A 115,343-nucleotide genomic window follows, 5' to 3' on the forward strand; every position below is an offset into this window, starting at 1 on the left:
TGCTACGGCAGCCGCGCAATTTCGCCGCCGTCGCGCGTCGAGAGGGCGCGATAGCTCAGCATATCGATTCCCTCTTGAACGAACTGCACCGAACCGTCGGCCATCACGAATTGGGCGCCGCCGGCGTGCATGCTCTTGAAGCCGCGGACCGATTTCGAAATCGTCGCATCTTTGAAGTCTTCCGGCGACAACTGAATCGGCAGATAGTTCAGCGGAATGCTGCAAGTCGCCCAATCGCCGTCGGAGAAGAAGGCCGCCGAGTGGTAATCGGTGAAGACGACGTTCTCGCCGGCCAGGAACGTGTTGCTGCTGCCGTCGGTGATTCGCTTCATGTTCAGCGGCGTCCAGATGCTGGCCCGCTGAAAGATGCCGTTGTTAGACATCGTGTTGTGCGTGTCAGGCGAACCGCTGATGTTGCTGGCAGGCGGATCGACGTTCGTGCTGCAAGGCGTCGCTTCGACGGAGAGGAGCGAATCGCCGATGCAGCCTTTGTAGCTGGTCGTCGCGGTAATCGTGCCTGGTTGAAAGTTCCAGTACCATTGCTGGCCATCCGACGGCGCAGCCGAATCGTCTGAGGGGCAACTCAAAATGGGAAGCTGAGTGGAAACAATTGGTCGAATTGCTAAATTGCCCATCCCAAAACCGATGGTCGCACGGGCACGAAACATCACGCCCGGAGCGCAAACGTAATTGGCGACAATCTGAGCATGAGAAGCCTGCTGCTCAATATAAGGGAGGATGTCGACGATCCACCCTTTGCCGTTGTACCCCGGCTTGGGAACGGCAACCGTTTCTCGAACTGCAGCACTACCGCTGCCGCACTGAGCCGTCTGATTGTCCCAGCCGTCTACATGCGGAATGCTCTGCGGAAAGCACTTCTTAGCATCGTGGTGGTTCAGACAAGCCAATCCGATATTCTTTAGGTTGTTCGTGCACTGCGAGCGCCGCGCCGCCTCCCGCGCCGCTTGCACCGCGGGCAGCAAGAGCGCCACCAAGACGCCGATGATGGCGATCACCACCAGCAGTTCCACTAGCGTGAAGCCGCCGCTTCGCCAGGCGCTCCGCGAACAGCTGTTCATTCTTCTGGACATACATGCAACTCCTCTGCAATTCCGCTTCCACGCGGTTCGTGCGTTAGCGTGCGACTCGCTGCGACCGCCCGACGCCGTACAACGCCAATCCAGCAACGGCCAACAAGCCGAACGTCGCCGGCTCCGGCACGGCCGCCACCGCGGGCGCCGCCGCTCCCGTTCCGAAGTTTGCCTTCCAAGTCGCCAAGTCCGCCGGACTGAGCGCCGTCGGCGATCCGCCGCGCTGCCAGACGAGGAAGTCGACCCCATCGACGCGGCTATCGCTGTTGAAATCCCCCGGCACGCCAGCCTGCGTGATCAGGCTTAGGTCGTTCCAACGCACCGTGTAGGTGCCCGAACTGCCGTACCCACCTGGATCGAGTTGCATATGCATATGGGCCAGAGAATTCAGATCGAGGCCGGGCGTGGTGCCTGGCGCGCTGTACCAGGTCGGAGACGTGATGGGCATCGTCAGCACGTGGTTTCCTAAGAGCTGACCGTACCAAGCAAAGTTGGCGCTTGTGCCATCAGCGTCGATCAACGTAACAATTGGCCCCAGATGACCATCGGCCGTAGGCAACCCTTCAAGTGTGACGTCAAGTTTGATGTCCGTGCTCCCCGCGCCTTGAATTGCCAGCGCACCGATGTAGACGTAGTTGCTGCCGTATCCGGTAGCGGTCACGTTGTAGCTTGTCGCGCCGTAGTCGATGGTCGCTGAAGGCGCCACCCAGGAGGCGTAAAGCGCATCCTCAAAAAAACCCAAGTCGAAGCTGGCGATCTGCACGTCGGCTCGCGCCGTTCCGCTGAACGACAACGGCAAGCAGACAGCCGTGCCGAGAACAATGAGAGTGAGCAGGTTCTTCATGTGAGTCGCATCCCCGTCTCGAAAATCTCGAACTTGTGTTGCAACAACGGCGCGCCGTGCACTGCGTGCCCCCAGCAGCAGTGCACGGCGGCCGCCGATGATTCTTACGACCTCGCCCGTTGGCGGCGGCAACCCAGCACCAAGGCGCCGGCGCACGCGGCGAGCGTCAATGTCGCCGGCTCAGGCACCACGTTGGTCAACCGCAGGTTTTGCCATTCAATCGTGTATTGCCCTTGCGATCCGAAACCGCCCGGATCGAGTTGCATGTGCATGTGCGTCAGCGTGTTGAGGTCGAGACCCGGCGTCGTCCCCGCCACGGCGGTCCACGTCGGCGAATCGACCGGCAGCGTCAGCACATGGCTTCCTAAGGTCTGCCCGTACCACGCATAGTTGACGTGCGTGCCGTCGCCGTCGATGAGGCCGACGATCGGACCCAACATGCCGTCAGCAGCCGCCGGACCGCTCAAGTTGACGGTCAACTCGATGGTGTTGTTGCCGGCGCCGACGATCTCCGGAAAGCCGATGTACTTGTAATTACTGCCGTAGCCCGTCGCCGTGATGCTGTAGCTCGTGGGGCCGGAGACGACGGTGCTCGACGGCAGGGCCCACGAAGGATAAAGGGCGTCGGAAACGAAGTTGTCGAAGTTTGTAATCAGCGCATCGGCCTGGGCGACTCCCGACAGCAACATGCTGCCAAGCGCTGCCATCAAGGCGCAGCGACGCAAAGACTTCATCATTGGATCTTTCTCCCTTCGAAGGTGTTCAAGAGTGATGAGAGGAGTGTTGACGGAAGAGGTCGAGACGCGATCAATCGCGCCTAGAAATGCAAAAACGTTGGTGTCAGCCGAATGAGATAAACCGCCGCCTATGGCACACGCAAATGAGAGCCGATGCGACGAATAGCGAGCAAGAACGTGGAGAAAAAGAGTCGACTTAAAATTTCGATCAAGACGATATCGGAGAAGTAGGTGGCCTCATCCTTGCAACCTGTAGCGTTCATGCTATGCTAAGAAAAAGAGGGTGTCAACGGTTCTACCGCTCTTTTCTGAGATACGCTCTATACGGCCGCCGCGTAGCGATACCGTCGGCATTGGCCGGCTGTTTCGCAGGAACGCCCGGCAGCCGCACATTGCAAATTCACTCGCACCCGCTGCGACGCTAGCGGCCACGCGAGCTGCCAACCCCGAATTAACGAGCCCCGAACTCAATCCGCCTTTCGCGACGCACGCATGCCGGCTCCAGCCAAATATACGGAGGTGATGTCCGTCATCCAGCGTCGCATTGACGAGGGCGACTACCTGCTCAGCAGCATCCCCGGCGAGCGGAAGATCGCCGAAGATACGGGCGTTAGCTACATGACGGCTCGCCGGGCCGTCTCTGAATTACTTGAACTGAAGGTGCTCACCCGCCATCCGTCCGGCGCCCTCGACGTCCACCCGTCGTACGCCAAGCGGACTCGACCTGCGGAGGTGGTGCTCCTTTATCCCGCGTATGCGTCGACTTACCTGACGCAGCTTCGTGGCCTCGTCTCCGAGTTCGCCGACGAACGCGAAGTCCGTCTGCGGCCGGTGCAGTTCGTTCATTGGGATGAAAGCACTGTCGTCGAAGCCGCCGCCCAGGCTCGCGGCGCCATCGTCATTCCGTCAGGCGAACCGCTTCCGCCGCGGCTGATCGAGGCGTTCAAAGCCAAAAAGATCGTAATGCTCGACGGCGACTATTCCGACGTCGGCATCAGGTCGATCCGACTCTTCTCGCAAGCCAGTATTCAGAAGGTTCTCAACCACCTGTACGACCTGGGCCATCGGCAGATCGATTGCGTCAATACTCAGAATCAGAACGCCGAGATCCGCCGCCGTATCGACATTTGGCGGCAATGGATCGAGCGTAAGGGCATCGCCGGCCGCCTATGGGACAACCCGGCCGCTCCCTACACCGATCCGACGATCGCCGCCTACAAGTTAATGTCGCGTCTGCTCGACAACGGCCAGATCGAAGCGACGGCGCTAGTCGGCACCACATGCCCGGCCGCCATCGGCATGATGCGTGCGAGTTGGGAACGGGGCGTGCACGTCGGCAAAGAGCTGTCGATTTGCGCGATGAACATCGAACCGCCGGCCGAGTTCTTCTGCCCGTCGATTACCGGCCTGCAAATGCCGAAGCTCGCCGGAGTGCTGGGGGCTTGCTTCGACTGGATCTTCGGGCCCGATCAGTTCGACGGGGCCAAACTGCTCGAACCCAAAAGCGCCGCGTTATTTGAGGGCGAATCAACCCGCCGCCCCACTGCCGCCTCCATCGCCAAGAAGTAATTGCCTGGCGAAGGCGTATTTAGCGACAGATTCTGGCGACTAACGCCCTCTTGAGAGGGATATTAGCCTGTACAGAAGACGGACGGCCGTTATATAACACGGATCGCCCGTGGCTGATGATGACTATCCGGTTTCCAGCGCGGCCTCCGGATGCTAGCGTCCGCTCGCCCTCATGAGGCGCTGGGGAAAACCCTTCAACCCGCTATTTCCTGGGAAACTACGCTATTTGCTGGGCAAAACGCCCGTTGTAGAACATAGTCGCGAGTCAGCTCACTCGTCTTTTCTCTTGTCATTGCGCATTTGTTTTCAGCGCTTCCCGCAAAAATCACGCCCCAGCCGCCGTTTGGCACGTCACTGGCATAAGGGGGCCCGCCGAGAGCGAGGCCCCGCCTTGCCGTGCGAGGCCAGAACGAGGAGCGAGAATATGCCTGTCACCGGACGCCAACGCCGCCATTCCGGATTTACGTTAGTCGAACTATTGGTTGTGATCGCCATTATTGGCGTCCTCGTAGCCTTACTGCTGCCCGCCGTGCAAGCCGCCCGCGAGGCCGCCCGCCGCAGCCAATGCTTGAACAACTTCAAGCAGCTCGGGTTGGCGATGCAGAACCATCACGACACGTTCCGCTATCTGCCCGTGGATATCAATCGGCAGCCATCGCTGACGAAGCATCGATCGCAGCTGTACCTCCAATTGCTGCCGTTTATGGAAGGCTCCGCGTTACGCGCGGCTTACGATTTCACAGCTGCTGCCACAGCCCCCAAAAACTTGAACCTGCTGTCGCGCCCGGAACCAATGTTGGCGTGCGCCAGCGACGAATCGCAGCTTCATACTGAAGGCGGTAACGACAACGGCGGCGATCGTAAATCGAGCTACGGGTTTAACTACGGCTATGGCACATACTCTCAGCTCGTGAGCGATCCACTGCGTCGCGGACCGTTCTGGGCGAATCCGGGCGTCCCCAACGACGACGCCAAGAAAGAGTTTTGGCGTTTCGGCAAGGAGACCGGTACGCCAAATAAGGAGCAAGACACTTCCGGCCAACAGGTCAACTACAAGAACATCAGCGATGGCTTGAGCAATACCTTTCTACAGCTTGAAATGCGCCAAGTCCCGTCGGACGACGAAAACGATCAAGACCGTCGAGCCCGCGTTTGGATCTTTACCGCGGGTTCCTACCAGATCACGACTCGCATGGCGCCCAACTCTTCGGCGCCAGACGTCACCGTATGCTCGACGCAAAACAACGCCATCGCGCCATGCCTACGGAAGTCTGGCGCTGCGCAATTCATTCTTGCCTCGCGCAGCGCCCACTCGGGCGGCGTCAACGCCTCAAAGTGCGACGGCTCCGCTGAGTTCGTCAGCGACGGCGTCGATCTCGCCGTGTGGCGTTCGCAAAGCACCATCGCCGCCGACGATCCGCCGCTGTACGCGAACGACCCCGAAGGCAACGGCCAGTAGCCGCACGTGAAACATCTCTCGCCGCAAACAAGTCACTAATCACCACTCGCCAGTCACTACCCAGGATTCTCCCCTCATGCGTCGCTCCCTACTCTCGTCCACGCTCGTCGCTTTGCTCACTGGATTGCTCGCCAGCGTTGCCGTCACGCCCGCCCAAGCTATTACTGTCACCGGCCGCGGCTTTTCGAACCATAGCCACGACCAGTTCAGCACCACGACTTCGGCCGGCTCGCCCTTCTTCACCGGCTCGACCAACTCCAGCGACGGCACCCAATACACCATCGGCCCGTCGAACGGACTCACCGGGAGCATCCGCACCCCGAATGGCCCTGGCTCCTCGCCCACAGGTTCGAGCACGACGGTCAGCGGCCACGTCTCGATCACCGGCAACGCCACTTCCGTCGGCGCCGATGCGGCAGCCGGTACGGCCGACGACTGGCTCAACGGCAACGGCGTGCCCGCCGGCGTAACGCTGAGCTACGACATCCTGTTTACCATTTCGTCGGCCAACGGCATGAACCTCATCACTGCCAACGGCAACACCGGCAACGGGCTGGCGATCGCCAACACCGCCAACCAGAACTACGGAAATCTCGATGCCGGCGAGCAGCTAAATTTCAGCACGATCACCGCCAGCAACTACGTGTGGGGCGGAGCACCGACCGAATCATTTAGCTTCACGCCGATTTCCACCGGGACCACGCGCTTCACCGCGTTCCGTTCGAATAGCCTCGACATTGCCTCCGAAGGCGCCACCCTCTCCGATGGGACCAATACGTGGGGATTCGGCACCTCCACCGGCACGGTCGTCAGCAATATCCCGATCACCAACACGCTCAGCGCGACGTTCAGTCCCGCTGGTGGCGACGTGCCGTTGACCCTGAAGACCGACGTCGGCGCCTGGGCCCTGAAGGGCTTCCAACTCAGCACGCCGATCTCGTACGACGTCATCGCCGTCGCGCCGCCAGTCAACGCCGACTTCAACGCCGATACGTTCGTCGACGGCGCCGACTTCCTCATCTGGCAACGCGGCTACGGCCTCGCCACCGGCGCCCTGCTCGCCGACGGCGACGCCAACGGCGATGGTGCGGTAAACGACCTCGACCTCGCGGCTTGGAATGCCAACTTCGGCGCCGGCCCGACGCCGCCGATCTCGGCGGTCCCGGAACCTGCCGCGCTAACGCTTGCAGGCATCGCAATCCTCGCCTCGGCTGCGATGCGGCGACGATCGTAGATCGGCGTCGACCAATCAGTTGCAAACGAACAGCCAACAAGAAGGCCACCGCGAATCAGCGGTGGCCTTTTTCATTATTATGCGCCGAGGAAGTGCAGCACGGCGGAAGCGCGCGTGGCTCTTGGGGACCGTAAGGCAACTTGCCGTACTACGAGAGCGCACGAAAAAACCTCCGCAATCGCATGTGCGACTCCAGAGGTTCTTCAAGTGGCGGGGGCCGGATTCGAACCGACGACCTCGAGGTTATGAGCCTCGCGAGCTACCTGGCTGCTCCACCCCGCGTCAGATCGGCAATTCTAGCTCACATTCCGCTGACCGACAAGGAGCCGTTTTCGGGGTGCAAACAGCGCTATGGCCCTCATTGCAGCGATCTCACGCCCGCTCGGCTCAAATCTTTACCTCATTCCAAATGCTATACGCTGAAATCACCGCCAAGCCCATGAAAAACACGCCCGCCAGCAGCAGCCCCATCCGCAGGAACCAGTTCGGCCGCAGCTCCCGCGGCAACAAAATGAGATTCACCGCCAGCACGTGCCAGCAGCTGAAACCCATCGCTGCGTTGTAGAGTGCGGCGGCCCACTTCAGCAGCCGCACTGAGTCCCACAGCGTGAGCGACACCAGCCCGAACGCCGCGTACGCGCACAACGTCCCGAAGAAGAGATAGCGAATGCGGTGCGGATCCCACCGTCGCAGCGGCGGCAGCGCGGTCCAACTTACTTCGACCCACCGCCGCAGCGCGTTCTCGGCAGTGGTGGTGATGTTCGGCGCCAGCACGAGGAAGCCGCAGAACAGCACCGCGAACCACATGAACTGCCCCCACACGGGCCCCGCCGCGTCGCGCAAACCGTTCGCCGTCAGCGCGGCCGCCTCCCAATCGCGGGCCTGCGTGTTGCGCGGCAAGAACTGAATCGACAACATGCACGGCAGCGCGATACCGACAAAACACGCCGGCATCCACACCACCAGCTGATCGCGCAACACGTAGCGATACCACCCGCGGAACCGCCGCAGCGATTCGGCGGTGACCAGAAAAATCATCCCCGTGTGCGAGAGCTGCATCTTCTCGCCGCCGACCATGCTGGGAATGACGCCGACGTTGGCGCCCATGCCCCACCCTTGGTCGCGGGTGTACGAGCTGATCGCCGTGTTCGTCAGCCCGCCGCTGCCGGAGATCGCCGCGAGCGCCCCCAGCACCGCCAGCATCCGCGAGTCGATCACAGGAAAACCGTCGCCGTTCCACAGCGACACAAAAATATTCTGCGTCAGCGGTTGGCCGTCGTCGCCCCCCCCCATTACTGGCACGCTACCGAACTTCACGAAGCCAGTAAGAATCTCGATCCACGTCTCCGCGTTGGAGTAAAGGAATGCCACCGTGATCAAAAACCCCAGCACGACGACGATCTTAAAACTGATTAATCCCTTCAGCGAGTTGTAAACCGTCCCGCCGAAAATGAGGGGCGTCATCATCCCGATGAACAAGATGTAGCGCAGCGTTCGCAACAACGCGTCGCCGGTGAGCGAGACGCCGAGCAGCTGATACGTCTCCGTCGGCTGCGCAATCTCGCCGACCATCACCGCTGCCAGCGGCGTCGCCGCCGCCGAGGCGATGTACGGAAACACCGAGCCGAAGTCGAGCACCAAGTACAGCGCCAGCCAGAAGAACGGCCCCGGCAGCAACCGGAACTTGCCAGTAAAGATCGACTCGCCCGAGTAGAGCGTGTAGCGGCTGATCTCGAGGTTGTAGACGACCTGCCCGAGGATCGAGAGCGTCGACAGCCACAAAATCGCTCCGCCGTACTTGGCCGTCGTCAGCGGCCCCGCCATCCACTCGCCGGCGCCGATCGCAGCGCCCCCCATCACAAGCCCCGGCCCGATCAGCTGCGTCCAACTTTTCAGCGACATCGGCGGCGCTTCGCGCAACTCGCCGATCTGCCACGGCGGCATCTCCCGCGAACCAATCAGCGGCGCAGTAGGCGGAGAAGTCGACGAAGCGTGCGGATCGGCCATGCAATGCTCGGACGGAAAAGGACGAACAACAAGAGAATGACCGGCCGAACGAGCCCGACGCGGCGATGAGGCGGAAAGCCGATTGTCGCATTTGCGGGCGGCCCGTGGTAGGTTGTTCGTTCACTTGCGACAGACTAATCTCGGGCGCGGCCGCTCAAACAGCGACCCGCGGCCCATTCTTTTCACGTGCAGTTTTGCACTCAATGAGCCAATTGCCATGACGACGTTTCCAAAGCATATTGCTCTGTCATCACTGCTGATGTCGTGGTGCGTCATTCGTTGTATGGGAGCCGAACCGATGGGCGTTGAACCTCGCGCTGTGGGAAAGATTGAACGACACGATGCGGCGCTCGACGCCCTCGTCGACGTGAACGCGCCGGTCGAGATCGTCGCCGAAGGCTTCGTCTGGAGCGAAGGCCCCGTTTGGTGGGCCGCCGACAAGTCGCTGCTCTTCTCCGACATCCCACGCAACGCGATCTTCAAGTGGAACGAACGCGACGGCCTCGAAGAATTCCTCAACCCCGCCGGCTACACCGGCGAAGTCCCGCGCGGCGGCGAACTCGGTTCGAACGGCCTCGTCATCGACGACAAAGACCAACTCGTGATGTGTCAGCATGGCGATCGCCGCATCGCCCGCCTGGAGGCGCCGCTCGCTGCCGGCAAGAAGCCCGAAGCGAAGTTCACCAACATCGCCGATCGCTGGGAAGGCAAGCGATTCAACAGCCCGAACGATCTCGTCCGCCACTCCAGTGGCGCCATCTACTTCACCGACCCGATGTACGGTTTGCTCAAAGGGGGCGACCCGAAGACGGCCGAGATCGACTTCATGGGCGTCTACCGCTGCGGCCCCGATGGCAAGGTGACCCTCGCCACCCGCGCGATGACGAAGCCGAACGGTCTCGCCTTCTCGCCCGACGAAAAGATTCTCTACGTCGGCCAGTCTGATAGCACCGCCCCGCTGTGGCGGGCGTTCGACGTGCAAGCCGACGGCTCGCTCGCCAACGAACGCGTCTTCTTCGACGCCACCGAGCTGGCGAAGCAAGGCCTGAAGGGTTCGCCCGACGGCTTCAAAGTCGACAAGGACGGCAACATCTTTGCCTCCGGCCCCGGTGGCGTGCTGGTGATCTCGAAGGATGGAAAACACCTCGGCACGATCTCGACCGACGACGTCGTCTCGAACTGCGCCTGGGGTGACGACGGCAGCACGCTCTTTATGACGACGAACAGCCGCCTGGCCCGCGTAAGAACCAAAACCCGCGGCGCGGGGTTTTAGACAAATGCTTGAAGGCTCTTAAGCATGCGTCTCATCAGACTGCTCGAATTCGTCGACTACGAAGCGATCCTCCCGTTTCCCTTGGGCACGATCGTTCTAGTGCCAATTTGGGCTAATAGAGTAGGGAATTCACTAGCATCCGCGCTCTCCCTCTGCGGAATCGTACTGCTCGCCGGACAGTTTATGATTCTCACTCGCACTTTTGACCGAGGCACAGGACAGAAACTGCCGTACTTTGCAGTTAACAACGTGGTTTTAACACTAGCAATCACAGCAATCGTTGCCGCTTGCTTCAGAATTAGGGCCTAGCGTCGCGCGGAGGCGTCCAGATTGCATCCTGTCGACAGGCGTCGCAATCCCCACCCGCCAGGCGCCGCACTCCCGCATGGCGTTCCCCTCCGGCTATATTGAAGGGCTCCCTTCCCCTGCCCTTCCCACTCCTGCCGCCCACGCCGATGAAGGCCCTGCTCCTCAGCGAGTATCGCAAACTAAGCGTCGTCGAGATGCCGACGCCCGAGATCGCTCCAAACGAAGTCCTCGTCCGCGTCGGCGCCTGCGGCATCTGCGGCAGCGACGTCCACGGCTACGACGGCTCGACCGGCCGTCGCATTCCGCCGTTGGTGATGGGGCACGAAGCCGCCGGCGTCATCGAAGCCGTCGGCTCGAGCGTCGCCGACTTCCACGTCGGCGAGCGCGTCACCTTCGACTCGACCGTCTACTGCGGCGAGTGCGGCTACTGCCGCGCGGGCCGCGTGAACCTTTGCGACAACCGCCAAGTTCTCGGCGTCTCGTGCGGCGACTACCGCCGCCACGGCGCCTTCGCCGAGTTCGTCGCCGTCCCCGCCCACATTCTCTACCGCCTGCCTGATTCGCTGCCGCTCGAACATGCCGCCCTTATTGAGGCTGTGTCGGTCGCCGTCCACGGCGTGAAGCGGGCCGTTCCCAAAAAAGATGACAACGTGGTCGTCGTTGGGACGGGGATGATCGGCCTGCTCATCGTGCAAGTGCTGCGCCACTACGGCTGCCGGCGGCTGATCGCCGTCGACGTCGACGACGATCGCCTGGCCCTCGCCAAGAAGTTCGGCGCCACCGACGTGTTCAACGCCAAGCAAGTCGACGCGACGAAAGCGATCCTTGAACTCACTGCCGGCCGCGGCGTCGCTGCCGCGTGGGAAGCGGTCGGCGCCACGCCCACCGTGCAAACTGCCGTCAACTCGGTGAGCAAAGGGGGCCACGTCACGCTGGTCGGCAACGTTTCGCCGACGATCGAACTGCCGCTGCAAACCGTCGTCACCCGCGAGCTCACCCTCCACGGCACCTGCGCCTCAAGCGGCGAGTACCCCGAGTGCATCGACCTGATGGCGAGCGGCGCCGTCGACGTTCGCCCGCTGCTGAGCGCCGCAATCTCGATCGACGACGCACCGGCGTGGTTCGAACGCCTCTACGCCCACGAACCGGGCCTCATGAAAGTCGTCGTCACGCCGTGACGCCGATATGTACATATTGAATTTTGTGGTCCCCTCCCCTTGAGGGGGAGGGAGCCAGAAAAAAAACGAAACGACGAACCACCCACGCCGAAACGCACCACTCCCCCCGGCTTGAAGAGCCGGGGGCTAATCAAAACTCACAACTCAAAACCCGCAACTCGCAACTTCAATGAGCACCGACAACTTCGACCTCACCGGCAAAACGGCTCTCATCACCGGCGCCAGCCGCGGCCTTGGCCAAATCTTCGGCCGCGCCCTCGCCCGCGCCGGCGCCGACCTCATCGTCACCAGCCGGAAGGCCGCCGACCTCACGCCCTTCTGCCACGAGATCGAAGCGATGGGCCGGCAAATCCTGCCGCTCGAACTCGACGTCCGCGATCAATACAGCATCGAGGCGATGTGCAAAGCCGCCCTCGCCGCGGTCGACAAGATCGACATCCTGGTGAACAACGCCGGCTGCAACGTTCGCAAGCCAGCGCTCGAAGTCACCTGGGACGATTGGAACCTGATCCTCGACACGAACCTCCGCGGCTCGTTCTTCGTCGCGCAAGGCATCGCCCGCCACATGGTCGAGCGCGGTTACGGCCGCATCATTAACATCGGCTCAGTCACCTCGGTCTGCGGCTACGCCGGCCTCGGCCCCTACGGCGCCAGCCGCGGCGGCATCAAGCAGCTGACGATGAGCCTCGCCGACGATTGGGGCGCTCACGGCATCACCGTGAACTGCCTCGCCCCGGGCTGGTTCAAGACGAACCAAAACCGCGCCCTCTACGAACAAGAGGGCTGGGTCGACTATCTCACCGACCGCATCCCCCTGAAGCGCCCCGGCAAACCCGACGACCTCGAAGGCGCCATCGTGTTCTTAGCCTCGGACGCCAGCGCCTACGTCACTGGCCAAACGCTCCTCGTCGACGGCGGCATCTCCGGCGGGCCGGTGAAGATCAAGCTGTAAGAACCTGAGCGACGACAGCACGCAGCAACAGTCACTCTGCATTCCCTTTGCGCCTTCGCGCCTTTGCGTGAGACATGTCTTTTAAGATCTCACGCAAAGGCGCGAAGAAATACAGAATAGGCAGTTAATCTCTAAGGTTCCACCACCGGCCGGCCTTCAGGATCGACTTCCGGCAGCGTCGCTTCGCTGCCGTCAGGCGCCATCGTCGCCAGGTGAACCACCGCCTCGCCCTGCTGCACGAGCGGGTTGTTCGTGTGGCCGATGACGATCCCCTCTTCCGCGGCAATCAGCGGCGCCGCATCGTCGCCGAAGGCGTCGGCCACCATGCCGAGTTGCTGCCCCGCCGACACCTTCGCGCCGAGCTTCACGTCGAGCCGCAAGATGCCGCTGTTGAACGCCCGCACCCACGAAGTTTTCGCGATCAGCGCCGAATGCTTCGTCCGCGGCCGCGGCGCCGTCGCCCGCATGCCGAGCGCCTGCAGCACCCGCAGCACGCCGTCGCGACCGAGCTGAATCGCCTCGTCGTCGAACCGCAACGGCTCGCCCGCTTCGTACACCAGTGTGCGAATCCCCGCATCAGTCGCCGCCTTCCGCAGCGACCCGTCGATCGCCCCGGCATGCATGATCACCGGCGCCCCGAACGCCTCCGAGAATCGCCGGGTCTCCTCGTCATGCAAGTTCGCGCGAATCTGCGGTAAGTTGGTCCGGTGGTTCGACCCCGTATGCAGGTCGATCCCATACTGGCACTTCAGCACCACTTCCTGCATGAACAGAAACGCGAGCCGCGCCGCGACGGATCCTCGCTCCAAACCGGGAAACGAACGATTGAGATCACGCCGATCAGGCAAATACCGCGACTGGGCGTTGAACCCGAACACGTTCACGATCGGTACGGTGATGAGACAGCCGGCGAGCTCGCGCGGAGCGATTTTCTCCAGCACGCGGCCAATGATCTCGACGCCATTCACCTCGTCGCCATGAACCGCCGCGCTGATCCACACGGTCGGCCCCGGCTTGGCGCCGTTCACTACCATAATCGGCAGCGTGAGGCTCGTCCCCGTCGGCAGCTTCGCGACCGGAATCTCAATCCGGCGCCGCTCGCCCGGGTTCACAAACACCCCGGCGACTTCGATCGGCAAATTGCTAACTTTAGCCACGGCTCATCCTTGAGAAATTACTAGCTATAAGTTGTGAGCGACGAGTTGCGAGTTAAAGAAGGCTGCCGCAAGCCTTCGCTGAGTCGAGATTTCAATCGTTGCGATGACGAAGCCAACGCATCGATTGCTCTCGCAACTCGCTACCCGAAACTCGCTACTCCCCTACCCCTTCCCCTTATCCCGTTGCAGTCCCGCCTTCGCATTCTTCTCAATGAACTCAATAATCTTCGCCGCCACGTCAACGCCGGTCGACTTCTCAATTCCTTCGAGCCCCGGTGACGAATTCACTTCCATCACCACAGCGCCATGATTCGAACGGAGCACATCGACGCCGGAGATGTTCAGCCCCATCGTGCGAGCAGCGCGAACCGCCGTTGAACGTTCTTCCGGCGTAATCTTCACCTTCTCCGCCGTGCCGCCGCGATGCAGGTTCGAGCGGAACTCGCCGGGGCCCGCTTGCCGCTTCATGCTCGCCACCACTTTGCCGCCGACGACGAAGCAGCGCACGTCGCTGCCGCCCGCCTCTTTGATGTATTCCTGCACGAGGATGTTCGCGTCGAGTCCGCGGAACGCCTCGATAACTGCCTGGGCCGCCTTTTTCGTCTCGGCGAGAATCACGCCGACGCCTTGCGTTCCTTCGATCAACTTCACCACCAGCGGCGTGCCGCCGGCGAGACTGATCACGCCGTCGATGTCTTTCGTCGAGTGCGCACAACCCGTCACCGGCAACCCAACACCGTCGCGGGCCAGCAGTTGCAAGCTGCGGAGCTTGTCGCGCGAGCGGCTAATTGCCTGCGACTCATTCGCGACGAACACGCCCATCATTTCGAACTGCCGCACCACGGCCGTGCCGTAGAAGGTGTTCGAGGCGCCGATGCGCGGAATCACCGCGTCGACCTTCAGCGGCTCGCCCTGGTAAATCACCTGCGGACGCCGCGAGGTGATGTCCATATAGCAGCGCAGGTAATCGACCACAGACATTTCATGCCCGCGGTTCTTGCCCGCCTCTTTCAGTCGCGTCGTCGAATAAAGCGACGGTCGCCGCGACAGGATGGCGATCCTCATTCTGATCTCCGTTTCTTTCTCTTAGCTGGCTTCTTCAACGATGTTTTCGAAACGCGCGGCTGGCTAACAACATACGAACGGCCCGGATCGACGACAAACTTCCCGCGCACCGCTTCCCGGCCGAGCAGCATGCGGAATCCCATCTCATCGCGAGCGGCGAGCGTCAGATCAATCGGCCAGCGCTGGCCGTCGACCTCGATATCGACCCGAACCACCGGCCGATGAGTCGTGTGGCCGTTAGAACTCCGTATATGGCGAAACTCTAGCACAGGAGCCTCGGCCTGGAGCGTGGTTTTCGCATCTCGCTGCAGGGGGTGAACCACAAACCGCACCCAGCGGGCCCCGTCGCGCTCGAATTCTTCGAGGTCGAACGCGTGCAGCGACGAGCTGCGGGCGCCCGTGTCGATCTTCACCTTGATGGCGTCGATCCCCAGGGCTGGCACCGCGATCCATTCGCGCCAGCCGACGGTCGGTTTAGATGGTTTATGAGGCGCCGTCATGGCGATGCCGAGTTTCCGGTTGAAGCGGTCGGTTGATCAGGCGTACGCCTGCCGTCGTGTTCAGTCGTCCTGCTGTTCAGGCGGCTATTGGAAAGCGATCGTGCCTTCCCCACAAGTCCGCTCCCACGACTGAGAATCTCGGTTTTCGTGTTGCTTTCGGCCACCTACCCTGAGACACTGAACAAACGATCACACAAGTGACGGGGCTCATGCTGCGCGCCGCGAGCCGGGGCGTCCCGCCCCCGGCGCATTCGAACACTTCAATCCCAGTCGCCCCCCAACAGACGCTTAACTGTCGCCTCAAACCACGAAAAGACACCCAAAACGCAACTCAAACCCCTTTGCAGCAAGGACTTACATTCTGTCGCCAAATATCGACTTCGCGACACGAGGCGACACGACACATCTGGCAGCAGTCTCCAACCTAGTTCAGCTACTACTGGAAAACGCATTTAACACAGAGCTCACAGAGGAAGGCAACGGACAGCGCTCCGTTCCTCTCCTTCATTCTTCTCTGTGCTCTCTGTGTCCTCTGTGTTGCAATCTTCAGCTGTTCCCAGAACCTCACAGCCCTGGGCTGCTCTGCATAATCCCGCCGTCGGCAAAAATCGTCGTCGCCGTGATGTAACTCGCCCCGTCCCCGGCGAGGAACGCCACGACGCTGGCGATCTCGCTCGGTTGGGCCATCCGGCCGAGCGGAATCGCGTCGTCAAGTTTTTTCAGCAGCGCCGGATCGTTCATCGTCGAGGTGTTGATCGGCGTCGCTACGGCGCCGGGACCTACCCCCACGACCAAAATATTGTGAGGCGCCAGTTCCAGGCCGGCCGTGCGGGTGAGCATCCGCATGCCTCCCTTCGAAAGGCAGTACGCCGTATTACCCGGCATCGGCCAATCTTCGTGAACGGAGGTGATATTGATGATCCGCCCGCCGGAACCTTGCTTGATCATCTGCTTCGCGGCGACCTGCGTCCCAAAGAAGGCGCTCTTCAAATTGATGTCGAGCACCTTCTCGTACTGCGCTTCGGTGGTGTCGAGCACGCTCGTCCGCGTCTCGACGCCGGCGTTGTTCACCATGACGTCGAGCCGTCCAAACTTCGCCACCGCCGCGGCGACCAGCTTCTCGAGATCAGCCACCTTGCTCACATCGGCCTCAACGCCAATCGCCTGTTCGCCGAGCCCAGCCAGCTGTTTCTCGAGCGCCGCCGTCGCCTCCGGATGAGCGATGTAATCAATAACGACGCTGGCCCCCTGCCGAGCCAACTCCTCGACAATCGCCAACCCAATCCCGCTATTCCCACCCGTAACAACAGCGACTTTGCCTTTAAGATTCATCAATCAATCCTTCTATTCTCGGTCCCCCCTTTGCGCCTTCGCGCCTTTGCGTGAGACATATCTTTTTAGATCTCACGCAAAGGCGCGAAGGCGCAAAGAAAGAGAAAGGTGTTGTTCAGATTTTTAACCAAGTCGCTGCAGCAAGTGATCGCCCACCCGCAATGCATTCGCCATCGCCGTGAGCGCCGGGTTCACCGCCCCGATGCTCGAGAAGAAGCTCGTGTCGACCACATACAAATTATCGACCTCGTGCGTCTGGCAGTTGACGTTGAGGACCGAGGTCTTCGCATCGCTCCCAAACCGGCACGTCCCTGCCTGGTGCGCGACGCCCCCCAAGTCGATTTCGTTCTTCATGTACAAGTTGCGGGGAATCAAATGGTCGTGCATGTCGAGCTGGTTGAGCATCGATTTCAGCTTCTCGTACAGTTTGTTCTTCGCCACCGTGTTCGACGGCGTGTAGCTGAGCGTGATCGTCCCCGCGGCGTCGACCGTCACGCGGTTCTCCTCGCGCGGCAAGTCCTCGGTCGAGAGCCAGAAGTCGACCGCGTGCTTCGCAATCATCTCCAGCGACCACTGCGGCGCGAGCATCGTTTCGATCGGCTTCTCGCCGCGGAACATCGGCGCCTGCGACTTGCCGACCATCTGAATGTTCCCCATCGGGAACTCGTACCCCGGCATGCCGAAGTAAAAATCGTTCAGCCCGAGCGTCTTCTGATAGATCGTCGGGTTCGGCTCCTTCGACAGCGCGAGCACCGCCTGGCTATTGTGGAACATGTAGTTCCGCCCCACTTGGTCGGAGCCATTTGCCAACCCGCGCGGATGCTTGTCGTTGGCCGAACGGAGCAGCAGCTTCGCCGAGTTCGCCGCCCCGCACGAGACGACGACAATGCTGCCGGTGAACTCCGCCGGCTTCCCTTCGTGGGTGCCGACGACCCGCGTCACTTGGCGACCGTCGGCACTCGTCTCCAGCCGGTCGACCATCGCGTTGGTGAGCAGCGTGACGTTCGGGAACTCCAGCGCCGGCCGCACGGCGAGCGTTTCGGCATCGCTCTTCGCGTGCAATACGCAGGGAAACCCGTCGCAATTGATACAGCGGCAACAGTGGCTGAACGCCAGCTGCGCTTCGTTCAGCATGATGCCGCACGGCGAGTGAAACGGATGGTAGCCGGCACGGGCGAGGTCGTCGGCCAGCTTCTGGATCCGCGGCTCGTGCGACACGGCCGGATGGGGATACGGCCCGCTCGACGGCGGTTCGGTCGGATCTTCGCCGCGCGCGCCGTGAACGTGGTACATCTCCTCGGCTTGCTGGTAGTACGGTTCGAGCTCGTCGTAGCTGATCGGCCACGCCGGCGAGACGCCGTCTTGATGCTGCCGTTCGGCAAAGTCCTCGGCCCGCAACCGATAGAGCGCGGCGCCATACATCTTCGTCGCACCGCCGACAAAGTAATGGACGCCCGGCTGAAACGCCTTGCCCCGCTTGTCGTACCAGACATCCTTCGAGACGTAGCGGTTGTCGATGAAGACCGCCTCGGCGCTCCAGTTCTCCGGCTCGCGCTTCAGCCAATCGCCGCGTTCAAGCAGCAAGATTTTCTTGCCCGACGGCGCGAGATGGCGAGCGAGCGTCCCGCCGCCGGCCCCGCTGCCAATGATAATAACGTCGTACTGTTCGGCCATGGCGATTCTCCCCCTCCCTTAAAGGGAGGGGCTAGGGGAGGGATTTGGCTAGGCACAAATGTAGGTCACGATTAGCGATTAATAACGAGCTGCCGATTATTGGGGATTTTCACGGGGTGCCACTGGCATCTTGCCAGTGCAGAAGCGGGAACTCGCTCGGCACTTCAACACTGGCAGGATGCCAGTGGCACTCACGCCCTAGTTCTTCGCATTCAACAACGGACTCCATTACGCACGGATCAACACCACCGACGACCGCGCTTCGCACCGATAACTCGTCTGCCCTGCGGAGATCGGCGCCGGCGGAACGCACAAATCATCCGGACTCTCGCGAGCCGTATCCATCAGCCGCCGCCACTGCGCACCAGCAGCCAACGGCGGCAGCGCGAACTCCAACGGCTCCCAGTACGCGTTGAGCGCCACATACAAATGCTCGGCCCCGTCAGGGCTGGTCAATTCATACGCCACGGCATGCGAATCAGCGCCCCAGTCGGGCTCGTTCAACCGCACGCCATGCCAGGTGATTTGCGGCGCCCCTGGTTCGCCCCAGAACGCCCAGCTCCGAAACAACGACGACCGCTGATGAAACGCAATCAGCTCCCGCGTGAACCGCAGCATCCCTGCATGCCGCGTCGCATCGTCCCAGTCGAACCACGACAGCTCGTTGTCTTGGCTATAGGCGTTGTTGTTCCCCCGCTGCGTGCGAAGAACCTCATCCCCCATCAGCAGCATCGGCCGCCCTTCGGAAAGGAACAGAATGGCGAGGAAGTTCTTCGCCTGCCGCCGGCGGAGCGACTCAATCGCCGCATCGTCCGTCGGCCCTTCGACGCCGCAGTTCCAACTGTAGTTATCGTTCGAACCGTCGGCGCTCTGCTCGCCGTTCGCCTCGTTATGCTTCGCATCGTACGAGACGAGATCGTTGAGCGTGAACCCATCGTGCGCCGTGATGAAGTTCACGCTCCGATCGGGATTGCGATCTGTTTCATGGAACAAATTGCGACTGCCGACGAGGCAATCGGCGAGCGTCGCCACCTGACCGGCGTCGCCTTTGACGAACTGCCGCACGTTATCGCGGTACCGTCCGTTCCAGACGCCCCAGCGATCGCCCGCAAAGTCGCTGACGCAGTACAGCCCGCCCGCGTCCCACGCTTCAGCAATCACTTTCGTCCCGGCGAGCACCGGATCGGATTCGATGTCATACAAGATCGGCGCCCGCTCGAGCGGCGCGCCGTCCCAGCGCCGCGACAAGCTCGCCGCCAGGTCGAAGCGAAACCCATCGACGTGCATCTCGGTCACCCAGTACCGCAGGCAATCGAGAATCATCCGCCGCACGACCGGGCTGTTCGCGTTAACCGTGTTGCCGCAGCCGGTGTCGTCGACGTACTTCGACAAATCGTTCGCGTCGAGAATGTAGCACGCCTCGTTATCGATCCCCCGCCACGAGAACGTCGGCCCGCGCTCGTCTCCCTCGGCGGTGTGATTGAACACCACGTCGAGAATCACCTCGATATCGGCGCGGTGCAGCGCCTTCACCAGATCGCGAAACTCATCAACGGCGCCGAGCGGCGTCTGCTGCGAGCTGTAGCCCGCATGCGGCGCGAACCAAGCGACCGGCTGGTAGCCCCAGTAATTCACGCCGCTGGGGGCATCGGTCGGATCGAACTGCTGCACCGGCATTAGCTCGACCGTCCGCACGCCAAGCTGCTGCAAATAGGGAATCTTCTCGACGAGCCCCGCGTAAGTTCCCCGCTGCGTCGCGGCGACGCCGGAGTTGGGATGCTTCGTGAACCCCGCGACGTGCAACTCGTAGATCATCGAATCGACGTACGGCCGCTGCAGCGGTTGATCTCCCGCCCACTCGTAGGCCGCGGGGTCAACGACGACGCCCTTCAGCGCCACGGCGGCGTTCTCTCCTGCCCCGCCGCAAGCCGCGGCCCGCTGATAGTTCGCGAGGTTCGCCGTCGCGCGGGCGTACGGGTCGAGCAGCAGCTTCGCGGGGTTGAACCGCAAACCGCGGGCGGGATCGTTCGGCCCAGCGACGCGGTAACCATACAGCTGCCCCGCCTGGACGCCCGCCACATGGACATGCCAGTAGTCGTACGTGCGGTTCGCGACCGGATCGAGCACGAACTCGCGCGCCGGCTTGGCATCGCCCGCCGCCGCGAACAGCTGCAGCGTCACGCCGGTCGCATGCTTTGCGTGCAAACAAAAGTTCACCCCCGCGGCGTCGACCGTGGCGCCAATCGGAACCGCTCGCCCTGGCGTGGCGCCATTCATCTCACTGCCGCCCTCCATACTCGAACAGCAGCGCCACGATTAGCGCCGTCCATCCCGTCTGATGGCTCGCCCCCACCCCGGCCCCGGTGTCTCCATTGAAATACTCGTGGAACGGAATATGGTCGCGCCAGTTCGGATCGGTCTGGAAGTATTCGTTATCGCCCCACACCGGTCGCCGTCCGCCGTGGCTGCGATCGGGCAGGAAGATCTGCGCCAGCCGCGCCGAAAGCTCCGACGCCACCTCGTCGAGGTTCTTCATCACGCCCGAACCGGTCGGGAACTCGACCTTCAAGTCATCGCCGAAGTGCCGCCAAAACTCATGGAGCGCCCGCACGATCATGTAGTTCACCGGAAACCAAATCGGCCCGCGCCAATTCGAGTTCCCGCCAAACAGCCGGCTATCCGACTCGGCCGGCAGATACTTCACGACAAACTCGCGCCCCTCCGCCTTGAGCACATACGGATGGTCGAGGTGATACTTCGAGAGCGAACGAACGCCGTAATCGGACAGGAACCCCGCCGGGTCGAGCATCCGATGCAGAATCGCCGTGAGCCGCTCGCGAGTGAGAATCGCCATCAACCGCGAGTTGTTCGGCCCCGGAATCGCCACCGGAGCGACGTTGCGCAGCAAGTCGGGCCGATGCTTGAGAAACCAGCCCGCCCGTTCGACGAACAGGTCGAGCCCTTTGAAGCGATCAGGCTCCGCCGTCAACACGGCGAACAGTGGCACGAGGCTGACCATCGAGTGAATCTTCAGCGCGTGCGTCGTGCCGTCCGACATCAGCACGACGTCGTAGAAGAATCGGTCTTCCGCGTCCCACAGATCGATTCCCTGCCCATCCATGTTCGTCATCGCGTGGGCGATGTAGAGGAAGTGCTCGAAGTACTTCAGCGCCATGTTCTGGTAGAAGGGATCGTACTTCGCCAGTTCCGCGGCGATTGTCAGCATCGCGATGCAGTACTGGGCCATCCAGCTCGTGCCGTCGCTCTGCTCAAGGACCTCGCCGTTAGGCAGCGGCGTATCGCGATTGAAACAGCCGATGTTATCCATTCCCAGGAATCCGCCGCCGAAGATATCGCGGCCGCCGCTATCCTTACGATTCACCCAGAAGGCGAAGTTGAGCATCTCGTTCTGGAAGATCTCCTTCAGGAACTCGAGATCGCCATGGCCGGTCGTTTCCTTCTCGATCTGGTAGACCCGCCACGAAGCGAACGCCGACACCGGCGGGTTCACGTCGTCGAAGTCCCACTCGTACGCCGGGAACTGGCCGTTGGCGTGCTGGTACCACTCGTATCCCATCCGCAGCAGTTGGTTCTTCGCCACCCACGGATCGATCCGCGCCATCGCGATGCAGTGGAACGCCAAGTCCCAGCTCGCGTACCACGGGTACTCCCAAGTATCGGGCATGAGAATCACTTCTGCGTTGTGGAGTTCCTTCCAACGATGGTTGCGGCCATGCCACCGCTCGGCGGGCGGAGTGGGCTGCGGTTCGTCGCCGGTGAGCCAGCGGAAGACGTCGAAGTGATAAAACTGCTTCGACCACAACAGCCCCGCGCACGCTTGCCGCGCGACGGCGCGTTCGTCGGGGCCGAGCTTCGCCGGCAAGGTCGTTTGGTAGAACTCGTCCGCTTCGCTTCGCCGCGTTGTAAATATCTGGTCGAAGTCGCCAAACGGCGCCGCATGCGGTTCAGCGCGAAACCGAACCTCGACCGTCGACGTCCCACCCGCGGGAATGTCGAACCGAATATGCCCGGCAAGCTTGCTCCCTTGGCGATCATGCACCGCGGCGGCGTTGCCGTGAACGACGCGCTCATTAACGCCGTCCTTCACATACGGCGAACGGTTCGACCCTTCGCCGAGGTGTTCGAAGTTCGTTTCATTCTCGGTGAAGAAGAGATCGACCGGCCGACTATCGCCGCTGCGGACGTACCACCAGCGTTCGCCGAGCACCTTGGCATCGGTGTACGCCGCCATCGGCCCGGCGACGCGGATGGCCGGCCGCTCGGCGCCAACCTCCCACGACCAGCGGTTGCGATACCACAAGTGGGGCAAGATATGGAGCGGCGCCGCGTCGGGCCCGCGATTCACCGCCGTGATGCGGCAGAGGATATCCTCGGGACTCGCCTTCGCGTACTCGATCGTCACGTCGAAGTAGCGATTCGCACGGAAGTCGGCCTCCAGTGCATCGAACAGCTCGTACTCCGGCTGCAGTTGATTCCGTTCGCCGTTAACTTTCACCAGATCATCGTAGGGATAGGCCGCGTGGGGATACTTGTAGAGCATCCGCATATACGAGTGGGTCGGCGTCCCGTCGAGGAAGAAGTAGTACTCCTTCACATCCTCGCCATGGTTCCCTTGCGGATTGCTGAGACCGAACATCCGCTCCTTGAGGATCGGATCTTTCTCGTTCCACAAGGCGACGGCGAGGCACAGATGCTGCTTATCGTCGCAGAAGCCGCCGAGGCCATCCTCGTTCCAGCGATACGCGCGGCTGCGAGCGTGATCGTGGGGAAAGTAATTCCAAGCATCGCCGTCCGCGCTGTAGTCTTCGCGCACGGTACCCCAAGCGCGATCGCTCAGAAACGATCCCCACCGCCGCCATTCGCCCTCGCCGGCGTTGCACTGATCGAGTCTCGTTTGTTCGGCGCTGGACATCGCTCGTTACTTCCTCGTCAACGACCTGGCAGCGAACATCAAAGCCACCGGCTCCGCCGGTGGACGAATTGCAGTGGTCGCTCACTTGCGACGCGTCCACCGGCAAAGCCGGTGGCTTCAATTGTCTTCGCGAAAGAATACCGCATCGCCACGCACGCTGCCTATCGAGATGCGGCAAACTTTACGCGCGGCCAAGAATAACCGGATGACGACGCCGGACATTCGCGATATACTGGGCCGCGTCGCCATGGGAAGCAGCGACGTTGTCGGAGAGTTGCAGTGGATGCGAATGGACTATCGATGCTGTTGGCAGCCGTCGAAGGACGGATGGCCGACGTGTCGATCTTCTCTCCCGCCTCGCCGCAGGCTGGTTGGATCGTTGATCTCGCCATTCTCGCCCTGGCGATCATCGGCATCATCTTTCTGGTCGTCGAAGGAATTCTGTTCTATTCCGTGTGGCGTTTTCGCCGCGCGAAGAACGACGCCCCCGGCGAGCCGGCCCAGGTTTACGGCAGCGAACCGATCGAAATCGCCTGGACCGCCGCACCGACGATGATCGTCTTCTTCCTGGTGCTCGTCACCACGCGGACGCTCTGGCAGGTCGAAGCTGCCCCCGTCCAACCGCGCGAGGGGGACCAAGCGTTGTTCGTCACCGTGATCGGCCATCAATGGTGGTGGGAGTATCGCTACGACAGCTACGACGGCCGGAAGCTCGACTTCATCACGGCGAACGAGTTGCACATGCCCGTCGGCGACGGCGAGACGCAACGCCCCGTCCACCTCACGCTGCAATCGGGCGACGTGTGCCACAGTTTTTGGGTGCCGCGATTGGGTGGGAAGGTCGACCTCATTCCGGGGCGGAGCAATTTGCTCGCGTTCGAGACGGAGCAGCCGGGGCTCTATCTCGGCCAGTGCGCTGAATACTGTGGCGCCCAGCACGCGAACATGATGCTTCGCGTCGTGGCCGAAACGCCGGCGGAGTTCGAGGCTTGGCTGGCGAACGAGACGGCCCCCGCGGTCGAAGATCCTGCCGTCGCCGAGGGGAAAGCGACGTTCCTCGCCAACTCGTGCGTCAACTGCCACCGCGTGAGCGGCACGGCCGCCCAAGGCGACGGAGCGCCCGACCTAACGCACTTAATGAGCCGCGAGACGATTGCGGCCGGGCAAGTGCCGAACTCACGGAGCAACCTACGCAAGTGGGTTCACGATCCGCACACAATCAAGCCAGGCGTGCTGATGCCGGCGTTTGGTTTGAGCACGGAAGAAGAGAACCAAATCGTGGAGTATCTACGCACACTGAAGTGAGATTCCATTAAATATTTCACGCAAAGGTGCGAAGGCGCAAAGAAAAACAACTCGGCATGCAATCCCCTTTGCGCCTTCGCGCCTTTGCGTGAGATCTTCCTGTAAAAATTTATTAGTAACGCCTCAGATTCCAAGCCAATGGCAACCGTCGACCATCCTCAGCGCCTAGCCCGCTCCGGCATCGCCGCCGACGCCGCGTCGCGCGGCTGGGCCGCCGCGCTCCACGAGTGGACGACGACCGTCGATCACAAAAAGATCGGCATCATGTACGTCCTGATGAGCCTCGTCTTTCTCGTCATCGGCGGGATCGAGGCGCTGCTCATGCGGTGGCAGCTCTTCTACCCGCGGGCGGAAGTGATCGGGCCGAACGTCTTTAACCAGCTGTTCACGATGCACGGCACCACGATGGTCTTCTTCGTGGGGATGCCGATTCTGATCGGCATCGGCAACTACATGCTGCCGCTGATGCTCGGCGCCCGCGACATGGCGTTCCCACGGCTCAACGCGTTCGGGTTTTGGATCACCCTCTTCGGCGGGTTGCTCGTTTACCTTAGCTTCATCACGGGGGCCGCGCCGGAAATCGGCTGGTTCGCTTACGCTCCGCTCACTGAGCATACGTTCGATCGCAACGCTGGGACCGACTTTTGGGCGCTCGGGCTGCTGATCAGCGGCATCGGCACGATCGGCGCCGCGGTCAACTTCATCGCGACGATCCTCGGCATGCGGGCGCCTGGTATGACGATGCGGAAGATTCCGTTCTTCGCCTGGACGATGCTCTGGACCTCGTTCCAAATGCTGCTCGCCATTCCGCCCCTCACCGCGGCGCTGGTGATGGTGCTCTTCGACCGGCAGCTTGGAGCCCACTTTTTCGACGTACAGAACGGCGGCTCCGCTTATCTTTGGCAGCATCTCTTCTGGTTCTTCGGCCACCCCGAGGTTTACATCCTCATCTTGCCGGTCTTCGGCATGGTGTCGGAGGTGATTCCCGTCTTCTCGCGCAAGGTGCTGTTCGGTTATGAGTTCATGGCCGCGGCGACGATGGCGATCGCGTTCATTAGCCTCGGCGTGTGGGCCCATCATATGTTCTGCGTCGGCATGAGCCGCACGCTCGACCTCTACTTCGCGGCCGCAAGTTTGATCGTCTCGATTCCCACCGGCATCAAGTTCTTCAATTGGCTGGCGACGATCTATGGCGGGCGAGTCAGCTTGCAATCGCCGATGCTTTTCTGCTTCGGCTTCCTCTCGATGTTCCTCATCGGCGGCCTCACCGGCATCATGCTCGCCGCGGCCCCGTTCGACTTCCAACTCTCCGACAGCTACTTCGTCGTCGGCCACTTTCATTGGGTGCTGATCGGCGGCACGCTCTTCGGCACGTTCGCCGGGATCTACTACTGGTATCCCAAGGTGACCGGCCGGATGCTTTCGGAACGATTGGCCCACTGGCACTTCTGGCTGCTGTACATCGGCTTCATTCTCACGTTCGGGCCGATGCACGTCTCGGGCATCCTCGGCATGCCGCGGCGGATCTACACCTACGACCCCAGCCGCGACTGGGAATGGTGGAACCAACTCACCACGATCGGCGCGCTCGTGCAAACGCCGAGCTACGCGATCTTCGTCTACAACCTGATCGCATCGCTCTGGAAAGGAAAACCCGCCGTCGACGACCCATGGGATGCGTGGACGCTTGAGTGGACCACCAGTTCGCCGCCGCCGAGCTACAACTTCGAAACGCAGCCGATCGTCCACAGTCGCCGCCCGTTGTGGGATCTGAAGCATCCCGACGATCCTGATTGGCAGTATGAATGAAATGAAATACTTCAACACAGAGGACACAGTGAGCACAGAGGAAATGCAAATTACGATTCCACGCCTTTCTCTGTGTGCTCTGTGCTCTCTGTGTTAAACGCATTTAATTCAATGAAATGACCGAACCAGCCGCCGCACTCCCGATTCCGCCAGAGATCGCTCCCGAGCGAACCCTCAACGCTGCGCAGTGGGGGATGGCGAGCTTCCTCGTTTCCGAGGTGGCGTTCTTCAGCACGCTGATCGTCGCCTACGTCACCTTCCTCGGCCGCGACGTGGTCGGGCCGCTGCCTGCCGAAGCCCTTTCGCTGAAGCTGGCATTCGGCACGACGCTGTGCCTCGTGGCGAGCAGCATCTTCATTCACTTCGCCGAGGGAGCGCTACGCCGCGGCAACAACGCGAGCTTCAAGCTGCTGTGGGCCGCGACGATCGCCCTCGGCGTCGCGTTCCTCGTCGGCACCGCGTACGAGTGGCACGACCTCATCTTCGAGAAACAGCTCACAATCAGCCGCAATCTGTTCGGCACGACCTACTACACGCTCGTCGGCTTTCATGGCCTGCACGTTACCGTCGGCGTCATCGCGATGTCGATCATCTTGCTGCTCGCCGCCCGCGGGGCGATCACCAAGGAGCATGAGACGGGCGTGCAGCTCGTTTCGTGGTACTGGCACTTCGTCGATGTGGTGTGGATCGTCGTTTTCCTTGTCGTTTACGTTGGCGCGAAAGGGGGCTCGGTATGAGCGACGGCCCACAACTCGCCCACGACTCGGCTCATGAAGACGACGCCATCGAACTGCCGGCGCCGACGGTTGCGCCGCTTGTGCTCGCGCTGAGCATCGCGCTACTCGCAGCCGGCGTAGCGATGAGCTTGGCGTTTCTCGCCGTCGGCGCTGCGCTATTTATCGTCGGGCTGTCGATGTGGGTCAGACAACTCATTCCTGGTCGCGGCCACGTGCACGAACCACGCGTCGCTGAGGCCCTTCGTCCGCAAGCGATCGCCGCCCGCCGTGGAGCCGTCGCGCGGTTGCAAATCGGCATGCCTGGCTATCGGCTCCGCTTGCCGGTGCGGGTCCATCCAATTTCCGCGGGCGTTAAAGGGGGCATCGTCGGCGGCATCGTGATGCCGCTCCCCGCGATGCTGTACGGCCTCGCGAGCGGGCACGGCATATGGCTGCCAATCAACCTGCTCGCCGGCATGGTGCTGCCGAACGTCGGCCAGATGGAAACGGCGCAGCTCGAACAGTTCCACTTGCCGCTGTTCATCACCGGCTGCGTGATCCACGCGGTCACCTCGCTAATCATCGGCCTGCTCTACGGTGTGCTATTGCCGACGCTGCCCGACGTGCCGAAGCCGATCGCGTGGGGCGCCCTGCTGATGCCGCTCCTCTGGACCGCGATGAGCTACTTTGCCTGGGGCGCTGCGAATCCTTCGCTCCGTGCACGAGTCGATTGGCTGTCGTTCGTGCTCTCGCAATTGGTGTTCGGCATCATCGCGGCCATCGTCTTCATGCGGCTGCGGGCTTGGCGGCCAGTGGCGAGCGGCGTCATTGGCGGAATCGTCGGCGGTCTGTTAATGCCGCTCCCCGCGATGCTGTGGGGCGTCATCTCGCGGCACGGCATCTGGTACCCCGCGAATCTGCTCGCGGCGATGGTGACGCAACACTCGGGCGAGTTTACCACCGCAGAGCTTGAAGGATATCACGCCGAGTGGTTCGCCACGGCGATGATGGTGCACTTGGTGCTCTCGATCCTGTTCGGCTTGGCGTTCGGACTCGTGCTGCCACGCGTTCCAGCAATCCCCGGGCCGATGGCGTGGGGCGGGCTGGTGATGCCGCTGCTGTGGACCGGCCTCAGTTATGGCTTGATGGGCGTGGTGAACCCGACGCTGCAGCGAGTCGTTGAGTGGCCTTGGTTCGTCGCTTCGCAGTTCGTGTTTGGCGTCGTCGCGTCGATCGTCGTCGTGCGATCGGTCGAAGTCCACATCCCGCCGGCAGGTCGCGGGCCGGAACCGCGGGACGAGTACCTCACTGGCAAGTAAGTAGTTATCGAAGCGCGTGACTTAGAAGCAGGAAGCAACCGGTTGTTTCGCGAGACATTTCCAACTCGATCGACGCCTAACTGCCATCGCACGCTTGGCGGTGTGTTCCTCGCGCTCGCGTGCTTAGCGAGCATCGGTTGCAACGCCGATTTCCCTAGCAAGCCGCTACCAGCCGATCGTCCGGTTCCGCAAAACGAAATCTCCGACTTCGCCGCGCTCTTCCGGCAAAACTGCACAGGCTGCCACGGCGCCGACGGGCAGCATGGCCCCGCGCCGCCGCTGAACGATCCGTTGTTTCTCGCCCTCGTCACTCCCCCCGAGTTGGAAGAAGTCATCCGCAACGGCCGCCCCGGCACGCCGATGCCAGCGTTCGCGACCGAGCAAGGGGGCACGCTCACCGCGGAGCAGGTGCAGATCCTCGCCAACGGACTCCAAGGGCACTGGCCAATTGGTGAGAAGGACAAAGCAGAACTCGCCGCGCTCGTTGCGAATGCTCCTCCATACCTGGCTCCGCAAGGAAGCTTGCAACTGAATAACGACGCAACAACTGCGGGAGCCGCCCTCTTCGAACGAGCTTGCGCCGAATGCCACGGCCCCAACGGCGCCGGCGGTGAAACGGGTTATACCAACGGCGCCATCAACGACCGCGCGTTCCTCGCCCTCATCAGCGACCAAGCGCTGCGGCGGATCATCATTACCGGACGCCACGATCTCGGCATGCCAAACTACGCCCAGACCGATGGCCGGCCCGACGATTTCAAACCGCTCACTTCGGAAGAGATCGACGAACTCGTCGCCCTGCTCGCCTCCTGGCGTCGCGACAGCCCTTCCAACGCCAATGCCGGAGAGTAAGCGAAAGTCGCACGGCAATACGCCCAGCTAGTTGAATCGCATGGACACTCAAACGCCTTCCACCACCACCGTGAAACATGAATGCCCCGGCGCCACGCCGCCGCGGCGGGCATTCTTCCGCTGGCTCACCGGCCTGCTCGGCGCCACGGCCACTGGCTTGCTCACGCTGCCGATCCTCGGTTACTTCTTCGCCCGCCGCACGCGGCCCGCGATGTGGGTCGAGATGGGCGCCCTCGCCGACTTCCCGCTCGGCGAAACTCGCACGATCAACTTCGACAACCCGCTGCGTCAGCCGTGGGACGGCATGACCTCGCTCACCGGCGTCCATGTTCGCTACCAAGGCCAAGGCGACGATGGCAAGGAGCAGTTCCTCGTACTGGCCGCGAACTGCGCCCACCTCGGCTGCCCCGTCTCGTGGTTCCCGCAATCGGGGCTGTTCATGTGCCCCTGCCACGGCGGCGTTTACTACGAAACCGGCGAACGCGCGAGCGGCCCCCCCCCGCGCGGCCTGTTCCACTGCGTGTGGCGCGTAAAGGACGGCAAGCTCGAAATCGAAGCTCCGCATTACCCGACGCTGCACGACACGCTCACTGGTTCGCTTGAATCTTAAAACAGATGTACCAACTCCTCCTCAAACTCGGCCAATGGATCGACGCTCGCGCCGGCGTGAGCGCCACGCTCTGGCCGATGATGCGCCATCCGGTGCCGCGGTCGATCGACGGGCCGATGGGGTGGTGGTACGTCTTCGGCAGCGCCTCGATGACGCTGCTGCTCATTCAAATTCTCACCGGCATCGGCCTCTCGATGGTCTACGTGCCGTCAGCCGACAAGGCGTACGAGAGTTTGCTCTATCTCGACTACGAACATCCGTGGGGCTGGTTCCTGCGGGCGCTGCACTACTACGCCGGCTCGGGCATGGTGGTGATGCTGCTGATTCACATGACGCAGGTTTTCCTGCATGGCGCCTATAAGTACCCGCGCGAGCTGACGTGGGTCGTCGGCGTGTTGCTGCTCGCCTGCACGATGGGAATGTTTTTTACGGGACAGATTCTGCGCTGGGATACGGACGCCTATTGGGGACTCGCGGTCGGTGGATCGATGGCGGGCCGCGTCCCGGTGCTCGGGCCGTTCATCGTCCACACGCTGCTTGGCGGCGAGATCATCGGCGCCAGTTCGCTCAGCCGATTCTTCGCGCTGCATGTCTTCATCATTCCCGGCGCGCTGCTCGCCTTCCTGGGCTTGCATCTGTGGCTCGTGCTTCGCTGCGGCATCAGCGCCCCGCCCGTGCCTGGCGAGGTCGTCGATCCGGCGACGTACGAGAAGACATACCACGAAGAACTAAAACGGGGCGTCCCTTTCTTCGGCGACGCGCTGCTGAAAGACATCTTCTTCTCTGCGCTTGCGGTGACGATCGTCGTGATCATCGCCGCGGTCGTGGGACCGAAGGGCCCGAACGAGCCGCCCGATCCGACGCTTTTGGGCGCCAACCCGCGCCCCGAGTGGCCGTTCCTGTGGCTCTTCGGGCTGTTGTCGCTCAGCCCGCCGGCGATCGAGACCTTCATCATGCTGGTCTTCCCAGTGCTGGTGCTCGGCGCCCTATTCCTCGTGCCGTTCGTCAGCAATCGCGGCGAGCGGGCGCCAAGCCGCCGCCCCGTCGCCGTGCTGCTGGTAATTGTGATTTACACGACGCTCGGCGTGCTCACCTACGAAGGTGTGCAAGCGCCTTGGTCGCCGGTGATGAATGCCTGGAGCGGCGATCCCGTGCCAATCGATCTGCTCGACGGTCGTTCTCCGCTCGAGCTGCAAGGCGCCGCGGTGTTCCAGTTCAAGAACTGCCGCAACTGCCACGCACTCGACGGCATCGGCGGCCGTCGCGGCCCAGACCTGACGACGATCGGCGCGAGCCTCACGCGCGATCAGCTCATCACGCAAATCAGCAACGGCACCCCCGGCGGCGGCAACATGCCGGCGTACGGCAAGCAGATGAGCCCGGCGGAGATGGACGCCACCGTGGCCTTCCTTGTTAGCCTCCGCCCGAACGGCCAAGTCCCCGCGGGATCGGTCGAAGACTCGCCCATCGAAGGCACGACGCCGCAGCCTGAGTCGCTGACGGAGTGAGGACGCCATGAGTCCCACGCTCGACGCCTTCGTCCGTTCCTGGCCGAGCGAACCGTGGCTCGTCGCGTCGCTTTTGCTTTCGGCAGCGATCTACGTTCGCGGCTGGCGCAGCTTGCATCGCCGTGATCCTGAGCGCTGGAGCCTCTGGCGGCTGGCGTCGTTCTGCGGCGGACTATTCGCAATCTTCCTCGCACTAGCATCGCCGCTCGAACCGTTCGCCTCGTTGTGGCTGCAAATCCACATGGTGCAGCACCTGCTGCTGATGATGGTCGCCCCGCCGCTGCTCTGGCTCGGTTGGCCGCTGCTGCCAACGATGCTCGGCCTGCCGAAACCGATTCGCAGCGTGTGGGTCGCGCCGCTGCTGCGCTCACGGCGATTGCGTAACTGGTTCACGCGGCTGACGCATCCGCTTGTTGCCTGGCCGATCTACGTCGGCGTCACTTGGTTCTGGCATGCCCCGCGGTTCTACGATCTTGCACTCAGCAGCACGCGTTGGCACTTCATCGAGCATCTGCTATTCGCTGCCGCTGCCCTGCTCTTCTGGTATCCCGTGGTTCGCCCGTACCCGAGCCGGCCGAATTGGTCGCCATGGTTGTTGCTCCCTTATTTGCTGCTGGCCGACGTGCAGAACACAGTGCTCGCGGCGTGGCTCACGTTCTCATCGCGTGTGATCTATCCGCACTATGCGAATGCCCCGCGGATCGCTGGCGTTGCGGCGATCGACGATCAAGCGGCTGCGGGCGTCATTATGTGGGTGCCGGGATCGATTGCGTTTTTGCTGCCGCTGTTTCTCATCGCGGTGAGGTTGTTGCGAGGCCAATCGCGAACGGGGGCCGGCTCTCCGAGACGCACAACCGTTTCACATCCACTCCCATTTGAATCAACGGGCCTCCTGCCAATCCTCAGCCAACCGTCGCGGGCGCCATCGTCTCATCGTTTTGATCTGCTCCATACGCCGCTGATCGGCGCCCTGCTCCGCTGGCGTTACTTCCGGCCGCTGTTGCAGTACACCGTCGGTGTGCTCGCCGTCGCCGTCATCCTTGATGGGTTGCTCGGCCCACAGCTGAGTCCGCTCAATCTCGCCGGCGTACTGCCGTGGATCCACTGGCGCGGCGTTCTCATTCTCGGCCTGCTGATCGCCGGCAATCTCTTTTGCATGGCATGCCCCTTCACGCTGCCACGCGGCATCGCTCGCCGCTTTTGGCAACCGACTCGGAGCTGGCCGCGCGTACTAAGAAACAAGTGGCTCGCGGTGGTGCTCGTCGCTTTGTTCCTCTGGAGTTACGAAGCCTTCGCACTCTGGGACAGCCCTTGGCTGACGGCGTGGATCGCCCTCGCCTACTTCGGGGCGGCGCTGCTGGTCGATTCGATCTTCGCCGGCGCCTCGTTCTGTAAGTACGTCTGCCCAATCGGGCAATTCAACTTTATGCAATCGCTCATCTCGCCGCTGGAAGTCACCGTCCGCGACGCCAATGTCTGCACGAGTTGCAAGACGAAGGAATGCATCCGCGGCTCGGCCACGCTGCCGGGGTGCGAGATGGGCCTCTACCAACCGCGCAAGGCGGGGAACTTCGACTGCACGTTCTGCCTCGATTGCGTACAAGTTTGCCCGCACGAAAACGTCGGCATACTGGCGACAACGCCGGGCGGCGCCATTTGGAGCGATCGACTCCGCTCTGGCATCGGCCGCTGGAGCGCTCGTCCCGACGTTGCGGCACTCGCGATCGTACTCGTCTGCGGCGCGTTCGCGAACGCTGCCGGCATGATCGCGCCGGTTCTACTTTGGCAGGACCAGCTGCGTGAGCGATTCGTCGGCATGCCGCCGCTGGCCGTCACGACCGCGTTCTACGCCTGTGCGCTCATCGCTTTGCCTGCGCTCGTGTTGTTGCCCTTGACGGTCGTCAGTCGCCATTGGGGAATCATCTCCGCAACTAATTCGCAGGTCGCGGCCCGGTTCGCGATGACGCTCGTGCCGTTGGGGTTCGGCGTGTGGCTCGCACATTATTCGTTCCATTTTCTGGCGAGCTGGGACACCATCATTCCCGCCACGCAGCGATTCGCCAGCGACCTAGGCGTCGATTGGCTCGGCCCGCCTGCCTGGATCTGCGCGTGCTGCCGTCCAGCGGCCGATTGGATCATTCGCTTTGAACTCCTCGCCATGGGGGCTGGTCTGTTGCTCACGCTTTACGCCGTCCTCCGCGTCAGCGAATCGTTTGCAACGAGCCCGCGCCGCGTCATCGCCGCCGCCGTGCCGTGGTGCGCGGCCGCCATCATCCTCTACGCCAGCGGCGTCTGGATCATGCTGCAGCCTATGGAAATGCGCGGCACGCTTCCCGACGAATCTGCCGCCATTGCACAGCAGGCGTCGCGATGAGTTGCCGAAATGCGATTCGCACGTTGACGTTCGCTTGCTGCTTGGCGGCCAGCACCCTCGCAAATTACGCTGCTAACGCCGATGGCGGGCGACTGGTGCACGTCGAACGTGTTGACGGCTTCACGATTTCGATCTTCGTCGCTCCCGATCCGCCGCGCGTTGGTCCGATCGACGTCAGCGTGCTGCTGCAACGCGGCGATGATGACGCCATCGCCGACGACGCTCAGGTAGCGGTGAGCATGCAGCAAGCGGGCGACGCCACCGCATTCGTTAGCGGCCCGGCGACGCGCGAGCAGGCGACGAACAAGCTTCTTCGCTCGGCATGGCTGGAACTTCCCGCAGCCGGACGATGGAGCGGCACCGTCCATTGTTCCATCGGGGAACGAGACTTCACTGTTCCTTTCACCATCGAGGTAGGCGAGTCTCCTCCCGCCTGGACTGCCATCGCCCCGTGGTTTCTCTGGCCCGTCGCGGTGATCGCATTGTTCGGCGTCCATCGCCTCCTGCAACGCCAAAGAAAAAACCCTCGGAGCGACCGGAGTCGCCCCGAGGGCCGTTTGCTTCAGCAGTAGGTTTCTAAGCTGTTAAGCTCAGAATTCTTCGAACCCGTCGTGACCGGCGCCGGCGCCGACCAGTTCGAGCTCTTCGACCCGACGGCCCGGCTGCTTGGCAACCGTCCGCTTGGCCGGCTTGCTCGGCATCGAGTAAGAAGGAGTCGTTGCCTTCGGCGCCGTGTAACCTGTCTTCTTTGGCGTCTGCTTCGCTTCGCGATTCAAATTGAATTGAGCGACGACCGATTGCAGCTGCTCGGCTTGCCCCGACAGGGCGACGGCCGTGCCGCTCATCTCTTCGGTTTGCGAAGCATTGCTCTGCGTCACTTGATCCATCTGAGCGACCGCCTTGTTGATCTGCTCGATGCCGACCGTTTGCTCACGGCTGGCAGCGGCAATCTCGGCGACGATGTCGGTCACGCGCTTCACGCTCGTAACGATCATGCCCAAGGTCTCGCCCGACTTGTTGACCAGTTCCGAACCAGTTTCAACCTTCTGCACCGAGTCTTCGATGAGTCCCTTGATCTCGCGGGCGGCAGTCGCAGAACGCTGAGCCAAGTTGCGAACTTCGCCGGCGACGACCGCGAACCCACGACCTTGTTCGCCGGCACGAGCCGCTTCGACTGCGGCGTTCAGAGCGAGCAGGTTCGTTTGGAAGGCGATCTCGTCGATCGTCGTGATGATGTCGGCAATCTTCCGCGACGAGCGGTTGATTTCACCCATCGCATCGACCGCTTGAGCGACGACGGCGCCACCCTTTTCAGCCGTTTCCCGCGAGCTGTTCGCGAGCTGGTTGGCCTGATCGGCGTTGTCGGCGTTTTGGCGGACCGTCGCGGTGATCTCTTCCAGCGACGAGGCCGTTTCTTCGAGGCTCGAAGCCGATTGCTGGGCGCCTGAGCTCAGCTGTTCGCTCGCCGCGGCCAGTTGCTGCGAAGCGGCGGCAACGCTGCCGGAGATATCATCGACTTCAACGATCGCCCGGGTAAACCAACGCGCGATCATCGTAGCGAGCGCCAATCCAAGAGCGACGTTAACGCCGAGAACGATGAGCGTCACCATGCGCCCCGTTTGGTAAGCGTTCAATCCATCGGTCGCTTCAGACTCGCAACCATCGACATTCAGTTGAAGTTCCTTCGCGATAAAGCCGTCCATCGCTTCACGAGCGGCGTTCGATTCATTCGCCATCAGATTCTCGGCCTCTTCCTTCTTGCCTTCCCGCGAGAGGGCGACGACCTGCTGACTCACGGCGAAGTAGCTCTCAGTCGCCTTTGCAACGTCCGCCAAGAGTTCAACTTCTGCCGGCGAGGCCGCCAGTTCATCGAGAATCTTCTTGGTGGCCAGAATCTTTTCACGCTGCTCGTTCATGATCCCTTCCGCGGCGAGCATTTCTTGTTCGTCGTCGGCGACGATGTGCCGGTATTCCGCCACACGGTAGTCGGAAGTCGCCGTGTTCAGCTGGTTCGCAGCGCCGCGAGCCGGAATCCAGTTGTTGGCAAGCTCCGTGACGTTACCGTTAAGATCCGACATTTTCCAGATCGAAATGACGCCCATGATGAGCATCAAGGCCAACAAAGCCGAGAACGAAGCGAACAGCTTCGCGCCGACGCTCAAACGAGAAAACCAAGCCATTGCAAAACTCTCCTTGAAGATGCCGACGCTACGTCGGAATAGTTCGTTACTTGAGGTATTAGGCGATCAGGTTATGCTGCCGAGACTTCGACTTGCTCTAAGCTCTCGGCGCCCACCAGCCGGCCCGTATCGAGCAGCATGACGATTCGCTCGCCCAGCTTCCCCATGCCGGTGATGCAGGACGATTCGCCGCAGGAAGCCAGTTCCGGCGGATCGGCAATCGCATCAGTTGGAATGTTGAGCACGTCCGACACCGTGTCGACGACGAGCCCCACCACTCGATTACCGACGTTCACGACGATGATGCAGGTGAACTGGTCGTATTCCTTCTCCGTCATCTCAAAGCGAGCGCGAAGATCAATGATCGGCACTACCGTGCCCCGTAAGTTCATCACGCCGCGCACGAACGACGGAGCGTTCGGAATCGGCGTGATCTTGGAGAATCCCTTGATCTCCTGCACGCGCAGAATCTCGATTCCATACTCCTCGTTCTGCAGCGTGAACGTGAGGAACTGACTGTTGTCGTCAGCGGCCCCTCGGTCGTTTGCAAGCGTGTCTTGCATGCGTTGCCCCTTTCTTGTCGTGCACTCCGGCGACCATCGCGCAGAGCATTCCTTACATGGCGTCCGCTGCTTGGCGTTCATCGCTCGTGAAGCGACGCGACGGGCGGACAGCGAAGACTAGGCGCTGAATTCGATGCGGAATCGTGCGAGATTTGCGCCGGACGCTCCAATCGCGCCCGCGAAATGCATGAGCGCGATTCTGCGTCTCGCACCGCTGCGAGTTATCGCAAAACAAGCTGATCCATCGGCTGAAAGCCGCACTTATGCTGCTGCTGCTGCGATCGGCGACGATTCGGCAAGCCGCACAACACCTGCGGTCAATCGCAGGCACTCAACGCCACGAGTCCAATGCCAACAGAATTCCCCAGACGGCTAGTCGCTGAATAGCGATATTCGCACGCTAGAAGTTAAAAACACGAAGATCAGGTGCACGAAGCAGGGCCTCGCTTCTACGGCAACGCCTACGAAGCGTCAGTGCGACTCAACCGTGCCGGAGCCAAGGCCCCGCGGGCATTTCGCGGCTCGGCGAGCAGCAAAGATTTATCTCGAGCACATGGAAGCTTAACGGAGCTGCGATAATCTCTCCTCTTTGCAGCTTATCGAACGAAATGCCGGCAGAGGCATGCCAGTTGCATAGATCGCCCACATTGCTCCTTCCGTGATATATCCGACTTCTTGAGACGCCTGATGCCCGCTTGTTCCCGGATCGACTCCCTCTGCTCCCACCAGTCACGGTGCAGCCGCGGCTCTTCCGCACCTTCCCGTCGCCGCGTAGCGTGAACTGTTCGCCATTGCGATCAGGTTCCGCGCTTTCAGCATCCGGACGAACCCTTCGCCGTCAGCTTCCTTTGCTCACCGTTTTACTTCTGGAAGAACACCTAAGTGGAGAAAATGCTAATGAAGAATCCCGTTTTCATCGCGACGGCGGCGATCGCTCTCGCCGCTGCAGCGGCGCATGGCGCCGTCATTCAGTCGCAAGGGTTTGAAGGAACTCCGACGCAAGGCTGGGGCTACGCTCTAACCGGCACGGGCGGAAGCGTCAGCAACGAGAGCCTGGCGGCCGACGCTCCGGCCAGTTCGCGCGTCCGTAGCGGCAGCTATTCTTTCCAACACAGCGCCACGGCGGCGTCCGTGCAAGCGAGCACGTTGGCATTCGATCCCGTCTCGCTGACCGACTACGAAGACGTTGCCGTAGAACTGCGGCTCGCGTCCATCAGCAAAACTTCTGGCAATGGCAACGACAACGCTGATCTCGTGCAGGTTTTCATTGCACTTGATGGCGCAGCTTTCTCGGCCACCGCAGACCTGACGGTCGAAGGGAATGCAAACGCCCGCTGGTCGTACACTTCTGGCACGGGCGTCGCTGAGGTTACTGTCGGTACGCCGGTTCCGAAGTTTCAGCCTGCTGGCGGCGCTAGCCGGACAACCGACGGTTATAGCAAACTACTGCTAAACATTCCTGACTCAGCGGCATCGTTCGCGTTGAAGGTCGTCAGCACCAACAATGCAACCGGCGAAATCTGGGCTATCGACGACGTTTCCGTCAGCGGCACGTTGAAGACAGTCCCCGAGCCCGCGTCGCTCGGCTTGCTCGTGCTTGGCGGCGTCGCGACTGTGGCTGTTCGCCGCCGGATGGCATAATCGCTGCTCGGCATTAGCGAGGCTAATTCCTCCTGGGACGGCGGACCATGCGCTGCCGTCCCAGGCCTTCTCTTTCGGAGCTTGTGAACGTGCTTCATCGCTCACGTGTTATATCGATCACTGTTCGCGTTGCCATTCTAGCCATCGCGCCTGCGCTGACGGTAAGCTTCGTGCGCCCCATTTACGCCGACGACCTGTCGACCGTGCGGGACCGCCTGATGGCGGATCTGTTGAGTTCCGTCCCCTCGGCGTCGACTGTCAACGGCTATCGCTCCAGCCTCAGCGCCAATGGAAGTTGGTCAGATGTGAACTACGGCTCGCAATCGCGCGTCGACTGGGAACCGATGACGCACCTGACGCGTCTCACCGCCATGGCCGAGGCGTATTCGAGCAGTTCGAATTCGCTCTACCAGAACACGGCGCTCCGCGACGACATCCTGAAAGCGTATGACTACTGGATCAGTCGCAATCCGCTGAGCGACAACTGGTACTACAACGAAATCTCGGCGCCGCAGGAACTCGGCAATGCGATGGTGCTGATCAACAGCGCGCTCTCGTCGTCCCGGCGAAACAGCGGCCTCGATATTCTGGAACGCGCTTATCGCTCGCGCAGCAGCACGAGTCTCAACACCGGCATGAATCGCGTCGAACGCGCGACGGCCGGCATCAGTCGCGGCATCGTCGCCGGCAGCAACAGCATCACGGCCGACGCTTTTGCCGCGATCGGCGACACGCTCGTCGTAACGACCGGCGAGGGAATCCAACGCGATGGATCGTTTCACCAACATGGCCGGCAGCTTTACAACCAAGGGTATGGCTCGTCGTTCATTGGCGGCGTGACGCAAGCGCTCGAACTCAACGGCGGCACGAGCTTCGCATTCGCCAGCGACAATCAACGGGCGCTCATCGACTACATGCTTGACGGCACCCAATGGATGGTCCGCGGGCAGGTGGTCGACTACACCGCCAGCGGTCGCGAGATCACTCGCAAAGGCCAAGACGACAACGCCGCCGCACTTTCGGGCCGGCTAAAAACAATCATCGACTCGACGCTCGGCTATCGTGCGGCGGAACTCACGGCGTTTCGCGAGCGGATCCTCGCCGCCAACTCCAGCGGCGCCGCGAGCCCGACGCTCGCGCTGAGCGGCAACAAGCATTTCTGGCGTTCTGATTTCACCGTTCACCAGCGGCCCGACTTCTACGCTTCCGTCAAGCTTTCGTCGACGCGGACGGTTCAACCCGAAACCGGCAACGACGAGGGGTTGAAGAACCTCTACCTAAGCGACGGCGTCAACCTCATCATGCGGACCGGGAATGAGTACGACAACATTATGCCGGTCTGGAATTGGCGGCGGTTGCCCGGTACCACGGTCGAGCAAGATTCGCGGTCGCTCAAGCCGACCGACGACTTCGGCGTCACGGGCACCAGCACCTACGCCGGAGGCGTCTCCGATGGCGAGTACGGCGCCTCGGCGTTCAAGTACAACCGCTTCAACGTCAAAGCGAACAAGTCTTGGTTCTTCTTCGACGACGAATTCGTCGCCCTCGGCGCGGCGATCGATGCGCCAAACTCGGTCAACAACGTCAACACAACCGTCAACCAGACGCTCCTCAAAGGAACGGTCAGCTACAAAACAGCCGACAGCGCCGCTCGGCAAACGATCACACTCGGTCAAACCGTAACGCCGGCCAATCTGGAGTGGGTCTTTCACGACGGCGTCGGTTACTTTTTCCCTACTCCCGTGAGCAATGCGACGTTCCGTGCGTATACGCAGACGGGCACCTGGGAGTCGATCAACGAACGCTACGACGACACCGCGGTCAGCAAAGACGTCTTCACGCTCTACGTGAATCACGGTAATGGTTTTACCGGCGGTTCGTACAACTACATTGCCGTTCCTGGCCTCACCGTCGGCGATATGGATAGCTACCTCGCGGCCAATCCCATCGAAGTCCTGCGGAACACGAGCGCTGTGCAGGCGGTGCGACAATCGAGCCTCGACGTGACGCAGGCGGCATTTTACTCGGCTAGCTCATTGAACCTGGGCGGCGGCCAATCGTTCGCCGTGAGCGATCCCTCGACCGTCATCATGCGGCGGCCGAACAACGCGCTGCAGTTGACCGCGTCGAGTCCCGAAGCGAAATCGCTGCCGCTCGACATCGATCTCAACAGCGTCAAGTTTGCAACGAACGGCGGCAGCTGGCTCGATGGCTTCGGCAAATCGGCGACGGTCACGCTCGGACTCCCCGGCGGCGATCGCGCTGGGGCCTCGGTCGGCATCGCTATCAGCACCGACGCCGCCGCAACGCCGACGATTCGCTTCACGACGTTCGATCAGCCGACGACCTTTAGTTATGTTTCAGACGCCCCGCTCGCGCTCCCCGCGAACACGACGCTCTACGCCGGCAGCAACAAGACGCTGACGTTCAACGGCGCCATCACCGGCAACGCTTCGCTCACCAAATCGGGCGAGAGCGACCTGAATCTCAAAGGAGCCAACGGCTACCGCGGCGGAACCACCGTCCTCGGCGGCGACGTCGCGGTGAGCGGCGATCAACGCGAAGCGGACGGCGGCTGGACCGTCGGCCCCAGTAATGCGTCCGATGTGACAGTCGACTTCCTCGCCAACGCGAAGATCAACGTCAGCGCTGCCGGTCGGGTTCACCTTGGTAACACAACGCCCAGCGGCGAAGGCAAGAACATCCTCAATGCCGCGGGAACGGTCGTCAACGAGGGTGCACTATACGTTGGCAGAAACGCGACGGTGAACGTGACGGGCGAATGGACGCAAACGGGCCCACTCTCCATCGTGGCCCGCGGCAGTAGTCCGTTCTCGCCAGTGTTGGCGGTCCCCAACGGAGGCGCCTTCAACTACGCTGGCACGACGAACATCAAAATGGATCCCGCGCCTGACAGCACCGGCGTCGCTTCGCTGATCATCGGCGACGGCAGCGGGGCGGGCGTCTTCAGCACTTCGCGCGGCTTCGAGCGAACCGTCCCCACCGGTGATGGCGCCAGCGTCATCACGCTGCAAAACAACGGCAAGCTCGCCCTCACTGCCGATGTACCGCAACTCACGACGGGGCAGTTCCAATTCCAACTCGGCGCCGTCGCCGGCGTCGTCGATACGAAGAGCTATTACGCGGGCCTGAGCACGCCAATCACGAATCAGTCAGGAAAAATCGGCGGACTGACGAAACGCGGCAACGGCACGTTAGAACTCTTCGTCGCTAGCCAATATCAAGGCGAGACACTCGTTGGCAACGGCACGCTGAAAGTGAGCAACACGACTGGATCGGCAACCGGCACAGGCGCCGTCGTCGTCGAAGCTGGCGCCTCGCTGACTGGCAGCGGTGCGATCAGCGGCGCCGTTGCACTGCAGGCCGGCGGCTCGATCGCTCCCGGCGCCACGACTGGGACACTCACGACCGGCGCTCAAACGTGGTCGGGCGGCGGCGCGTTCTGCTTTGAAGTTGCTTCCGTCGATCCCAGCCAAACGTCGCAAAGTGCCAAACGCGGGCTCCTCGGCGGCGCCGACTGGCTCGCGGTCAATGGCTCGATCACGATCAGCGCCACTGCGGCGAACCCGTTCGTCATCAACCTCGCCGGGTTGATGGGCGACGTGCTCGGCAGCGTCGAGGCCTGGAACGCTGCTCGCAACTACACATGGACGCTCGCTACGGCTAGCGGCGGCATCAGCGGCTTCGCAGCCGATCGCTTCGTGATCGACGCCGCCGACTTCGCGGCGACCAATGACGTCAACGGCGTCTGGAGCATCAACCGCTTAGGCAACTCGCTCCTCCTCGAATACGCCGCGAACGGCGTCGCCGGCGACTTCGATGACAACGGCCTCGTTGACGGCGCCGATTTTCTGGCTTGGCAGCGTGGATTCGGCAGCAATTACAGCGAGAGCGATTTGGAAACCTGGCGCGCCAGCTTTGCCGCTGCCTCCTTTGCCACGGCGACGCCCGTTCCAGAGCCTGCTGCCATCCATCTGCTCGCGCTCGCCGCATTCGCTGGCGCATGGTCGGTTCGTCAACGACTTGCAACCACCTCTGGCGAACTCGCCTGATCGATGGCTCAGAGCCAATGCACGCGAAAGTCTCAATCAACTCCATTAACCAAGGATTACCGCAGAGTGCCTGAGCATCTCCTTTCCCGCAGGAACTTTCGTGACCAGGTCCAAGGGCCAAGTTCGGGTATATGGCATTCAGCGCGAAGGCGGGCTGGAAAAACTCGACCGGAAGCAGTTCATGAAAAAGGTGATGCAAGCTCCGCGCACAATCCAGAAGGAAACCTGAAGCGCGTTTGCATGTGACTCGCGGACTTTCCGTACTTCTGTCTTCGCGCCGTCGTTAAGCCGTGCCATAATGTGGCTCGACGTCGTCGACATGCCGCTTTTTGGACCATGACGGCGTCATCCGAGATGCCATCGCGCCCCCCGCGATGCCATCCGGCGGTCCATCTTCATTGGTCGCTGGGGGGATTCTATGCGCGCCGCCGCTCTGCTCGCCTGCCGCTCCCGTCCATTAGGACGCGTGTCTTCTCGCCAAGGTCCACGGCCTCACGCGACGCTGCCAACACGGTCAAACCGATCGGCGTTCACGCTCGTCGAGCTCTTGGTCGTCATCGCGATTATCGGCGTGCTGGTGGCGCTGCTGCTTCCGGCGGTGCAAGCCGCGCGCGAGGCGGCGCGGCGTTCCACATGCGTGAACAACCTCAAGCAAATCGCCCTCGCCGCGCTCAATTACGAATCAGCCAAACGCACGCTTCCCGCCGGCGCGGAGATTCAGGTTCCCGAACATTGCAACGACTCCAGCGCGAGCGATTGTCGCGGCAACCCCATGTACATCGCCATTATGCCGTACTTCGAGCAGGGCGTCGTCGAGCAACGATACGACTACAAGCAAGGTTGGTCGCGTTGGCTCAACGATACGGCGCATGGCGGAGCGAACGCGGCCGCCAACCAAGAACTCGCCAACTCCGAAATCGCCGTCTTTAAATGCCCTTCAATGGCGGTCTTTCTAGAAGAGAAGCCCCGCCGCGACTACTTCGGCATCACGGGCGGACTCAACCAAGCCGCCACAGGATTTCGAGGGAAGGTCTTCAACGACGGCGTGTTTTTTGTCGGAGAACAGGGAGTCGAGTTGGCTAAAGTCATCGACGGCACGTCGAATACGCTTGGCCTTGGCGAAAGCGTCCATCCCAATCTGTACGGCATCGGCAACGGCTACGGCATCAACACGATCGGCGGCCCCAGCGCCTGGTACGACGGAGCCGCGTGCGTCGGCGATGCGGCAAAAGCGAATTGCGATCTGGCCAAGACGTCGTACGGCCGATCTGTGCGTGCACTCATCTACGCGCTCAACTTCAACATGATTCAATCGTTTGGCGTACTCAAACCCGAGCTGGAAAATGATCTGCCGTTCGGCAGCATGCACGCGAGCGGAGCCAACTTTGCGTACGTCGACGGGCACGTCGAATTCCTGGCCGACTCGCTCGAAGCGCTGCAGCTTGGCGCCATGGCCACTCGCGACGGAGACGTAAAATTTTGAAGAATCTCATTTGTAAGGCGCCCGCTCGACGGCGTACCGCAACGTGGTTGATCGCGAGCGGCATGTTGCTCGGTTGCGGCGACGGGCATCCTCCTTTAGCGCCGGTGTCCGGCGTCGTCACCTTCGGCGGCAAGCCCGTGGAAACGGGGACGATCGCCTTCCACCAGCCCGGAGGACGTTCCGCAGCAGGCGCGCTCGGTCCGGGAGGGGCGTACAAGCTGACGACGTTCGAAGCGGGCGATGGCGCGCTCCTCGGCACGCACAAAGTCGTGATCGACGCCGTTCGCGTGAGCGGAGGTCCGCCGCCGGCAAAGTCCTTCGCCGACGAGATCAAGCAATCGCAGATGCCTCAAACTTCGGCAGGTCCAACCGTTCAGCGACTGGTCCCCGAGAACTACGCATCGCAGACCAGCACGCCGCTCGAAGCCGAAGTGAAAAGCGAAGACAACGTGATCAACTTCCACCTAAAGAAATAGGCAGGGTGCTCGCGAAGAGCATCGACGAAGCCGGAGGCATTGCGAGCCTCGCATGATCCATGGCCGTGAAAAACGGTACGTACCGTTTTGGCCGGATAGAAACGCAGCGCCGCCGAGCGTGGGCAAGCACCAAAAGCCGTTGATTCGGCGGAAACGAAAGCAAGTGGGCGCACCAAGACTCGAACTTGGGACCTCAGCCTTATCAGGGCTGCGCTCTAACCAACTGAGCTATGCGCCCGCATGAAAGACGCCGCGTTTTCTCGCACGTCGGGGCGTTGGCAGTCCCCAGCGATCTGTCGGCAAAGCAAGCAAGTCCCATATTCTAGATTGCGGGCGGTCGCTGTCAAAGGGGGATGCCGTCGAAGAATTCGACGCGACAATGCCGCGAAAATGCGGCGATTTTTCGCGAAAAACCTGTCGTCCAGATGGCAGAACAGGTGCAATCGGTCTGGCTTCAATCCGCGGATCGCCACTATAAACCGGGGAAGTCGACGGCTGGCCTCGCAGCCGCGGCGGCGATTTCGTTACCCGACCCGAAGGATTTCCAGGCATGCCGTCTCTCCCGTTTCGCCGTTCGTCCCTCCTGGCAGTTGGATTGGTCTCGCTCGCCTCGTCGGCCCAGGCAGCCGCCCCGTCGGTCGACGACGCCCTCAAGCTGGCGCCAGTGCAGTCCGGGATTGAGTTCGATACTCCAAGCGCCGACAACGCCAAGAACTGCAAAATCAACCCCGAGAAAATCGGCAAGATGACCGCTTGGGTCGTCCGCGATCCGAACGGCGTCATCCTGCGTCAATTCTCCGACTCGAACGGCGACAACGTCGTCGATACCTGGAGCTACTACAAGAACGGCCTCGAGGTCTACCGCGACGCCGATCTCAATTTCAACGGCAAGGCCGACCAGTACCGTTGGTTCCACACCGGCGGCTCGCGGTGGGGCGTCGATAAGAACGAAGACGGCAAGATCGACGTCTGGAAATTCATCTCGCCCGAAGAAGCCTCGGAAGAAGTCATCGCGGCGATCCGCACGAACGACCCCGCCCGTTTCCAGCGGCTGCTGCTCACTTCCGACGAGATCGGCAAGCTCGGGCTCTCGAAAGAATTGACCGACAAACTGACTGCCCGCGTTACGGAAGCCTCGAAGGCGTTCACGAAACTGGTTGCTGAAGGGAAGATCGACGCGAAAGCTGAGTTCGCCGACTTTGGCGGCCTGCGTCCTGGCACGGTCCCCGCTGGCACGCGCGGCAGTTCGAAGGACCTCACTGTTTACGAAGACGTCTGGGCGATGGTGCTCGCAGGCGAAACGCCGCAGCAGGTCCAGATCGGCAGCATGGTCAACGTCGATGGCGCCTGGAAGCTAATCGACGGCCCCGCTCTCGGCGGCGGCAACGCGGCCCTGGCCGGCTTCTTCTACGATTCGGCCGGCGTGCAACCGCAGCCGCAAGGCGCGCCGGAGCAAGTTGCGGGCAACGAGCCGACCGAGGAAATGCAGAAGCTGCTTGAGTCGATTCAAAAAGTCGACGATCAACTCGCCTCGGCAGCGGAAGACGCCAAGCCGGCCCTCAATAAAGAGCGGGCCGATTTGCTCGAAGAGCTCGCCGGCATCGCGAAGGAACCGGCCGAGCGCGAACAATGGCTGCAACAGATGGCCGACATGGTGAGCTTCGCCGTCCAAGACGGCAGCTACCCCGAAGGCCTCGAGCGTCTTGAAGCGCTCGAGAAGAAGCTGGCCGACGACGAAGCTAGCGAGAACCTGCGGACGCACGTCGAATTCCGCCGGATGCAGGCCGCCTGGGGCAAGAGCATTGCCGAACCGAAGGCCGACTACGCGAAGATTCAAGAAGCGTGGCTGAAGCAGCTTGAGGAATTCGTCGACAAACACAAGTCGGGCGACCACGTTGCCGAGGCGCTCCTGCAACTCGCCATGGCCAGCGAGTTCAACAGCGATAACGAAGCCGCCGAGAAATGGTATCGCCGCTTAGTGGCTGACTTCGGTAAGAGCCCTAACGCCTCCAAGTCGGAGGGCGCCATTCGCCGCCTCACCTCGGTCGGCAAGACGATTCCGCTCAAGGGCGCTGCCCTGCAAGGCGGCAATGTCGATCTCGCTCAATACGGCGGCAAGGTAGTGCTGGTCCACTACTGGTCGTCGTCGTCGCCCACCGCGAACAGCGATGCCGAAGCGATCGCCGACCTCTTCAAGAAGTACGGCGGCGCCAAGTTCGACGTCATCGGCGTCAATCTCGACTATTCGAAGGATGAAGTCACGAAGTTCATGGGCGACCACAAGAACGTCTTGTGGAAGCAGCTCTTCGAACCGGGCGGCTTTGAAAGCCGGCTCGCCAACGAGATGGGCATCATCACGTTGCCGATGACGATTCTGGTCGACGACAAGGGACAAGTCGTCAACACGAATCTGCAAGTCACCGAGCTTGAAGATGAGATCAAGAAGTTGCTCGAATCGCGCGTGGCGAATAACAACGCCCCGGCGAAGTAGAGCAACGTCGCTCGTAGTTAGTCGAAACTCTTCCAACTGGCCGGGACGGAACTTCCTCCTGGCCAGTTGGGCTTTATTGAGTTGTAAGCAAACGCGCGATCAGTGAAATGGCTGATCGCCGACCATCCTTCGCCTGTTGAATGCTGGCAAAACCCGCCTTGCTAGCGGCTCAACAGCCCGTACTTTCCCCGCAGTTGTAAAAGCTTCACTCTCAATCCAAAAAAGAGACGGAAAAACTCGCTTCTCCGCGATTGGCACGCCGATCGCATTCCCACATCCCACCGCACGGCGACATCAAGTCGCCGCCCCAAAGACCCCGCCGCCCGATCGTGCAAGATGCACCTGACGCGGCGTTACCCGCCCACCCCGCGATAGGAACCGAGAACGGATTCTCGGACAAACCATGGACACTGCAATCTCGTTGCAAGTTGGATGGATCGCCATTCACCTGTTTGGACTGATCGTCGCGTTCCTCGTGCGCGTCTACGCCAGCACGGCCGCTGAAGTGCCGCTGCAAGCCGCCTTTCTCGTTGGTCTCGCGAGCGTCGCCGTTGCCACGCTTGCCGGCGAACAGTTCGCTTGGCCGTTGTGGACGGTGAGCGGCGCGACGCTCGCGGTGATGATCGTCGTCGCCGTGGCCGACTTCCGCTGCCAACAGCACGAGCCGGCGTAGACGGCTGCTCATCTCGGGCTGATCAAAGCAAGGAGCGCTTTCGAGAGATGCACGCAGATCGCGTGATGCGCACGCGCCTCCCCTGCCCTTGCGTTTTCCTGTCGACTGGCAGCCTGCTCCGCCGACCACTGCGCTCCGCCACGGATCACCGTGCGCAAGCCGTATAGGAGTTGCACCGAGAAACTTGAGTTCTCACCGCAGACGAACTCAAACTGAGCGTCTGCGGATGAGCAGTCCCAGCATTCCGCTCGCGACCAAAGCCATGCTGGCGCTCGTCGGCTCGGGAACGACTTCAGCGAAGTAGTACCCAACGCCGTCTCCGCCAACGTTCCTCGGCAGATTGCCGTAGACGTTGATCTGCTTCGTGCCAAGCGGGATGTTATTCCAGAATGCTGCGTTGGTATGGGTGCCGCTGCCATTGATGAGCGCGCCGACGCTCAACACTCCCGTCGCCGTGTTAAGCACTAGATTGTTCGCGCCGGCCACCTGCGTTTGGTTGTCTTGGTTGCCGATCAGGTTGAAGGTAGACGGCGGCTGAATTGCGTTGACCGCGTCTACGAGTTTCACGTCGTAGACTGGCGTGACTACGTCATTCAGAATATTCCAGATGCCGAATACGGTGCTGGCAGAGAGATTGTAGCCGGTCAGATCAAACGAGATCAGCGAAGTGGAAGAGCTGTTGGTTTGAGCCAAGTGTCCCTGGACCTGGCCTGTGCCCGGAAACAGCGTCGTAAACTCGGACGGGAAGATCGCCGTGTTCACGTTGTTGAGCGGCCCCGCTCCGCCTGCAGAGAAGACCTGCGATATGTTGATGACGCCGTTGCCATTGGCGCTTGTGAACTGACTGGTCGTGGCGCCCGTGCTGGTCACGTTCAGAAACTGATAGGTCACTGCCGAAGTGGCGTTGATCTGGCAGCAGCCCCATGCCAAGACGCCCAGGAGCAAGGCGCGCGACGAACCGAGTTGAAGTCTCACAGTAGCATTCCTCAGAAGAGATTCGGAAACTGAAAAGCAGCCTCAGTTGTAGTTGCCGGACTCGGGGAAGCAACTAGCGTGCACCATTACCTGGGAAAAAACGGCGCCTTTCGAGTCTTTTCGCTGAACGAGAGCTACCCATCGGACTATTGACGGCGACCGCAGCGTTGTAGATTGGCCTGTTTACTCTCAATCCGAACGGGAACGACTGCGAATGTATCCCGCCATCGAAGTAGCGGCAGTTGCGGCGTCGGCGCTGTACGGCATCCTGCGCGGCGCTCGCCAGAATTTCGATCTGGTGGGAATTTGCTATATCGCCTTTGCCGTCGCTTTCGGCGGAGGCACGGTCCGTGACGTGCTGTTGGATCGTCATCCTATCTTTTGGATCGCGAACGACCACCTCGTCTGGATCGCGATGGCGATCGCCGTCGCGGGGGCCTTCCTGCCGAAGTTGGTCTCGAAGCTCGAACCGCTGCTCTGGATTCCCGACGCCATGGGGCTCGGACTCTTCAGCGTTTTAGGAGCGGTCTACGCCCTTGAATGCGGCACGGGGCGATTCGTCGCCATCCTGCTGGGAGTCGCCACCGGCTCGTTCGGCGGCGTCATCGCCGACGTCATCTGCAACGAACTACCGCTCGTCTTCACGCGGTCGCCGCTCTATGCGACCTGTTCGTTCTTCGGAGCATTCGCCTATGTCCTGTTGGAATGGCTAGGCGTCGGGTCATCGCTCGCAATGGGCGTTGGATTCTGCGTCGTCGTGGCCTTGCGAGTCGGCGCCGTCCGTTGGGATTGGCAACTGCCGACTCACGCCGTCGAGAAAAAGCCCTCCAGACGCGGTGATGAGGGGTAGTCCGTTGCGTGAACATCAGAGGTCGATTACAAGGATATCGAGGGCCCCAACCGCTCCGCCATCGTTGTGCTGTAGGAAACTATCGCCGTGAGCGTTGAAGAAACTAAATCGAGCGTCCGCACCAGTTTGGTCGCCGTTGCCATTTTGGTCGTGTTGCTGTTCGGCGCGTATCTGCTCGGCGTCATGCGAGCCAATCGCGGCCTGACGTCTACCCTTGAAGAGCGCACCAAGAAAGATCAACTCGTCGCGAGCATGCTGCTCAACCTCCATGCCGCCGCAGAGGCCGAGAAACGGGCGGTCTTGGCGGAAACCGACGAAGAATCAAAAACCAACGCCGACGAAGCGGGTAAAGAGTCGGCGGCCGTGGAAGCGGAGCGGCTCGAACTCGGCAAGCTCATCGACGCCAGCCAGCGAACCGAAGAACGAAAATTGCTTGACGAATTCGACGCCGCTTGGAAGGAGTACCAAACAGTCGACGAAGAGATCCTCGACTTGGACGCCGAGAATACGAATCTGAAAGCCCTGCGGCTTTCCTACGGGCCGGCAGCGGAGTCGCTCGATCAACTCGACGCCGCGCTCAACGATATGATCTCCGCCGCCGATGCGACCGGCGATCGAGCGGCGCTATCGACGGCAGCGTTCCAAGCCGCGGTGTCGGCGGGCAAGATCTACGCGATGCAAAGCCGGCACATTGCCGAAACGAACGACGACGAGATGGATCGCATCGAAGGCCAGATGACCGCCCTCAATCAAGAAGCCGAGAGCGCGTTGCAGAAGCTTTCTGAATTGAGTGGCCCGGCGCAACAAGCAAACGTCGCGAAGGCCCAAGCCGCCTACGAAGAGTTCCGGAAGATCCACGCGCAGATACTTGAGCTGTCGCGTCGGAATAGCAACGTCCGCTCGCTGGCGCTCTCGCTAGGAAAGAAGCGGAGCGTCACCGCTCGCTGCCTCGAAGTGCTCGACGCGCTGCAGAAGTCAATTCGCAGTGAAAAGGATTTGGCGACTCGCTGGTAGCACTTCTTCCTTGCGCGTTAGTTGCTCCACGCAATTCGAGCGGTAAGCGGCTGACGCAGGTCGGGTGTAAGCCAAGTCCCGCCGCGTTTCTCCAGACCGGCAACTGACCTTGACGCGGTACAAAAGGATTTGCCCGCAAAATCGGAAAAAGGCTCCCTTTCGGCGCCCGCTCTTGCCGAAATCAGTATGCAGACGGAGCCTCGCGCCGTGGGGAAAGCGCCCAACATCGGTGCGGCGTCGCGATGCGCCCGTCCCGAGCCGCTTGGCGGCTCGCTAGTCACGAGCTGTTCCAAGCCATACGAGACAAAGGCTAGCTAACGCGAACCCACGAAGGGAACGCCTGCTAGCAAACGACTATCCCAGGAGGGGGACCATGCGAAAGTTGATTCTTGGCCTCGCGATCGCCACGCTGGCGTGGGGGCCGGTGAGCAAGGTCTCGGCCGAAACGGCCGGCGACCGTGCCATCGCTCAGCAGATTGCTCAGAACATGAAAGAGAGCGGTCATCTCAAAGATTACCGCGTCGGCGTCAAATACCAGAACGGCGTCGCCTGGCTGATGGGCTCGGTAACGAGCGCCGAGCAAAAGGATATCGCTGAGCAAATCGCTCGCGAAAGCAATGGCGTGCAACGCGTCATTTGCAAGCTCGACGTGAAGCCGGGCGCCGCTGCTAGCGAACCGGTGCAGACCGCCGGCAACTTCCAAGACGAAGGGCAGTTCCAACCTGCCGCTCGTCCGATGCCGACTCGCACCCAGGCTGCCGCTCCTCGCGGCAACACTGGCGCCCCGCTGCCTTACGCTCGCACCATGGGTCCGAACGTCCAAACCGCCGGCTATTGCCCTCCGGGCGCCGAGATGGGCATGGGCGGTCCGGGCGGCATGGGCGGTCCTGGCATGGGCATGGGCGGACCGATGGGAGCTGGCCCCATGCCAGCTGCCGCTGGTCAGGCCGTCAACTACGAGAATCCGCAGATGCCGGGGTATGCGTGGCCGAGCTACGCCGCTCACCCGAACTACGCGGCTCTCACCTATCCGAAGCAGTACTCGGCCGCCGCTTGGCCGTACATCGGTCCGTTCTACCCCTATCCGCAAGTTCCGCTGGGCTGGCGTAAGGTCACCCTGGAATGGGACGACGGCTGGTGGTTCCTCGATTTCAAAGACTGCAAGGATTGCCACTAAGCGTCTGAAGTCTGCGATGGCATGGATAACCTCCGCCCCTGTCGACCGAACTCGGTCGACAGGGGTTTTTTGTTGGTTGCGGGTGACGAGCGACGAGTTGCGGGTTGCGAGCAAGAAGCCTGTCACCCCGAGGTACTCCGAGGGGTCCGCTCAACTCCTCGCAGCGCTCGGAATGCCAGCACAGCCTTCGCGCAGCTCGTAACTCGCGACTCGCAGCTGCACTGCTAGCAGCTCGCTGCTCAGTGCTCGCAACTTTTTTGCCGATTCAATCGGAATATCCCGCAAGTTCTACCCAGAATCACACGATATCAAACTCTGAAGAGACCGCTTGGGTCAGTGGGCCGCGGTCACTCGCCTTGGTTTCGATCGCAGCGAACGAACCAAGACCTCGTCGAAACCACTCATCGAAGGGTTAGCAGGATGTGTCGTAAAACCGCCCCAACCGCGTTGCTGATCGCCATGGCCCTCGGCTCTCTGGGGAGCACTGGCTGCACCACGCTGGGTCCGAGCTTGGGCTGGATGGCGACCCCCATCCCGATCACTGCTTACCAGCAGAAGAAGCACGAAGATCAGTTCTGGAATCATGAGCGCTACGACCGTGCTCCGATTCTGGGTCCGATCACTTCGGGCGCTGAAGTGGTCGCCCTCGATCCGCCGAGCGATGACGAGGTGATGCAAGCCTTAGAAAAGGCGATGCCCGTCCAAGGCGGCGTGCCGCTGCTCTTCGAGCGAAACCGTAACAACGTCCGCATCGTCAAGGAAAAGATCGCCGACTACATCGATCCGCCGCGCGTCTACCCGATGATCGGCCCGGCTCAGCAGCACCACGCTCACTACAAGTGCACCATCTACTTCGAGGACGTCCGCCGCATCGGCTGGCCAGTGCCTCACACCCTCCGCGACGAAGACGCTCGCGAGGTGATCTACGTCGACCATAACCATCTGCACATGGTCGGCAACGTCGACACCGGCAAGGGCAGCCCCTACGGACCGTAAACCAGGTCCGAGCGGCGAAAAGTCAACACCGCGCAAAGCCTCGACCCAGTTGGTCGAGGCTTTCGTGCGTCACTCAGAAAAACTCCCACGCAGCGATTGCAGGGACAGCGTATGGATGCTCGACGAGCCGCAATCACGACGATGGCCGCACTGGCCGCGATGCTCGCCGCGCCGCTTGCCAGCGCCGCCGAGGAAGCCATCGAAGCGGCGCCCGTCGCCGTGGAGACGACGATTCCGACCACCAGCCTCTGGCAAGTGCTGCTCGCCGGCGGTCCGCTCGTCATTCCAATTTTCGTCTGCTCGTTCGTGCTGATGCTGGTCGTCTTTGAACGGGCGATGGCGCTGCGGCGAAGCCGCGTGATTCCGAAGCTGTTCGTCGAACGCTTCCTGCTGCAAATTAGCGAAGGCGCCGTCGACCGTCAGGGAGCGCTTGAGCTGTGCGAAGAAAACACCAGCCTCGTCGCCGACGTTTTTGCTGCGGCGCTCCGTAAGTGGGGCAAGCCAGCCGTCGAAGTCGAGCAAGCGATTCTCGACGAAGGCGAGCGAGCCGCGAGTTCCATGCGACGTTACCTCCGGGCGATCAACGGCGTCTCCACTGTTTGTCCGCTGTTCGGTCTGCTGGGGACCGTGTGGGGAATGATCGAAGCGTTCAACGAAATTGCCGGCAGCTCGGCGATGGGTCGGCCGGAGCTGCTCGCCGGCGGCATCGGCACCGCATTGATGTCGACCGCAGCGGGTCTGTGCGTGGCGATTCCCGCGCTCATCCTGTACCTCTACTTCATCGGCCGCGTCGATGCGCTGGTGATGGAACTCGATCGCCGCGGGCAAGACCTCGTTCACCTCATTTCGGCAGAGGGACTCGAAGACCGCCGCAATCGGCCGGTGCGGACCAGCAAAGCGAAGAAGGCGGCTTAGCGAGGAGTCCGTGGTCAGTTGTCAGTGGTCCGTTGCTGTGCTGTCGCAGCGGCATGCCGATCACCAGCAACTGACCACTGACCACTGACGACTGACAACGGACCAACCCAATGCCCATCAAGACGCAACAAGACGAGCTGCCGGCGCTCAATCTGACGCCGATGATCGACGTTGTGTTCTTGTTGATCGTCTTCTTCATGTGCGCCTCGAAGTTCAGCGGCGATCAGCGAGACATCGACCTCCGCCTCCCTGAAGTTGCCAAGGCCTACGCGGCCAATGCCGCCCCGAAGTCTCGCCAAGTCGCCGTCTACGCCGGCGGGCGAATCGCCCTCGACCGCGAGGATGTGACGCTCGCACAACTCACGCAGAAGCTCGCCGCAGCGAAAGCTGAGCAGCCAGGCATCGGCGTCGTCATCCTTGGCGACGCCGGTTGCGACTTCCAGCACGTCGCCGACGCTCTCGCAGCGTGCAAAGAGGCCGGCATCAGCCAACTCTCCGTCAGCGTGCGGGTCGCCCAAGGGGCTTCCGGCGAAAGGCGGTGAGCATGCCTCTCCACCACATCGCACCGCTCGCCACTCTGCTCCAGCTGCCGACGTTCTGGATCTGTGTTTGGATCGGCTTGCTCACGGCGACCGTCGCGATTATCTGGTTGATCCGCACGCGACTCCGCAACATCAAGTCGTGGCAAAAGTGTGCGATCCTCTCGCTGTGGGTCCACGTACTACTGGCCTGCCTCACGGCGACCGTACAGATCGCGGTCGGCAGTGCAGGCGGCGGTCCAGGTTACGGCCCGCCAATCCAGGTGGCGTTGCTGCCGGATGAGCTCGAAGCAATCGCCACGTCGACCGATGCGACGCCCACGCCGCTCGAGGAATTTGAACTAGATCCCGACGCGACCGACGTTGAGACGCTCAAAGCCGCGGACGATACCTCGGAAGTCGACGAAGCGGAAAAGCCGCCGGCCGAGCCGTTCGAGGCGCCGCAACTGCTCGCCAAGGCGGAACCGGCGCCAGAACCAGCCGTCGAAGAAACGAAGGCCGAGCCTGAACCTGCGGCACCTACGCTCAACGAAACTGACGAACAGGTCGCCGTCGAAACGCCGCCGCCAGCGGCGGAACCTGCCGGCGCGCCGGCCGACGCAACAGCTAAGCCGCTCGCCTCAGCCGCCGAGTCGATCGCGCCGACAGCCGCCGTCGCGGCAGCGCCAGCGGCGAGCCCGGTCAGCCTACCGAGACGTAAACAACTGCCGGCGCCCTATGCGGCGCGCTTCGCCGCGAATCGAACAGAGCTTGTCGCTGCTGGCGGCGGGAACACGCAAACTGAAGGCGCCGTCCGCGCCGCGCTCAACTGGCTTGCCGCCGCCCAATCGAAAGATGGCCGCTGGGACGCCAAACGTCACGGCGCCGGCCGCGAGTACTATGTGCTCGGCCAAGACCGCAAGGGCGCCGGCGCTCAGGCCGACACTGGCGTCACCGGCCTCGCGCTGTTGTCGTTCCTCGGCGCCGGGCACACACATCAGGAAGGGCTCTACCAGCCGCATGTCGGCAGCGGTCTGGAATTCCTCCGCCGCTCGCAGCAGCCCGACGGCAACCTTTGCGGCGACGCTGGCTTGTTCGCGCAAATGTACTGCCACTCGATGGCGTCGTTCGCCGTAAGCGAAGCGATGGCGATGACCGACGACGAACGGCTCGGTCCGCTCGTCCGCGGCGCCACGCGCTACACGATCGCCGCCCAGCATCCGACCGACGGCGGTTGGCGCTATCGCCCCGGCGATACGGGCGACACTAGTCAGCTAGGCTGGCAAGTGATGATCCTCCGCAGCGCCGAACGCTGCGACGTCCCCGTACCGCCAATCATTTGGACCCGCGTCGATCGCTTCCTGCGTCAGGTGGAACGAGGCCAAGCGGGCGGACTCGCCGTCTATCGCCCGGAAGAGGCCCGCCCCACGCGGACGATGACCGCCGAGGCGCTCTACTGCCGCCAACTCGTGACGGGCCGCGCCGACGGAGCCCTCAGCCCCGCGGCGCTGCGTGAAGCAATCGGCTCGCTCTCGGCGGAACCTCCGTCGACCGCGCAAGTAAATCTCTACTACTGGTACTATGCGACGCTCGCGCTCCATCGCGCTCAACACACGACGCCCGAAGCAGGCGAAGCGTGGCGGCGCTGGAACGACGCGCTGACGCGAACGCTGCTCGCCACGCAGAACAAAGACGGCTCGTGGCCTGAAACCTGTATTTGGGCCGGCTACGGCGGCCGCGTCTTCACCACCGCGCTCGGCGCCATGTGCCTCGAGGTCTACTATCGCTACGTTCCGCCGGAGGAGTCGGTTGATGCCTCCGACATCGCGGCTCAACCTGACTGGCAAGCCGTGCCGCCGCGGTGACCTTGAAGATCGAAATGAAACCGCCGATGACCGCCGATTAACGCCAATAAATACAGAGAAGAGGCCGGACTTGCTCCAACCTATCTGCGTTCATTGGCGTTCATCCGCGGTTCCTCTTTCTTCTGATCTGTATTTCCTCGGCGCTCTTGGCGTCCTCGACGGTTCACATTCCCGCGTTGCGACCGTTAATTTCCTGCAATCGCCACGCCGGCGGACCTGCACAATTGTGCCGATTTTCACGGCGAAACCTCAAGCAAGGGGACGCCCGCGGGGGTTTCCGGCGGTTTGACTTGCCCCCCCGCGCCGTTAAAATTGAAATCAGTTGGCGGGCGTCTGATGCCGTGTCGTCGCACGGATTTACGCGATTTTCTCACCGGCGCCGCCTGCCGCGCTTGCCGAGGGTTCCGATGTCTGAATCTAGTTTGTACTTGTTGGCGGCATTCGGCGTTGGACCGATGGAGATGGCGATCATTGCCATGGTGATGCTGCTGCTGTTCGGCACCCGCCTGCCTTCGGTGATGCGGTCGCTTGGCGTCGGCATTACCGAATTCAAGAAGGGTTTGAAGGGCGAAGAACTGCCCGATGCGAACGCCTCCCTCGAAGACAGCCGCCGCGCTGAAGAGCGCCGCTTGAACTAGCCGTCGCTGATCGTTTCATTTTGCCCGCCCGCGCTAGACGACGGCGTCTGAAAGCGCGATCGCTGCTCGCAGTTGTTCCTTCATGTTGCTGCCGCTCGCATTCCTGAACTTCGGCTTTGGCGAGATGGCTATCCTTGCCGTCATCGCGCTGCTTCTCTATGGCAGCGATCTTCCCGAAGTCGCCCGCACCTGGGGCAAGGCGTATCAGGAATTCCGCCGCAACCTCAACGGCTTCCGCAACGACCTAAACAACGTCATCTACTCCGAACCGGAGAAGGAAATCCCGCGGAAGCTGCAGTACTACCCCGAGTTCCACCACGACTCGGCGGATGACGATGCGAGCAACAACGACGCCGAGAGCTTCGTCGAAAAGCTTCCCGCTCCAGCAACCGAACCGGCCGTCCCGGTTGCCTCGACGCCGGCCACTGGAACAAAGCTGGCGATACCTCCGGCCGATGCCGAACCGGCTCGCACCGACGCTCATGGCGCTGCGTAGGGCGTCGTTCGCGTTTTGCTCCGCTCGGTTAGACGCGCCCGCTTGGCTGAACTTGGCAGTCAGCACTCTATTGGCGCCCTCGCAAAACGCAACGGACTTTTGACTTTTGCACGCCCGCGGGGGGCCCCGCTTTTTAGGCGCAAAAGTCGACGCTCCGCGCACGCGACGAACCCGCCCACTCGAGTTTTCTCGAGTCTTTTCGCTTGCGCGGTCGCCTGAACGCGAAGACTTTTGCGTTTTTCGTTAGCATGCAAAAGTCGGCACTGGCGCCGGACGCTTCGAGGTCGTGTTCACATCACGTAAGCAGTCAAATTGTCAAAGAAGCTCGCCCGCAGTCGATCCTAGCGGATGCCGTGGCCGATTTCTGCCTCTTGTTTCAGCTCTTTTTCGGCCACTTGAACTTGCACTACACTATCAGCCTTGATCGATAGGCAGCCGCCGTTTCTGCTAGTCACAAGGGGTCCGCGTCATGCCAGGCCAAGATGAATCTCGCCCGCCGTTGCCCCCCTTCGACGCCGCGTCGGCCGCACTGAAGGCCCGCCTCGCGGAGGATGCTTGGAACAGTCGCGATCCGGCTCGCGTGTCGCTCGCCTACTCGATCGACAGCGTATGGCGAAATCGCGCCGAGTTCCTCACTGGCCGCGAGGCGATCGTCGCGTTCCTGACGCGCAAGTGGCAGCGCGAGCTCGAGTACCGGCTTATCAAAGAGCTGTGGGCGTTCCACGACAATCGAATCGCGGTTCGCTTCGCGTACGAGTGGCGCGACGACTCGGGTAACTGGTTTCGCTCCTACGGCAACGAGAATTGGGAGTTCAACGCTCAGGGGCTGATGCAGCGACGGATCGCGAGCATCAACGATCTGCCGATTCGCGAAGCGGATCGCAAGTTCCACTGGCCGCAGGGACGACGGCCTGATGATCACCCAGGGCTGTCGGAGCTGGGTCTCTGAAACGTCAACGACGGTTCGCCAGCGGCTGTTGCAATCGCCCTGCCCTTTCGCTCAAGCTAGTTGCCCCCTTGAGTCGCCGACTCCCGACAATCAATCAGCATGGCCGAACGCCCACAGCTCCCCCAATCGCCGATCACCGCGGCCGACCTGGAGCGGTTTCACCGCAACGCTCCGGCGGCGATGTCGCGGCGCGGCCCGGCGTTCGTCGGCCAAACGTTCGCCGATGCGTTCGAAACGCTGCTCATCGGCGGCATGCCGATCGTCGGCATGCTGTGGCTCGACTGGTCGTCGGAGCAGCTGTTGCTGTTCCTGCTGATTGGCGCGTGGATGGCCATCCTGCTTGATGTCGCGCGATACCTGCTAATGTCGCCGGCGGTCGAACGATTCGCGCAGACGAAATTCGACGATTGGCACGTGTGGGTCGTCGCCGGCGCGCTGCGCGAAGGCCGGATGCACGCCGCGACAGAGCATCTGCGCGTGAAGCATCAGCCTGGGATGGGGATCTTCGTTGATCTCGCTTGCGGCGGCGTCGGCACGTTGTTCATCATCCTCGCGATGACGATCGACGCCGACCAGAATCTATTCGCATTGCTTGCCGACCGCAGCGTCCAGTGGTGCCTGGCGGGGCTGATCGGTTACCAACTCGTCGCGTTCGCGTGGGAAGTCGTGCGATGGCGGCGGTCGCCGCAAACACACGAGGCGAAGGTGCTGCTCGGGATGCGCGGGCTGGGCCTCTTCTTAATGATGTTCCTCGTCGTCATGCTCCGCGAGTCGGCTGGAGAGAGCGGAGGCGTCGCACGCGGCGCGATGCTCGCCATCAACGGCGCGATCGTCGCGCTCGGACTGTTCAACGTCGTCGGCCTGCTCTGGCTTCGCGGCGAAACGCGCTGGCTGCGGAACTACCTCGACCAGCGACGACGGGCGTAGCAGGCGCTAAGCGCGAGCGACGCCGCCAGCATCTGGATGGCGGCCGGCTCGGGAATCATCTGAATTCGCAACGTCGCTCCGGCGGCGATCCCAGTAGTAGGCCCGCCGCGACCGCCGGCAGTGAATGGTTGGAGCCGCCACTGCAGGGTGCTGCCGTCGGCCAAGATCGCTTTGAGCATCTGCCCCGCACGCTGACTCAGAATCAACGAACTCCCCGGAGCGTTGAGCCCGGAGATCGGCACGTTGTTCAAGAAAAACTGCGTGCCGAACAGCGTCACGTCACTGCCGGCCATCATCAACGGCGCCGTGCCTTCAAACGTTCCGCCGAGAATATTGGCGTCGACGTTGCCGAAAAATTGTACATTCCCTTTCACGACGCCGCCCGTCACGCGAATGTCGGCGTCGAACGCTTTCATGTCGGTTTCAACCAGCCCGCCGTCGATGCGGAGCTCGCTGCCCGGGCCCGCAATGAACCCTTGCTTCAACACGCCGGCGCCGGCGAGTTGCAACGTCTGGCCAGCACCAATAGCGAAGGGGGCGTTCGCGTCAACGACTTGTTGGAACGCGGGAAGGTTCGGCGTCGGAACAGCAGCGCGTTTGAGTCGAATTAGGCCGGTAGGAACTCCCGACTGCAAACTGCGGAACACCAACGGCGTACCGTCGGCTAGTACCCCCGTGAGGACGTCGGATTGAGTCGGGTTGAACGCAACCGAATCGCCGACGTTCGCAAGGCCGCCGATGGGATTGCCGTTGAGCTTGAAGTCTCCGCCGAAGACGCCGAGGCTGCTGCCTGTTGTGCTAAAGAATGAAAAGGCGTCGACGACGCCGCCGCGCCAATTGACCTGGTTAGCTCCCGATAGCGAGAGATCGCGAATCTTCCCGCCCTCAACGGCGATGGCAGCGCCGAGCGCGTCGACGTCGAAGGCATACCCGCCGCGGAAGTTGAGTTGAGCGCCGCTGTAAACGTCGAAGTTGGCGCCGATCGATCCGCCGTCGACGTTCACGGTGGTTCCCGCGAAGGCGTCGAAATCGGCGCCGACCTGCCCGCCGTGAATGTTGACCGTGGCGGCGAACGCCTCAAGATTCTTGCCGACGACGCCGCCATGAATATTGAACTCGGCGCCGCGGCCGACGTTGAAGCTGTCGGCTAGCTTTCCACCGGCGCGGAGGTTGAGTTGCTGCCCCGCGCGAACGCCTAGCGGCGCCAGCGCCGAGTCGACCTCAACGACGGAAGCAGCGGCAGCGGGCTGCGTCCACTTAAGCGTAACGGTTCGAGGACGATCAGATTCTCTGGAATCGAACGCGAAAGGAGTGCCGTCGGAGAGCGTTCCGGTGAAGATCTCGTTGGCGGCGACGGTCAGCGTCACTTGGTCGCCTGGTTGGGCGAGTCCGGGAACGGCGACGCCGTTGATCTCGAAGTTGGCGCCGAACAGCGAGGCTTGCGCGCCGGTACTGACGTCGAAACCGTCGCCGAAGGCGCCGCCGCGAATGTTCGCCGTGGAACCGCTCTCCGCCTGCATGAGGTCAACGACGCCGCCGGTGAACTCGCCCCGGCCGGTGGACTGAAGTTCCAACTCGCGTACTTGGCCGCCGGAAATGTGCGCGGTGGATGAGGCGCCGACGCGGAAATTTGCCCCGATCAGACCGCCGGTGACATTCGCTTGCGAGCCGCCTAGCAGTTCGAGTCCGTTGCCGATCTCGCCGCTAGAAACGTTCACGACGGATTGATCAAGCGCGTCAACGTCGCCCGAGACGGAGCCGCCGGAGACGTTCAGCGTGCCGCCGCGCAGCGTCCCTTGCGGGCCGAGGAGGCCGCCGGAGAGTTGCAATTCGCCATGTGGGTGGACCTCCCAGTATCGCCCCACGCTGCCGCCGGCGACATCGACGACGGCGTCCTTAAAGACATCCATCTTTTCGCCCACGACGCCGCCGGAGATAAGGACGTCGCTGCGGTCGGCTTCAAAGTTATCACCGACGGTTCCCGCTTGAATCTCCACGATGCTGCCGGGGCCAGCGGTGAAGTTGGGGCCAAGCTTGCCGCCTGCGTGCACGCGAACCGTTTGGCTAGGAGCGGCGCCAAAAGGGGCGTTAGAGCCTGATACGTCGACGAGAGGAGCATACGTCGGAGCGGCGGACCGAATGAGTCGCACGACGCCTCCGGTCAGCAGGCCTTGCGTCTGCTCATCCATCATCGCGATGGGCGTACCATCCGACAGGAGAGCGGTGAAATCGGTTCCTGGTACATAGTTGAACAGGACGGAGTCGCCGACGGCGTTCAAACCTGGAATGGCGACGCCGTCGATCTGGAAGTCAACGCCATGAAGTTCGATCTCGCCCAGTTGCCATTGATGAATATCGCCGAGTGCTCCGCCGTGAAAGACGATCTTCCCGCCGTTCCACATGCCGCTATTGCCCACGATGCCTGTTTCAACCACTGCGGAAGCGCCCGGCGTTACGGCGAGATCGCCGATAGCGCCTCCATCGACGAGAACTTCCGTCGTGCTATGAGCTTCCACCCGATCAATGGAACCGCCAGTAGCCTGCAACTTCGCTCCTTGGTACAGACGCAGCCCAGTTTGGGATCCGCCGCTGACCTTGATAACGCTGCCGTTAGTGGCGGTGCTGGGGTCAGGATTGCTGTAGGACTCGAAGGCGCCGCCAGAGATGTTCACCTGAGCCCCATCGGCGTAGAAGGAACCGAGTAGCTGCCCGCCTGAGACGTTCACGATGGCGCCTGGCTTGGCGTCGAACGTCCCTCGGCGCGCCGCGCCGCCAATATTGACGATGGAACCGTTGTAGGCGGTGACGCCCCCAAACTCTGCGGTTCCGCCGATGTTGACCGTGGCGCCGCGGTAGGCGTGAGTTGTACTCGCCGCTCCGCCCAGCATGTCGAAAGTCGCGTCAATGACTTCGAGATTGCGCCCGACCGTTCCCGCTTGGACGACTAAATGGCCCCCCTGCCCCACCGTAAAATGCGCCGGGAGCGCACCGCCGGTTTGCAAGGTAAGCGTTTGTCCGTCATGAATGCCGTCGGGCGACTCGGCATTGTTCACCGTATAGCTCGTAGGCAACGGACCGTGCGGAGCGGATTGAATGAGCGAAATCGGCGCGTCGATCTCGCCGCGATCTCCGCTGAAGACGAACGGGGCGCCATTTGAATAGACGCCGCTGAGGACGCTTCCTGCCGGAACGGGAATCACTTGCGAATCGCCGACATTTTGCAGACCGGCGATGGGCACGCCGTTGAGTCGGAACTCCGTGGCGTGAATAAAAAGTTTGCCGCCGACGCGCACGCGGAAGGGATCGTCGTCGATTCTGCCGCCGTACAGGTGAACGGCTCCTTGGAGATGGGCGGAGTTGATCTCGCCTCCGAAAATATTAACGGTGCTTTCCTTGTCGCCGCTGATTTGGTTGATTTGCCCGCCGCTGATAGTCGCCGTGACGTCATCGTCGATGCTAGCGCCAGAAACGAGACCGCCAGTCACGTTCAGCGTCGAACCTTCCCTTAACCAGCCGTAAAAATCTCCTCCTTGAACATTCAACGTCGAGCCGCGCAAGTATTGTGAATCATTGATGCGACCGCTTTTCAGCGTGACAGTCGTGCCGTCGAACGCCCGAAAACCATGACCAATTTCCCCGCCATCGACGACGACGCTCGCTCCCATCGCATACATGCCATTGTCAGTGGAACCGCCGTTGATTTCGACGGTGCTCCCCGGACCGGCGCGGAATCGCTTGGGCAACTGCGCGCCGTTTTGCAAGCGCAACGTCTGCCCCGCGCTAACAAACGGCAACGTCGAAATCGTTGAGACGTCGATCACTCCAGGGACCGGCGTTGGCGGGGCGGCTGATCGCGTCAAGCGAAGCGTGCCGTTCGAAATCACGGACTCGCCCGCCCTCAGATCCTGGTAGTGCCCTAGCGGCGTCCCGTTCGCCAAGATTCCCGTCAGCTGGTCGCCATCCGCGAGATTTACCAAGATCGAGTCGCCCGGAGCGATTAACCCCGACAGGGGCACGCCATTAACCGCAAAATCAACGCCGAGAATATTCAGCGACGCAGCGGCGTGAGTGCCAATAGTTCCCATCGCTCCGCCGGAGATCGTCGTCGTGGCTCCGCTAGCGCTGTAGTGAGTTTGGATACCTCCGCCGGAAACTTCGCCCTGCCCTTCAAACCACAGGGTTTCAACTTGCCCGGCCGACATCGTAATGTTCGAGCCAGCGCGTCCAGAAATACTCGTTGCAGCGCCGCCAAGGACATTCACGGCGGCGCCCGACTCGGCGCTCAAATTATAAATCGTTCCGCCATCAAGAAGATTTAACGTCGTACCGGCGCCGATGGTCGACGGCGCGAATGCGGGCGGCACGTTGATAACGGTTTGCGCCGACGCCGCAGAAAACGACAGCCATGCCGCTGACAAAATCAACGCCGGTTGGATCGAACGAATAGCGTGACGCATCACGAGAGAGGCCTCTTCATTGCACTGAATGTTCCGTGAATAGACTCCGCAGTCTAGCCGCGTCGCGGTCGCCCGTCAAACTTCTCTCGCGATCCATAAATCCTCCGATGAGCCCGAATTCGCATCCATTTTTCGCACAGGCGAGCGTGACAGAGAAGCCCGCAGTCGGCCATCGTCGGTAATGCGGGGATATCGAGTGAGAAGCAGCCCGCCCGCACACCTCGGCTGATTCGTAAGGGACGCGTGCGCGCAAGAGAGACCACAGACCTCCATCCACGCAACTCGGCGACGAAGGAAGGCAATCCCTGGCTGCAGAAAGAGCGTCGCGGCTATCGCCCTGCCGCCGACAACCGATTGGACGCCGATTTAACGACGTCGGGCCTGCTTGTCGATGGCAGCAAACCTGGCGTGATGGCCAGCGTCGGCTGCGGGCAGGTGATGTCGTGGACCAGAATCTGCGATTGGCCAATCACGAAGGTATGGAACTCGTCGACGACGAGGTTGCAGCACTCCATATCTTCCGCCTGCTCGAGGCTCTTGATCAACACCGCGTTTCTCACTGTATGTAGCGGCATCTCCGCCTTCAGTTCCTTGGCCATCCGCCAGCCGACGCCTTCAACCCAAAAACGATGGCCAAGCGTCGCGACGACGCTCTCGCCCGGAAGTTCGACGCGCAGCACTTGAGTCATGCGACCGCGCGTCGTCTCTAGGACGGGCCGGTAGCCGAGTTCGCCAGTCGTCGGGTGCTTCGCTAAGACAAGATCGCCAACGCGAACCAGTTCAATCGGCGTCGGCCCCGATTGCTTCCAGACTAACGTATCTGGCGCGAAGCAGGCGCAATGTTGCATCTGCGGAGATTCCACAACGATGTTCGAGCTTGGCGGCGGCGCCTGCTCGTAGAATTGGACGAACGTTTCGTCCAGGTACGATTCATAGACCCGGTCCATCGAATCGTACGAGAGTTCATTGTGCTTCTGCCAAGCTCCCCACCAGTGGGTCACGTCCTCCGTTGCTTCGCTCAAACTGCCGGATGCGTTCAACCCCGATGCGATTCGCAGCACCTCTTGGACGCGCTCATTCCGCGCGGCGAGCGCCGCGTTCTGGTTCTCGACTCGCGAGCGCGTCCTCTTCACGCGCGAATTCGCCCCGCGCATGTTATCGCTAAGAACTCTCGCAGGGTCGGTCGTCGCCTTATTCCTGTTTAACGCCCCTTCGACTTCATAGTTGGTCGCGCGGACCTCGGCAGCCTCGTAGAACGGCTTTTGCTGCGACACGGTTTCAATCATCCGCACCATTCCGTCGGGCGCGGCGACGACGTCGACTTCAACTTCGACCGGCGCTTGCAACAGTTGCATTAGCAGCGGAACGTAGTCAGTGACTTGCCGGGACTGCAACCCCGCCGCGGCCGCGCGACGCACTTCGGCATGCTTTGAATAGACAGCCAAGCCAGTGAGCTGAATCGTCGCCGCATGCTCGGGCATCTTGGCGAGCGCCGCCGTCATCGCGAGCACCAACTCGCAATCATATTTCTTACCGGCGTCGGTGCGCACTGTTTGCCGCACCGCTTCACGCAGCGCCGGAATGCCGGCCGGGTCGTTGATCGCGCGGAGCTTCGTCAGCCCCTTCTCGCGATTCACTTTCAGATCACCGGTCGCCTCTCGACAGAACTGGAGGTACTTCGGCTTGAGCTCGTCCATCTCTCGCTTCGCCTGATCGCGACGTTTGGTTTCGGCGTCTATCCACTCTTGCGTGTAGAGTCGGCCGCGAACTTCGCGCATGCCGAGGCGCTGCTGCGCCAGATGGTGATTCGGGTTCGCGAGAATCACGTTGGCCCAATGGTACTTCTCTTCGGCCGTAAGCCCTTGCCGCATGCACCATTCGGCGAGATCGACGTGCTCTTCAATTGAAGCGACGCCCCCTTCGCGCAGCCCCTCGTACTTTTGCCAACGCTCGTCGGCGGCGACGTGCTTTGCGACTTCGGCGGGAGTCCGCCACTCGCCGTCGAACTTGATCTCGCCAAGCTGCCAACGCGCGGGAGCGAAGTCGCCCTCCGCGGAGCTCGCTCGCTTGAGAAGGTTCGTCTTTTCCTGCTGATCGCCGGCCAACCCCGCCGTCAGCGCTTGTTCCACTAGCCGTGACGCGTTTCGCGGGTAATCCGCCGAGTTGGAGCGAGACGCGACCTCTCCCGCAATTGCGACGAGTTGGCTCCCAGCCATCGCGCACAACGCCGCTGCGCTCCAACGGAGCGCACAATTCATACGAGACATGCCTCTTGCCCTCGTAACTGAAGATGAAGAAATAGCTCCGTCGCAACGGACGAACATCTTGAGCAAACCGCCTACTGAGCGCGAGAAATGCGCCTTCGCACGCTGCAGACCGCGCAGGGTTACAGCACGGCCAGACCGCGATCGCCAAGCAAACCGCGAGTAAACTTGCCTAGGGCTTCGCGGTGACGAACGACTTCGCCACGTCTCGCGCCGTCCCTGGCTTTGGCACGAATCCCGGCGTCAACGCCAGCGTCGGCTGCGGGCACGTCTTGTCGTGCACCAGCAGCTGCGACTTGCCGATGACGAAGGTGTGGAACTCGTCCACGACCAAGTTGTGGCATTCCATTTCTTCGGCCGGAGCGATCTCTTCGACCTTCGCGCTCCCCTGCAGCGTATGGAGCGTGGCCGGGAGCCGCATCTCTTTCGCCATCGCCCAGCCGCTGCCATCGACCCAATAACGATGCCCCAACGTGGAGATGAACTCCTCGTTCGGAAGCTTCACCCGCACGACGGGCGAAAGGGGGCCGACGGTCGTTTCAATCACTGGGCGGTAGGCGAGTTCGCCAGTGCTGGGATGCTGCGAGAGCACCATATCGCCGACGCGAATCTGCTCGATTGGCGTCGGCCCCGACTGCTTCCAAACCAAGGTACCGGGGGCAAAGCACTCGCAAGGCGGACGCGCACTGACTCGCGACGTCGGCAGTTGCGTCCCTTCCACCGCGGCGATAAGCCAACCAGCGTTTGGCGGCCCCTCGGCGACGCGGGAGAGGTTTTCACGCGGACGCTGCTCGCGTTGCGTACCAGTAGTAGCCCTCTGCGAGCCCCGCATGTCTCCCTTGATCAGAGCGGGCTTCGGCGCCTGCTCGAAAGCGGTAGTGTAGGTTTCGCTCGTCGACGATTCAACGACTGTCTTGATTTCGTCAGATTCGAGTTCGTTGTAGTCCTGCCAGGCCCGCCACCACGAGGCGACGTCTTCGCTGCTCGGCTCGACGCCGAGAACGATCTTCAGCACTTCGTTGATCCGCTTGTTGCGTTCAGCAGAGGCGGCGTTGAGTTGCTCGACTCGCGACTGGGTCGCTCCCGCACGCTGCGAGGCGGCGTTGAGATGGCCGTTGAGCACGGCGCCGACGTCGGTCTTGATCGTATCGCGACCGAACACGCCGTCCACTTCGTAATTAAGGCTATGCACGCGAGCGACTTCACGCAGCGGCTCTTGCTGAGTGAGCGTTTCCACCAATCGCACGGTACCATCGGGAGCAGCCATCACGTCGACGTCGGCTTCAATCGGCGCCTGGAGGGCCGCCATCAGCAAGGGGACAAAGTCAGTCGCCGGACGTGGACGCAATCCTTCCGCCGCAGCATGACGGACTTCGGGAATACTTGAGAAAACCGAAAGCTCCGTCAGCGCGAGCGTCGCCGGGTGTTCCGGCATGCTCGCCAGAGCCGCCGTCATCGCCAGCACCAACTCGGCCCGGTGTTCTTTGCCGCCGGAGGTTTCGAGCGCGCGGCCGACGGCATCGCGCAGCGCTGGGATCGCCGCGACGTCGTGAATCGCGCGAATCTTGGCGAGCCCCTTCTCGCGCGTCACTTTCAGCTCGCTGGTCGCGTCTTTGCAGTACTGAGCGAATTGCGGCTTGAACTTGGCGGCATCGCGTTTAGCTTGCTCAAGCCGGGCCTTCTCCGCCGCCACTTGTTCGCGGGTGTAGAGCCGCCCCTGGTACTCCTGGGCGCCGAGACGCTGACGGGCTTGATCGTGGGCCGGATTCGCCATCAAGACGTTCGCCCAGTGGTAACGTTCTTCAGCCGTGAGCCCTTGGCGCATACTCCACTGTGCGAGGCGCAAATGGTCGGCGGGCGTGTTGCTCGCTTCGGACTTCAGCGCATCGTACTCTTGCCAGCGATTATCCGAGGAGACGTGCGATGCGACTTCCTCCGGCGAGCGCCACTGCCCCTCGAAGTTGATCAACCCTCGCTGCCACTTCGCCGGCGCGTAATCGGGGTCGGCCTCGGCTGCACGCTTGAGGAGCGATTCGCGCTCCTGGGCGTTGCCGGCCAATCCGACGGAAATCGCCTGCTCCACCAACTTCGGAGCGTTCTTGGGAGAATCGACCAGCTTCGGCTTGATTTCCGCCGCGACGAGTTGCGTCGCTGGCGTCCCATCAAGCGGCGCGATCGAGCCAAGCGCCAAGACGGCGCACAACGCCACTGACTTACTGCGAGCCATGCCTCTAGCCCTCGTATCAGTACCACGAGAAGAAGTTGTTCCGGCTCGTAAGATAGCGTTTTTCGACTTCGGCGGACAAGTTGATCGCGATTTGCCCTAATTTGGGCCGGTTTCAATCAGTTTTGTCTCAGCCGAAAATGCCAAGCTCGCGCAGATTACGCCGCCGCATCAGGCGCGGGAGCGACGGCGGCCGGAATCTCGCCTTCGGGAAGAACCGGCAGCGCAGGCGCTGGTTCGGTGCAAACTCGGTGGATAAAGCGGAGCTTTTCGATTGCCGGCTGGGAGAGGACGAAGGGATACATGTCCTTCAGCCCCATGCCGCGGTTGAGACTGTTGAGGACGTAGGTCATCGCCAGCCAGTCGTCCATCATGTCGTCGAACGAGGCGTGCTCCGCCTTCTCAAGCGAAAAGCGGGGCTTCACGCGGCGGGCGTTGGGAGCTTGCGGGCGGAGGGCCAAGCCGCAAGCGGTGGCCGTTTCCAACGTATCGGTAATGTGGAGGTAGTGGGCCCATGTCTCTGCCCAGTCTTCCCAGGCGTGGACGCTGGCGTAGGCCGAGACGAACTGCGACTGCCAATCGGGTCGCGGGCCGTTCTGGTAGTGGCGGTTAAGGGCTTCGCCGTAATCTTCCTGGTCGTCGCCGAAGACAGCGCGGCACTCCGCGAGCCAGCCGCTGTCCTTGATAAGCCGATCCCAGTAGTAGTGGCCCACCTCGTGGCGGAAGTGGCCGAGCAACGTGCGGTAGGGTTCATGCATCGCGACGCGGCGGCTCTCGCGCTCGGCGTCGTCGGCTTCGGCGAGGTTTACCGTGATCGTGCCATTGGCATGGCCGGTGAGGACGGCGGGGTGCTCCTCATCGATGATCGGCGGATCAGCCAGGAAGTTGAATTCCAGGCCGCGCTCGGGATCAATCGACTTAGGCACCACTGGCAAGCCGAGCGCCTGCAGACTGTAGACCAGCCGCCGCTTGGCAACCTCCAGCGCGTACCAGGCCTCGTGGTGCCCAGGCTGGGCGAGATCGGGGATCGTCTCGGTCAGCAGGCACGCCTCGCACAGCGGCTCTTCCTGGTCGGCAGGGACGGCCCAGTTGCAGACGTTCTTCTCGGCGTAGTTCTCGCACAGCCGGTAGGTGCGTCCGCCGGCCTCCGGCGCCTCGGGCGTCCACAGCCCCTCGCCGGCCGGCTTGAGCGACACGATTTCGCTCAGCTCTGGCAGGTAAGCCAGCGTGTGGTCGCATTTCACACAGCGGAAGTTCTCGAAGAAGACGGTTTGCCGGCAGTTATCGCAGTAAAATAATCGCATGGCCGCACTCTAGGCGAATGTCGTGCCGAGTGGGAGTGCGGGAGGGTTCAGTTGACGAGGTTGAGGGTTCAGGCGAGCGCCTGCCCGCTGACTCCTGACCGGCCCGGGGGCGGGGACGCCCCGGCTCGCCGGGCGTCACTGGCGGCGTCGCCGCTAGCGCCAGCGGCGCTCTCCAGCATTTTTCACCAATTCTCCAATTGCACGTCTTGTCCAAAGTCGATAACTTGCAAACCATTGAGCGAGTCTTCACGTATAGCTTGCTCAAGTGACTCTCACGAGCTACCTCCCACGACGGCGGTTTCCTATCCAGCGGTCTCACGACCAAACTTCGCACCCAAAAGGCCTCTCCTGAATTGACAGCGACTTCCCAAGACTATTTTGTCGCCGTCTCTTGCCGTTTGGCCCGGCTTTCGTGCTTGGTGCGCTCCTGGATCGACCGCTCTGCCCTCCGTACTCGCGTCGCCCTCTGCTCCACCTGGAGGGGTCGCCTCAGACGTTGAGTCGTCTGACCCAGCCCTCGTTTTGCCGTCTGGGGACATGACCGTCCCGCCGGCCGGCAGTCTCCGCTTTAGTCCCCACCGGGGCTAACCGTTTCGCAGCACCTATCGGTTGAGCCGAAGGTCGAACAACGGGCCCGACGTTTTCGGGCGTAAAAACGCGTTCGTATCCACGCCGCCGTGGACCGCGTACCAGGTCGCACTTGCAAGCGACCCCTCGGGCAAGGTTGTCTGGCTGCACACCACCTAAACACAGCTCTGTGGTTGCCCCTGGTCGCGCCCGTATTGGCCGGCTATGCCCCAGGAAGGAGGCCTCTCCATGAAGGTATTCGAACAAGAAGTGATCGTTCCCGGCTGGCTGAAGAGCGGCTCGCCGATTGCCAGCTTGCAGAAGGCCGTCGCCGACGCCTGCGGCAAGAAGGCTGCCCCCATCCGCGTCGCCATGGTCGGCAAGAACCGCCTCGGACACGTCTGCGAGATGGAAGCCCTCGGCGACCTGACCAGCCCAAAGAACATGCTGCCGTCGTCGGTTTTCGACTACCGCCAACGCAAGGGCGAGCGGACCGACAAGTTCAACGCGGTGATGTTGATCCCGACCGGCGTCGACTGCGCCATCGGCGGCCACGCCGGCGACGCCACCCCGGCCGCCCGGCTGATCGCCTCGCAGTGCGACAACCTGGTGATCCACCCGAACGTGGTCAACGCCTCGGACATCAACGAGCAAGCTGAAAACAGCCTCTACGCTGAAGGCTCGTTGATCTGCCGCCTGATGATGGGCACCATCGGCCTGCAAAAGGTCCGTCAGAACCGCGTGTTGCTGGTGACCGAAGAGCGTCCCGACGCTCCGCACGTCGTCGACAACACGATCAACTGTGCCGAAGGCGCCCGCGCCACGCTCGGCATGGACATCGACGAAGTCGTCGTCCTTGAGGAAGGCCTCGAGATGAAGACCGGCGTCGCCGATTCGGGCCGCGTCACCGGGGCCATCAACGGCCTGCAAGGTCTGCTGGACATCCTCCGCTCGAAGCGCGGCAGCTACGACGCGGTCGCCCTGGCGACCCGCATCACGCCGCACATCGACACGGTCGAGCTGCACCGCGCCTACTTCGGCGAAGGCGGCCCGAACCCGTGGGGCGGCGTTGAAGCGGTTCTCACCCACACGACCAGCACCGTCCTCGACGTGCCGACCGCTCACGCTCCGACGATGTCGAGCGAAGCGATTCGCACCGAGCGGTGGGGCGTCGTCGACCCCCGCAAGGCGGCCGAGGTGATCAGCAGCACCTACCTGTTCTGCGTCCTGAAGGGCCTCAACCGGGCTCCGCGCGTCATCACCAACGTGACCGGCGCTTACGACCCGTCGACCCTCACGGCCGAAGACGTCTCGGTGCTCGTCATTCCGGACGGCTGCGTTGGTCTGCCGACCCTGGCAGCCATCGAGCAAGGCATCCCCGTCATCGCGGTTCGCAACAACACGAACCTGATGCGGAACGACCTGAGCGAACTACCGTTCCGCGCGGGCCAACTGAAGTACGTCGACAACTACTACGAAGCGGCTGGCATGATGGCCGCCATGCGTACGGGCGTCTCGACGTCGACGCTGCAGCGTCCGATGCAGCCGATGAAGATTGATCGGATCTCGACCGCCGTGAAGGCGACCAAGGTCACCAAGACCGCGGCGAGCACCACGACGACCAATGGCAAGTCGACCCTCAGCGGCCCGAAGGCCAAGTCGAACGGTCATGCCAATGGCCACGTGGTAAACGGCTCGAAGGCCTAGTCGCCTGCGATTGCTGACGGATCGAAGTGAAACGACTCAATGGCTGGGGATGGCCACTCGCCGCCCCAGCCATTGTTTTTTTATTAGCCCCCGGTTCTTCAAACCGGGGGCGAGCGACGTGCCACTTCACGCCCCCGGTTTGAAGAACCGGGGGCTAAATGTTGCTGGGGAGTTGTTGTCAACGTTGAATCATTCGAATCGCCCAAACGCTGTGCTGGATCAAACTCGGGCTCCGATTTACGAAACGCTGCGCTCGTATATCGCTGGCAAGACCTACCCGTTCCACACGCCGGGGCATAAGGCGGGCCGGTTCGCCCCGCCGGAACTCGTCGACCTGTGGGGCCAGCCGCTGTTCGATTACGACCTGCCGGCGATGACGGCGACCGACAACTTGCTCCACCCCACGCACTGCGTGCAGGAAGCCCAAGAGCTGGCGGCGGAGTTGTTCGGCGCCGCGGCGACGTTCTACACCGGCGGCGGCGCCACGACGGCGATCGCGGCGATGATTCTCGCCGCCGTACCGCCTGGCGGAACGATCTTGTTACCGCGAAATGTGCACCGCTCGGTAGCGTCGGCGCTGGTCCTTTCCGGCGCGCGGCCGAAGTTTCTCCAGCACGACGTACTACCGCAGTCGGGCGCCCTGAGCGTCACCGGCGAAACGGTCGCCGCAGCGCTGGCCGAAGGGCCCGTTTCGGCCGTACTGCTCACACGGCCGAGCTACTACGGCTTGGCCCGCGAACTCGACGACGTGGTCGCTGCGTGCCGCCAGCACAATGTGCCACTGCTGATCGACGAAGCCCACGGCCCGCATCTGAACTTCTTGCCACCGGGGAGCGCCCCGACCTCCGCGATGCGGAGCGGCGCCAGCCTCGCCGCGCAAAGCTGCCATAAGACGCTCGGTTCGCTGGTCGGCACCGCGCAACTGCACGTCGGCCACAATTCGCCCGTGAGCGCTGCGCAAGTTCGCGACGCCTTCAACCTGCTGCAGACGACGAGCCCCAGCTACCTGCAGCTCGTCTCGATGGACGTCAATCGTCGCTTCATGGCCAGCGAAGGCGCCGCACTCTTCGCGCAAGCGGTCGCCGATGCCGCGGAACTCGCCGCACAGATCAACGCGCTGCCCGGTCTGCGCGTGCTCGACCCGGCGGACGATCCGCGACTTGCCGGGCATCGTCGCGATCCACTACGGATGGTAATCAACGTCGCCGGCGCTGGTTGGACCGGCTACGACGCAGAGTTGTTGCTGCGCAACGAATACCAAATGGAAGACGAGCTCGCTGATTGGTTTAACATCGCGCTCGTGCTCAGCCCGCGCGACGACGCCGACGCGAAAGCTCGCCTACTCGCAGGCCTGAAGCAAATCAGCGCGAACCCGCGGGCGCCGGAGAGTTCGTCGATCGCCGAAGCGGGCCATCTACTACAACCCGCCGTCCCGCCTCTCCTAATGACGCCGCGCGACGCCGCTCTTGGTCCGAAGCAGGCCGTCCCGCTCGACGAATCGATCGGCCGCGTTTGCGCGGAGAGCATCATGTTCTACCCGCCAGGGATTCCCCTCCTGATGCCGGGAGAAGTGGTGACGGGCGAGATTCTGGAGGTTTGCCATTCGCTGCTTGCGGGCGGCGCGCACTGCTATGCATCGGACCCAACGCTGGGGACGGTGCGGGTGGTTGGGGGCGCTTAACGGCGGGTTCGCGTCCTTGGGTTGGCAGCTTTCTTGGCCCCCGGTTTGAAGAACCGGGGACTAATGGCGGGTAATCGGTCTTTTGGGTCTTACGGGCCGATTGCTTTCTTTTGCAGATGCGGGCGGGCATAATGGATGCCTGTTGTGCGAATTGACGCTCGCCTATTAAGTCCGCATCGCCACCCCACGAAAGAGTTTGCATGGGTCTGAACGTACGCCGCCAGGGATGGGATGATCGCCGGTTGGCGATCGAGGCGCTGGAAGACCGGCGGGTGCTGGCGGTTGATTTTGAACTGCTGAAGGACATTAACACGCTCCAACCGCAAGGCTCTGGCCCCAACTCCTTCGTGACGATCGGATCGACGACGTACTTCATCGCCAGTACGGAAGGATCAGGCGAGCAGCTCTGGAAGACCGACGGCACATCGACTGGCACCTCGTTAGTGGCTGCGAATTCGCCCACAATTTACTCCGCTGGTCTTTCCACGCGTCTATTCAAACTCGACGAAGTCTTATACTTCGTCGCCGACGACCAGCTCCACGGCTATGAACTTTGGCGAAGCGATGGCACGGAAGCGGGCACTTTCCTCGTGAAAGACATCTCGCCGGGAAAACAAGGCGGATCGATATACAATATAACGCTCTCCAGCGGTCGACTTTTCTTCGCCGCCAGCGACGGCGTTCATGAACGTGAACTGTGGAGCAGCGATGGCACCGAGGCGGGGACGGCGATGGTCAAGGACATTCGCCCAGGGGCCTCAGGCGAGATTAACAACCTGACTCCCGTCGACGGCGGCATCTACTTCCTAGCCAATGACGGCGTTAACGGCCGCGAACTCTGGAAATCGGACGGCACTGCTGCCGGAACCTACTTGGTGAAGGACATCGCTCCGGGAGTCGCCCGCACCTTCAGCTACAGCGTTACGCCCCTAATCGAAGTGAACGGTCGTTTGTTCTTCGCAGCAAACGATGGCGCGAACGGCGTCGAGCTGTGGACGTCGCTGGGCTCCGAAGCCACAACGCATCTCGTCAAAGAGCTGGGAGGAATGTACGGAGACGGCGATCCCCTCTCGCTCACCAATTTCAACGGTCAGCTCTATTTCACGGCTTACTCCGAGCCGCACGGCGGTCGAGAGCTTTGGACGAGCGACGGGACCGAAAGCGGGACAACGATCGTCAAGGACATCATGACGACGTTTTATTCGATAGGAAGCGATCCCACGGGATTGACGGTGGCTAACGGATCATTGTACTTCCGAGCCAACGACTTCTCCCACGGCATTGAACTCTGGAAAACGGACGGAACCGAATCGGGCACCACGATGGTCGTCGACCTCCGCCCAGGAGTTGACGGTTCGGCGCCGCAAATTTTGGGCGTCCGCGACGGCTTGCTTCATTTCAACGCGAACGACGGCAGCGGTTCCAAACGCTGGATCACCGACGGCACGACGGCGGGCACGACTCCGTTCGCCTACCCAACCTCGCCTGAAGGAGAAGTACTGGGGTTTCTATTTCCCCATGCGGTCTCGGGAGGCTATCTCTTTTCGGCAACGACAACCGCCTATGGCAGTGAGCTTTGGCGAATGGACGCCGACGGCTCCAACGTCGCGCTAGTCAAAGACATCAATCCGGCCAATGGCTCCTCGGATCCCTACAACTTCGTCATTGCCGGAACTCGTGCGATCTTCAATGCCACCGAGGGCCTGACGAGAAATTGGTGGATCACTGACGGTACGGCGACGGGCACCGTGCGCTTCGCACCTTATGCCTCCGCAGGCTTGACGGAAATCGCGGGGGTCGTCGCCTCTCACGGTCGTTTTCTATTCACCGCGAAGAATTCGTCCGGGAGTTTCGATATCTGGGAGAGCGACGGCACGGAGGCGGGGACGCAACGCGTTGCCAATTCGCCTACAAATGGATTCTCGACGCGCCCGATGGTGGCGCTGGAAACCGAAGATTCACTCTACTTCGGGCTCTCTCAAGGATCTCACTACCAGCTTTGGAAAAGCGACTCCAACGGCATGGCGCCGATTCCCGGAGCCATCTCCGACATGGGGCTCGCCAAGCCCGGACCGAACGGCTCCCAATTCTTCAAGCGATACAACACCCTAAGAATCACTGACGGCACCGAAGCGGGAACAATCACCCTGAAAGAGTTCGGCCTCCAGAACGTGAGCATCTCGCCAGACGCTGCCGGAGACGGCACATCGATCTATTTCGTCGTCGACTACGATCAGCTTTGGAAAAGCGATGGAACCGTCGCGGGTACGCAGCTGGTTCGATCCTTCGATCTTGGCAACAATGCGCTTTCGCGGCCAATTGCGTTGACGGTAATCAACGGCACGCTCTACTTCAGCTACATCACCGCCAACGGAAACGCGTTGTGGAAAAGCGACGGAACAGCGGAAGGCACGACGGAAGTTTTCGCACTGGAGAGTGGGCTCGTTGCGAACATTTACAATCGCGATGATTCGATGTTTTTTCGGACGAACTCCGGTTTCAGCGGTGAGATGTGGTATAGCGACGGAACAGCTGCCCACACTGTCCGGCTCAGTTCGCTCCTTCCACCTGAGAGAAGCCCTAGGGCATACTATTTAGACGCCGTCAAAGTGGGCGACGTGATCTATTTCGGCGCGAACGACAACGTCAGCGGCGACGAGCTTTGGAGCACGAACCTCGTCACGGGCGAAACGACGCTTGTGAGAGATCATATTGCCGGCCCGATCGGAAGCCGCCCGACAACGCTACTCAAAATCGGGCAGCGTATCGTCATCGTCGCTCGATCGGAGACGCACTCGACTGAACTCTGGGCGATGGATTTGCCTCCCATTGCTGGTGACTATAACGCCGACGGGCGCGTCGACGGATCGGACTTCTTGGCGTGGCAGCGAGCCTTCGGTTCGGCGGCAAGCCCTGCGGGCAGCGGCGCCGACGGAAATAACGACGGAATCGTGAATGGCAGCGACCTGGACGTATGGGAAACCGGATATGGAACCGGAGGCTCTGCGGCCGTCACAGCCAGTTCTGATGCATTCGCCTTGAGCGAACTTACCGTCACGTCGCTGATTGCAAGCGACGAGATGTCAACGATAACTGTCGACAAGGGCGCCGATGACGCGCTGTTCGGTAGCGCCGCTGATGCGGCGTTCGCTTGGCTGGCGGCGGACAGAAGAGGGAAAGACGCCGACGATCGAAACGACTCCGTGACGGACGCCAAGCTTCGCGGCTGGGCGACGCGGCTACCCCAAGATCCGTCGGCTAGCGCTGCACAACCAGCGATGACTCGCCAGACGAAGGTTGTTGATCGTGCTGGCGAGCCTCTGTGGAGCCTTCCGCGGAAGCAGCAGCGTAATGGCAATGGCGAATCAACAATCGCCGGCGAACACGAAGCTAAGTTGGCAGCGTTCGGCCGGGCAGGCAGGCACGGGTAGAGTCGCGCTGCAGGCAACTTGGCGTGCGGTCTCGCCTGCCCCTCGCCCTGCGTGCGTCCTGCTGGCAGCCTGCAGCTGCGGCAGACGTCAGCGGCTCAAGTTACCCCCGCGAAAAAGCCGAAAAGCACGTTGCGTGCTGCGGGCAATTCCGCGCTCGCTCCCGGGGGGGACTTCTCATGCGGATTCAGGGCGGGAACGATTCCATCTTTGCGCTGCTAGCGGCGCGGCAATCCTCGTCGGCAATCGGCGGCAAGTCGACGGAACAAGCAGCGGCGGCGAGTTCAGCGGCTTGCGAAATCGACGTCGCCGCGCCCGAGGAAGACTCTCCCGACTTCACGCAGATGACGCCGAAGGAGATGAAAGATTTCGCTAAGCAGTTGTTCGACGACGGCGAGATCGATCTGACGCAGCTCTTCATGCTGCAGACGGCTGGCATGCCGTTGGGCAAAGTCGGCGCCAACGGCGAATTCGTGCCGCTGTCGAACGACGAGGCGAACGCCGCCCAGAACAAGCCGGTGAATTACTTCAGCACCGCTCAGGAAGCGATGAAGTTCATCGAGCAGTCGGGCAAAGCGAGCGATCCGACGTCGGGCTATGCCAACTGGAAAGGGATTGTCGACGCGCTGAAACGCGCGACCAGCGGCGTCGACGTGGTGGGGTAGAAATAGAAACGCACCGCTAATGAACGCTGACAAGACGCCAATGGAAATCCACTAGCGTTCGATCAGCGTCTATCAGCAGTGCGAGTCTAATCCAGTGTTCGACTACAGTCCGGCGAGAATCTTCTTCACGCGTTCCCAACCTTCGGCGAACGCCTTCTTATCGTCCTCGCTGGCGCCAGGTTGCTCGCCGGCGCGGAGGAAGCCGTGGCCGGCGCCTTCGTAGACGACCGGTTCATACGTTTTGCCGAGCTTCTTCATCGACTCGGTCACGCGCGGGACTTGCGACGTGATGCGGGCGTCGTTGCCGCCGTAGAAGCCGTAGACCGGAACCTCGATCTTCTTCAGTTCTGCTTCGTCTTCGGGCGCCGTGCCGTAGCAAACCATCGCCGCGGCAATCTTCGGGTTGTGAGCGGCGTAGCCGAACGACTTGCCGCCGCCCCAGCAGAAGCCGATGACCGCAACCTTGCCATTGGCCGCTTCGATCTTGCTCGCGTAGTCGACGGCGGCGTCGAGGTCGGCCGTCACTTGCTCGGGCTTCAGTCCGTAGATTCCCTGCGTGGCTGCGTCACGCGAGGCGAACGCCGACGTGCCGCCGCCGTCAGGCCCGGCGCCGCTGAGAAAGTCGGGCGCCACCGCAACGTAACCCGCCTCGGCCAGCCGATCGGCGACGCTCCGTTCCCAATCGGTGAGGCCCTTGTTTTCGTGAATGATCACGACGGCGGTCGCCTTCTCTTTCACTTCAGGAAAGACGACGAACGTCTTCAGCGCCCGCCCCTCAGGCGTCTTGATGTCAACCCACTCGTGATGGCGCGGGGTATTGTTGAGCCGTTCCTCAACCGGATCGGCCGCCTGGGCGCTCGCATAGCCGCTGGTCGACAACACGAGCAATGAAGCAACGAACGAGTGAAACGAAATACCTAACAGCGTACGCATAACCATCGCCTCCCGAATGGAACGTTGAACCAGAGCACGACTCGGCGTCCACCGAGCAGTGTAGCGAACTCAACCGTCAGCGAACATCAGCCGCCGGTCAACGACCGGCCGGAGCGGTGCGCAAATGGGGAATGTGGAATGCTGTATGTGGAGAAGCCTAGGTAACCGCAAGCCTGCTGTGGCTCGCCATTCCCCATTCAGCATTCCACATTTGATTCCGTCGCTCCGGCGGGTCGTTGACCCGCGGCTACTTGCGGCGACGCGCCAAGCGACAGCCGACGACGGCTAGAAAAGCGATCGTCGCGGCGGCGGGTTCCGGAACGGCGGCCACCGCCGCTACGGCCGGGGCGCCAAAGTTCTGTCCAAACGTCCTTTGCCAGACCAAAAAATCGGCGCCGTTCACGGTGCCGTCGCCGTTGCCATCGGCCTCGGCTTTGGTGGTCGAACCAATGTCTGATTTCCACACGGCTAGGTCGGCAGCGTCGACCTTGCCGTCGAAGTTGTAATCGCCCGCGGGAACGTTAAGCGGCAAGATCGTATTGAAGGTGACCAGATTCGCCTTCACGATATTGCCGGTGGTGTAATTGCGGACTGGAAGGGTGTCGAATGGGCTGCCAGCGTTGACGCGAGGCAATGCTGCAATCGCATCGACCACCGTCATCCCGTTACCGACGACTCTACCAAACGCAGTGAAGCCGCCGTTCTGCGCATCCAAGTTTGCAGCGTTATTGGCAAGATTGAAAAACCATTGGTTGGTGGCGCTGTTCGGGTCGCCGCCAAGTTTGGCCATCGCAATCGTGCCGCGCAGATTCGAGATGCCCGGTTCGTTCAACACCGCCGGGTCTTGCGAGACGCTCTGTACCCCAACGGCATCGGAGGGAAACTTGAATCCTCCGCCTTGCACCACAAATCCCGGCACACTGCGATGGATGAACGTGTCGACCCAATCGCCGCCGTTGGCGTAGTTCAGAAAGTTGGCCGTCGAGAGCGGCGTCGCGGTCTGATACAACCGCACGTCGATGTTGCCGAGCACGGAGTTGAACCGCACGACGACGGCTTCAGCGCGCCAAGCGCCAAGCAACGAAAACGCGAAGACGCACGCCGCCAGCAGGCGAGGTAGATGACGACTGAACTGCATCAATGGGGTCTGCTCAACGGTCTGCTTCAAGACAATGCCGCAATCACGCAAAAAACCTTTGCGATTGCGTCGTCTTGGTTCTGTTCCGGAAACTCGCGAACCGGCCGCAAACGCCGGTCTTTCTAGGGTAGTCGCGGTCTGCGAACGTGTCCACGAACCCGCCCCGGGACGTGGCGACAGCCGGTGCATTTGATAAAATCGCTACGCCGCGAAGGCGTGGACACTTTTCATGCGGCCGGAACGCTTCTGCGCGCCGCTCCGGCCGGTCGTTGACCGGCGGCTCCTTTCAACTCACTACTCACTCAGCCCCCAACGATCGCTATGCCAGCATTCCCTGAAATCGGCAAGATTCCGTACGAAGGTCCCCAGAGCAAGAACCCGCTCGCGTTCCGGCATTACAACGCCGACGAAAAGGTCGAAGGCAAAGCGATGCGCGACCACCTGCGGTTCAGCGTCGTTTACTGGCACACCTTCCGCGGCACCGGCTCCGATCCCTTCGGCCCCGGCACCGCCGTCCGCCCGTGGGAGAGCGGCAGCGATTCGGTGGAGAACGCGCAGAACCGTGCTCGCGTCGCCTTCGAGTTCATTGAAAAGCTCGGCGCCCCCTTCTACGCCTTCCACGATCGCGACGTCGCCCCTGAGGGAAAGACGCTCGCCGAGAGCCACAAGAATCTCGACGCGATCGTCAAGGTCTTCAAGGAAGAACAGCAGCGGACCGGCATCAAGTTGCTGTGGGGCACCGCGAACCTATTCAGCAACCCGCGGTTCATGCATGGCGCCGCGACGAGCCCGAACGCCGAAGTCTTCGCCTACGCCGCCGGCCAAGTGAAGAAGGCGATGGAAGTGACGCACGAACTCGGCGGCGTCGGCTACACCTTCTGGGGCGGCCGCGAAGGGTATCAGTGCATCTGGAATACCGACATGAAGCGGGAACTCGACCACTTGGCGAAGTTCCTCCACATGGCGGTCGACTACGCGAAGCAAATCGGCTTCAAGGGTCAGTTCTACATCGAGCCGAAGCCCAAAGAACCGACCAAGCATCAGTACGACAGCGACGCGGCGGCCTGCCTCAACTTCCTCCGCGAATACGGCTTGAAGGATCACCTCAAGCTGAACCTCGAAACGAACCACGCGACCCTCGCCGGCCACACGATGCAGCATGAACTGCAAGTCGCCGGCGCGGCCGGGGCCCTCGGTTCAATCGACGCCAACACGGGCGACATGCTGCTCGGCTGGGACACCGACCAGTTCCCGACCGACATCTACCTCACGACGCAGTGCATGTACGAAGTGCTGAAGTACGGCGGGTTCACCACCGGCGGCGTCAACTTCGACGCGAAAGTACGGCGCGAAAGCTTCGAGCCGATTGATTTGTTCTACGCCCACATCGGCGGCATGGACGCGTTCGCTCAGGGCCTGAAGATCGCCGCCGCGATGCGAGCCGACGGCAAGCTGCCGGGAATCATCAAGGACCGCTACGCCAGCTGGGACAGCGGGTTGGGCGCCGAGATCGAGGGGGGCAAGCACTCGCTCGCCTCGCTCGAAAAGCTAATGCTCGAAAAGGGCGAAGCCGCCGGCAACCGCAGCGGCCGCCAAGAAATGATCGAGAATCTCATCAACACCTACCTGTAGTAGCCGCGGGTCAACGACCCGCCGGAGCGAAACAAGTAGCGTCATCAACAAAGGAGCCAGCGATAGTCGTCAAACTTCCGCTGGCTCCTTCTTCTTTGCGCCTACGCGTCTTTGCGTGAGATCAAAGAGATACAGGTCTCTCGCAAAGGCGCAGAGGCGCAAAGAAATACGCAAAGAAGAAACACATGGGGAGAAGCGGCTTATATACCGCTCGTATTCTTTCGTTCTTTTCGTGTGTTTCGTGTGTTTCGTGGTAAAAAATCCCCGCATTCAAAGCACGCCACGAGCCGCTAGATCCGCACGCAACTTCGCCGCATCGACGAACAACGTAGCATCGAGCCCGACCGCCAGCGCTCCGTCGACGTTTTCCTGCCGATCGTCGGTGAAGAAGACTTGCCCCGGCTCGACGCCGGCCAGCTTCGCCGCGTGTTCGTAGATCGCCGGCTCCGGCTTCATCGAGCGAACTTCGAAGCTCAGCACATACTGCTCGAACGAATTGTTGAGAAACGGGTAACGCCCCGAGGTGACGAACTCCCAATCAAGCGTGTTGGTGTTCGACATGATCCCCAGCCGGCGACCGCTCGCGGCTAGTTGCTCGACGATCGCGACGCTCTCCTCGATCACCTCGAAGATGTCGCGCCCCGCGGCGAACAGTTCCTCGCGATTCGGTTCAACGCCAAGCGTCTCGCAAAAGTGGTCGTACACCGCCAGCACATTGAGATCGCCCCGCTCGAACCGCCACTGAACGCTGCGGGCGCTCCCCTTCGCCTCGAACAGGGCATGCCGCACCAGCTCGGCCGAGACGCCGGCCACCTCGGCCATCTGCTGGCACATCCGCTCGTGGCTGAACGACAGCAAAACGTTGCCCAAATCGAAGTAGAAAAAAGCGGGAGTCGCAGGCATGGCGGCGCCTATAATTTTGCGTGCAGATTTCGGGGTGCGAGCGATCGGCTGGTCTCTGTTATAACAATTCGCCGTTTGCCTGGTGAGATTTCTAATACAGGGAGATTAACCACGAAACAGACGAAAGGAACGAAAATAATGCTCTGATTTGCATCCCCCTTTGCGCCTCTGCGCCTTTGCGTGAGACATGTATTCAATAGATCTCACGCAAAGGCGCGAAGGCGCAAAGAAACACGCAAAGCAAGACAATTTCTTTTTTCGTTCCTTTCGTCTGTTTCGTGGTTAAAACTCTTCCCGCTAGATCCAACAATTCAAGTGAGAGTGAGATGCATCGATTGATTGCCGCATGGGTTGTTGCCTTTGGGATGGTCGCCGCCGGCGCTGGGACGCTGCTCGCGAAACCGGCGGAGTCGCTGTTCACTGCCAAGAAAATCGACGGCGCGGAGCTGCGGTTCATCGGCAACGTGCCGGTCGCCATCCTCACCGGCACGCCCGCGGAAATCGGCCGGCAGCATGCGGAGCTACTCGCCGGCCCCGGCAAGGGGATGGTCGAGTTCCCCAAACGCTTTGCCGAGCGATTCGGCGTCGAGGCCTTTTGGCCGCTGGTGACCCAAGCCGGCAAGACGCTTGTCTCGCGGGCGCCACAGTCGCATCAACAAGAACTCGCTGCGATCGCCGCTAACAGCGACATCACCGCCGACCAACTCGCCGTCGGCAACACGCTGCTTGAGCTGCGCCGCCTTGGCTGCTCCGCCGTCGTCGTCGAACCGGCGCGAAGCAAAACCGGCGCGCCGATCTTCGGCCGCAATTTCGATTTCCCCACGCTTGGTGATCTCGACAAGTACAGCATGGTGATCGTCTACCGCCCCGAAGGAAAACATGCGTTCGCGTCGATTGGCTTCCCCGGACTCGTCGGCGTCATCTCGGCGATGAACGACGCCGGCCTCGCCGCGGGGACGCTCGACGTTGAACGCTCGGCCGACGGTTCGCGGAAATTTAACCCGACGGGCGAGCCGCTGGCGTTCGTCTTCCGCCGCATCATGGAAGAGTGCACCACCGTCGACGAAGCGGAGAAGCTGCTCCGCAGCGTCAAGCCGACCACGTGGATGAACCTCACCGTGTGCGACCGCAACGGCGGGGCGACGTTTGAGATCACCCCCGATCACATCGCACGACGCAACGCCGAGAACGGCATCGTCCGCTGCACGAACCATTTCCGCTGCGACGGTATGAGCGTCGGCGAAGAATGCTGGCGCTACGACGCCCTCGCAATCGACGACCTCGCGGACAAGATCGAAGTCCGCGAGGTGCAACTGGCGCTCGACGGCGCCAACCAAGGCGCCATGACGCTGCAAACAATGATCTTCGAACCGCGCGACCTGACGCTCCACCTGGCGATCGGCAAACCGCCCGTCTCGTTGAACAAGATGGAAAAGATCGCGTTAGCCCCGCTTTTTAAGCACTAGCAGTATTTCCTTTGCGTCTTCGCGCCTTTGCGTGAAACCTGCATTCAATTGGTCTCACGCAAAGGCGCGAAGGCGCAAAGAAGAGGAAAATGGCATACGCCGCGGCAAGCTGCGGCGAGCTTGCCGCGGCTAACGCTCCTGCTGAACTTCGCGATTGCGACTGCTCGATACCTTTAACTGTATCTGCCGTCGCTTCTCTGCTTTTGTCGTCGCGAGGTGCTATCGTGAGCGCTGATCTCTCTCGGTTGACTGCTATCGTTTACACCAGCGGGCGCCAGCAGAGCGTCACTCGGCTGATCAACAGCGTGGCGTGGCTTTACCCGCAGGTGAAAGTGTTGGTCGCCGACGACAGCCGCCAGCCGCAGCCGATGGCGGGCGCCGAGCCAGTGAAGATGCCGGTCGACAGCGGTGTGAGCGCGTGCCGCAACGCGCTGCTCGCGCGGATTCGGACGCCTTACTTCCTGCTGCTCGAAGACAACCAAGAACTCAACCGCGGCTCACACGTCGACAAACTGCTAGCAGCGGTCGCCGGCGGTAAGTGCGACCTCGCCGCAGGCGACATGATCAGCTGCCGCCGCCGCTTCGGCTTGTTCACCAAGCGCGAGGCCGATCCTGGCCACGGCACGGTCGAGGCGACGCCCGAAGCGGTGAAGATCACCGCCGGAGCTCGCCCCGGCGTCGACGGCGTCCAAGGTTGCGACGTCGCCCACAACTTCTTCGTCGCCCGCACCGACAAAGTCCGCGCGATGGGAGGCTGGGATCCGCAACTGCTGGTCGACGAACGGCTCGAATTCTTCATCCGCGCCCGCCGCTTCGGCATCAAGACCGCGGTCTGCCTCGACTCGGTCGCCTGGCGTTGGAACGACGCCGCGGCGAAGACGACCCGCGACTTCAGCGCCCTGGCCGTCGCCAAGATGGGCGCTGCCCGGCTGATCGACGCCAATGGCCGCACGATCGAAGCCGCCAGCAGCCAAACCCGCGCCGCGTAAACCGCGGAGCCATCTTTCAAGCCCCCGCACTCACGCCACCAAGCAGCCGGAGGGCCACGCCCTCGGGGCCGCCCTGCCGGGAGGCGCTGCGAATCTCAAACGCACCGCCGCCCGGACCGCGTGGCGGTCCGGCTGTTGGCGAAGCGCCGCGGTAGTTGCCGCAACGATTGGCCAGCTCAAGCCAGCTCGGCCTGATGCTTTCGGCGATTCTCCGCTACAATTCCGCAGTTGCGCCAGCGGCGCAGCTCTGTCGGCCGACTCCGATTCTGCGAGAGGCCAGCGCGGTCTGCTCTTGAGCGCCCCGCCGCGTCTTGTGGGAGGCGTCTCCGACGCCGATACCGGTCGCCACTGCAAGCGGTTGTGGCATCGCACCGCCGCTTCGGGGTCGGAGACCCCTCCCACAAATTTTTAGGGCAACGCCCACTTCAACACATCGAGGGACGTTCCATGTCGTCCGCCCAACCTCCGCAAAACCTTCCGCCCGCCGAAGTCGAGCAGCGCCGCCGCGCCGGCCAGCCGGTCCCGATCATCGACGTTCGCACGCCCGCCGAGTTTCGCGGCGTGCATGCCGAGGGAGCGCAGAACATCCCCATCGATGAACTTGCGAGCCGCGTCGACGACTTGCGGCAACAAGCGGCCGCGGGGCCGCTCTACCTCATTTGCCAAGGGGGCGGCCGCTCGCGCCGTGCTTGCGAGCAACTTGCCGCACAAGGATTCGCCGTCGTGAACATCGACGGCGGCACGAACGCCTGGGGCGCCGCCGGCCTGCCGGTAGTGCGCGGCAAGGCGACGATCTCGCTTGAACGCCAAGTCCGCATCGCCGCCGGCTCGCTCGCGCTTACCGGCGCGCTACTCGCCTGGTTCGTCCACCCCGCGTTCGCCTGGCTCTCGGCGTTCATCGGCGCGGGACTCGTCTTCGCAGGCGTCACCGACACCTGCGGCATGGGCATGGTGCTGGCGAAGATGCCTTGGAATCGTTCGTAAACGATCTATGCACTGAATCTCAACGCCATCAAACCACAAACAACGTCACACATAATCATTTCTCTTCCTTTGCGCCTTCGCGCCTTTGCGTGAGACCTGCATTAATTAATCTCACGCAAAGGCGCGAAGGCGCAAAGGAGGATCAGAGGAAGTAAGCAATGCGGATTGTGATCATCGGCGCGGTGGCAGGCGGGGCTTCGGCGGCGGCGCGGGCGCGGCGGTTGAGCGAGCAGGCGGAGATCGTACTCATTGAGCGGGGCGAAGCGCCGTCGTTCGCTAACTGCGGGCTCCCCTACTACGTCGGCGGCGTCATCGAGCAGCGCGACAAGTTGCTCGTCGCTCCTGCCCAACGCCTGATGGAACGCTTCCGCCTCGACGTGCGGACGCGGACCGAGGCGATCGCCATCGATCGTGCGAACCGCACGGTGCGGCTCCGCTATCTGGAGAACGGCGACGAGTACGACCTACCGTACGATAAGCTGATCCTCTCGCCTGGCGCGGCGCCGATTCGTCCGAACATTCCCGGCGTTGATCTGCCGCAGGTCTTCACGCTCCGCGAACTCCGTGACGCCGATCGCCTTCACGCCGCGGCGAAGGACGCCAAGCGGGCCGTCGTCATCGGCGGCGGTTTTATTGGGCTCGAGATGGCGGAGAACCTCGTCCATCGCGGTATGGCGACGACGATCGTCGAGCTGGCCGATCAGATCCTGCCGCCGTGGGACGCCGAAATGGTGTCGCCGCTCGCCGCCCACCTGCGCGAGAAGGGCGTGACGCTCAAACTGAGCAACGCCGCCGAAGCAATCGAGCCGGCCGACAATGGCGTCGTCGTGCGGTTGCGCAGCGGCGAGTCGCTCGAGGCCGACATGGTGATTCTGAGCGTTGGCGTCCGTCCGGAGAATCATCTCGCGGTTAACTGCGGACTTGCCGTGGCGGAACGGGGCGGCATTAAGGTGAACGACCAGATGCAGACGAGCGATCCCGACATCTACGCCGTCGGCGACGCGATCGAGACTCGCAACCTGGTCGACGGCACGCCGGCGCAGATTCCGCTTGCTGGGCCGGCGAATCGGCAGGGTCGCATCGCGGCCGATCACATCTTTGGCCGGTCAACGCGCTTCGCCGGCATCCAAGGGACGGCGATCGTCGGCGCCTTCGAGATGGCCGCGGCGATGACCGGCCTCAGCGAGAAGGTGCTGCGTAAGGCGGGGACGCCGTTCGAGAAGATTTATATCCACCCCGCCAACCACGCCGGCTATTATCCCGGTGCGAAGCAGATGTCGATCAAGTTGCTATTCGAACCCGACGGCGGCCGGTTGCTCGGCGCGCAGGCGGTTGGCCGCGACGGCGTCGACAAGCGGATGGACGTCCTCGCCGTGGCGGTGAAGGCGGGGATGACCGCGTTCGATCTCGAAGAATTGGAACTCGCCTACGCGCCGCAGTTCGGCTCGGCGAAAGATCCAGTGAACATGGCGGGGTTCGTTGCGTCGGGGGTCGTGCGCGGCGACCACCCAATCGCTCACTGCGAAGACTTGCCGCAGCAGCCGGGCGCCAACGGCGAGTTAGTTCTTGATGTGCGCATGACCGGCGAATTCGCCGCCGGCAACATCCCCGGCGCCGTCAACATTCCCGTCGACGTCCTGCGCGAACGCCTCGGCGAACTCAACCGCGAGCAGCCGATTATCGTTTACTGCCAAGTCGGCATGCGTGGCTACATCGCCACGCGGATCTTGCTGCAAAACGGTTTTAATGCCCGCAACCTCAGCGGCGGTTATACGACCTACAAGCAAGTAACGGCGGCCCGGCAAAACGCTGGTTAATGACGGCGGAATTTTGCGGTGAGTGTTTGAGACGGAGCGTGTGTGGGAGGGGTCTCTGACCCCGATGCGACGTTGTACCACCACAACGGCTTGTCGTGGTGAGCGGAATCGGCGTCGGAGACGCCTCCCACAAAAGGCCGCGAAGTCCCCTAACCACCTGCCCCAAGAGCTTGTGATGATTTCCGCTATTGAATCCATCGATGCTAACAGGCCATTTACTTGGCCAGCTCGCCGGCCGTTGCTCACCGCCGAGTGGCGCCAATTGGCGATGCTCAACTACGCCGTCGATCGCGCCATCCTGCGACCGCTCGTACCGACGGGAACGGAACTCGACGATTGGAATGGCGAGTCGTACGCCTCGGTGATCGGGTTCCAATTCTTGCGAACCACCTTCTGCGGCGTGCCAATCCCGTTCCACGCGAGCTTCGTCGAAGTGAACCTGCGGTTCTACATCCGCCGGCGGGCGCCGGAAGGATGGCGCCGCGGCGTCGCATTTATTCGCGAACTTGCCCCGCGCCGCGCCGTGGCGCTAGTGGCGAACCTGCTCTACGGCGAGCGCTACCTCGCCGTGCCGATGACGCACGAACTCGTGCCGGGCGAGGGCGAGGTTCCGCGGCGTTTGGAATATGGCTGGCGCTACCGCGGCGGCAGCGGCCGACTCGCGCTCGAACCGGCCGGCGAGGCGTTGCCGCTGGCCGAGGGTTCGCACGAGCAGTACATCGCCGAGCACTACTGGGGCTACTCGCACCATCCCCGCGGCGGCGTCGAGTACGAGGTGGCCCACCCCTCATGGCAATACAGCCCCGGCCGGGCCGCCAGTTTTGAATGCGACCATGTCGCTGCCGTCTACGGCGAGCTGTGGGTCGAAGCGCTGAGCGGCCCGCCAACTTCCGCCTTTTGGGCCGACGGTTCCGCCGTCCGCGTCTACGCCGGCCAGCGAATCCACTAAGCGGCAAGCCGCGGGGTGCATTCGCTGAACCTGGGTCCCTCCGACGGGCTCATCTGCTCTAGCCGGAAGGCCACGCCTTCCGGGATGATGTGCGGACCGGGCGTAAACCCTCTCGGCGCCGCCCCCGGACCGCGTGGCGGTCCGGCTACTTGTTGTTGCTCGCCCACCAGTCACCGATCACTAGTCACCGGTCTCCCGCTCCGATGTCCCTCGCCATTCGCCCCGCCGCCGAAGCCGACCTCCCGGCGATCAACGCTATCTACAACCACTACGTCGTCACCTCGACGACGACGTACGACCTCGCGCCACTGCCGCTCGAAGATCGTCAGCGTTGGTTCGCGGGCCGTGACAAAATTCACCCAGTGATCGTCGTCACCACGCAAACTAGCGGCATAGAAAAAATCGTCGGCTGGGGATCGCTCAACGTCTTCCGCTCAAAGCCGGGCTACCGCTTCACCGTCGAGAACTCGGTGTACGTTCACCCCGACCATCAGCGGCAAGGCATCGGCTCGGCGATCATTCAGCACCAGATTCAACAAGCGAAAGAACTCGACCTCCACGCGATCGTTGCCGGCATCGGCGCCGAGCAAACGGCCAGCATCGCCCTCCACGGAAAGCATGGCTTCGTCGAAGTCGCCAGATTCCCCGAGATCGGCCGCAAGTTCGACCAGTGGCTCGACGTGGTCTTCATGCAGCGACTAATCAAGTAGCCGCGGGTCAACGACCCGCCGGAGCGATTCACCGCACCAACTCTGCTTCAAATTCTTTTAACCACGAAATAGACGAAAGGAACGAAAGTAATGCTCTGATTTGCATCTCCCTTTGCGCCTTCGCGCCTTTGCGTGAGATCAATTAAATGCAGGTCTCACGCAAAGGCGCGAAGGCGCAAAGAAATACGCAGAGCAAGACAATTTCTTTTTTCGTTCCTTTCGTGTGTTTCGTGGTTAACCTCCCCTGAAGTGCAATCAGCGTGACTAACGGCAAAATAGCCTGGTTTTCCCCCCCCCGCGAACCGCCTGCCGCGTTCGGCCCTCTGTGGTTAAAATGGAAGGCTCGCGATTTTGTGGGAGCGTTTCATTAGTACTCGCTCCGGCCGGTCGTTGACCCGCGGCTACTGAACCCCGAACCCTGATACCTGAACCCTCTCTAGCATGCTCAACAAAATCTCTCGCCACATCACGCAACCGAAGTCGCAGGGCGCCAGCCAGGCCATGTTGTTTGGCACCGGCCTCACCGAAGAGGACATGAATCGTCCGCAGGTCGGCATCGCGAGCATGTGGTACGACGGCAACACCTGCAACATGCACCTGCTCAACCTGGCGGGCGAAGTGAAGAAGGGCGTGCAGGCCGCCGGCATGGTAGGGATGCGGTTCAACACGATCGGCGTCAGCGACGGCATCTCGATGGGCACCAGCGGCATGAGCTACTCGCTCCAGTCGCGCGATCTCATTGCCGACTCGATCGAGACGGTGATGGAAGCGCAGTGGTACGACGCGCTGGTCGCCCTGCCCGGCTGCGATAAGAACATGCCGGGCTGTCTGATGGCGATGGGCCGGCTCAATCGTCCGGCGATCATGGTCTACGGCGGCACGATCAAGCCAGGCTTTACCTCGGGTAAAGCCGCCACCGGTGGTGGCGGTGAAAAGCGCGACATCGTGAGCGCGTTCCAGTGCTATGGCGAATTCCTCGCCGGCCGCATCACCGAGGAAGAACGCAAAGACATCGTCCGCCACAGCTGTCCCGGCGCCGGGGCGTGCGGCGGCATGTACACTGCCAACACGATGGCCTCGGCAATCGAAGCGATGGGCATGACGCTGCCGTACAGCAGCTCGATCCCCGCCGAGAATCCCGACAAAATCGGCGAGTGCCTCGCCGCGGGCAAGGCGATTTACAAACTGCTCGAAATGGATCTCAAGCCGCGCGACATCATGACTCGCGCCGCGTTCGAAAACGCGATGGTCGTCATCATGGCCGTCGGCGGTTCGACGAACGGCGTGCTGCACCTGCTGGCGATGGCTCGCTCGGTGGGCGTTGAACTCACCATCGACGACTTCCAAGCGGTGAGCGACCGCGTGCCCTATCTGGCCGACCTCAAGCCGAGCGGCAAGTTTGTCCAGGAAGAGCTGCACGAAGTCGGCGGCACGCCGGCCGTGATGAAGATGCTGCTCGAACACGGCCTCATCGACGGCACCTGCAAGACGGTGACCGGCAAGACCATCGCCGAGAACCTCGCCCCGCTGCCTGGCCTGAAGAAGGGCCAAACGATCGTCCACTCGCTAGACAAGCCGCTGAAGGCATCGGGCCACATCCGCATCATGCGCGGCAACCTCTGCCCCGACGGCGCCGTCGCGAAGATCACCGGCAAGGAAGGGCTCGTCTTCACCGGCACGGCCCGCTGCTTCGACAGCGAGGAAGACATGCTGCACGCGATGGAGCGGAAGGAAATCGTAAAGGGCGACGTGATCATCATCCGCTACGAAGGCCCGCAGGGGGGCCCCGGCATGCCGGAGATGCTCACCCCCACAAGCGCAATCATGGGCGCCGGCCTCGGCGCCGACGTCGCCCTCATCACCGACGGCCGGTTCAGCGGCGGCAGCCACGGATTTATTGTCGGCCACGTCACGCCGGAGGCCCAAGTCGGCGGGCCGATCGCCCTCGTGCAAAACGGCGACAAGATCACGCTCGACGCCGAGGCGAATCTCATTACGGTCGACGTGAGCGACGCAGAGTTCGAGAAGCGGCGGAAGGCGTGGAAGGCGCCGGCGTTCAAAGCCACCCGTGGCACGCTCTACAAGTACATCAAGAATGTGAAGAGCGCGAGCGAAGGCTGCGTGACGGACGAGTGAGAGGTGACTGGAACGTCGCGCCAATCGCCACCAGCGCCGACTCCGTCGACACCGCCTACTCAATAGCGTCCGAACTGTCTCGCATATTCGCCATCGTCTACCCGCAGCAGGCGCCCCGCCCGCTGCGCGCTGTCGCTGCGATGGGGTAAAATCTCAGCGTCCTCACCGAGATCCCCACGGAGCGCGAGATTCCATGAAAGCGGCACGCATCGGCCTCACCACCCTGCTTCTCCTCACTCCAGGCTTCGCGGCCACGGCGCACGCTCAAGCGGCTGCCGTTGAAGCGGCCGCTGAAACCGCCGATCGCGCCGCAGTGATCGCCGACGGCATCGAGTACCTCCGCACCGCCGGCCAGGCCGCAGACGGCACGTTCACCATCCAGGCTGGCCCCGGGCTCACCGCGCTCGCGCTCACCGCCCTGCTCCGCAACGACGTGCCGCTCGACGATCCGATGGTCGTAAAAGGCTTCAAGGCGCTCGAAGGCTTCGTCAAACCAGACGGCGGCATCTACGGCAACGGCCGCATCAAGAACTACGAAACCTGCGTCGCGATTCTCGCCTTCACCGAAGCGAACGCCGACAAGCGGTACGACAAGATCATCGCCGATGCGAACAAGTTCGTCCGCGGCCTGCAGTACGGCGTCGCGGCCGGGCAAGAAGACCAATCGAACGTCTGGTACGGCGGCGTCGGCTACGGCGGCCCCGAACGGCCCGATCTTTCGAACACCAGCTACCTGATCGACGCCCTCAAGGCGGTCGACGCTCCGGACGACGACGAAGCGATCCAACGGGCGCTCGTCTTCGTCTCACGCTGCCAGAACCTCAAGAGCGAATACAACGAAACCGAGTTCGCCGGCAAAGTGAACGACGGCGGTTTTTTCTATGTGATTCCGACCGAAAAGGTCGATCCCTCCGAGGACGAAAGCTACACGGCCGACGGCGGGCTGCGGAGCTACGGCTCGATGACCTACGCCGGCTTCAAGAGCCTCGTTTACGCCGGCCTCACGAAGGAAGACCCGCGCGTGAAGGCCGCCCTCGAGTGGATCGGCAAAAACTACTCCGTCACCGAGAACCCGGGCCAAGGCTCGGCCGGCCTCTACTACTACTACAACACGTTCGGCTCGGCGCTCGACGCCGCGAACCTCGACGCAGTCGTCGACGCCGCGGGCAAGTCGCACGATTGGCGGGCCGACCTTACCGCGGCGCTCGCGAAGCAGCAGAACGACGACGGCTCGTGGGCGAACGCGAACCGTCAATGGTTTGAGAACGACAAGAACCTGGCGACGTCGTTCGCGCTATTGGCGCTGTCGCACTGCAACGACGAAACGAAGTGAATGAACCAGAGCAACCAGTGACCGCGGAACCAGCTCGCCGTCGATCGCTGGCGAGCGTCGGTTTCTCGTTGCTCTGGGCGCTGAACGTCGCGCTGTTCGTCGGCGCCGTGGCATGGATCGCCTACGATCCGGTCGTTGCGCGGCACTTGGCTTACGAGCAAGATCGTCTCGCCACAGCTAATCGCGTGATCCTTCACGACCTCGGCCACGCGAGCGTTCCCGCCGAACCAGTGGCGACCGACAGCCCGCATGCACGCGCGCTCACGATCATCGTCGTGCTCGCGGCGGCGGGCGTCGTTGCCGTTGGCCTTGCGTTATTGTTCGGCCCGCAGCGCCATCGGCGGCTCCGCTCGTGGCTCGCGTTTACCGCGCTCGTCGCCGCGTGGCTGGGGCTCGCCGTCTCGTGGCGCGACGTTGCCTGGACCGGTCAGCGCTACCGACTCGGTCGCGAAGTCGCCGCCATCGAACCAATCGCCGCCGCCCTCCGCGAGCGCTGGCCCGAAGCTGACGGTCACGAGATCCCCGGCCTCGGCCCCTACATGGCGTACCCGCCGGCGGGCCCGCGGATGCTGATGCTGCTCCACCAAGTGCGCGCCCCTGGGGCGAGCAATTCGATCTCGGCGATCGAACGCTCCGACGCCGGCGGACTCCGCTTCGAACTCGCCGACGGCGACGCCGGGGCGTGGCTCGAATGGCACCCCGCCGGCGAGCAGCCAGCGTCGTTCACGGGCGGCCTGCAAGGAAGCTACGAGCTCGTCCGCTCCAGCAACCTCGGCGACGGCTGGTTCCTCGCCCGCTACCGCGTGCCGAGGACGTATGGTCAGCCCCCGAGATAGGACTGAACCTCGCTAAGCATTCAAGCTCGGCGACGCCCTCTTACTAGCGTGATAAAAGATGCTCCAACGACGCCCAAGATCGCTGTCGTGGGCTCGGGAACTCCTTGAACTGGCGCTGGACTTGCAATGATCGACGACGGGATCGAGTTGGCAAGCGAAACAGGACTGCTCAACATGCTATCGCTTAGAGTAACCCGCAACTCCGCCCCAAGATTGAATGCGTACATATTGATTCCCAGGGGATGGTAGCCCTGTGGAATATTGCCGGAAGGAATGCTCGGGGGGCGTACCACCCCACCAGATTCCCCGGCATTCGCCGACGCTGCGTAGCTGACCGCAACAGCCAGAAAAAACACGCTCACGAGCCCAGACTTCATCGGAGTATCCACGCTAGAGATGTTGGTGAACGGTGAATCCGCGACTAGCTGCCTAGGCTATCACCATCAAAGACGACCGTCAAATACGTTGCAACCAACCCAAAAACTATCGAGATGCGAGCAGCCGAAAGCTGCCCAGCGAGCCCAGTCGTACCGCTCACGCTCACATCTGCTTGAGAAGGACGGAACCGCGAATCACTCGAATTCTCGCTAATAAAAACGCGGAACAGTTTCCTCGCATTCGCGCCAATTCGCGGGATTCGAGGTCAAAATTCCTCCCCTCCGCTGCGCCGCAGCATCTGGACGCCGCCCCGCCCCAACCGGCACAATTAGCGTAGCCGCCCCATCCTGGCGGCCGGCCGGAATCCGCGGGCAACTTACCCTGCCGACCGCCGGCGCCGTCTCGTCACGCAAGGCATATCGTAGTAAGGCAAATTATCGCCGCCGGCGCCTTCCGCGTCGCGGCCGAATCGATCAACACATCAGCCACCACTGAACGGACTCCAAGGTTCTTCCGCCATGACTCACCGTACCACGCTCGCCTCGCTCCTCATCGCGACGATTGCCCTCTTTGCGATTGTCTCGCCACTCTCCGCCAAGCCGAACAAAGAGGGCGGGGACAAGGCGAAGGCCGCCGACTCCAAAGAAGAGTCTGATGACGCCGGCAAAGAAGATGAAGCGAAGAAGGACGACGAAAAGAAAGCCGACGGCGAACCAGTTGTCACGCACGGCACGGTGACGATCGACGGCAAGGAAATCGCCTACACCGCCACCGCCGGCAAGATGCTGATCAAGAGCGACGACGGTACGCCGAAGGCCCACGTCTTTTACGTCGCCTACACGAAGGACGAGCCGAAGTCGGAGAAGTCCGAGAAGGCCGCCAAGAACCGCAAGAAGAATAAGAAGGAAAAGAGCGACGACGAAGGGGAAGGCGAAGAATCAGAAGGCGAACCACAGTCTGATGACGAGAAAGATGCCGCCGATGACGCTGCCGAAGACGACGCCCCGAAAACCAACCGCCGCCCGATTACCTTCGCCTTCAACGGCGGCCCCGGCAGCTCGTCGGTCTGGCTCCATCTCGGCATGCTCGGCCCGCAGCGCGTGAAGCTCGACAGCGACGCCGGCACGCTCCCGCCGCCCCACGAGTTGATCCCCAACGAATACTCGCTGCTCGACGTTACCGACATCGTCTTCATCGACCCGGTGAGCACCGGCTTCAGCCGTCCCGCGAAGGGCGAAGACAAGAAGCAGTTCCACGGCTACGACGAAGACATCCGCAGCGTCGGCCAGTTTATCCACGACTTCACGACGAAGTACGGCCGGTGGGGTTCGCCGAAGTTCCTGCTCGGCGAGAGCTACGGCGGCATCCGCGCGGCCGGCCTCAGCGGCGAACTGCAAGACCGCTACCACATGTATCTCAACGGCGTCGTGCTCGTCTCGGGCGTCGTCGACTTCCAAACGCTGATGGCTTACGGCAACAACGACGTCGCCTACGCGTTGTTCATCCCCGGCTACGCCGCGACCGCTTGGTACCACAAAGCCCTGAGCGACGACCTGCAGAAGCAAACGGTCGAGGAAGTCGCCGCCGCTGCCGAGAAGTTCGCCGCCGGCCCCTACCTGCGGGCGTTGATGGCAGGCGATTCGCTGCCGAAGGAGCGTCGTGAAGAAATCGTCGCCCGTATGTCGGAGCTAACCGGCCTCTCGGAAGAATACATCAAAGCCTCGAATCTCCGCGTTCCGATGGCCCGCTTCGGCAAAGAGCTTCTCCGCAAGCAAGGCAAGATCATCGGCCGCTTCGATAGCCGCTACTCGGGCCTCGCCCTGGACGAGGTCGAGTCGACGACCGATTACGATCCGAGCGCCTCGGCCGTGTTCGGCGCGTTCACCTCCGCGCTGAACGAGTACCTCCGCGGCACGCTCAAGGTCGAGGAAGATCGCGTCTACGAAATCCTCACCGGCAACGTCCACCCGTGGGACTATAGCGAGTTCACTAACCGCTTCGTCGACGCCTCGAGCACGCTCCGCGACGCGATGATTCAGAACCCCTATCTAAAGGTGTTCGCCGCGACGGGTTACTACGACCTCGCCACGCCGGCGTTCGCGATGAAGTACACCCGCGACCACCTCAACCTCGTTCCCGCCGTCCGCGACAACTTCGTGATCGACCACTATCACGGCGGGCACATGATGTACGCCCATGAGCCGTCGCTGGCGAAGCTGCGCAAGGACTTGGTAAAATTCTACGACTCGGCCCTCTCGAACGTGCAGAAGGAAATGGCCGAGGCGGACAAGCGATAGCACCAGGGCTAGTTAATAAATACTTAAACACAGAGGACACAGAGAGCACAGAGAAAAGCCCGGCAAAGCAACTTCTTCTTCGTCTTCTCTGTGTCCTCTGTGCTCTCTGTGTTAAACGCATTTCTTAATGGTTTGCCATGCGCATCGCGATCTTGTGTTTTACGGCAATTGCTTGGCTGGCATGTTCTAATCTACGCGCAGACTCGCCGAACAAACCGCCGAACATCATCCTGATCATGGCCGACGATCTCGGCCGCGGCGAACTTGGCTGCTACGGCCAAACGAAAATCAAAACGCCGCGCATCGACGCACTCGCCCGCCAAGGGATGCGGTTCACCGATTTCTACTCCGGCTCGCCCCTGTGCGCCCCCTCGCGCTGCGCGCTGATGACCGGCCGCCACACCGGCCATAGCTTCATCCGCGATAACGGCGAATCCGGCCACTGGGATTGGGTTGCGGAGAAGTACGACACCCCTTTCACCGGCCAGCGCCCCATTCCCGACGAAACGGTCACCCTCGCTGAGCTCTTGCACAGTCGCGGCTACGCCACCGCCGCCACCGGCAAGTGGGGACTCGGCCACTACGGCACGACCGGCTCGCCGACGACGCAAGGTTTTGATCTCTTCTACGGCTACTATTGCCAGCGACACGCCCACAACCACTACCCTGCGTTCCTGTGGCGCAACGGCGAGAAGGAAACGCTGGAAGGCAACACGGGCAAAGATGCGCTCGGCGCCATCCACTCGCACGACAAGTTTCTTGAAAACGCCAAGACTTTCATCCGCGAATATCGCGACGGTCCGTTCTTCCTCTACATGCCGGTGATCATCCCGCACCTCGCCATCCAAACGACCGAGCAGGAACTCGCCAAGTACGACGGCATGCCGGAGTCGCCGCACAAGAAGCAGAGCCACTATGCCGAGCATCCTCGCTCTCACGCCGGTTACGCGGCGATGGTGAGCCAACTCGATACGGGCGTCGGCGAGATCGTCGATCTCGTCGCCGAGCTCGGGCTCGATGACGACACGATCATCCTCTTCACCAGCGACAACGGCCCGACCTACGACCGCGCCGGCGGCGCCGACTCCGACTTCTTCGATTCCTCCGCTGGCCTCCGCGGCCGGAAGAAAGAGGTGTACGAGGGGGGCATCCGCATTCCGCTGATCGCCCGCTGGGCCGGCAAGATCAAAGCCGACAGCACCGAAACCGCCCCCGCGGCGATGTGGGATTTGCTACCGACGCTGTGCGACGTCGCCGGCGCCCAGCCCCCGGCCGATATCGACGGCATCGACCTGCTGCCGGTCCTCCTCGGCAAAGCGCAGCCCCAGACCGATCGCGACTTCTACTGGGAACTCCCCAACAACGGCGGCGTCCAAGCCGTCCGCCACGGCAATTGGAAGGGCGTCCGCACCGGCCTCCTCGCAGGCCCGCAGTCGTGGCAGTTATACGACCTCGCCGCCGATCCCAAGGAAACGACCGACGTTGCCGCCGAGCATGCTGATGTGGTCGCCAAGATCGACGCGATCGCCCGCGAATCGCACGTGCCGTCGAAAGAGTTCCCCTTCCCGACGCTTGACGCGGCAAACTGATTTGAAACCGCTGGTGAACGCAGTGGCGGTCGAGTGCATTCTGCGCGATAATTACCTCGCCGGCCTCAGGATAGGCCGCCGTACTCGCCACGCCCGCCGATTCGTTCCATGCCGCAAGCCACCGCCCCCCCTGCCCCGCTCAACAACGGCCTGACGATCGTCGACGGCGCCTACCAAACGCCACCCGGACGCGCGTCGGCCATCGGCCGGCTTCTTCCTTCGTCGTTCTTCTACCCGCGGCTTTATCGCAACATCTTCCGCTCGAGCGCCATCGCCCGCCGCGGCGGCTACGACGACCAGGCGTGGATCGATACCAGCTCGCACATCCTCCGCTCGCTCGAGTGGGTCGGCTTCAAGTTCGACGTCACCGGGCTGCATCACATCGCCAACGTCGAGGGTCCCTGCCTCATCGTCGGCAACCACATGAGCAGCCTGGAAACGGGCGTCCTCCCCGCGCTCATCCGACCGATCAAACCGGTGACGTTCGTCGTGAAGCAAGCGCTGCTCGATTACCCCGTCTTCCGTCACGTGATGCGCGCTCGCAAACCGATTGCGGTGACGCAAACCAACCCGCGAGCCGACTTGAAGACGATGCTCACCGAAGGCGCCGCGAAGCTCGCCGAAGGAACCTCGATCATCGTATTCCCGCAAGGCGCCCGCCGGCCAACCTTCGATCCGACGACGTTCAACTCGATCGGCGTGAAACTCGCCGAGCGTTCGAACGTACCGATTATTCCGATGGCGCTTCTCACCGACGGCTGGCCCCTCGGCTGGCCGGTCAGCGACTTCGGCCGCCTGCAACCGACCCGCACGGCCCACTTCGCCTTCGGCGAGCCGCTGCGGGTCACTGGCCGCGGCGCCGACGCCAACGCCACCCTCATCGACTTCATTCAGACCCATTTGCGGCAATGGGGCTTTTCTGGGATCGAAGCTCCGCGAACCTCGGGCTGAGCTACGCTTGCCGAGCGGCGGGTCGCAAGCATTCTTTCTTGTAACAAACTGACCGCGCGCCGCGCTTCCTCCGTAGTAGCGCTATCCGTCCCAGGCACACTTGGAGTTCCCCATCATGCTTCGCAAATCGATCCTCGGCTTGTTCGTCGTCGCCGCCGTCGCTGGCTTGGCCAACAGCGGTTCGGCCAACCCCATCAGCAAAAACAACCCGTATCGCAGCTTCAACATCAGCGGCGTCAACTACGGGTCGATGAACTGGGAACGCTCGCACGGCAACCGTTCGTCGTCGCGCAGCTTCCGCTCGGGCGGCATGTTCCGCGGCCGTTAAGACTTCGCGCGAATATTTACTCACGCCGAAAGGCGGATCCCGCTCGTCGGGATCCGCCTTTTTTGTTTCTGCAAACTCTCCCTACGAGACAGTTTGTCATCCTGCGCAGGCTCTACTTGCGTGATTCCACCACGCCAAACCTCTGGCGACGCTGGTAAACTGCCCAGCGCACGGAAGCTCGGTCTCACACCAACTTCCGCATCATTTTGCCGCCGCCAATTTTCATAACCCTTTGCAGCAGCGGCCCTTACTTCTCTCCGCCAAGACCACGCAAAAAAAGTGCGTAAGGTTTTGGCACGATTGGTGAAGTTCTTAGTAGCGGAACTTCTCGACGCACTCCTCCCAGCATTTCGCCGCGGCCCTGCGCCCGATCCCTGCAATGGACGACGCCAGCACAATTTCCACCGCCCAAGCGCGGCAGTTGAGCATCTTGTGGACGAAAGCCCACCCGATCGTCTCGACGTATTTCCGCGCCTCGCTGTGCGACTTCCATCAGGCCGAAGACCTGCTGCAAGAAACCGCCGCCGCCGCCGCGGAAAACTTCACCAACTACGACCCCAGCCGGTCGTTCACCGCCTGGGTGCTCGGCGTCGCTCGCAACAAGCTGCTGCAGCACCACCGCACCCACGCCAAGGATCGCCACGTTTTCGACGACGACGCGATTCTGAAGCTCGCCGACGTCTACGCCGACATGGAGTCGGAAATCTCGGCGATGCACACGGCGCTCGAACGCTGCATCGAACGCGTCGACGGTCGCCCGCGGAAGCTCCTCGAAATGCGGTACGTCCGCGAACTGACGCCGCGTAAGATCGCCACGATGACCGGCATGAACTCGAACGCCGTCTCGGTGATGCTCCACCGCGTTCGCCGCGCACTTCGCGATTGCATTGAACGCCAAACCTCCGCCCAACCCGGCCCGCGGCCTCTCTAACGAACCCTCCATGCGCGACTACGCCGAACTGCTGAGCGCCTACTTCGACGACAACCTCACGGTTGCCGAGGCCGAGGCGCTGCGCGATTGGCTGCGGGCAAGCCGCGCCAATATGCGGACGTTCGTCCGGGCTTCGGTGATCCACAGCCGCCTCCGCGACGTGATGATGCAGCACGACATGCGGAGCCTCGTCTTCGAAGGCGCCTTCGGCGATACCATCGATCCCGACCATATCGCCAGCCTGCTCGACGAAGAAGAAGCGACCTCCAGCCGCCGCGCCATTGAAGCTGAGGAACAGGCCGAGCGCGCCGCAATGGCTGAAGCTCGCCGCGCCGAGCAACTCGATCGCAAGTCGCTCCGCATCGAAGAGCCGCGTTTCCCGCACCTGCAGGTTTACGCCGCCGTGGCCGCCGTCGCCGCCGTGCTCCTGTTAGCGTTCAATGCGTTTGCACCGACCGCATCCTCGACTGTCGAACCAGTGGTTGCCGAGGCGCCCGTCGCCGGACAGCTGCCGGTGATCGCCACTGTCGTGAATGCGTTCGACGCCCGACTGCGGCGCGACGACTCGTCGATCGCCGTGGGCGCGGAGCTTTCCTCCGGCCCGCTTGTCGTCGAACGAGGCGTCGCCGAGTTGCGATTTACTTCGGGCGTCTCGATTGTCGTCGAAGGTCCGACTGAAATCGAAGTCTTGACGCCCGATCGCGCGAAACTCGTCAACGGCCGCGTCGTCGTGCGGGTGCCGCATGAAGCGTTGGGCTTCACCCTCCACTCTGCGGCCGCGTCGTTCATCGATCTGGGAACGGAGTTCGGCGTCGAGGTGCTCGAATCGGGCCGGGCGAGCATCCACGTGCTCGACGGCGAGGTCGCCTTCGTCGCCGGCAAGGGAGCCAAACCAAGCCGTACGCTGCAACGCGGCGTCGCCGCTGAGCTCAGCATCAAAGGCACTGCCGAAGACGTTGCGTTCGACGAACTAAAATTCGTCCGTCGCGTTCCGGCCTCGGCATACGAGTTGGCCGTCCTCAAAAGCCGCCCCCTCGCCAGCTGGCGACTGGGGAACGTGCAACCGAATGAGACGCTGAAATGCGAAGGCCAATTGGCGCTCGATTCAATCGTCAACCCAGGCATCTTCCCCGTCGATAATCGAGAACGCGGCCTCTCGCCGCCGGCTCCCGCCGTCGTCGCCCAATTCGAAGGCGATCACGACGGCATCGACGTCGAGGAAGACAAAGCTCTCGGCGGCGTCGCCAACTTGACCTACGAGGCATGGGTGCTGCCGCAGGCCGGGGTCGGTCCGCAGCGAATCTTCTCCACGTTTGATCGCCCCCGCAGCGGCATGGCGCTCGGCGTCGTCAACGGAGGTTGGTACCAGTTCGGCGACGACGACCTTCGTTTGCACTTCACCGTCTACGGCAAGTACGACTGCGTGTCGGCCGCGCACCTTGAGCCCGGAAAATGGGTCCACGTCGCCGCCACGGTCGACGCCGCCGGCACGCCGCTGCTGTATTTGAACGGTTCCCCCGCCGAACTTCGCTTCCGCCCGCTCGACGTCGTGGAAGAGAACAACTCGCAAGACATGGATCCGCTGGATTTCCTCGCCCAACAAGATCGCCAAGCGAAAAAAGCGGCAACGCCCGTCGAATGGCTCGCGACGCGCGAAACTCCGCTCGGTTTGGCGACCGCGGGACGCGCTCGCCTTGGCCGCAACCCCTCCAGCGCCAACGGCGACATCTCGCCGGAACGTTGGCAAGGCCAGCTGGCGAGCGTCGCCGTCTACGACCGCGTGCTCAAGCCCGAGGAGCTCAGCCGGCACTTTGCGGCGACCAAAGACACCACGACCGATCACAACAACGGCCGAGAGTTGGCGGATGCGAACGCATCTCAGCCGGCTCCGGGCAAATCGACGCCATGATTGGCCAAGCTACCGGAGATTTGACGACGAACAATCGACGCCGTCCCTCGCCCGAATCGAGCTGGGGGGCAGTTCGCCCAGGCGGGGGCGGCGTTTAGCAACCATCTTGTCTAAGCCGATGCGATCTCGCCTCGGCAAGTTCTTGAAGCAGACGATCCAGGCACAATTCTTGTCACGCAAATTCGAGTCATTTATTCACGATTGAGGGAAGCACGATGTCGATGCAACGATTGAAGTTGGGATTGCTCGCCTCCGCCGCGGTGATCTTGGGCGCCTCGAGCGCCGCCGCCCAAACCCCTGGGTTCTTTACCGGTTTCGAGGCCGAGGTCGGTCCCGGCAATCCGGTCGCCTACACCACAGGCTCGCTGATCCTGCAGGATGGTTGGGATCTTGGTTCCGCCGCACGTTCTCCGCGCGTGCAAACGGCCGCCGAAATTGCCGCTGAACTCACGACGGCGGGCCTCAACGTCGGCCAGACGACCCACAGCGGCAACAGCGCGCTGCTCGTCTCCAAAGAAAACATCAACGTCGAATCGAGCGGATACTTCGTCCGCGACGTCTTCACTGGCTTGGAAAGCGAAACCAAAGTCACCGTCAATTTCTGGGCGCGGCCGCTGACCTCGGGCCTCGGCGCCGATCCCGCCGGCACGCCTGCCGGCAACAACAAAACGATCGGCGAACGTCAAGGCAACATGTTCATCGGCATCGCCGACAACACTGAAGTCCGCGCCGCCGCCGTCCGCTTCGGCGTCGACACGTCGGGGGCCGACCCCTACACCAACGTGCTCGAGCGGCACATCGACTTCGCCAGCGCCAGCGCCGGCGCCGCCGTGTGGGTCAAGTCGGGTCAGCTCTGGACAGCCGATTCGTGGTACAACTTCAAGTTCAAGATGGACTACACGACGAAGACCTACGATTTCTTCGTCAACGGCGTCAAGGCGAACGCCGATCCGATCCGGTTCTACAATGAAACGTCCACCGCGGCTCAACGCTTCTTCGTCTCGCGCGGCACCAACCAGGCCGGTTCGATCATCGACGACATCAGCGTGATGCCGACGTCGGCGGTGCCTGTCACCCCTGGCGATTTCAACGCCGACGGCCTCGTCAACGGCGCCGACTTCCTCCTCTGGCAGCGCGACACCACTGTCGGCAGCCTCGATGATTGGAAAGCTAATTTCGGCGCCAGCTCAACCGTAGCGATCGGGGCCGTTCCAGAACCGGCCGCCGCCGCTCTCGCCGCCCTCGCGGCGATCGGCCTGGGCGTCGTCGGTCGCAAGCGCCGCTAAGCGCGGCAACCCTCTCCACCTGGGAAGGCCGATCGAGAGTCGCTCACGCGGCCCTCGATCGGCCGACCTTGCTGATCTGTTCTTGATTTTCGTCGATTTGGAATCTGCCATGAAACGTCGTCCTCGCCAGCCGTCCCTCGCTCGACTCGGCTTCACGTTGGTTGAGCTGCTGGTCGTCATCGCCATTATCGGCGTGCTCGTCGCGCTGTTGCTGCCTGCGGTGCAAGCGGCGCGTGAAGCGGCCCGTCGTTCGCAGTGCGTCAACAACCTCAAGCAGGTGATGTTGTCGATGCACAACCACGAATCGGCGAAGCGCGCGTTTCCGTCAGGCGGCGTGAGCCCTTGGCCGTACATCGAGGACTTCCTCACCGATTCGAAACCGGGGGTTTCAAACACCGGCACTTCTGGCTCGCCGCTAGGCCCCGATCGGCAAGGTTTGAGCTGGGCCTTCCAAACCCTTCCCTATCTAGAAGGCCAAGCGACGTACAACATCAAGACGACCGCGCAGCTTGAGCAATCCGACGTGCCAATGTACCACTGCCCGTCGCGACGCCCTCCCACGCGTGCGTTGGGCACCGGCCCCTACCTCATGGACTACGCGGCCGCCGTGCCGCTCAACACGGCTGCAGAAATGGGAACGCTCTACAGCACCGCCATCCAGCTTTCGCCTGACTGGGGGACGAAGGGCTGCCAGTTGCAGCAAATGTGGGGCAGCAATGGCGGCGGACCGCGGTTCATGATCGGCGGCGACGGCACGCCCACGATTGACCAAGAAACAACCAGCGGCTCAACCACCTCCGCCACGCTCGCCGGCAAAAGCAAAGGCTATTCCCCGGCCATGGGCGTCATCGTCCGTGCCAACTACTGCGCGCTCTGCGGCGATGGTAAACGGAACACGGGCTTCTACACCCGCGTCAGCTTCAATCAAATTCCCGACGGATCGAGCAACACCCTCGTCATTAGCGAGAAGCGGCTCGAACCGCGGCTCTACGACGGCGGCGCCGGCCACGACGATCGCGGCTGGTCGGACGGGTGGGACTTCGACACCTTACGCAGCACGATCTGCGTGCCCGACTCTGATCAAGACTACGAGCCCCCCTCCAGCGGCGGCTCCAACCCCAAAGCGGGGGCAGTCGCCTATTCCTTCGGCTCCGCTCACGCCGCCGGAATCGCCGGCGGGTTCGCCGACGCCTCGGTGCGCACCATCGGCTACGGCATCGACGTCGTGGTGTTCAACTACCTCGGCCACCGGGCGGATGAGCAGAACATCGATGCGGGGAACCTTCAGTGAAAAACTGTAGCGTTCGTCTCTGTCTCGCTTCGCTCGCGATCGGCGTTGCGACTCTCGCTGGCTGCGGTGGAAGTTCCGGCGGCGGAAAGGTGAAAGAGCACGCGCACGCCCGCGCGATTACCTCGCTCTACTTCTCTGCCACCTCCGCGCTCGGCGGTCCTCCCGCCAACGAAGCGGCGTTCAAGGAACAGATCGCCAATGTGAAGCCAGACCTGAGCATCCTCGACGTCGGCAGCATTGATGAGTTATTTGTCTCCGACCGCGACGGGCAGCCGCTCGTCATCAACTACGGCCCCGCGGCGAAGGCCAACGGCGGCGTCGTTGTTTACGAGCAGACCGGCAAAGACGGCATCCGCTTCGTCGGGAATACGAGCGGACAGGTCCAAGAGGCCGACGCGGCTCTATTCGCCAAACTCGTTCCCAAACCCGCGACGCCCTAGCAATTGCCAGTTTGCAGGCGCCAACGCAGGCTGTCCTTAAACGTCGCCATTGTGCGGCAGCCCGCATCCGCAATCGACGGCTTAACCGCTGTCACGACGCCGACGCCCGCCCCAATTGCCATTGCCTCGCGCCGCCCGGCCTGAAAAAATCCTCCGCCCGCAGGCCGACAGGGGCCACCCCCCTGGCCTGCCGACTCTTCTTCCGGAACGAGAAGTGCGGAGCTGATTTTTCATGAGCCGAGTTTTCACCTGGACCGCGTCCACTGCACTCGCCGTCGGACTCTTGCCGGCGGCCACTCAAGCAAGTTCCGTCTACGCCGAGTACCACGCCGGCCCCACGACCTCGACGAGCACCCCTGCCAAAGTGTGGAGTCCCGAACTCTGGGGTTGGTACGACCTCAACAGCGGTTCCATCGGCCCCGCCGGCGCCGGAACGGTGAACACAGGCGGCTCCGGCCTCAACGCCTGGCGCGTGACTGATCAACGCGCTTCGCTGCCGAATTCGATCTACGTTACCGATTTCCTTTCGCCCGACCTGGCGAGAATCGCCGTCAACGGCTGGCGAATGAGCAGCACCATCCGTTACGTCAACGATTTCGGCGGCGGACCGAACCTGGGCATGTCGGCCTTCCTCGGCGGACGCGCCTATCACATGATGCTCGACCTCACCGCCAGCGGCGATCTCCGCGTCACGCTGCATGACGAGACGACGCGTTCGTATCAAATCACGAACAACGGGCTCGGCACGGCCGCACTCCATCGTTTTCAGTTCATCAACACGCCGCAAGCGGCGACGGTCGCGCTTTCCGTCGACGGCGTCGTCCTCGACAGCACGTGGGACGGAATTCTGCTCGCCAATCACCCCAGCAATGTTCAGTGGGGCAATAGCGATCAGGCGGGCGTCAACCTCGGCGTGGCCGACTATCAGGAAGTCTTGTTCGAGATCGGCCCGTTCACCGAGTCGCGCGGCGACTTCAACGGCAACGGCGTCGTCGACGGCGCCGATTTCATGATCTGGCAGAATTCTGCGTCGCAGCCGTTCGATCTCACCGCCGACGCCAACGGCGACGGCCGCGTCGATGGCGCGGACCTCGCGGTGTGGAAAACCAACTTCGGCACGCGCTCGACGACGGCAACCGTCAGTGAAGTCCCTGAGCCGGTGTCGTCGGTGCTACTCGCAGTCGGCGGCCTCGCTGGCGTCATGACGCGGCACTCGCAACGACGCCTCTAGCCCCGGGCTCCGCCCGGGGGTAACCTCACGCGCGACGAACGAAATCAAATCCTGGGGTCCCCTCCCCTTGAAGGGGAGGGTTAGGGAGGGGTGACGGGAGCGGGTACCAGGGTTCCACCCCGTCCCCAGCCCTCCCCTCAAGGGGGAGGGAGCCAGAGCATTCAGCCAGGCGCAGCTGGCAGTTGAATAAGATTTGAGCCCAATGGCTGGAGAGGCAATGACTGCGCTGCAGCTTAATGCGTAATGCAAGGCCCGCGCGCCGGCCACGGCGTATACAGCGGACACGGCTCCGACTTCCGGCACGGGCCGCACGGACCGCACAGCGGCTTCGGAAAGTTGCACGGCATCGGCTTCGCACAGTAGTCGTCGCACGTGCAGTCGTAGCACGGGTTCGGACAGGGCATCGGCTTCGAGCAGTAGCAATCGGGGCAGCACTTGTAGCAGCAATCGACGCACGGCATCGGCTTGCCGCAGTACGGCGGGCAGAGGCAGCGATAGTTCGGCGTGAACGGAACTCCAACGTCGGCTGGCTGCATCACGGCCGGTTGGTTCACCACCGGAGGCGCCGCAGGGGCGACAGGAGCAACTGGGGCTTCAGGAGCAACCGGCGGCGCCGGCTGCAGCAACGCCACGCGTGGTTGGCTCGATTCCTTCCGCATGATCGACGATTCGTTCCGCCGCAGCGGGCTTCGCTCGGCGCTCGCCTTCAACACCAGCGTCGTCGTCGGCTGCTGCAGCGTGATCGGCTCCTCGCCGTACGCCCGCCGCCCGGCCGCCGCCACGGCGATCGTGAGCGCCAAGATCGCCAGCACCGCAGCCCGCGACTTCATGATCGATTCAATCGACATACGCAACGCTCCAGCCAATCATCCTAGCGAAGCAACCTACTCACCTACTCACGCCTACTTCACTTCCGGCAACTCGCTCTGCCCGTCGAACTTCTCCGGCAGATCGATCGCCGGCGTCGGCTCCAACGCGGGGTCTCCATCCGCCTCGTCCGTCGCAGCGTTCGGATCCACCGGCGTCGGCACATTAGCTCCATCGCCGTTGACCTGCTCCGGCTGAATTTCTTCGACTGGCGGAAGCTCCATGGGCGGAGCCCCGTTCAGCCGAATCTGCCAACCGCCGCCCAAGGCCCGGTTGATTTCCACCAAGCTGCGAGCCACGGTCCCCTCGGACACCGCGAGGGCGTCCTGTTGCTGCACAAGGAAGAGTTCGGCGACGAACACGCGGCCGAAGTCTGCCTGACCGCCCTGGTACAACTCGTTCACGAGGTCGCGTGATTGAGCCGCCGCGGCGACGCCGGTCCGCAAGATGCGAACCTGCTCCTGAGCTTGCAAGAACTGGACGATCGCGTCTTCCGCTTCGCGATTCGCATCGAGCACCGTCTGTTGGTACAGCGATACCTGCTGCATGAAGCGGGCCTCTTCCGCCGCGACCAAGTTGCGGATACGGCCGTAGTTGAAAATATTCCAGCTGAACGTCGGGCCGGCATTACCGCCCGTAGCGCTGGACAGGAACAGGTTTTGGAACTGGCTGGCCCGGACGAAGATCTGGCCGGTGATCGAGAACGCCGGGTAGAGGTCGGCCTCGGCGACGCCGATCAACGCACTTTGCTGAGCGACCAACCGTTCCTGGCGACGCACGTCGGGACGGCGGCGAACCAAGTCGGCCGGGATGCCAAGCACGACTTCCGCGGGCGCCGTCGGAATCGGACGAATGCCGCCCGGACCGGCGAGCATCGCTTTGATGTCTTGCGGCGGCATGCCCATCAGCGTGCAGAGGCGGTTCTCGGCACGACGCAGGTCGGCTTCGAACTGCGGAATCGTCGCTTCCGTTTGCGAGACGTTGGTAACGGCTTGCGACACGTCGAGCTGACTCGACACGCCCGCCTGTTGTTTGTCTTCCGCCAAACGCAGCGAGCCGCTCTGGCTCTCGACGTTCTGGCGAGCGTAACGAAGCCGTTGCTCGAGCGTCCGCACGTCAACGTACGCTGAAGCGACGTCGGCGATCAGAATCACGAGCACGTCGTCGTAATCTTCAATCGAGGCGTCAAGCTGCGCGTCGGCCGCTTCGATCGACCGGCGGAACTGACCCCAGAAGTCGAGTTCCCATTGGAACTGCGTGCCCAAGGTCCACACGCTGAACTCGCGTGAGATGCCCGGCAAGCCGCCGCCGCCGCCGCCGGTGAACCCGACCTGCTCGCTCAACAGGTTGCGTTGGTAACCGCCGAAGGCCGTTTGCGATTGCGGAAACAGATTGCCGCGAGCGTACGCATCGAGCGCGCGGGCTTCCATCACGCGGAAACCGGCCTGCCGCAGCGTGAGGTTTTGCTGCGAGGCGGTTTGAATCAGCTCGTTGAGAATGGGATCGTTGAACGTCGACCACCACGCCCAGTTGTTCTGCGGCTGGCTGATGACGCGCGCATCCGCGTAATCAATCCAGTGCTCGGCCACAGGCGCGGCCGGCTTGCAGTAGTTCGGGCCGACTTTGAACCCGTTCTGGAAATACTCTTTGCAGCTCGTCATGCAGCCGCTCATGAGCGTCAGGCACGAGAGCCCCCAACAGGCGGCAACAACCAGGGGATGATGGCGGCGCGGGCCGCCTCTCGGTTGTTCCGTGGAGCGTCGAAAATCCATTTTCGAGTACCCAAAGGGGTCCGGGTCATACAGGCGATGACCAAAATATCGGCAGGGTGGATTAGCCGGGGGCAGCTCGAAACAGCTGTAACACTTGATCCCACTAGGGGATGCGACAAACAACCGCTATAACCGCGCAAGTTTGACAGGCGATGAGAGCCTGGGACGACCTTATGGACGGGCGCGTCCGTCCGGTAGCTGCTAGCAGTGAGAGGCAATGCCCCACGAATTGCACTCCCCATCCCAAGCCCGCCCATTGAGCCACAGGCCGCGCCCCCTACCAAACAGCTTCCGCCGCTCGCCCCCACAGCGAAACCCCGCGCCTCGTCACTATCCTCCACGCCTTGCGGCAACCGCTCGCACCCCGCCAATTGCATGGCAAACCCCGCCGTCGCTCCTTACGATGGAGGTCTCCTCACCGGAACTCCCGCGGCCTCGCTCACAACCAATCCCGCTGGCGTACCTCTGTCTGTACTACCAACGAACTGAACTTCATGCGCCAACGGCCCCCTGCTTCCGCAACCGACAACGCTCGCCGTCTCGGACTTGAACTCCTCGAACCTCGCTGGCCGCTCGATGCGTCGATGCTTCGCATTACGGAGATCGTCGCCTCAAACGACGAGAGCCTCCACGACTACGACGGCGACTCTTCCGATTGGGTGGAGATTTTCAACCCCGGCGCCGAGGCGGTCGACCTGAGCGGGATGAAGCTCACCGACAACGCCAACAACCTCTCGAAGTGGACCTTCCCCGCCGGTTCGTCGATCGCCGGCGGCGGCTTTCGGATCGTCTTCGCCTCCAGCAAGAATACGGTAAAGCCAAACGGCGAGATTCATACCAGCTTCAACCTCAGCGCCGACGGCGAATACCTCGGCCTCGTGGCCGCCGACGGCTTGACGATCATCGATCAGTTCGCGCCGAAATTCCCCGCCCAGACCGAAGACGTCTCCTACGGGCGCGGGATGACTGCGCTCGGCTCCAGCGTCACCCTCATTGACGCCGGGGGCGCCGCGAAGGCCTGGGCGCCGACCTCCAGCGTTTACGACGCGACCTGGACGAGCGTCGGCTTCAACGATGCGGCCTTCAACATCGTCGGGCCCACTGGCCTCGGCTACGAAAACAATCCCGGCGACGCGGTCAACTACGTCGCCGACATCGCCACGACAGTTCCCTCGGGCATCGGCTCGCTCTACGTCCGCATGACGTTCGACCTCGCCAATTTTTCAGGGATCCATCAGCTCAAGCTGCGGATGAAGTACGACGACGGCTTCCGCGCCTATCTCAATGGCGTGGAGATCGCCGAATCCAACGCCCCCGACGTCACCCGCTGGGATTCGCAAGCGACCGCCGCTCATGACGACGCGCAGTCGAAGCTGTACCAGGAGTTCGACGTTAGCGCCGCGATTCCGCAGCTCCGCCTTGGCCAAAACGTGCTCGCCATCCACGCCCTCAACGTCGCCGCGGGCAGCGACATGCTGCTCACGCCCATCCTCGTCGGCTTCGGCGCACAAATCACTTCGCCGGAGACCATCGGCTTCTTCGAAACGCCGACGCCTGGCTACGCCAACATCGCCGCACCGACCGCCGGTTTCGCCGGCAGCCCCACGTTCAGCGTGCCGCACGGCCTGTACGACGCCGCACAACTCGTCTCCATCACTAGCGCCACCCCTGGCGCCGTCATCGTCTACACCACCAACGGCTCGACGCCCACAGTCAACGCCGCACTCGTGCCGACTAACGGCACGCTCTACACCGGCCCGATCACCATCGCCGCCACGACGACGCTGCGGGCCATCGCGTTCAAGACCGGCTTCAAGCCGTCGTTCATCGAATCGAGCACCTACCTCTTCCTCAACGACGTGATCAATCAGTCGCCGCTGGGGCAAGTCCCCGCCGGCTGGCCCGCGAGCGGCGTTAACGGCCAACAGCTGAACTACGGCATCGATCCCGACATCGTCAACCTGTACGGCGCCCAGGCGATCAAGGACTCGCTGGCCTCGCTCCCGTCGCTGTCGATCACCACCGACTTGGCGAACCTCTTCGACCCGTCGACCGGCATCTACGTCAACGCCTACAGCGACGGCCGCAGTTGGGAACGCGCCGCATCGGCTGAACTGCTCAACCCCGACGGATCGGAAGGCTTCGCCGTCAACGCTGGCCTGCGCATCCGCGGCGGGTACAGCCGCACCGGCGACAATCCCAAGCATTCGCTTCGCCTCTACTTCCGCAGCGAGTACGGCGACGGCAAGCTCGACTACCCCCTCTTCGGCGACGAGGGCGCCAGCGAGTTCGACGTCATCGATCTCCGCACCGATCAGAACTACTCTTGGTCGTTCGACGGCAATCCGCTCAATTCGTTCGTTCGCGAAGTCTTCGGTCGCGACATGCAGCGCGAACTCGGCGACCCCTACACCCGCAGCCGCTACTACCACCTCTACCTCAACGGCGTTTACTGGGGGATCTACCAAACTCAGGAACGCGTCGAAGAGTTCTACGGCGAAACCTATCTCGGCGGCGACGAAGACGACTACGACGTCGTGAAGTCAGGCTGGAACGACGGTCTCGGCTACCAGATGGACGCCGGCAACGACGCCGCGTTTCAGCAACTTTACCAATTGGCGCAGAATCTAGCCGTCAACCCGACGACGAACGCCAACAACTACTACACCCTGCAAGGACTCAACCCCGACGGCACGCGCAACCCGTCGCTTCCGGTGCTGCTCGACGCCGATAATCTGATCAACTACATGCTGATCATCATTTACACCGGCGGCTACGACTCCAGCCTTTCACGCTTCCTGGGCGATAATCAGGCGAACAACTGGTTCGGCATTTACAATCGCACCGCGGCGGACGAGGGCTTCCAGTTCTTCATTCACGACAACGAACACTCGCTCGGCGCTGAGGGACAAGGGCACGGCACGCAAAACATCGATCGCACCGGCCCCTTCAACAACGGCAATCAAAACAGCCTCTACTACTTCAATCCGACCTATCTCCATCAAGATCTGCTGTCGCACCCCGAGTACCGACAGCGGTTCATCGACAAGGTTCAGGAATATTTCTTCAATGGCGGACCAATGACGCCGCTGGCGAGCGTCGCTCTGCTGAACCAGCGCATCGCGCAAGTCGAACCCGCCGTCATCGCCGAAGCAGCGCGATGGGGCGATTCCAAGGTGGCCGTCCCCTACAACAAATCAACCTGGCAGACTGAGATCAACTGGCTGCGTAACACCTACTTCCGCAGTCGCAGCAGCACCGTGCTGGGGCAACTCCGCGCGGATGGCCTGTACGTTGCGATCCCCGCGTTTAGTCTCGCGTCCAATCGCGTTCCCTTTGGCTCGCTGCTGTCGCTCGCTTCCGTCGGCGGGGGAACGATTTACTACACGACCGACGGCCAGACCGATCCGCGACTGGTTGGCGGCGCGATCAACCCCTCAGCCGCCGTTCAGCCCTTCCTCAGTCCGTTCGCCATCAACGGCAACGTTACGATCCGCGCGCGATTCCGCACCTCGACGGGGGCCTGGTCGCCGCTGGTCGAGATGTCCTACACAGCCTACCTCGCCGGCGATTACACGGGCGACGCGGTGGTCGACGGGGCCGATTTCCTCGCCTGGCAGCGCAGTTACGGCGAAGCCGCAACCCCGATCGGCAGCGGCGCCGACGGCTCGCAAGACGGCGTCATCAACGACGTCGATCTCGACATCTGGAAAGCTCGGTTCGGCGACGTGGCGCCCAGTGCCGCGTCCACAAACGCCGCTGCCGTCAGCGCCTCTGCCGCGTCGCTGCTCGCCGAGGAAGAGACGCCAACGCCCAGTGCCGCTGTCGCCGACGAGGGCGATTCCCTCCCGGTCGACGCCGCATTCGCCTCCCTTGCGGGTTGGCGGACGGAATCGTCACTGCCGCCGAACGCCCCATTGCTCGCCATCCGCCGCGAACGCTGGCTCGACGCTCCCTCGCGACGCGCACATCAAGCGTTCGATCAATCGTGGCCGCCGCGTCTCCGCTGGCAACACGCATCCAGTGTCGGCCTTATCGAAGAATTGCCCGCCGACGAGCTCGATGCTTCCGCAGCGACGGAGTTGGAGCTTGAAGAGTTCGACGCCGCATTCGATGCATTGCCGGCGATCTAATCTTCCAAGTGCAACAGCGGGAAGGGTCGCCCGGCGCCATCCACAGGCGACCGACCGCAAACGCGAAAGCCCAGCGCCTCGTAGAACCGCAGCGCCGCGGGATTCTGTTCGTTGACGTCCACCGTCAATGGCCCCTTCAACCGTCGCGCATGCTCCACCAGCATCCGCCCGCCGCCGCGCCGGCTGCTGCTCGGTGCGATAAATAACGCCTCAAGCTTGGCGCCATCGAGCCCCATGAAGCCGAGCAGTTCGCCGCCGTCGCCGCCCAGCACCCACAACTCAAGCGCCGGCAACGCCGCATCGCGCACCTCCGGCCGCAGCGCCGCAATAACTTCCTCGCTCAAGAAAGAGTGCGTCGCCCGCACCGACGCCTCCCAAATCTCCAGCAATCGCCCCCAGTCGGCAGGCCGGCCCTCGCGAATCAACATCGTTCCCCTCATCGCGCTGAATCGATCAAGCCGCGCCCAACCCTCACGAACGACGCGCCCGCCCCACTCCCGGCCACTCCGACTCGTAATAGTATTCCCAAAGTTCCGGCTTGGGAGCGAGTTTGACGGCCAGCAATTCGTCGTCATCCAACTTCCGCCCCGCGGCAACGTCGTATCCAAACAGCCGCTGCCCCGCCACCTCAAAGACAAGAATATTTCCGCTATCGTCCCACGCCAACTCCTCGTGGTATGCAATGTCGCGCCGCGGCGCAAAATCCGGCGAGATGAAGACGCGCCTGCCGTCGACGTAAATTGAATAGTTTCGATCGATGTGATCGGACCTGACGACCCGCGCCGTGTGTCGCCCGTCCGGCGACTTCGCCGTTTGGAGCGTCGTCCACCAGAGGCCGCCAACCGCGAGAAACGGCGCCGCCAGCAGCAGGCAAACCGCCAATCCAATCCCGAACGCCTTCACCAGCTTCGTCAAATACTTCATGGAACATTCCAATACTTCATCCAACATTCCAACGCAGCGTCCGCCGACCTTCGCTGAACGTGACCACCGCTATGACAAGCGCCGTCGACTCGATATCGGCGATAGTCGGCATCAAATGGTCGAAGGAGGCAAGCTTCCGCCTGCAAGCAGCTATCCCAAGGCTGGTCGCCGCTCCGGCCCCGCATCGCGCGGCCATTCGCTCGGCCAAATGTAGATGCAGAAAAAAACCGCCATCGCCAAGACGCTTCCCAAAAACAACACCACGGCCCACAGCGCCTTCTTGTCCGCCGGCACGCGTTCGGTGTGGTACAGGTAGAGCAAGTAGACGACCAACAGACCGATCGCGATGAACGCCGTCAGCAAGTGCAATGCGAAGATCACCAGCATCCCGGCCGGAAGCCCAGAGGTCACGGGATTCTGATTCGGTTGCAACTGCAGCGAGCCGACGACCAGCGTGAAGAAGAGCACGACGCAAATAAATGGATAGACGAGCGGCCAAATCGTCAAACCGCCCAGAATAATCTTCGCCGGCTTACCGAGATCCATCGCAAACGCCTCACGGTGAACAGTCCATCAAACAAGATCGACTAGTATACACGCCCCGCTGCACGACGACGCCTGCTCCGAGCACGTCACCCCAATTCGAACGAAGTCACTCCAAACAACTTCGCCAACTCCACTGCCGGAGCAGCCCCCGTATACATCCGCGCCGTCTCAAACACCGGCGTCATTCCCAGTTCACTCGCCAAACTCAACGCCGCTCGATTCGGCTCGGGCACATCCAGAAACAGCGTCGCCCCCTCCCCTGCATGCTTGGCGGCCGCCGCATAGAGCTGCCGCGCCACGTTGAGATCATCCGCCGCCAATGGCCCGATCTTCCAACCTTGGCGGCATGGCCGCACGACGACGAACCCGCGCACGCCATTCGCATCGACCGCCGCCCAAGCCCCGGCCTGCAACTGCGGCAACCACGCCGCCAGAAACTCTTCGCGCGACGCCGGAAAGACCGTCCGGTCGTATGCGGCGATATCACGCAGCGCGACTTCGCCTACCGGCACGATCTCGCAGCGCGACGGCGTTCGACCGAGCACGCTCCCCTCGCCAACTGCGGCTCCCTCGTAACGCACATTGCGATGAGCCAACCGAAACCCCGACTTGGCGTAGTTTGCCTGCTGCGCTACGACGCCATCGAGCCCAATGTTCCGCCCAGCGAGCCGCTCCATCGCCGCCCGCCACAACTGCATTCCATACCCACGTCCGCGCACGTCCGGCCGCACGATGTAAAACCCAATGAACCCGAACGCGTCGCCATAACGCACCGCCGAGATCGTCCCAATCGCCGCTCCGCCAATTTCCCCCACCAAAAAGCCGCCACCGTCGGTGGCGAAAAAACACTCCGCATCACACAGCCCCGGATTCCACCCTTCTCGTGCCGCCCAATCGAGCGGCAACGCCATCTCTTCACGTCCCAGCGCCCGAATCTGCAGCTCACCATCCATAGCCATCGCCCATCGAACCTGCTCAACATCGGCGACAGTTTTACCCGCCGCGAACGCGTCTTCACCAGCGGAAATTTCTGGAAACTTTATTGCTGATTTCGGCCACCAACTTTGCTAGGCTGAATGCCGAACACTGAACACACGAACACACCCGACGAAGACCTTAAATCGAGAAAGGCGGGGCGCACTAAACTCGGTCGCTCCTCGCCTCCAGGTCAGGATCATCGAAAGCTTTGAGTGGCGGCCGCTTTCCCAATAGCACGAGCCGAGTAAGGACGTACGTGCCACCAATGATGCTGACGACGCTGGCCAGAAGCATCACCGGAATCATGAACAGAAGCATAATGGCGACTGCAATCGGCATCACCGCGATGCAGGCCGCCTTATGTCTCAATGCCATGCCTCTCCACTCAGATCGCCCTCTTAGCTGTGAGTAAATGAGCAGGGAGGTAATCGCCGAGGCCACCATGAAATAAAGAATCGCCCCTACCATACTCCGCATTCTAACCGCCCACGCAGGAACGCAAACGCGTCCGAGACAAGCCAGACGACACGCCAACTCCAGCGGCAACAACAACTTAGAATTCTGTCGCCAAAAATAGCATCCGCGACAAAAAGGCGGCCAACGACAAAATGGCCGCTCAAAATGAGATTCGCCGTCTCACGATGAACCGCGACTCGTGCCGC

General features: G+C 62.2%; 85 protein-coding genes and 2 tRNA genes. 58 read left to right on the plus strand and 29 right to left on the minus strand.

Annotated elements, in window-relative coordinates; translation table 11 throughout:
- Positions 1-2: 2 nt before the first annotated feature.
- The 3 genes from PLANPX_RS23730 to PLANPX_RS23740 form a co-directional block, all read right to left on the minus strand.
- Complete coding sequence (locus PLANPX_RS23730; protein ID WP_152101118.1) at positions 3-1,091, minus strand: DUF1559 domain-containing protein; 1,089 nt, start codon at positions 1,089-1,091, stop codon at positions 3-5.
- A gap of 43 nt (positions 1,092-1,134) precedes the next feature.
- The gene (locus PLANPX_RS23735) at positions 1,135-1,935 is read right to left on the minus strand and encodes a hypothetical protein (protein ID WP_152101119.1); all 801 of its coding nucleotides are present in this window, start codon (positions 1,933-1,935) and stop codon (positions 1,135-1,137) included.
- Positions 1,936-2,039: 104 nt separating this feature from the next.
- Entirely contained in the window at positions 2,040-2,672 is a 633-nt protein-coding gene (locus PLANPX_RS23740) for a hypothetical protein (RefSeq protein WP_152101120.1), read from the minus strand.
- A gap of 492 nt (positions 2,673-3,164) precedes the next feature.
- Between PLANPX_RS23740 and PLANPX_RS23745 the strand changes: the two genes are divergently transcribed.
- The 3 genes from PLANPX_RS23745 (at position 3,165) to PLANPX_RS23755 (ending at position 6,934) form a co-directional block, all read left to right on the plus strand.
- On the plus strand, positions 3,165-4,241 hold the full coding sequence (locus PLANPX_RS23745; RefSeq protein WP_152101121.1) for a substrate-binding domain-containing protein: 1,077 nt from the start codon (positions 3,165-3,167) through the stop codon (positions 4,239-4,241).
- Between the two features lie 424 nt (positions 4,242-4,665).
- Complete coding sequence (locus PLANPX_RS23750; protein ID WP_172992293.1) at positions 4,666-5,700, plus strand: DUF1559 domain-containing protein; 1,035 nt, start codon at positions 4,666-4,668, stop codon at positions 5,698-5,700.
- Between the two features lie 76 nt (positions 5,701-5,776).
- Positions 5,777-6,934, plus strand: a complete 1,158-nt coding sequence (locus PLANPX_RS23755) for a PEP-CTERM sorting domain-containing protein (RefSeq protein ID WP_152101123.1) — start codon at positions 5,777-5,779, stop codon at positions 6,932-6,934.
- A 208-nt stretch (positions 6,935-7,142) separates the two neighbouring features.
- Here the strand turns inward: PLANPX_RS23755 and PLANPX_RS23760 are convergent.
- Both PLANPX_RS23760 and PLANPX_RS23765 read right to left on the minus strand, forming a co-directional pair.
- Positions 7,143-7,216: transfer RNA gene (locus tag PLANPX_RS23760), tRNA-Met, on the minus strand.
- Between the two features lie 105 nt (positions 7,217-7,321).
- A complete protein-coding gene (locus tag PLANPX_RS23765) occupies positions 7,322-8,941 on the minus strand; it encodes an Nramp family divalent metal transporter (protein ID WP_152101124.1) in 1,620 nt (539 codons plus the stop codon).
- Positions 8,942-9,158: 217 nt separating this feature from the next.
- On the opposite strand from PLANPX_RS23765, the gene PLANPX_RS23770 reads away from it, so the two are divergent.
- The 3 genes from PLANPX_RS23770 to PLANPX_RS23780 all read left to right on the plus strand — a co-directional run bounded on the left by PLANPX_RS23770 (position 9,159) and on the right by PLANPX_RS23780 (position 12,653).
- Complete coding sequence (locus PLANPX_RS23770; protein WP_232536227.1) at positions 9,159-10,214, plus strand: SMP-30/gluconolactonase/LRE family protein; 1,056 nt, start codon at positions 9,159-9,161, stop codon at positions 10,212-10,214.
- A gap of 455 nt (positions 10,215-10,669) precedes the next feature.
- Entirely contained in the window at positions 10,670-11,701 is a 1,032-nt protein-coding gene (locus tag PLANPX_RS23775; protein ID WP_152101125.1) for a galactitol-1-phosphate 5-dehydrogenase, read from the plus strand.
- Positions 11,702-11,870: 169 nt separating this feature from the next.
- Positions 11,871-12,653, plus strand: a complete 783-nt coding sequence (locus PLANPX_RS23780) for an SDR family NAD(P)-dependent oxidoreductase (RefSeq protein ID WP_152101126.1) — start codon at positions 11,871-11,873, stop codon at positions 12,651-12,653.
- A gap of 131 nt (positions 12,654-12,784) precedes the next feature.
- On the opposite strand, the gene PLANPX_RS23785 is transcribed toward PLANPX_RS23780, so the two are convergent.
- The 7 genes from PLANPX_RS23785 to PLANPX_RS23815 all read right to left on the minus strand — a co-directional run bounded on the left by PLANPX_RS23785 (position 12,785) and on the right by PLANPX_RS23815 (position 23,314).
- Complete coding sequence (locus tag PLANPX_RS23785; RefSeq protein ID WP_198421808.1) at positions 12,785-13,810, minus strand: succinylglutamate desuccinylase/aspartoacylase family protein; 1,026 nt, start codon at positions 13,808-13,810, stop codon at positions 12,785-12,787.
- Positions 13,811-13,972: 162 nt separating this feature from the next.
- Positions 13,973-14,875, minus strand: a complete 903-nt coding sequence (gene rimK / locus PLANPX_RS23790; protein WP_152101127.1) for a 30S ribosomal protein S6--L-glutamate ligase — start codon at positions 14,873-14,875, stop codon at positions 13,973-13,975.
- A complete protein-coding gene (locus PLANPX_RS23795) occupies positions 14,872-15,375 on the minus strand; it encodes an ATP-dependent zinc protease (protein ID WP_152101128.1) in 504 nt (167 codons plus the stop codon). Before PLANPX_RS23795 ends, rimK begins: the two co-directional genes overlap by 4 nt.
- A gap of 564 nt (positions 15,376-15,939) precedes the next feature.
- Entirely contained in the window at positions 15,940-16,707 is a 768-nt protein-coding gene (locus PLANPX_RS23800; RefSeq protein WP_152101129.1) for an SDR family NAD(P)-dependent oxidoreductase, read from the minus strand.
- A 123-nt stretch (positions 16,708-16,830) separates the two neighbouring features.
- On the minus strand, positions 16,831-18,381 hold the full coding sequence (locus PLANPX_RS23805; RefSeq protein ID WP_152101130.1) for a GMC oxidoreductase: 1,551 nt from the start codon (positions 18,379-18,381) through the stop codon (positions 16,831-16,833).
- Positions 18,382-18,609: 228 nt separating this feature from the next.
- Positions 18,610-20,658 (minus strand): glycogen debranching protein GlgX, encoded by a 2,049-nt coding sequence (gene glgX / locus PLANPX_RS23810; protein ID WP_152101131.1) that lies wholly within the window; start codon positions 20,656-20,658, stop codon positions 18,610-18,612.
- A gap of 1 nt (position 20,659) precedes the next feature.
- On the minus strand, positions 20,660-23,314 hold the full coding sequence (locus PLANPX_RS23815) for an MGH1-like glycoside hydrolase domain-containing protein (RefSeq protein ID WP_152101132.1): 2,655 nt from the start codon (positions 23,312-23,314) through the stop codon (positions 20,660-20,662).
- Between the two features lie 279 nt (positions 23,315-23,593).
- Between PLANPX_RS23815 and coxB the strand changes: the two genes are divergently transcribed.
- The 9 genes from coxB to PLANPX_RS23860 all read left to right on the plus strand — a co-directional run bounded on the left by coxB (position 23,594) and on the right by PLANPX_RS23860 (position 34,379).
- A complete protein-coding gene (gene coxB / locus PLANPX_RS23820) occupies positions 23,594-24,619 on the plus strand; it encodes a cytochrome c oxidase subunit II (protein ID WP_152101133.1) in 1,026 nt (341 codons plus the stop codon).
- Between the two features lie 138 nt (positions 24,620-24,757).
- On the plus strand, positions 24,758-26,428 hold the full coding sequence (gene ctaD, locus PLANPX_RS23825) for a cytochrome c oxidase subunit I (RefSeq protein WP_152101134.1): 1,671 nt from the start codon (positions 24,758-24,760) through the stop codon (positions 26,426-26,428).
- Positions 26,429-26,544: 116 nt separating this feature from the next.
- The gene (locus PLANPX_RS23830; RefSeq protein ID WP_152101135.1) at positions 26,545-27,165 is read left to right on the plus strand and encodes a cytochrome c oxidase subunit 3; all 621 of its coding nucleotides are present in this window, start codon (positions 26,545-26,547) and stop codon (positions 27,163-27,165) included.
- Positions 27,162-28,463 (plus strand): hypothetical protein, encoded by a 1,302-nt coding sequence (locus tag PLANPX_RS23835; RefSeq protein ID WP_152101136.1) that lies wholly within the window; start codon positions 27,162-27,164, stop codon positions 28,461-28,463. The genes PLANPX_RS23830 and PLANPX_RS23835 overlap by 4 nt, the downstream gene beginning before the upstream one ends.
- A 42-nt stretch (positions 28,464-28,505) precedes the next feature.
- Complete coding sequence (locus PLANPX_RS23840; protein ID WP_152101137.1) at positions 28,506-29,315, plus strand: c-type cytochrome; 810 nt, start codon at positions 28,506-28,508, stop codon at positions 29,313-29,315.
- A gap of 40 nt (positions 29,316-29,355) precedes the next feature.
- Complete coding sequence (locus PLANPX_RS23845; RefSeq protein ID WP_152101138.1) at positions 29,356-29,925, plus strand: ubiquinol-cytochrome c reductase iron-sulfur subunit; 570 nt, start codon at positions 29,356-29,358, stop codon at positions 29,923-29,925.
- A 5-nt stretch (positions 29,926-29,930) separates the two neighbouring features.
- Positions 29,931-31,433, plus strand: coding sequence for a cytochrome b N-terminal domain-containing protein (locus PLANPX_RS23850; protein ID WP_152101139.1), 1,503 nt, complete (start codon positions 29,931-29,933; stop codon positions 31,431-31,433).
- A 7-nt stretch (positions 31,434-31,440) separates the two neighbouring features.
- Positions 31,441-33,807: a cytochrome c oxidase assembly protein gene (locus tag PLANPX_RS23855; RefSeq protein ID WP_152101140.1), complete on the plus strand. Its 2,367-nt coding sequence runs from the start codon at positions 31,441-31,443 to the stop codon at positions 33,805-33,807.
- Positions 33,804-34,379, plus strand: a complete 576-nt coding sequence (locus tag PLANPX_RS23860) for a hypothetical protein (RefSeq protein ID WP_152101141.1) — start codon at positions 33,804-33,806, stop codon at positions 34,377-34,379. The genes PLANPX_RS23855 and PLANPX_RS23860 overlap by 4 nt, the downstream gene beginning before the upstream one ends.
- Before the next feature lie 18 nt (positions 34,380-34,397).
- Here PLANPX_RS23860 and PLANPX_RS28335 read toward each other — a convergent pair whose 3' ends face one another.
- Both PLANPX_RS28335 and PLANPX_RS23870 read right to left on the minus strand, forming a co-directional pair.
- Complete coding sequence (locus tag PLANPX_RS28335; protein ID WP_152101142.1) at positions 34,398-35,987, minus strand: methyl-accepting chemotaxis protein; 1,590 nt, start codon at positions 35,985-35,987, stop codon at positions 34,398-34,400.
- Between the two features lie 71 nt (positions 35,988-36,058).
- A complete protein-coding gene (locus PLANPX_RS23870) occupies positions 36,059-36,550 on the minus strand; it encodes a chemotaxis protein CheW (RefSeq protein WP_152101143.1) in 492 nt (163 codons plus the stop codon).
- 897 nt (positions 36,551-37,447) lie between these two features.
- On the opposite strand from PLANPX_RS23870, the gene PLANPX_RS23875 reads away from it, so the two are divergent.
- From PLANPX_RS23875 to PLANPX_RS23890, 5 genes are all read left to right on the plus strand, one after another.
- Positions 37,448-38,191 carry a PEP-CTERM sorting domain-containing protein gene (locus PLANPX_RS23875; protein ID WP_172992294.1) on the plus strand — a complete coding sequence of 248 codons (744 nt, stop codon included), beginning with the start codon at positions 37,448-37,450 and terminating at the stop codon, positions 38,189-38,191.
- Between the two features lie 170 nt (positions 38,192-38,361).
- On the plus strand, positions 38,362-42,264 hold the full coding sequence (locus PLANPX_RS23880) for a polysaccharide lyase 8 family protein (RefSeq protein ID WP_172992295.1): 3,903 nt from the start codon (positions 38,362-38,364) through the stop codon (positions 42,262-42,264).
- 100 nt (positions 42,265-42,364) lie between these two features.
- On the plus strand, positions 42,365-42,493 hold the full coding sequence (locus tag PLANPX_RS28305; RefSeq protein WP_261344408.1) for a hypothetical protein: 129 nt from the start codon (positions 42,365-42,367) through the stop codon (positions 42,491-42,493).
- Positions 42,494-42,730: 237 nt separating this feature from the next.
- Positions 42,731-43,747 carry a DUF1559 domain-containing protein gene (locus PLANPX_RS23885; protein WP_172992296.1) on the plus strand — a complete coding sequence of 339 codons (1,017 nt, stop codon included), beginning with the start codon at positions 42,731-42,733 and terminating at the stop codon, positions 43,745-43,747.
- Between the two features lie 62 nt (positions 43,748-43,809).
- Positions 43,810-44,223: a hypothetical protein gene (locus tag PLANPX_RS23890; protein ID WP_152101147.1), complete on the plus strand. Its 414-nt coding sequence runs from the start codon at positions 43,810-43,812 to the stop codon at positions 44,221-44,223.
- Between the two features lie 164 nt (positions 44,224-44,387).
- Here PLANPX_RS23890 and PLANPX_RS23895 read toward each other — a convergent pair.
- Positions 44,388-44,461 (minus strand) — tRNA-Ile (locus PLANPX_RS23895).
- Between the two features lie 312 nt (positions 44,462-44,773).
- On the opposite strand from PLANPX_RS23895, the gene PLANPX_RS23900 reads away from it, so the two are divergent.
- Positions 44,774-46,714, plus strand: coding sequence for a redoxin family protein (locus PLANPX_RS23900; protein WP_152101148.1), 1,941 nt, complete (start codon positions 44,774-44,776; stop codon positions 46,712-46,714).
- A gap of 403 nt (positions 46,715-47,117) precedes the next feature.
- The gene (locus PLANPX_RS23905; RefSeq protein WP_152101149.1) at positions 47,118-47,387 is read left to right on the plus strand and encodes a hypothetical protein; all 270 of its coding nucleotides are present in this window, start codon (positions 47,118-47,120) and stop codon (positions 47,385-47,387) included.
- Between the two features lie 207 nt (positions 47,388-47,594).
- On the opposite strand, the gene PLANPX_RS23910 is transcribed toward PLANPX_RS23905, so the two are convergent.
- Positions 47,595-48,362 (minus strand): PEP-CTERM sorting domain-containing protein, encoded by a 768-nt coding sequence (locus PLANPX_RS23910; RefSeq protein WP_172992297.1) that lies wholly within the window; start codon positions 48,360-48,362, stop codon positions 47,595-47,597.
- Between the two features lie 214 nt (positions 48,363-48,576).
- On the opposite strand from PLANPX_RS23910, the gene PLANPX_RS23915 reads away from it, so the two are divergent.
- The 11 genes from PLANPX_RS23915 (at position 48,577) to PLANPX_RS23965 (ending at position 58,707) form a co-directional block, all read left to right on the plus strand.
- Positions 48,577-49,212, plus strand: coding sequence for a trimeric intracellular cation channel family protein (locus PLANPX_RS23915; RefSeq protein ID WP_152101151.1), 636 nt, complete (start codon positions 48,577-48,579; stop codon positions 49,210-49,212).
- Positions 49,213-49,299: 87 nt separating this feature from the next.
- Entirely contained in the window at positions 49,300-50,226 is a 927-nt protein-coding gene (locus PLANPX_RS23920; protein WP_172992298.1) for an MCP four helix bundle domain-containing protein, read from the plus strand.
- Positions 50,227-50,599: 373 nt separating this feature from the next.
- Positions 50,600-51,403 (plus strand): BON domain-containing protein, encoded by an 804-nt coding sequence (locus tag PLANPX_RS23925; RefSeq protein ID WP_152101153.1) that lies wholly within the window; start codon positions 50,600-50,602, stop codon positions 51,401-51,403.
- 420 nt (positions 51,404-51,823) lie between these two features.
- Positions 51,824-52,399 (plus strand): hypothetical protein, encoded by a 576-nt coding sequence (locus PLANPX_RS23930; protein ID WP_232536228.1) that lies wholly within the window; start codon positions 51,824-51,826, stop codon positions 52,397-52,399.
- 111 nt (positions 52,400-52,510) lie between these two features.
- Entirely contained in the window at positions 52,511-53,314 is an 804-nt protein-coding gene (locus PLANPX_RS23935) for a MotA/TolQ/ExbB proton channel family protein (RefSeq protein ID WP_152101154.1), read from the plus strand.
- 110 nt (positions 53,315-53,424) lie between these two features.
- Positions 53,425-53,856: an ExbD/TolR family protein gene (locus tag PLANPX_RS23940; RefSeq protein ID WP_152101155.1), complete on the plus strand. Its 432-nt coding sequence runs from the start codon at positions 53,425-53,427 to the stop codon at positions 53,854-53,856.
- 2 nt (positions 53,857-53,858) lie between these two features.
- Complete coding sequence (locus tag PLANPX_RS23945) at positions 53,859-55,697, plus strand: prenyltransferase/squalene oxidase repeat-containing protein (protein ID WP_152101156.1); 1,839 nt, start codon at positions 53,859-53,861, stop codon at positions 55,695-55,697.
- Positions 55,698-56,104: 407 nt separating this feature from the next.
- Positions 56,105-56,335, plus strand: a complete 231-nt coding sequence (locus PLANPX_RS23950; RefSeq protein ID WP_152101157.1) for a Sec-independent protein translocase subunit TatA/TatB — start codon at positions 56,105-56,107, stop codon at positions 56,333-56,335.
- An 82-nt stretch (positions 56,336-56,417) separates the two neighbouring features.
- Positions 56,418-56,831 carry a Sec-independent protein translocase subunit TatA/TatB gene (locus PLANPX_RS23955; protein WP_152101158.1) on the plus strand — a complete coding sequence of 138 codons (414 nt, stop codon included), beginning with the start codon at positions 56,418-56,420 and terminating at the stop codon, positions 56,829-56,831.
- A gap of 469 nt (positions 56,832-57,300) precedes the next feature.
- Positions 57,301-57,780, plus strand: a complete 480-nt coding sequence (locus PLANPX_RS23960) for a DUF1348 family protein (protein ID WP_152101159.1) — start codon at positions 57,301-57,303, stop codon at positions 57,778-57,780.
- 99 nt (positions 57,781-57,879) lie between these two features.
- Positions 57,880-58,707, plus strand: a complete 828-nt coding sequence (locus PLANPX_RS23965; protein WP_152101160.1) for a hypothetical protein — start codon at positions 57,880-57,882, stop codon at positions 58,705-58,707.
- On the opposite strand, the gene PLANPX_RS23970 is transcribed toward PLANPX_RS23965, so the two are convergent.
- From PLANPX_RS23970 to PLANPX_RS23985, 4 genes are all read right to left on the minus strand, one after another.
- Complete coding sequence (locus PLANPX_RS23970; RefSeq protein ID WP_152101161.1) at positions 58,680-63,167, minus strand: hypothetical protein; 4,488 nt, start codon at positions 63,165-63,167, stop codon at positions 58,680-58,682. The two genes, PLANPX_RS23965 and PLANPX_RS23970, sit on opposite strands and share 28 nt — an antisense overlap.
- Positions 63,168-63,493: 326 nt before the next feature.
- A complete protein-coding gene (locus PLANPX_RS23975) occupies positions 63,494-65,293 on the minus strand; it encodes a polymorphic toxin-type HINT domain-containing protein (RefSeq protein WP_172992299.1) in 1,800 nt (599 codons plus the stop codon).
- A gap of 307 nt (positions 65,294-65,600) precedes the next feature.
- Positions 65,601-67,655, minus strand: a complete 2,055-nt coding sequence (locus PLANPX_RS23980; protein ID WP_152101163.1) for a polymorphic toxin-type HINT domain-containing protein — start codon at positions 67,653-67,655, stop codon at positions 65,601-65,603.
- Between the two features lie 155 nt (positions 67,656-67,810).
- Entirely contained in the window at positions 67,811-68,956 is a 1,146-nt protein-coding gene (locus PLANPX_RS23985; RefSeq protein WP_152101164.1) for a zinc-binding metallopeptidase family protein, read from the minus strand.
- 816 nt (positions 68,957-69,772) lie between these two features.
- Here PLANPX_RS23985 and PLANPX_RS23990 point away from each other — a divergent pair.
- The 4 genes from PLANPX_RS23990 to PLANPX_RS24005 all read left to right on the plus strand — a co-directional run bounded on the left by PLANPX_RS23990 (position 69,773) and on the right by PLANPX_RS24005 (position 77,004).
- On the plus strand, positions 69,773-71,230 hold the full coding sequence (locus tag PLANPX_RS23990; protein ID WP_172992300.1) for a DUF3326 domain-containing protein: 1,458 nt from the start codon (positions 69,773-69,775) through the stop codon (positions 71,228-71,230).
- Positions 71,231-71,441: 211 nt separating this feature from the next.
- Complete coding sequence (locus tag PLANPX_RS23995; RefSeq protein WP_172992301.1) at positions 71,442-72,911, plus strand: aminotransferase class I/II-fold pyridoxal phosphate-dependent enzyme; 1,470 nt, start codon at positions 71,442-71,444, stop codon at positions 72,909-72,911.
- A gap of 200 nt (positions 72,912-73,111) precedes the next feature.
- The gene (locus PLANPX_RS24000; protein ID WP_152101167.1) at positions 73,112-76,342 is read left to right on the plus strand and encodes an ELWxxDGT repeat protein; all 3,231 of its coding nucleotides are present in this window, start codon (positions 73,112-73,114) and stop codon (positions 76,340-76,342) included.
- 176 nt (positions 76,343-76,518) lie between these two features.
- Positions 76,519-77,004, plus strand: a complete 486-nt coding sequence (locus tag PLANPX_RS24005; protein ID WP_152101168.1) for a hypothetical protein — start codon at positions 76,519-76,521, stop codon at positions 77,002-77,004.
- A 102-nt stretch (positions 77,005-77,106) separates the two neighbouring features.
- Here the strand turns inward: PLANPX_RS24005 and PLANPX_RS24010 are convergent, their stop codons facing one another.
- Positions 77,107-77,937, minus strand: coding sequence for a dienelactone hydrolase family protein (locus PLANPX_RS24010; protein ID WP_198421809.1), 831 nt, complete (start codon positions 77,935-77,937; stop codon positions 77,107-77,109).
- Between the two features lie 247 nt (positions 77,938-78,184).
- Positions 78,185-79,075, minus strand: coding sequence for a peptidylprolyl isomerase (locus PLANPX_RS24015; protein ID WP_172992302.1), 891 nt, complete (start codon positions 79,073-79,075; stop codon positions 78,185-78,187).
- A 321-nt stretch (positions 79,076-79,396) separates the two neighbouring features.
- Between PLANPX_RS24015 and xylA the strand changes: the two genes are divergently transcribed.
- A complete protein-coding gene (gene xylA / locus PLANPX_RS24020) occupies positions 79,397-80,707 on the plus strand; it encodes a xylose isomerase (protein WP_152101171.1) in 1,311 nt (436 codons plus the stop codon).
- Positions 80,708-80,977: 270 nt separating this feature from the next.
- Here xylA and PLANPX_RS24025 read toward each other — a convergent pair whose 3' ends face one another.
- A complete protein-coding gene (locus PLANPX_RS24025) occupies positions 80,978-81,610 on the minus strand; it encodes an HAD family hydrolase (protein WP_152101172.1) in 633 nt (210 codons plus the stop codon).
- A gap of 326 nt (positions 81,611-81,936) precedes the next feature.
- On the opposite strand from PLANPX_RS24025, the gene PLANPX_RS24030 reads away from it, so the two are divergent.
- The 19 genes from PLANPX_RS24030 (at position 81,937) to PLANPX_RS24120 (ending at position 105,461) form a co-directional block, all read left to right on the plus strand.
- Positions 81,937-83,076, plus strand: coding sequence for a C45 family autoproteolytic acyltransferase/hydolase (locus PLANPX_RS24030; protein WP_152101173.1), 1,140 nt, complete (start codon positions 81,937-81,939; stop codon positions 83,074-83,076).
- Between the two features lie 224 nt (positions 83,077-83,300).
- On the plus strand, positions 83,301-84,065 hold the full coding sequence (locus PLANPX_RS24035) for a hypothetical protein (protein WP_152101174.1): 765 nt from the start codon (positions 83,301-83,303) through the stop codon (positions 84,063-84,065).
- A 447-nt stretch (positions 84,066-84,512) separates the two neighbouring features.
- A complete protein-coding gene (locus PLANPX_RS24040) occupies positions 84,513-85,049 on the plus strand; it encodes a rhodanese-like domain-containing protein (protein ID WP_152101175.1) in 537 nt (178 codons plus the stop codon).
- 158 nt (positions 85,050-85,207) lie between these two features.
- Positions 85,208-86,866 carry an FAD-dependent oxidoreductase gene (locus PLANPX_RS24045; protein WP_152101176.1) on the plus strand — a complete coding sequence of 553 codons (1,659 nt, stop codon included), beginning with the start codon at positions 85,208-85,210 and terminating at the stop codon, positions 86,864-86,866.
- A 175-nt stretch (positions 86,867-87,041) separates the two neighbouring features.
- On the plus strand, positions 87,042-87,815 hold the full coding sequence (locus PLANPX_RS24050; RefSeq protein ID WP_152101177.1) for a YqjF family protein: 774 nt from the start codon (positions 87,042-87,044) through the stop codon (positions 87,813-87,815).
- 203 nt (positions 87,816-88,018) lie between these two features.
- Positions 88,019-88,525 carry a GNAT family N-acetyltransferase gene (locus PLANPX_RS24055; protein ID WP_152101178.1) on the plus strand — a complete coding sequence of 169 codons (507 nt, stop codon included), beginning with the start codon at positions 88,019-88,021 and terminating at the stop codon, positions 88,523-88,525.
- 441 nt (positions 88,526-88,966) lie between these two features.
- A complete protein-coding gene (gene ilvD, locus PLANPX_RS24060) occupies positions 88,967-90,661 on the plus strand; it encodes a dihydroxy-acid dehydratase (protein ID WP_152101179.1) in 1,695 nt (564 codons plus the stop codon).
- Positions 90,662-90,854: 193 nt separating this feature from the next.
- On the plus strand, positions 90,855-91,994 hold the full coding sequence (locus PLANPX_RS24065; RefSeq protein WP_232536229.1) for a prenyltransferase/squalene oxidase repeat-containing protein: 1,140 nt from the start codon (positions 90,855-90,857) through the stop codon (positions 91,992-91,994).
- A complete protein-coding gene (locus tag PLANPX_RS24070; protein WP_152101180.1) occupies positions 91,991-92,830 on the plus strand; it encodes a hypothetical protein in 840 nt (279 codons plus the stop codon). Before PLANPX_RS24065 ends, PLANPX_RS24070 begins: the two co-directional genes overlap by 4 nt.
- Before the next feature lie 896 nt (positions 92,831-93,726).
- The gene (locus tag PLANPX_RS24075) at positions 93,727-95,505 is read left to right on the plus strand and encodes a S10 family peptidase (protein ID WP_232536230.1); all 1,779 of its coding nucleotides are present in this window, start codon (positions 93,727-93,729) and stop codon (positions 95,503-95,505) included.
- 137 nt (positions 95,506-95,642) lie between these two features.
- A complete protein-coding gene (locus tag PLANPX_RS24080) occupies positions 95,643-97,094 on the plus strand; it encodes an arylsulfatase (protein WP_152101181.1) in 1,452 nt (483 codons plus the stop codon).
- A gap of 108 nt (positions 97,095-97,202) precedes the next feature.
- Positions 97,203-98,045 carry a lysophospholipid acyltransferase family protein gene (locus PLANPX_RS24085; protein ID WP_152101182.1) on the plus strand — a complete coding sequence of 281 codons (843 nt, stop codon included), beginning with the start codon at positions 97,203-97,205 and terminating at the stop codon, positions 98,043-98,045.
- Positions 98,046-98,160: 115 nt separating this feature from the next.
- Positions 98,161-98,373: a hypothetical protein gene (locus PLANPX_RS24090; RefSeq protein ID WP_152101183.1), complete on the plus strand. Its 213-nt coding sequence runs from the start codon at positions 98,161-98,163 to the stop codon at positions 98,371-98,373.
- Positions 98,374-98,752: 379 nt separating this feature from the next.
- Complete coding sequence (locus PLANPX_RS24095; protein WP_152101184.1) at positions 98,753-99,304, plus strand: sigma-70 family RNA polymerase sigma factor; 552 nt, start codon at positions 98,753-98,755, stop codon at positions 99,302-99,304.
- A 10-nt stretch (positions 99,305-99,314) separates the two neighbouring features.
- Positions 99,315-101,213 (plus strand): LamG-like jellyroll fold domain-containing protein, encoded by a 1,899-nt coding sequence (locus tag PLANPX_RS24100; protein WP_152101185.1) that lies wholly within the window; start codon positions 99,315-99,317, stop codon positions 101,211-101,213.
- A gap of 215 nt (positions 101,214-101,428) precedes the next feature.
- Complete coding sequence (locus PLANPX_RS24105) at positions 101,429-102,499, plus strand: hypothetical protein (RefSeq protein ID WP_152101186.1); 1,071 nt, start codon at positions 101,429-101,431, stop codon at positions 102,497-102,499.
- 109 nt (positions 102,500-102,608) lie between these two features.
- Positions 102,609-103,790, plus strand: coding sequence for a DUF1559 domain-containing protein (locus PLANPX_RS24110; RefSeq protein ID WP_152101187.1), 1,182 nt, complete (start codon positions 102,609-102,611; stop codon positions 103,788-103,790).
- Complete coding sequence (locus tag PLANPX_RS24115; RefSeq protein ID WP_152101188.1) at positions 103,787-104,230, plus strand: hypothetical protein; 444 nt, start codon at positions 103,787-103,789, stop codon at positions 104,228-104,230. Before PLANPX_RS24110 ends, PLANPX_RS24115 begins: the two co-directional genes overlap by 4 nt.
- A 232-nt stretch (positions 104,231-104,462) precedes the next feature.
- Positions 104,463-105,461: a dockerin type I domain-containing protein gene (locus tag PLANPX_RS24120; RefSeq protein WP_152101189.1), complete on the plus strand. Its 999-nt coding sequence runs from the start codon at positions 104,463-104,465 to the stop codon at positions 105,459-105,461.
- Between the two features lie 233 nt (positions 105,462-105,694).
- Here the strand turns inward: PLANPX_RS24120 and PLANPX_RS24125 are convergent, their stop codons facing one another.
- Both PLANPX_RS24125 and PLANPX_RS24130 read right to left on the minus strand, forming a co-directional pair.
- Positions 105,695-106,309, minus strand: a complete 615-nt coding sequence (locus PLANPX_RS24125) for a hypothetical protein (protein ID WP_152101190.1) — start codon at positions 106,307-106,309, stop codon at positions 105,695-105,697.
- A gap of 54 nt (positions 106,310-106,363) precedes the next feature.
- Positions 106,364-107,989 carry an efflux transporter outer membrane subunit gene (locus PLANPX_RS24130; protein ID WP_172992303.1) on the minus strand — a complete coding sequence of 542 codons (1,626 nt, stop codon included), beginning with the start codon at positions 107,987-107,989 and terminating at the stop codon, positions 106,364-106,366.
- Positions 107,990-108,594: 605 nt separating this feature from the next.
- Here PLANPX_RS24130 and PLANPX_RS24135 point away from each other — a divergent pair.
- Positions 108,595-112,233, plus strand: coding sequence for a CotH kinase family protein (locus PLANPX_RS24135; RefSeq protein WP_152101192.1), 3,639 nt, complete (start codon positions 108,595-108,597; stop codon positions 112,231-112,233).
- On the opposite strand, the gene PLANPX_RS24140 is transcribed toward PLANPX_RS24135, so the two are convergent.
- The 4 genes from PLANPX_RS24140 to PLANPX_RS24155 form a co-directional block, all read right to left on the minus strand.
- Entirely contained in the window at positions 112,230-112,661 is a 432-nt protein-coding gene (locus PLANPX_RS24140; RefSeq protein WP_152101193.1) for an acetyltransferase, read from the minus strand. The genes PLANPX_RS24135 and PLANPX_RS24140 overlap by 4 nt on opposite strands.
- Before the next feature lie 43 nt (positions 112,662-112,704).
- Positions 112,705-113,157 (minus strand): hypothetical protein, encoded by a 453-nt coding sequence (locus PLANPX_RS24145; RefSeq protein ID WP_152101194.1) that lies wholly within the window; start codon positions 113,155-113,157, stop codon positions 112,705-112,707.
- 150 nt (positions 113,158-113,307) lie between these two features.
- Positions 113,308-113,703, minus strand: a complete 396-nt coding sequence (locus PLANPX_RS24150; protein ID WP_152101195.1) for a hypothetical protein — start codon at positions 113,701-113,703, stop codon at positions 113,308-113,310.
- A gap of 86 nt (positions 113,704-113,789) precedes the next feature.
- The gene (locus tag PLANPX_RS24155; protein ID WP_152101196.1) at positions 113,790-114,662 is read right to left on the minus strand and encodes a GNAT family N-acetyltransferase; all 873 of its coding nucleotides are present in this window, start codon (positions 114,660-114,662) and stop codon (positions 113,790-113,792) included.
- Between the last annotated feature and the right edge of the window lie 681 nt (positions 114,663-115,343).

This window comes from Lacipirellula parvula, assembly GCF_009177095.1.
GTDB lineage: Bacteria > Planctomycetota > Planctomycetia > Pirellulales > Lacipirellulaceae > Lacipirellula > Lacipirellula parvula.

Coding starts and splice junctions, on each gene's coding strand:
- PLANPX_RS23855 (WP_152101140.1), top strand. CDS start 31,441: ATGAGTCCCACGCTCGACGCCTTCGTCCGTTCCTGGCCGAGCGAACCG.
- PLANPX_RS24080 (WP_152101181.1), top strand. CDS start 95,643: ATGCGCATCGCGATCTTGTGTTTTACGGCAATTGCTTGGCTGGCATGT.
- PLANPX_RS24140 (WP_152101193.1), bottom strand. CDS start 112,661: ATGTTGATTCGCGAGGGCCGGCCTGCCGACTGGGGGCGATTGCTGGAG.
- PLANPX_RS23745 (WP_152101121.1), top strand. CDS start 3,165: ATGCCGGCTCCAGCCAAATATACGGAGGTGATGTCCGTCATCCAGCGT.
- PLANPX_RS23940 (WP_152101155.1), top strand. CDS start 53,425: ATGCCCATCAAGACGCAACAAGACGAGCTGCCGGCGCTCAATCTGACG.
- PLANPX_RS23750 (WP_172992293.1), top strand. CDS start 4,666: ATGCCTGTCACCGGACGCCAACGCCGCCATTCCGGATTTACGTTAGTC.
- PLANPX_RS23990 (WP_172992300.1), top strand. CDS start 69,773: ATGAAGGTATTCGAACAAGAAGTGATCGTTCCCGGCTGGCTGAAGAGC.
- PLANPX_RS24025 (WP_152101172.1), bottom strand. CDS start 81,610: ATGCCTGCGACTCCCGCTTTTTTCTACTTCGATTTGGGCAACGTTTTG.
- PLANPX_RS23870 (WP_152101143.1), bottom strand. CDS start 36,550: ATGCAAGACACGCTTGCAAACGACCGAGGGGCCGCTGACGACAACAGT.
- PLANPX_RS24045 (WP_152101176.1), top strand. CDS start 85,208: ATGCGGATTGTGATCATCGGCGCGGTGGCAGGCGGGGCTTCGGCGGCG.
- PLANPX_RS23925 (WP_152101153.1), top strand. CDS start 50,600: ATGCGAAAGTTGATTCTTGGCCTCGCGATCGCCACGCTGGCGTGGGGG.
- PLANPX_RS24005 (WP_152101168.1), top strand. CDS start 76,519: ATGCGGATTCAGGGCGGGAACGATTCCATCTTTGCGCTGCTAGCGGCG.
- PLANPX_RS24010 (WP_198421809.1), bottom strand. CDS start 77,937: ATGCGTACGCTGTTAGGTATTTCGTTTCACTCGTTCGTTGCTTCATTG.
- PLANPX_RS23965 (WP_152101160.1), top strand. CDS start 57,880: ATGGCCGAACGCCCACAGCTCCCCCAATCGCCGATCACCGCGGCCGAC.
- PLANPX_RS24050 (WP_152101177.1), top strand. CDS start 87,042: ATGATTTCCGCTATTGAATCCATCGATGCTAACAGGCCATTTACTTGG.
- xylA (WP_152101171.1), top strand. CDS start 79,397: ATGCCAGCATTCCCTGAAATCGGCAAGATTCCGTACGAAGGTCCCCAG.
- PLANPX_RS24105 (WP_152101186.1), top strand. CDS start 101,429: ATGTCGATGCAACGATTGAAGTTGGGATTGCTCGCCTCCGCCGCGGTG.
- rimK (WP_152101127.1), bottom strand. CDS start 14,875: ATGAGGATCGCCATCCTGTCGCGGCGACCGTCGCTTTATTCGACGACG.
- PLANPX_RS23955 (WP_152101158.1), top strand. CDS start 56,418: ATGTTGCTGCCGCTCGCATTCCTGAACTTCGGCTTTGGCGAGATGGCT.
- PLANPX_RS23765 (WP_152101124.1), bottom strand. CDS start 8,941: ATGGCCGATCCGCACGCTTCGTCGACTTCTCCGCCTACTGCGCCGCTG.
- PLANPX_RS24100 (WP_152101185.1), top strand. CDS start 99,315: ATGCGCGACTACGCCGAACTGCTGAGCGCCTACTTCGACGACAACCTC.
- PLANPX_RS23795 (WP_152101128.1), bottom strand. CDS start 15,375: ATGACGGCGCCTCATAAACCATCTAAACCGACCGTCGGCTGGCGCGAA.
- PLANPX_RS24040 (WP_152101175.1), top strand. CDS start 84,513: ATGTCGTCCGCCCAACCTCCGCAAAACCTTCCGCCCGCCGAAGTCGAG.
- PLANPX_RS24030 (WP_152101173.1), top strand. CDS start 81,937: ATGCATCGATTGATTGCCGCATGGGTTGTTGCCTTTGGGATGGTCGCC.
- PLANPX_RS23755 (WP_152101123.1), top strand. CDS start 5,777: ATGCGTCGCTCCCTACTCTCGTCCACGCTCGTCGCTTTGCTCACTGGA.
- PLANPX_RS23830 (WP_152101135.1), top strand. CDS start 26,545: ATGACCGAACCAGCCGCCGCACTCCCGATTCCGCCAGAGATCGCTCCC.
- PLANPX_RS24055 (WP_152101178.1), top strand. CDS start 88,019: ATGTCCCTCGCCATTCGCCCCGCCGCCGAAGCCGACCTCCCGGCGATC.
- PLANPX_RS23815 (WP_152101132.1), bottom strand. CDS start 23,314: ATGTCCAGCGCCGAACAAACGAGACTCGATCAGTGCAACGCCGGCGAG.
- PLANPX_RS23805 (WP_152101130.1), bottom strand. CDS start 18,381: ATGGCCGAACAGTACGACGTTATTATCATTGGCAGCGGGGCCGGCGGC.
- PLANPX_RS23775 (WP_152101125.1), top strand. CDS start 10,670: ATGAAGGCCCTGCTCCTCAGCGAGTATCGCAAACTAAGCGTCGTCGAG.
- PLANPX_RS23915 (WP_152101151.1), top strand. CDS start 48,577: ATGTATCCCGCCATCGAAGTAGCGGCAGTTGCGGCGTCGGCGCTGTAC.
- PLANPX_RS24135 (WP_152101192.1), top strand. CDS start 108,595: ATGCGCCAACGGCCCCCTGCTTCCGCAACCGACAACGCTCGCCGTCTC.
- PLANPX_RS24000 (WP_152101167.1), top strand. CDS start 73,112: ATGGGTCTGAACGTACGCCGCCAGGGATGGGATGATCGCCGGTTGGCG.
- PLANPX_RS23905 (WP_152101149.1), top strand. CDS start 47,118: ATGGACACTGCAATCTCGTTGCAAGTTGGATGGATCGCCATTCACCTG.
- PLANPX_RS24155 (WP_152101196.1), bottom strand. CDS start 114,662: ATGGCTATGGATGGTGAGCTGCAGATTCGGGCGCTGGGACGTGAAGAG.
- PLANPX_RS23845 (WP_152101138.1), top strand. CDS start 29,356: ATGGACACTCAAACGCCTTCCACCACCACCGTGAAACATGAATGCCCC.
- ilvD (WP_152101179.1), top strand. CDS start 88,967: ATGCTCAACAAAATCTCTCGCCACATCACGCAACCGAAGTCGCAGGGC.
- PLANPX_RS23735 (WP_152101119.1), bottom strand. CDS start 1,935: ATGAAGAACCTGCTCACTCTCATTGTTCTCGGCACGGCTGTCTGCTTG.
- PLANPX_RS23740 (WP_152101120.1), bottom strand. CDS start 2,672: ATGATGAAGTCTTTGCGTCGCTGCGCCTTGATGGCAGCGCTTGGCAGC.
- PLANPX_RS23875 (WP_172992294.1), top strand. CDS start 37,448: ATGAAGAATCCCGTTTTCATCGCGACGGCGGCGATCGCTCTCGCCGCT.
- PLANPX_RS23860 (WP_152101141.1), top strand. CDS start 33,804: ATGAGTTGCCGAAATGCGATTCGCACGTTGACGTTCGCTTGCTGCTTG.
- PLANPX_RS23850 (WP_152101139.1), top strand. CDS start 29,931: ATGTACCAACTCCTCCTCAAACTCGGCCAATGGATCGACGCTCGCGCC.
- PLANPX_RS23900 (WP_152101148.1), top strand. CDS start 44,774: ATGCCGTCTCTCCCGTTTCGCCGTTCGTCCCTCCTGGCAGTTGGATTG.
- PLANPX_RS24110 (WP_152101187.1), top strand. CDS start 102,609: ATGAAACGTCGTCCTCGCCAGCCGTCCCTCGCTCGACTCGGCTTCACG.
- PLANPX_RS23800 (WP_152101129.1), bottom strand. CDS start 16,707: ATGAATCTTAAAGGCAAAGTCGCTGTTGTTACGGGTGGGAATAGCGGG.
- PLANPX_RS24145 (WP_152101194.1), bottom strand. CDS start 113,157: ATGAAGTATTTGACGAAGCTGGTGAAGGCGTTCGGGATTGGATTGGCG.
- PLANPX_RS24075 (WP_232536230.1), top strand. CDS start 93,727: ATGACTCACCGTACCACGCTCGCCTCGCTCCTCATCGCGACGATTGCC.
- PLANPX_RS23935 (WP_152101154.1), top strand. CDS start 52,511: ATGGATGCTCGACGAGCCGCAATCACGACGATGGCCGCACTGGCCGCG.
- PLANPX_RS23770 (WP_232536227.1), top strand. CDS start 9,159: ATGACGACGTTTCCAAAGCATATTGCTCTGTCATCACTGCTGATGTCG.
- PLANPX_RS24090 (WP_152101183.1), top strand. CDS start 98,161: ATGCTTCGCAAATCGATCCTCGGCTTGTTCGTCGTCGCCGCCGTCGCT.
- PLANPX_RS24130 (WP_172992303.1), bottom strand. CDS start 107,989: ATGACGAGCTGCAAAGAGTATTTCCAGAACGGGTTCAAAGTCGGCCCG.
- PLANPX_RS23890 (WP_152101147.1), top strand. CDS start 43,810: ATGTTGCTCGGTTGCGGCGACGGGCATCCTCCTTTAGCGCCGGTGTCC.
- PLANPX_RS23835 (WP_152101136.1), top strand. CDS start 27,162: ATGAGCGACGGCCCACAACTCGCCCACGACTCGGCTCATGAAGACGAC.
- glgX (WP_152101131.1), bottom strand. CDS start 20,658: ATGAATGGCGCCACGCCAGGGCGAGCGGTTCCGATTGGCGCCACGGTC.
- PLANPX_RS23985 (WP_152101164.1), bottom strand. CDS start 68,956: ATGCGATTATTTTACTGCGATAACTGCCGGCAAACCGTCTTCTTCGAG.
- PLANPX_RS23980 (WP_152101163.1), bottom strand. CDS start 67,655: ATGGCTCGCAGTAAGTCAGTGGCGTTGTGCGCCGTCTTGGCGCTTGGC.
- PLANPX_RS23930 (WP_232536228.1), top strand. CDS start 51,824: ATGTGTCGTAAAACCGCCCCAACCGCGTTGCTGATCGCCATGGCCCTC.
- PLANPX_RS23730 (WP_152101118.1), bottom strand. CDS start 1,091: ATGTCCAGAAGAATGAACAGCTGTTCGCGGAGCGCCTGGCGAAGCGGC.
- PLANPX_RS24065 (WP_232536229.1), top strand. CDS start 90,855: ATGAAAGCGGCACGCATCGGCCTCACCACCCTGCTTCTCCTCACTCCA.
- PLANPX_RS23950 (WP_152101157.1), top strand. CDS start 56,105: ATGTCTGAATCTAGTTTGTACTTGTTGGCGGCATTCGGCGTTGGACCG.
- ctaD (WP_152101134.1), top strand. CDS start 24,758: ATGGCAACCGTCGACCATCCTCAGCGCCTAGCCCGCTCCGGCATCGCC.
- PLANPX_RS24150 (WP_152101195.1), bottom strand. CDS start 113,703: ATGGATCTCGGTAAGCCGGCGAAGATTATTCTGGGCGGTTTGACGATT.
- PLANPX_RS24015 (WP_172992302.1), bottom strand. CDS start 79,075: ATGCAGTTCAGTCGTCATCTACCTCGCCTGCTGGCGGCGTGCGTCTTC.
- PLANPX_RS23945 (WP_152101156.1), top strand. CDS start 53,859: ATGCCTCTCCACCACATCGCACCGCTCGCCACTCTGCTCCAGCTGCCG.
- PLANPX_RS24120 (WP_152101189.1), top strand. CDS start 104,463: ATGAGCCGAGTTTTCACCTGGACCGCGTCCACTGCACTCGCCGTCGGA.
- PLANPX_RS24125 (WP_152101190.1), bottom strand. CDS start 106,309: ATGTCGATTGAATCGATCATGAAGTCGCGGGCTGCGGTGCTGGCGATC.
- PLANPX_RS23960 (WP_152101159.1), top strand. CDS start 57,301: ATGCCAGGCCAAGATGAATCTCGCCCGCCGTTGCCCCCCTTCGACGCC.
- PLANPX_RS23780 (WP_152101126.1), top strand. CDS start 11,871: ATGAGCACCGACAACTTCGACCTCACCGGCAAAACGGCTCTCATCACC.
- PLANPX_RS24095 (WP_152101184.1), top strand. CDS start 98,753: ATGGACGACGCCAGCACAATTTCCACCGCCCAAGCGCGGCAGTTGAGC.
- PLANPX_RS28335 (WP_152101142.1), bottom strand. CDS start 35,987: ATGGCTTGGTTTTCTCGTTTGAGCGTCGGCGCGAAGCTGTTCGCTTCG.
- PLANPX_RS24085 (WP_152101182.1), top strand. CDS start 97,203: ATGCCGCAAGCCACCGCCCCCCCTGCCCCGCTCAACAACGGCCTGACG.